This window comes from Roseococcus sp. GW821-FHT12F05, assembly GCF_058806835.1.
On record NZ_JBXAQB010000020.1, the window covers coordinates 1 to 109,192 of the forward strand.

A 109,192-nucleotide genomic window follows, 5' to 3' on the forward strand; every position below is an offset into this window, starting at 1 on the left:
TCCGCGGCCCGGATCGAAACGCCGTCCTCCAACAACTGCGACAGCGTGTGCGCCCGGCGCGTGATGCGGTCGAGGCGCGCCGCCACCAGCACTGCGCCTAGCTGCCGGCTCTTCAGCAGCGCCGCCTGGAAGCCGGGCCGCCGGTCGTCCTTGCCGCTGGCGATGTCGATATGCTCCGACACCAGCGTCCAGCCCTGGCTCGCCACGAAGGCGCGCACGCTCGCCTGCTGGGCCTCCAGACCCAGCCCGCTCTGCCCCTGCTCCGCAGTCGAGACCCGATAGAGCCCGACCGCGTAGCGTGTTCCTACCGCCCGCATCAGCCGGCGGCGACCGGGCTAGTGACGCGATAGATGCTATAGCTGCCCTTGGCGCCCTGCTTGCCCGAGCCGACCTGCTTCACGCGCTCCAGCACCTCGACCGTGTGGCCCTTCTTCTTGAGGCCAGCAAAGAAGCCGCGGACCGTGTGCTGCGCCCAGCCCGTGGCCTCCATCACCTGGGCGATGGTCGCGCCCTCCTCACGCCGGAGCAGGTCGAGCACCGCCGCCTGCTTCGTGCCCTCGCGTGGCTTGCGCAGGGCGTCCTGGGCGCGAGCGGGCATCCGCCGGCCCAGCGACGCCTTCAGGGCCGTCAGGGCTGCCTCCAAACCGTCCTGCGCTTCCCAAGCCGCCACCACCGCCGCCGCGGGACCTCGCAGGCCCTGACGGCTCGTAGTGGGCGCCGCAGTAGCCTGCTGGTCGCCCTGTCCTGCCACGGCCAGCTCGGCCTCGTTCTCGGCGTCCAGCGCCTCCTGCTGCAACTTGAGCTCGCCAGCCTCTTCCGCCTCGGTCAGCTCGCGGGGCTCAGTGCCGATCTCGCTCGGCTCCGTGGCCTCGATGCCGATGGCGCGAAGGCCGTCGCTCGTGATGCGCAGCGTGATCGGCGCGCCGTCATCGTCCTGCCGCCACGCGAGGTCGCGGTGCTCTGCCGCCGCCGGCACCTCTTCGAGCAACAGGTTCTTCAGCATGCTTCGGAAGACCGCTTGGCGTGCCGCGGAGGGCGGCTTAGGCGCGCTCGCCAGCAGCGCCGGATGGCGGCTGGCCTCGCTGAGGATAATGGCCTGGGTATCGGAAAGCTTCGTCATGGCTGGGCTCCGGTCGGCACCCGATGAGCCGGGTACTACCAGCCCGAGCCCCGCGAGCCGAAACCTGGCGAGGCCGCGCCAAATCCTGCGCGTGCCTGACCATTCGCTCGGACAACCGCAGAAGCCAAGCAATGCATGCGATCACAATATTGCTATCTGATCGCCATGATTTGCTCCTGGAGCAGCGGCACGCCGAACCGCCGCATGACGGTGCGCTTGGCCGAGGCGTCGCTTATGCTCAGATCAGCATCCTCGGCTTCGACGGCCGGATCGAGCTCGAGGCGCTGCGGCTCTATGGACTGCCAGAAGCGGCGCCCGCGATGCTCTATGGTGCCCTTCGGTACCGATCGAGGCGCGCAGCCTGGCCCTGGAAACCAGTTGGGACCTGCTGAGCCTCGCCGCTGGTGCGACCGCGAACATCGACGTGACCGTGACTTGCGCTCGGCGGGGCGACTTCGCCGATGCCTCGCTCAACACCAGTAGCATCGCCTTCGTGCTCGGCTGCTATATGTGGTCGAACAACAGCATGTTGGTCAAGGCGCGCAAGGTCAGCGCGTTGTCGGTGGATCCCTCGCGGGGCCGCTGGCGTTGCAGGTGACGAAGCGAAGGTGCCGTAGATGTCAGCCACCGAGACGTTGCGAAGGCATATCTGCCAGCACAACGATATCGTGGCCAATGCTATCGCAGCCGGATGTCAACGCGCTGGTTCCGTCGCGCGTGGCGCTTACCACCACCGGACTGTCCGCGCCACGCGAGCCGACGTCGAGGGACGCGTGGGGAATGCCCCGTCGCTCGAACTCGGCCGCAACGACGCGTGCACGGCGCAGCGCTAGTTCCGTCGGCGAGACGCCACCATCGCGACGCGACTGAGGCTGTACCTCGGCAACGTCGAGATGGGCGATGACCTCGATCCGGGCAGGTCGCGTCCGTTGGCTCGCTTCGACGAGGTCGGCTATTACCTGCCGGGCCCGTTCTGTCAGCTCAGAGCGACCGAAATCGAATAAGATGCGGACCGGCTGATCGGCTCCCAGCGCGAGCTCAGGAAACGGCACGCCTTGGGAGAGGCTGGCCTGATGCAGTTCGCGCAGCCGGTCCTCGGGAATGCGCTCGATGATCGGCGCGAGCTGCGCAAGGGCCTGCGGCAGCAACGCGGCAAAATCCCGCCTGATATCCTCGGGTGCGCCGACGATCAGGCCGAGCTCCGCCAAACCCTCCTCTGCTGGGCCGCCGAGCCGCACTGCACAGCCAAGCAGCGCCAAGGCGAAGACGCGTCCCTCGCGGATGCTGTGCAGATCCCTCGCCTCGGTCCCGAGCTGCACCGGATAGTTGATGCACCAGTCCGTCAGGAACGTCGGCACGATTGTGCGTAGGTTCTCGGCAAAGGCCGGGGAGCGCATCCGGCTGAGCGTGTATGAGACGTTCGCACTGAGCTCCATCAACTCCTCGCCCATTGGGGCCGGCCTACGGGCAGTCTGGCGGTAGCGCAGGATCCGTTCGGAGGCGCGCATGATGTCGTCGATCGCCCGGCGATGTTGTCCGCGCGTGTGGGCGAGACGACCGAACAAATGGTAGGCCAAGACCACCGGCGAAACGAGGCTCGCCGCCTCTGGCTCGACGTCGAGCAGTGGTAGGATGCGGCCGAAGGTAGTGAGCCGCCACTGATCGGCGCGGTTCAGAATATTCTCGGGGACCGGGCGCCCGTCCCAGTTCATTGTTGCTTCCGTGTACTCAGCCCAGAGGAGAGCAGATTCCACCAATAGGCTCCTAGGGGCTAGTGTCCTCGCGTTTTGCGCATGCCGCCTGCTAATGCGCGCGAGGTCACGTGCGAGCTGGAGATTCCCGAGCGATCGAAAGGTGAACGCAAGCCGGCTCGCCGATGTCGCGTGCCAAGTCTGCGCCTCGGCATCATCCGGATGCCGCCGCGCCCACTCCTCGGTGGCCAGCGATAGCCGGAAGCGCAGTTCCCGCCGATACTCCGTTGTATGATCGTAAGGCTGCAGTGCCTGCGCCGCGGCGTAATACTGGATAAGAGCCTCGAGCCGGTGGTCACTCAGCGCGGAGATTTCCGCCCCATCTGGGGCTAGCCTTCGTTCGAGCGACGCCAAGATATCGGCGGCCCGCGACCTGTTCGACAGGAGTAGCTCTGCATCCGCGAGAAGGTTGGTAATCCGGCCGAACATCGCGAATATGACGCCATCGGCAGGTGCAGAGCCGATTGAACGCTCGATCGACTGTTCCAACTCGAGGAAGATTGGACGCAGGGTCTCCGCAGCTTCCTCGACATGCCCAGTGCGCAGCAACACTCGCGCCAAATCATGGTGCGCAACCAGTCCAGCGCGAGCGAAGTCCTGGTCAGTCTGGCCGGCCATGCGCGACGGCGCCGTGGCCTGGAACAGCATGTCGATGCGAACCGAGCCGGTGAAATACTCGGCGGGGCCTCTCCTCGAAGGCTGCGCACCGGCCCGTGCAATCCGAAGATCGCCCTGCTCGCTCGGAGTCACCGCGGCCGGCCTCGCCGCCTGGGCAGGCGCGGTGCTGTTTGCATGCGCGCCCTGGGCGAGAAGCAGGGACATGGTCAGGCCAAGCATGCCAATTCGCGTCATCACGATGTTCCTTTGATCTAATGGGTCAGCTCGGGCGGCCATCGAGGACAGTCTTCAAGACCGGCACGGCCGAGAAGGCGTTGGGCCAGCCGGCGTAGAAGGCGAGATGCGCCACGACCTCCGACGCCTGCGCGCGGGTCAGGCCATGATCCATCGCCCGGTTCAGGTGGAACGGAAGTTGGGCCGACTGGCCGGCGGTGATCAGGGCGCTGACCGTCACCAGGCTGCGATCGCGCGGCGCCAAATCGGGGCGCAGCCACAGGTCGCGAAACAGCGTCTCCGTCGTGAACTGGTCGAGGCCCGGCGCGGTGGGCCGCACCGTCTGGGCGACCAGATTCGCGCGCCGCGCCTCGCTCGCCTGATCCAACGGCAACAGGTCAGGCTGCGCCGCGGGCAGTCGGTCTGTCCCAATGCCGCGCGCAGCGAAGATCTGCCGCACCGCCGGGATGGCCCCCATCGCATTGCCCCAACCGGCATAGAAGGCGAGATGGGTGATCAGCTCGGAGACCTCACCCGGCGTCACGCCGCTGTCGAGCGCGAGACCGAGGTAGCGCGGCAATTCCGTCGCCTGGTTGCGGGTGATCAACGCCGCAAGCGTGACGATGCTGCGGTCCCGCGGAGACAGATCAGGGCGGCGCCAGAGATTGCCGAAGACGGTCTGCTGCTCGTAGCGCTCCAGCGCGGGCGATACCGCTTGCAGGGAGCCAGCCTGCGGCGCCCCCTGAGCCTGGGCGAGCGATGCGCCAAGAAGTGCACAGGACATGACGGCAAAGGCAAAGCGCTTCATCTGTTCATCCTTTCTGACAGGCAGGTGGAGGATTGGTCGATCGGCTTCCGGACGCGGCCAAGGCGCGTCGGGCCTGTTCGGGCAGCCGGCGCTCTTGGCGGGCGGATCGACCGCGGTCCGGACGATCCAACCTCATGCGGCGCCTGCGTCATGCTGTTGCCGCGGCGCAGTGTCCGCCGGCGCCAACGGTCATACCGCCAGCACATCCATGAACGGTCCGCACGTCACGGCGTGGCCAGGAAGGCGATGATGTCGCGTCGATCCTGTTCGGACGGCACCCGGTTCACCATGCGTGTGCCGCGCACCATCGCAGCCGGATTGGACAGATAGCTGTCGAGCGTTTCGGCGTTCCAGGTGATCCCCGCCGACCGCATGGCCGGCGAGTAGTTGAAACCCTCGACCGCACCGGCGGCACGCTGCATGACGCCCTGGAGGGTCGGACCGACGCCATTGCGGGGCTGAGCGACCTGGTGGCAGGCGGCACACTGACGCTGAAACACGGCGCGGCCCCGCGCGGCATCCTGCGCTGCCGCGGCATGCGGCAGCGTCAGGGCAACGAGGGCGGCGCCGATGAAGAACATCGTCTTCATTCACACGGCTCCAAACCGGGTTTTGGACAGGGGAAGGCTACGGATGCGCTGCCCGGTGAGGGCCGCGACGGCGTTGACCACGGCCGGCGGTACGCCAGGCAGACCGGGTTCGCCGATGCCGCCCATCGGCGCACCGCTCTCGACGATGCGGACATGCACGCGCGGCATCCGATCCGGTGGCAGGATGCGATAGCCATCGAAGTTGCGTGCCTGCGGCGTACCGTCCTCGTACACCACCTCCTCCAGCAATGCCGAGGACAGGCCAAGTGCGACAGCCGATTGCACCTGCGCCTCGATGATGGCCGGGTTGACGATGCTGCCCGGGTCGATCGCCACCCAGACATCGTGCACCAGCACTTCGCCATCGCGGATCGAGACCTCCGCGATGGTCGCCACCTCGCTGCCGAAGGGCGAGGCCATGGCGACACCGCGGGCACGCCTGGTGCCATCGGCGGTCGTAAACGGGCCGCGCCGCCAGCCATCCGAGAGTTCCCCCACCGCCTCCAGCAGCGCGCGGTGACGTGGGCTCTCGGCCAGCAGGCGCAGCCGCAATGCATAGGGATCCTGGCCCCCCGCATCGGCGATCTCGTCGAAAAACGTCTCGTAGAAGAAGTCGTTCATCGAATGCCCGACCGAGCGCCAGAAGCCGATCAGCGCGGGGTCGATTTGCAGCACATGCGCGACGCTGCGATTCGGGATGGCGTAGCGCTTGCCGGCGATGCCCTCCACCGCCGAAGGATCGGCCTTGTCCGACTGGCGCCCGAACCAGCGCCCGACCGGACCCTCGCTCACGGCCTCGGCCTGCAACGCGACGGGCAGGCCCTGCGCATCGAGCCCGGCGCGGAAGCGCGCGAGCGCCATCGGGCGCAGCGCGTCGCGCAGGAACTCCTCCTCCCGGCTCCAGATCAGCTTGACCGGCCGGCCCACCGCCTTGGCCAGCAGAATGGCCTGCGGAAAGGGGTTGGCGCTGTCGTACAGGAAATGGCGGCCGAAGAACCCGCCGAGTATCGGCGAATGGATCCGCACCTTCTCCGGCTCGATCCCGCCGACTGTCGCGGCGACGCGCTGGAACATCTCCGGCGCCTGGTTCGGCAGCCAAAGATCGAGCATGCCATCCGCATTCCAGCGCGCGATCGCCGAGGGCGGCTCGAGCTGTCCATGCGCGAGATAGGGCGCGTCATAGGTCGCCTCGACCACCCGCGCCGCACCGCTCAGAGCCGTCGCGGCATCGCCATGCGTTTCGGCGGCCGTACCGGGGCCGGGTGCGGCGGCCAGCGCGACGCGCCGCCCGGCCGAGGAGAAATCCGCAGGCATGACATGGCGCGCGTCGGGTGCCGGCTCTGTCCAAGTCACCTGCAGCGTCTCGACCGCGCGGCGGGCGCGCCACCAGCGATCGGCCAGCACGGCGACGGCGCCGGGCAGGCGATGGATGGAGTGCACGCCGGGCATGGCGCGCACCTCCGCCTCATTGGCGAGCGCGCCTGGTTCCATGCCAAGGCGTGGGGCGTGCTGCACGGCCGCCTGCAACATGTCCTCGACCGTCAGGTCGATGGCATAGACGGCCTTGCCGGTGGATTTGGCGCGCATGTCCAGCCGCCCGACGGGCTTGCCGATCCAACGGAATGCGCTTTCCGCCCGCAGCGGGACGCCATCGGGCGCAGGCAGGGCGGCGGCGTCGGCGGCGACTTCGCCATAGGCCAGGCTGCGCCCCGATGCGGCATGGATGACGCGACCGGGTTCGGTCGAGAGGCTATCCAGCGGCACGCCGAGGCGCGCAGCCGCCGCTTGCAGCAGCATGTGCCGTGCGGTGGCGCCCAGGCGCCGCATCGCGGCGTAGCTCGACCGGACCGAGAAGCTGCCGCCGGTGAAGCGCCCGCCGTTCACCATCAGGTAGTCCGCGCCGGGCGGGGCGCATTCGACCGTGAAGGCGGTGGGCTCGACGTCGAGTTCCTCGCCGACGATCTGCGCGAAGGCGGTGGTGACACCCTGCCCGCCTTCGACGAAGGGGCTGCGCAGCAGCACGCCGCCGCCGGGGCGAATTTCCAGGAAGGCCGGCACGCGGGTTCCGGGCGTGATGGCGGGCGCCGTGGCGCCTTGGGCGCGGGGCGCACTGCGCGGCAGCGCCACGCCGAGCACAAGCGCGCCAAGCGAGGCGCCAAGCACGCCGCGGCGGGAGAGATTGGCCGGCCGATCCTGCGGAAGACGGGTGGGCGCGTTCATGATGCCGTCCATGGTCTTTCCCTCAGCCCTGGGCGGCCTGCCGCACGGCGGCAGAGATCGCGTTGTAGGTGCCGCAACGGCAGAGATTGGTCATCGCGGCCGCGATGTCCTCCGTGCTGGGCTGCGGGGTTTGGGTCAGCAACGCGGTCGCCGCCATCACCTGGCCCGACTGGCAGTAGCCGCATTGCGGCACCTGGTTCGCGACCCAGGCGGCCACGACCTTCTGGCCGACCGCATCCGCCTCGATGGCCTCGATGGTCGTGATGTGCTGGCCGGCGACGGCATCGATGGGCGTGACGCAGGACCGCGTCGCCTGGCCGTCGACCAGCACAGTGCAGGCGCCGCACTGGGCCGCGCCACAGCCATACTTCGTGCCGGTCAGGCCCAGCTCGTCGCGAAGCACCCAGAGCAGGGGCGTGTCGGCTTCGCTGTCGACCTGGCGGGCGACGCCGTTGATGAGAAGGTCCATGCTGATTCTCCTTGTTGGCGTCGCGCCCTGCGGCGCGCTCTGGGCTGTCCGATGGGGCTCAGGCGAGGTGCCGGTTGAAGAACGCAGCCAGCTTGTCGAACGGGATCAGGTTCACCCGGTCGTACAGATCGACGTGTCCTGCGCCCGCGACGTAGTGCAGTTCCTTCGGTTCCGCCGCGCGCCGGTAGGCGTCCTCGCTGAACTCGCGCGAATGGGCCTGGTCGCCGGTGATAAACAGCATCGGCCGCGGCGAGATCGTCTCGATGTCGTTGAAGGGGTAGAAGTTCATGAACTTGACATTGCTGGTCAGCGTCGGATGCGTCGTGGTGCGGCGCGTGGCGCCGGGCGGCGTATATTCACCACGCGGCGTGCGGTAGAAATCGTAGAATTCGCGCTGGATCGGGTGCGTCTCCGCCGTCAACTCATGCACGGTGCCGCCTGTCAGTTGCACCTCGGCGCCATTGAACTCCGCGTAGCGCTGCTCGGCCGCCTGAGCGATGATGGCCTTGCGCTGCTCGACCGTCTGGCTGTGGTTGAGCGCATCGCGGTTCGCCGCACCCATGTCGTACATGCTGACCGTGGCGATGGCGCGCATGCGCGGGTCGATCTTGGCGGCGCTGATGACGAAGCTGCCGCTGCCGCAGACACCGATCGCGCCGATGCGTTCGCGGTTGACGAAGGGCTGGCTGCCGAGGAAATCCACGCCGGCGCTGAAGGCCTCGGCGTAGACATCGGGCGAGACGAGGTTGCGCGCCTGGCCTTCGCTCTCGCCCCAGAAGGGCAGGTCGATGGACATGGCGACGAAGCCCTGCTCGGCCATCTTCGTGGCATACAGATTGGCGCTCTGTTCCTTCACGGCGCCCATGGGATGCCCCACGATGATCGCCGGCGTCCGCGCATTGCGATCGAGGCCGCGGGGGGTGAACAGATTGCCCGCGACGTTCATCTGGTACTGGTTCTTGAAGGTGACCTTCTGCGAGGTCACCCGGTCGCTGGTGTAGAAATTGGCGGCACCATTGGACATGTCTTGAGCCTTTGCGGAGGAGATGTGGCGGAAGGCCAGGGCGGCGAAGGTGCTGGCACTGGCGAGCTTCAGCAGGTTGCGGCGCCCGCCATCGGGGCTGTGCTGCTGGGGCTGGGTCGGGACGGGGCGTGGGTCATGCATCGAGGTGTCTCCTTGTTTGTGGTTCGCGACTTTCGCCGCAATCGGGATTGAGGGGTCCATCGGGCTAGGCCCTGACGGATGAGGCCGTGGCCCAGCGCCAGCTCAGCAGCGTGAGAACGGCAGAGGCCGTCAGCATCGCGGCGCCGGCGCCAAACGTGCTTTGGTATCCGACGATGTCGAACAGCAGGCCCCCGACGGATGCGCCGAGCGTGATGCCAAGCTGGATGGTCGCGACCATCAGGCCGCCACCCGCTTCGGCATCCTCGGGCAAGGTCCGGCTCAGCCAGGTTCCCCAGCCGACGGGGGCCGGCGTGCTGATCAGTCCCCAGGCGCCGATCAGCGCCACCGTGGCCGCCTGCCAATGGCCGAGGGTCAACAACGCGATCGCGATGGCCGCCATCACCAGCGGAATGGCGAAGAGCACGCCGGGCAGGCTGCGCCGCAGGAACCAGCCGACCGCATAGGTGCCGATCAGGCCGGTCACGCCCAGGATGAGGAGGGTGAGCGACAGCAGCGTGACATCGACGCGCGTCACGGTTTCCAGGAACGGCCGCAGATAGGTGAACAGCGCGAACTGCCCCATGAACAGGAACAGGATCGCAAGCATCCCCAGCGCGACCTGGGGGCGGCGCAGCAGCCGGAAAGCCGCGCCGCCGCCTGAACGCCGCTCGGCCGGCATCGGCGGCAGGGTGGCGCGCAGCCAGGTAAAGGCGATGGCCGCGAGCGGGACGACGCAGAAGAAGGTGCCGCGCCATCCGATCTGCGCACCGAGGAAGCTGCCGAGCGGCGCGGCGACCGTGGCCGCCAGGGCATTGCCGCCGTTCAGGATCGCCAGCGCCTTCGGCACATCACGGTTGAGCACCAGCCGCATGACGGTCGCGGTGGACATCGACCAGAAGCCGCCGATGGCGATGCCCAGCAGCGCACGGCCAGCCATCAGCACGGCATGGTTCGGGGCGAAGGTCACGATTGCGCCCGATGCGATCATCAGCATCGTGAAACCCAGCAGCACGACACGACGATCGATCCGCCCCACCACCAAGGAGACGAACAGGCTGGTGACGACCGCGAAAATGCCGGAGACGGAGATGGCCTGGCCGGCCTGCCCTTCCGTCATGCGCAGATCCGCGGCCACCGGCGTCAGCAGGCTGACCGGCAGGAATTCCGAGGCGATCAACGCGCCCGCGCAGAGTGTCATGGCCAGCACTGCGCCGGAGACGGCACTACGGGAGGTCACGGTCTCTGCTTCATGCGCCGCCAGAACGCGGTTCACTGAACGCGTTCCAGGCGGATGGTGACCGGGCCCGGCCGATCGAAGATGGAGACGTCGCCGTTGACATGGCCGAGCGTGACGATGCCGGGCGAGGGCACGCGCCCGCTGCGATAATAGATCACGAAATCGCCCGAGCTCCACAGCCCCAGGGTCCCGACCGCAAAGTCCTGTCGCCGTTCGGTGGCCGGCAGGGGCTCAGGCAGGCGCCCCGTCTTCTCCTGGCGCAGGTGGTCGCGCATGGAGATCGACAGCGGCAGCATCTGCACGAGCCTGCGCGTCGCGGCATTGTCGAGCAGCTCACCCGTGACATCGCCCCATTCGGAAGAAATCCGGACGCGCTCATTCGCCAGGACAGGGGCCGCGGTGGTGAGGGTGGTCATCAGCGCAACGCCGATCATGGACTTGAACATGCGGGAATCTCCTCGGAAGGGCGTCGATCGTCAGGCGGCCGGGCCGGCGCCGTACTGCGCGTCGGTGACATGCTGCAGCCAATCCACGGGCGAGCCGTCGAGCTTTTCCTGAATGGCAATGTGGCTCATGGCGGTGGTGGCGGAGGCACCGTGCCAGTGCCGCTCACCAGGCGGAAACCACACCACGTCGCCGGGGCGGATCACCTCGATCGGCCCATCCTCGCGCTGCACCCAACCGCAGCCGGCCGTGACAAGCAGCGTCTGGCCGAGCGGATGGGTGTGCCAGGCCGTGCGCGCGCCCGGCTCGAAGGTGACCAGGGCGCCGGCCGCCCGGGCCGGTTCCGGCGGGCTGAACAGCGGGTCGATGCGGACGATGCCGGTGAACCAGTCGCCCGGACCCCGTCCTGACGGCTGTGTGCCTGCGCGTGTGATCTCCATGGTCAGCCTCCCTCGATGGCCGGGAGCCCGGGCCACAACGAGGCCTGGACTATCTGGAGGGAAGGTAGGGGGTGGGGTGGCGGGGGATTAGCCGGTATAACCCGCACGAGCCTTGAAGCAGGACTTCATAATGCCCAGGACGGATCTCAACGATCTCCAAGCCTTCCGGCTGGTCGCGACCGAGCGCAGCTTCACTCGGGCCGCGGCCCAGCTGGGGGTCTCCCCCTCGGCGTTGAGCCAGTCGCTCCGGGCGCTCGAGGCACGGCTCGGCCTGCGGCTGCTGACCCGCACCACCCGCAGCGTCGCCCCCACCGAAGCCGGGGAGCGCCTTCTCCGCACCCTCGGCCCGGCCTTCGACCAGATCGAGGACGGGCTCGCCGCACTCGGCGACCTGCGCGAGAAGCCGGCCGGCACCATCCGGATCACGGCCGGCGAACACCCGGCCGATACCGTCCTGCTGCCTGCCCTGCAACGGCTTCTGCCGAATTATCCGGACATCAAGGTCGAGGTCGATGTCGACAATACCCTGTTGGACCTCGGGGCCGGTCGCTACGATGCGGGCGTGCGCCTGGGCGAGCAGGTGGCGAAGGACATGGTCGCGGTGCGCATCGGGCCGGACATCCGCCTGGCGGTCGTGGGTGCGCCGTCCTACTTCGCGCGGCATCCCACGCCACGGACACCGCAGGATCTAGCCGCGCATAGCTGCATCAACCTGCGCCTGCCGACCCTTGGCGGGCTCTACGCTTGGGAGTTGGAGAAGGACGGGCGCGAGGTACGGGTGCGGGTCGACGGGCAGCTGGTGTTCAACATCTCGCCCCCGCTCATCAAGGCCGCACTGGCGGGGCTCGGCCTGGTCTGCGTCTTCGAGGACCAGGCGCAGCATCACCTCGAGGCCGGGCAACTCGTTAGGGTGCTGGAGGATTGGTGCCCGCCCTTTCCGGGGTACCAACTGTACTACCCCAGCCGCCGCCAGCCCACGCCAGCCTTCGCCTTGCTGGTCGAGGCACTACGCTACAGGGGCCGATAGCACGGCGGTGGTGCACACGAGCGGTTTGGGGCGAAGGGGAGGTATGCGATCGCCTGTGCCACTCTGCGAGACGTCTCTCATCGCACCCAGCGAAGGTTGGAATCCGGTTCCCACCGCTGTGCTCCAGTCGCACCCGCAAATCCTCTGCGGTTCCCGCGACTTACCGGCGTTTGCAGGCGAATGGGCCGGCGTGTTGAGCGAAAATGTCCAACATTTCGTCCAACACGGTATGCCGCCCATGCCCGACTACCTCACCCAAAGATGCTCCACTTGGCACTTCGTCCGCCGCGGCCGGAGGAGTTCGCGGCGCTGGACCGACGCGGTGTCATCCGCCACTCGACCCAAATCCGGGTTGCGGACGACCGCATGGGCCGGCGCGCCATGCGGGTCGCGAGCCGGCTGAACGAAGAGCTGGAGCAGGAGTGGAAAGCGCTGGCGAGTGTCCACACTGCCTCAGACGCCAACCGCTATAACGACGCACGCTGGCGCGCACGCGAGCTGGGCTATGATTACATCCCGACGGAACAGCTCGTCGTGGCGCCGCTCGAGAAGATTCTCGAGCGGCTTGAAGCTTTGGCTGCGCGCGGCCTGGTTCAGGATCCCGGCGCACGCGCGGCCGTCCGCCCAGACGCTGAACGATTGGGTCAAGAAGGTGGAGCGCGATAGCGGTCGCCGACCTGGCCCGACGACGGAGATGGCCGCCAGGCTCAAGGCCCTCGAACGGGAGAACCGGGAGCTTCGGCAGGCCAATGAGATCCTACGCAAGGCGTCTGCGTATTTTGCCCAGGCGGAGCTCGACCGCCGGTTCAAGCCATGATCGCCTTCATCGATGATCATCGTGGGGTCTACGGGGTCGAGCCGCTCTGCAAGGTCCTGCCGATCGCCCCCTCGACCTATCATGCCCATGCCGCCCGGCGGCTCGATCCATCGAAGCTCCCGGCACGTGCAAAACACGATGCGGCCCTGATGCCGCAGATCCAGCGCGTCTTCGAGGAGAACTTCCGCGTCTACGGCGTGCGCAAGGTCTGGCGGCAGCTGCTGCGCGAAGGTCACGATGTAGCCCGCTGCACGGTGGCGCGCTTGATGCGCCACATGGGCCTGCAAGGCGTGATCCGCGGCAAGCCTGTCCGGACCACGATCGGTGACCAGGCAGCGCCTTGCCCACCGGATCACGTCGGGCGGCAGTTCAAGGCTCCGCACCCGAACACGCTTTGGGTCTCCGACTTCACCGACGTGGCGACCTGGAAAGGCTTCATCTACGTCGCCTTCGTGATCGATGCCTATGCTCGCCGGATCGTTGGCTGGAGGGCGTCGCGGACCGCGCAGGCAAGCTTCGTTCTGGATGCCCTGGAGCAGGCTCTCCATGAGAGACGGCCCCTACATCGCGGTGGGCTCGTGCATCACAGCGACCGGGGCAGCCAATACGTCTCGATCAAATACACCGAGCGCCTGGCCCAGGCCGGGTTGGAGCCTTCGGTTGGAAGCGTCGGTGACAGCTACGACAACGCTTTGGCCGAAACCATCAACGGTCTCTACAAGGCCGAGGTCATCCACCGACGAGGGCCATGGCGCCCCTTCGAGGCCGTCGAGTTCGCTACCCTCGAATGGGTGGACTGGTTCAATACCCGCCGACTTCTCGAACCCATCGGCAACATCCCGCCCGCCGAGGCCGAAGATCGCTACTATACCTCGCTGGAGACGACAGTCAGGGCCGCGTGACTCAAACCAACAGCCTCCGCAATTCCCGGAGCGGTTCACCGCTCGATGTAATCGAACACATCCACCCTCGCTGCGTCGCGCGAGCGATAGACTTTGCGGGCGGTGCGCTCGGTCTTCAGCGAGGAGAAGAAGCTCTCCATCGTGGCGTTGTCCCACACGTTGCCGGATCTGCTCATCGAGCAGGTGATGCCCTGGTCGCGCATCAGGCGCTGGAAGCCGTCACTGGTGTATTGGCTGCCCTGGTCCGAGCCCTGCGTTCCCTCGACACGCAGCCGCAAGGTGCCCCACCCCGCATGATGCCGGCCTCCACCGCATTGAGATCGTGTTGGAGGGCATCGAGGACTGGCGACGTATCGCTGCGCGTTTCGACCGGTGCGCCCACCTTTTTCAATGCCATTGCAATTGCCGCCACGGTCATCTTCTGGATCAAGCAATGAGTCCCGAGCCTAGGGTGAAAACCCAATCAGAAAGGGCCGGATTGAGTTGCTTTACTACAGTCCGCTTTTCGGCTGGCAGGCAGAGTGGAAGGATGCGTGGCTGACGATCCTTGGGGGAGCCTGAATGCCGGAGTTGCGCACCTTCTATCCGCCTATCGAGCCCTACGAGACCGGTTCTCTCGATGTCGGAGGCGGCCACACGATCTACTACGAGCGGGTCGGCAAGCCAGGTGGCAAGCCGGCCGTGTTTCTGCACGGCGGTCCGGGAGGCGGCATTTCTCCGTCCCATCGTCGTCTCTTCGACCCTGAGCGGTACGACGTCCTCCTGTTCGATCAGCGTGGCTGCGGACGATCCGAACCGCATGCCGACCTGGAGGAGAACACGACCTGGCATCTCGTTGCCGACATCGAACGCCTGCGTGAGCGCATCGGGGTCGAGAAATGGCTGGTCCTCGGCGGCTCGTGGGGATCAACCCTGGGCCTCGCCTATGCGGAGACCCATCCCGACCGCGTGAGCGAGTTGATTCTGCGCGGCGTCTACACGGTCACGAAGGCGGAAATCGACTGGTACTACCAGTTCGGCGTCTCCGAGATGTTTCCCGACAAGTGGGAGCTTTTCCAAGCGCCCATCCCCCAGGAAGAGCGCCACGACATGGTGGCCGCCTACCGCAGGCGCCTCGTCGGCGATGACCCGGTCGTCCAGCTTGAGGCCGCCAAGGCATGGACGATCTGGGAGGGAGAAACGATCACGCTCCTGCCCGATCACGGGTTGTCGGCGCCATTCCACAACGGCCACTACGCGCTGGCATTCGCCAGGTTGGAGAACCACTATTTCTCGCATGGGGCATGGCTGGAGGAGGGGCAGCTGCTCGCGAACGCCGGGCGCCTCAAAGGTATTCCGGGCGTCATTGTTCATGGGCGCTACGACATGCCGTGCCCAGTCCGCTATGCACACGGTCTACACAAGGTATGGCCCGACGCGGAGTTTCATCTGATCGAAGGGGCAGGTCACGCCTTCACGGAGCCAGGGATCCTGGATCGGCTGATCCGCGCGACGGACAAGTTCGCAATAGCCGTCCCGGCGGCTAGACCTACGGCCTGCCTTTCGGCTCTCGACCTGACTGCGTTGAATGTCTCGGAAGGGTCGACGGATATCGACCCACAGCGGACCTACGCCGATCGCTTCAGCTGACCCAAAAGGGCATCAGGAGTTGTCTGACAGACGGTGCCATAGGCGTGGCGAGCTGGACAGCAACAGGCCAGCTCAGGGAGCGCAGAATCGATGCTTACGATGAGGGAGCGGAGGACATCGTCCGACTTACAGCGGTGACGACGTTCGTGCTCGTCCCCGGAGCGTGGCTCGGAGGCTGGTGCTGGCGCGGCGTGGCCGCGCAGCTCCGCGGCAGTGGCCACGCCGTGATCGCCGCAACGCTGACGGGCCTCGGCGAGCGTGCCCACCTCCTCGGCCCGGAGGTGGGTCTAGGCACGCACGCCGCCGACGTAGCCAATCTTCTGAAGTATCGCGACCTAGCCGATACGGTGCTCGTCGGCCACAGCTACGGTGGCGTCGTGATCACCGCCGCGGCTGAGCGGGTGCCAGGCCGCCTGCGCGGTCTCGTCTACCTCGACGCGTCCACGCCTGCGGACGGGCAGTCCAACAACGACGTGCTGGGCCCGAACATGGCGGCGCGGCTGCGGCTGTCTGCCGAGCAGGACGGCGAAGGATGGCGGGTGCCGCCTTTCCCGGTAGCGGGATGGAATCTGCCCGATGCCGTGCGCCCCTGGGTCGAGGAACGGCTCACGCCGCACCCGTTGCGCAGCCTGGAGGAGCCGGTCCACCGGCGCTCCGGCGCCGCGGCTGAGCTGCCGCGCGCGTTCCTGCGTTCGTCCGTGCGATCGGCTTTCTACGCAGAACTCGCTGCCCGGGCGGATGCGGAGGGATGGACGTGCCGCGACCTGTCCGGGGGACACTACCCCATGCTAACCGTCCCGCAGGTCGTGGCTTCCGCCCTCGCCGAGCTATGGCCCTAGCTTGTTCGTTCCTCCAGCAGATATGGCGCCCATGCCGGACATCCCTGACAGTCAGAGCCCGATACGCTTCGATGAGCAGGTCGTGGTCGTCACCGGCGCCGGACGTGGGCTGGGCGCGGCCTACGCACGCCTGATCGCTGCGCGCGGCGGCGCCGTCGTGGTCCACGACGCAGGCGTCGCCCAGGACGGGACCGGCTTCGACCCGGCGGTCGCGGACGGTGTCGCGGCCGAGATCGCTGCGTCCGGCGGCATCGCCGCGGCCTGCCACGAGAACATCGCGAACCCAGCCGCCTGCGCTCGGGTGGTCCAGTGCGCGCTCGACCGCTTCGGCCGCCTCGACGCCCTGATCCACAACGCGGGCCTAGTGGTGTTCGCGAGCCTGGAGGAGACTGACGACGCACTCTGGGACCGCATGGCCGCGGTCGGTATCGACGCGCCGCTGCACCTCGCGCGCGCCGCAGCGCCGCACATGCGTCGCGCCGGCTACGGGCGGATCGTGCTGACCACCTCCGGCCGAGCGATGCGCGTCGAGAGCTGCCTGCCCGGACTCGTCGCCTACTCTGCCGCCAAAATGGCCCAGATCGGCCTCATGGTTGGCTTGGCGGCGGAGCTGGGCGAAGCGGGCGTGCGCGTGAACGCCATCTCGCCGGTCGCCGCGACTCGCGTGCTGCGCCGGAGCGCGCCGGAGCTGCTACCCGAGTTGGTGGCACCGGGGGTGGCGTTCTTGGCGTCGGCGGCCTGCACCACCTCCGGCACCATCCTGCATGCGATAGGCGGCCGGTTCTCCGCGTCGAGGTGGGACCACACCGCGGATGTTGATCTCGGCTCGGCTCCAGCCTCAGTGGAAAACTTCGCGGCGCGATGGCAGCGAATTTCAGGCTTACTATGAGGTGCAGGTCAGGCTCAGCAGACCGCAGCCGAGACAGCACCGGATGTCTGGTTTCCACCCATCTCGGTCATTCCTGATGGGGTTTTTACCCTAGGCGGCGAGTTCGCGCATGACCTTGCTCAGGTCCGACTTCCCCTCGAACCCGATGCCCGGCAGGTCGGGCATGACCACGTGCCCGTCCTCGACGCGCACGCCGTCCGGGAAGCCGCCATAGGGCTGGAAGAGGTCGGGGTAGCTCTCGTTGCCACCGAGCCCGAGCCCGGCCGCGATCATCAGCGACATCTGGTGCCCGCCATGCGGGATGCAGCGCGACGGTGACCAGCCGAACTGGCGCAGCACCTCCAGCGTGCGCAGGTACTCGACCAGCCCGTAGGAGAGCGCGCAGTCGAACTGCAGCCAGTCGCGGTCCGCCCGCATGCCACCGTAGCGCAGCAGGTTACGCGCGTCCTGGTGCGAGAAGAGGTTCTCGCCGGTCGCCATCGGGCCAGGGTAGAACTCCGACAAGGCGGCCTGCAAGGCGTAGTCCAGCGGGTCGCCCACCTCCTCGTACCAGAACAGCGGATAGTCGCGCAGCATCTTGGCATAGGCGATGCCGGTCTCGAGGTCGAAGCGGCCGTTCGCGTCGACGGCGAGCTGCGCCTGGCTGCCGATCTCGGCCAGCACCGCCTCGATCCGGGACGCGTCCTCCGCAATCGAGGCGCCACCAATCTTCATCTTGACCACGTTGTAGCCGCGGTCGAGGTAGCCGCGCATCTCGGCCCGCAGCGCCTCATTACCCTTGCCCGGGTAGTAGTAGCCCCCGGCCGCATAGACGAAGACGCGGGGGTTCGCCTCGCGCCCGTGCCGCTCGGCCAGGAGCCGGAACAGCGGCTTGCCCTCGATCTTCGCGACCGCGTCCCAGACCGCCATGTCGACCGTACCGACGGCGACCGAGCGCTCGCCGTGCCCGCCGGGTTTCTCGTTCGTCATCATCGCCGCCCAGACCTTGGCCGGGTCGATGTTGTCGCTGTTATCGTCGAGCAGGATCTGCGGGTCGGCTTCCAGGACGCGGTTGCGGAAGCGCTCGCGAATCAGGCCGCCCTGGCCATAGCGGCCGTTGGAGTTGAAGCCGTAGCCGACGACGGGCTTGCCGTCGCGCACCACGTCGGTGACCACGGCCACCAGGCTCGTCGTCATCTTGCTGAAGTCGATGTAGGCGTTTCGGATCGGGGACGCGATCGGCTGGGTGACCTCGCGGATATCGACGATGCGCATTCGGCATACCTCCTGTGCCCTTGGGAAGCTGAGCTTCGGCCCTGCTTCCCTTCCTGGGGGCCGCTTTCCCGCGGCACAGCTTCTTGGTAGCGTCGTGCCGGAGCGACCTTCCAATGCCAAGAGTTGCGTTCGTCATGCGCGTTCGGCATCAGCCATGGAGTTGAACTGGCTCGAGGATTTCCTCGCGCTGGCGGAGCACCGGAACTTCTCCCGGGCGGCGGAGGCGCGGCACGTCACCCAGCCGGCCTTCAGCCGCCGCATCCGGGCGCTGGAGGATTGGGTCGGGACGCCGCTGGTCGTGCGCGCGTCGCAGGGAGTGATGCTGAACGCCGCCGGCGAGGTTTTGCGCGAGCGGGCAGCGGGTCTGGTGAGCGACCTGCAGCAGATGCGCCGGGCTGCGCTGAAGGCGGCAGGGCGCGAGGGCGCCGCGCTGACGATCGCCGCGACCCACGCGCTGTCCTTCACCTTCTTCCCCGGCTGGATCCGGTCATTTTCCTCGCTGGAGACGCTGGGCACGCTGAACCTGGTCTCCGACACGATGGCGGCCTGCGAGCGCATCCTGCTGGCGGGTGACGCGGACTTCCTGCTCTGCCACACCCGCGCGGACGTCCGGACCGGCTTGGCACCCGACGCCTTCAGCAGCCTCATGGTCGGCACCGACCGGCTGGTGCCGGTCTCGGCCCCCGACGCCGCGGGCGCGGCCCGATGGGCCTTGCCGGGCACGCCGGCGGCGCCGGTGCGCCTGCTGGCCTACAGCGGCGCGTCGGGCCTCGGCCGCATCCTCGAGGCGACGCAGCGGTCGAGCGGCGAGGCGCTGTCGCTCGATCCGGTGTTCACCGCGCCGCTCGCGGCCGCTCTGCAGACCATGGCGCGCCAGGGCCAGGGCATGGCGTGGCTGCCGCAGACCATGGCCGCCGAAGATCTTGCGGCAGGACGCTTGGTCGACGCCGGCGCTGGCGGCTTTTCGATCGGCGTGGAAATCCGGCTGTTCCGACCGCTGCGACGGCAGTCGACCACCGCCGAGGCCTTCTGGAAGGCAATGTCCGGGCAGTATCCAGCGCCGGCGCAGGGCCGAGGCCCATGATCAGCAGCATTCTCAGTTCGTGCCACCAACCGTGCAATCCTGCCCGTAGAAGGGAAAGATCACTCGGCCCATCGCGATCCTAGCCTTTCCGCTTTCGCCAGCATCTCCAGGAAAACGGTCACCTTGGCGGGCCGGAACCGCGCGGCGGGATAGACGGCGTAGATTCCCCCGCAGGGCAGATGCCACTCCGGCAGGACATGGACCAGATGCCCGGAGGCGAGGAGAGCCCGGACCAGGAAGTCCGGCAGCACCGAGAGCCCGCCGCCGCTCTGAACCGCGGCGAGCACCCCGGGCGTCGTGTCGACGGCGAGGGAGGCCTGCATGCGCACCGCCTGCCGGTCCAGATCTCCCCGGGAGAACTTCCACAGCAAGGGCTCCTTCAGGGCCATGTTGGCGACGAAGGGCAGTTTCGCGAGATCCTCCGGAGTGCGGACGTCTGCGATCCGTTCCGCCAGCGCGGCGCTGCCGACCAGAAGCTGGCGGAAGGAGCCGATGCGCCGCGCGAGGAGACTCGAATCATCCAGCCATCCGACATGGATCGCGAGGTCGATCTCGCGCGAGACAAGGTCGAGCGTCTTGTCATGGAGCGTCAACTCTGCCCGGCAGGCCGGATAGCGGGAGGTGAAGGCCGCCGCCACGGGAACGACGGTCGCGGCGCCGTAGTCGTTGGGTGCGGTGATGCGCAAAGTTCCGGACGGCTCCGTCGCGCCCTGCGCCAGTTCGCCGAAAGCGTCCTCCGCCTCCCTGAGGATGAAGATGCAGCGCGCGTGGAAAAGACGGCCCGCCTCGGTCGGATGGACGCGGCGCGTGGTCCTGACCAGCAGAGTCGTTCCGGTCTCGTGCTCCAGCTGGGCCACCTGCTGGCTCACCACGGTCTTGGTGATACCGAGCTGCTCGGCCGCCCGGGTGAAGGAACCGGTGTTCACCACCGCGGCGAAGTAGGACAGGCGATTGAGGTTCATGGCCGCTTGGTTGGACCGCGAAGCATCAGGATTGTCCAGTTCTAACGCACAGTCCGTATGGTTTGTTTGACTTCTGTGCGTGATCGGGTGGTGCCATCTCTCTGTCCACGAGAAGGACGGGGAGACCCCATGCACATCACCTATCTCTTCGATCCGCTCTGCGGCTGGTGCTACGGCGCCTCGCCTGTGCTGGAGAAGATCGCCGCTGATGGAAGCTTCGACCCGGAGCTCGTCACCGTCGGCCTGTTCGCCGGGGAAGGCGTCCGGCCGATGGACGCGAATTTCGCCGCCTATGCCTGGTCCAACGATCAGCGGATCTCGCGCCTCACCGGCCAGGTCTTCAGCGAGGACTACCGCAGCCAGGTTCTGGCGGACCATACGCGCCTGTTCGATTCCGGACCGGCCAGCCTGGCGCTGGCTGCCGTCGCCATCACGTCGCCGCCGCGTGAGCTGGAGGCTTTGAAGGCGATCCAACTCGCCCGCTATGTCGACGGCCGTGACACGACCGATCTGGGTGTCCTGGCCGAGGTGCTGGGCGGCCTGGGCTTGGGCGAGGCCGCCCAGCGCTTTCGTGCGCCTGACGCAGCCCTGCTCGAGGTCTATCGCTGCCGCATCGAGGACGGGCGCGAGACGATGCGCCGCTTCGGCGTCAACGGCGTCCCGGCGCTCCTCGTCGGCGATGGCGGGAAGCAGCGGCTCTTGCCTGCGAACGCGCTCTTCGCCGACGCCGATGACCTGATCGCCGGCCTGCGCGCCGCCTGACCCGTTTCCGGCCCATGACCTGAATGGCCGTGGGCCGGCCTTCCTGACCCGCTTCCACCCTCCACCCAGGAGACGCCCGGTGCTCACAAAGAGAGACATCATGAAGACGACGCTCGCGGCCGCCGCCGCAGCCATGGCTCCCGCCGGGATGGGCACGGCCGCTGCCGCCGACCTGAGCTGGCGCCATTTCCCGGCCGGACCGACGGGATTCTTCCGGGCTCCCGTGCTGGTCTCCGGCGCGACCGAGGCCCTGCTGATCGACGGCGGCTTCACGCTGTCGGACGGCCGCGCGATCGTCGAGGCGATCCGGTCCACCGGCAGGCGGCTCACGACCGTTTACGTGAGCCAGAGCGACCCGGACTATTACTTCAGCCTGCGCCCCATCAAGGAGGCCTTCCCGGAGGCTCGGATCATCGCGGCGCCTGAGACCGTCGCTGCCATCCGCGACAGCGTGGAGAAGAAGCTCACCACCTGGGGGCCGCAACTCCGTGACAACGGCCCGCAGACGCTCGCGGATGTGGTCATCCCCGAGGCCTTCCAGGGCAAGACGCTCACAGTCGACGGCCAGACGATCGAGATCGTGAATGCCGAAGGCCTCGCTAACCGCCGCTATCTCTGGGTGCCATCGCTCCAAGCGGTGTTCGGCGGCGTGCTGATCTTCTCGGGCGTCCATGTCTGGACAGCCGACACGCAAACCCGCGAGCAGCGCGCAGCCTGGGTCGCGACCCTCGACCGGATCGCCGCCCGCCGTCCCGCCGTCGTCGTGCCCGGCCACATGGTTCCGAATGCCGCGACCGACCTCTCGGGCGTGGCGCACACCAAGGCCTATCTGCTCGCCTTCGAGGAGGAGCTCGCCCGGTCGCCGACCGCTTCGGCCCCCCTGATCACCGCCATGAAGGCCCGCTTCCCCGGCCTCGGCATGGAGGTGGCGCTGGACATCGGCGCCAAGGTGGCCACCGGCGAGATGCGGTGGGGGTGATGGGCGTGAATCTCGACCTCGTCCGCGCCACCTACAAGGGATCGTCGGAGGAGAACAGCCGCAACCTGCTGGCCACTCTCGCCCCGGATGCCGAGTGGACCGAGGCGGAGGGCTTTCCCTACGCCGGCACCTATGTGGGTGCGGAGGCGATCATCGCCGGCGTCTTCAACCGGCTCGGCAGCGAGTGGATCGGCTATCGCGCCGAGGTCCACACCTTCCTGGAGGATGGCGACCGTGTCGCCGCCTTTGGCGTCTATTCCGGCACCTACAAGGCGACGGGAAGATTCATCCGCGCCGATCTCGCCGCCTAACCTTCTCCGCGTTCGGCGAGCTTTTTTTGGTATTGCGACCGCATATGGGCCACACCGCCGGTTGTCAGCCCGCCATCCGCGGCGACCTCGCTTCCCGTCATGAACGACGCAGCCTCTGACGCCAGAAATAGCACGATGGCGGCGATCTCCTCGGCCGTCGCCTCGCGACCCAGCGGGATCGCGTATCGGTTGGCCTCGAGGTGCCCGGCCGGGGCGGCATCAGTCAGCGGCGTGGCGATCGTGGCCGGATGGAGGGAATTGACCCGGATCCCCTCCGAAGCGAACTCCAGCGCCGCCGATTTCGTCAGGCCGCGCAACGCCCATTTGCTCGTCGTGTAGGATGGATCCCCATGAGCGATGAGACCGGCGGTCGAGGAGATGTTCACGATCGCCGAGGGCGCCGCGCGAGCAAGAAGCCCGCGGCAGTACTTCATTCCGAGGAAGGCGCCGGTCACGTTCACCGCAAGGGCGAGATCCCACTCCGCCCGCGTCGTGCCGGCAAGCGACTTCCGGACGATGAGCCCGGCATTGTTCACCAGCACGTCGAGGCTACCCGCCTGGTTCGCAAGACTGTCGGCCAGCGCCTTCCAGTCGTTCTCCTGCGTCACGTCCAGCCGATGGAAGGTGGCGCGCAGGCCATCCGCCCGCAGCGTCCCGACGAGATCCTCGCCCTCCCGCTGCAGAATGTCGCAGACATGCACGTGGGCGCCCTGGCGGGCGAAGCCGAGGACGATCGCCGCACCCAGCCCACGGGCTCCGCCTGTGACGCAGACGCTATGCCCACGCGTTTCCGTGTCGGACATCACACCCTCACGCATTCCAGTTCAGCCATCGGCAGAGCGATGCGCCCATCACCGCCGCCCTATCAGCGCCGCCGAGCCAGAGCAGGTGCTCGGTGAACATCGTGACCGCATCGCGATAGTCGCAGGGCAGGCGCGTCAGGTCGGACCCCCAGAACAGTCGCTCTGGCCCGAAGGCATCGAACGCAGCCCTCAGGAACGGCTCGACGCTTCGATACGGATACTCATCCTCCGCCGCACAGGGCAGCGCGGAAGCCTTGACCGCCACATTGCCTAACCGGGCGAGGCGCAGCAGATCGCCCAGATGCTCGAAGGCCGCTGCGCCGCGGTGCTCGACATGCGCGCCCATGTGGTCCAGCACGAGCCGAAGGCCGGGATGGCGCTCGGCAACCAGGCCGACCGCCTCGAAATCCTCGTTGACGAACAGCATCAGGGGCAGGCCGTCGGCCTCGGCCTGCCGGAAGATCCAGTCGACGGTGCCGTCGCGAAGCTGACGGACAGCAGCACGACGGAAGTTGAGCCGCGCTCCCAGCATCCCGGGAATGAACCTCCACTCGCTGAAGCGGTCCCGGCTGTCCGGCGCGTCCAGGGGCAGTCGGCCCATGACGGCGAAGCGGTCGGGATGCCGCTGGGCCGCAGCGAGGCACAGCGCATTGCGGTACCCTTCCCAAGACGGTGGCACCAACACGGCGCGATGCACGCCGGCACTGTCCATCTCGGCCAGCAGGGCCTCCGGCGAGAGTGGCTGGGTGCGCTGGACCACGGCTGGCGGCGGTTGCGGCCAGGGATGGTCGACCGGCTCTCCCGCCCAAACATGCACCTGAGAATCCGCGATCATCATCCGCCCTGTCCCTATTCGGGTTGGTAGTTGACGCTGCGCAGCAACTCCCCGGCCCGCTGGATTTCGGCGGCGATGAAGCGGCGGCTGTCGTCGATACTCTCGACGACCGGTTCGATCACCTGCGTGGCGAGCCGTTGGGTGATCTCCGAATCCTTCATCGTCTCCTGCACAAGGGCGTTCACGCGTTGGGAAATGTCGGGCGGCGTGCCCTTCGGCCCCCACACGCCGTACCACGCCTGGAACTCGAAGCCTGGGAGACCCGCTTCCGCCATGGTGGGCACATCGGCGGCCAGCGGGGAGCGCTGCGCAGCCGCGATGCCCAATGCCCGGATACGCCCATCGGCTCGGCTGGCGAGCAGGGCGAAACTCGGATCGATCAGAAGCTGCACGCTGCCGCCCATCAGGTCGGTCAGCGCCGGCTGGGTGCCGCGATAAGTCACGACGTTGAGATCGACGCCGGTCCGCCGCATAAAGTCGATCGTCGCCAGATGGCCGGCCGATCCCAGCGCCGAGATGGCTATGCTCCAATCCCGCGGCCGCGCCCTGGCCGCCGCGACCACCTCCTGGACCGTCCGCTCGGGCCGCGAGCCGCTGATCACCATGACAAGCGGCGCCTGCGCCGTTCGCCCCATCACCGTGAGGTCCGTCTGGGGATCGAAATTCGCGCCCTTGAGCACCAGCGGCATGACGGCGGTATTGAAGGTCGAGGCCAGCAGCGTGAAGCCGTCCGGCGGCGCCTGGAGCACAATGTTGGTGCCCAGCAGGGCCGACCCGCCCGGCCGATTTTCGACAACGGCGACGGCCCCCAGCCGGTCCTGCAGCCGTTGCGCCAGTACGCGCGCCAGCATGTCGTTCGCCGCGCCCGGCGGGGTGGGGCAGATCAAGCGGATCGGCCGGCCGAGTGGCCAGGCCACTTGCGCGCGCCCGACGTGCGGGGCGCCGAGCGCGATCGTGCAGGCGCCGATCCCCAGCGCCCGTCTTTTCAGCATGCCTTCCTCACTCTGGCTGATAGTTGACGCTGCGCAGCAGCTCGGTGGCGCGGGCGATCTCCGCCGCGATGAAGCGCCGCGTCTCCTCGATGCTTTCCGTCACCGGTTCGAGGATCTGGCTTTTCAGCCGATCGACGATGGCCGCCTCGCGCATCGTCTCCTGCATCAGGGCGTTCACGCGCTGGTTGATCTCGGCAGGCGTACCCTTCGGTGCCCAGACGCCGTACCAGGATTGGAATTGGAAGCCGGGCAGGCCTGCCTCAGCCATCGTCGGCACATTCGGCGCCAGGCTTGAACGCTCCGCCGTCGCGATGCCGAGCGCACGGACCCGGTCATCGCTGGTGGCCGGCAGCAATGCGAAACTTGGGTCGATGAGCAGCTGCGCATTGCCGCCCATCAGGTCGGTCAGCGCCGGCTGCGTGCCGCGATAGGTCACCATGTTAATCTCGACGCCGGTGCGGCGTATGAATTCGATGGTCGCCAGATGACCCGCCGAGCCGAGCGAGGAGAGCGCGAAGTTCCATTCGCGGGGCTTCTCCTTCGCCGCGGCGATCACCTCGGCGAGCGTGCGCTGTGGGCGATGGCCGCTCATCACCAAAACCAGCGGCGCCTGCGCCGTACGCGCCATCACCTCGAGATCGCGCTGCGGATCGAACGCCGCACCGCGGAGCACCAGCGGCATCACCGCAGTGTTGAAGGCTGAGGCGAGAAGCGTGAAGCCGTCTGGCGGCGCCTGTAGCACGGCCGTGGTCCCGACCAGGCCGGCGCCGCCGGTGCGGTTCTCGACCACCGCGGTCGCGCCCAGTTTCTCCAGCAGACGCTGCGCCAGCAGGCGCGCCAGCGCGTCGTTCGCCGCCCCCGGCGGCCAGGGGCAAATCACGCGGATCGGCCGGCCCCGCGGCCAGGCTTCCTGCGCATATACGGCGGGCGCCGCCAGCAGTGCGAGGCCGCCTGTCGTGGCAGTGGCAAGAACATGCCGTCGATTCATGGTGTGCTCCCTCCGAATGGGCACGCGGCGTTGCGCGGCCCGTTGATGGTCTCAGTCGTCCAGCAGTGCGCTCCGCTCCGTAGCGGAGAGCGGCAGCAGCGGCGGGCGCAACCGCTGCCAGCCGTCCTCCCCAGTGCGCTGCGCCAGCAGCGCCTTCAGCGACGCCATCTGCGCGAAGCGTGAGGCACGGTTGCGCATGGCCACGATGCGCGCCTGCGCTGCCTCGACCTCCGCCAAGCGAGCGGGATCCGCGACGTGGCGGAACACGAAGGCCAGGTCGGCGGCGACCAAATTCGACGTGGCGGTGATGCAGCCCGCGCCGCCCTTACGCAGCAGCGGCAGCATCAGCGGATCGGCGCCCGCCAACACCGCCAGACCGGGAAAGGCCTCGACCAGCGCTTCCATGTGCGCGAGGTCGCCGGCGGAATCCTTGATGCCGGAGAAGGTGCCTGAATATGAGTCACGCAATCGCGCGATGACGGGAAAGGGGATCGGCACCGCCGACATCTGCGGGATGTGGTACAGCACGATGCGCAGGCGCGGATCCGCGACGCGCTCCACCACCTCGGCATAGGCGGCGAACAGGCCATCCTCCGTGACGCCCTTGTAGTAGAAGGGCGGCAGCATCACGACCGTGGTCACGCCGAGTGAAAGCGCATGGCGCGTCAGCGCCACCGTCTCGGTCAGCGCGGCAACACCTGTGCCGGGCAAAAGGCGATCGGGCTCGATGCCTGCGGCCACCACCGCTTCCAGCAGTTCGCGGCGTTCGTCGGAAGAGAAGGAATTGGCCTCCCCCGTCGTGCCGAGCAGCGCGATACCGTCGCAGCCCTCCTCCAACAGCCGCCGGCAATGCGCGGCGAACAGCGAATGGTCGGGGGCGAGCGCCTCGGTCACGGGCGTGAGGGCGGCGCTGAACACGCCGCGCGGATGCAGCGCGGTCATGCGGCGTCTCCCGAGGCCCAGTCGGGCGCCACGCGGACATATTTTATGGCCTGCCGCCAGTAGGTGTAGGCGATGTGCAGCGCCCCGTCTGACGTCTGGCACAGCGACGGATAGGAGAATTCCCGGTTGAGCTGGTCCTTCGAATTGTTGGTCATGCAATAACCGTCGCCGGTCTCGAGGTTGCGCCGGCTGGGCCAGCTGCGCCCCTGGTCGGCGGAGATCGCCAGCGTCATCGGCGCGCGGGGCGCGCCCCAAAAGGCACTGCGGCCGGTCGCGGGCGGCGCCGCAACTGCCAGATCCTCGCCGCCGATATCGTCGTAAAGCGACACGCGCCGCCCGGTCGCGTCCGCCGCGCTGGAATGGTTGTAGACCATGGCGAGCCGGCCATCCGAAAGCCGCGTCGCCATCACCGAGGAATTGTTGTTGGGAAGTTCCGTCGGCACCGGTGCGGACCAGGTCCGGCCACCATCCGAGGACCGGCTGACGTGGATCGAATCCGCCCAGCGGCTGCGGTAGAACGCCACAAGCGTGCCGTCGCGCAGGTCGACGATGCTCATATGCACGCAGCCCGTGCTGCCCGGCACGGCATGCTCCGTCCAGCTCGCGCCGGAATCGGAGGAGATCATCACGGAACTGGTGTCGAGGTCGCCCGTCCAGGCGCCGGTCGGCGGCTTCGTGCAGCGCCAGATCGGCAAGAGCCAGTCGCCGTTGTCCAGCACCACGATCGGGCTGCGGATGAAGGTGCCGAAGCCAGGCTGCTCGCCGAACAGCGTCTCGATAGGCCCCCAGCTGTGGCCAGCATCGACGGATTTGCGGCGGCGGATAATGGCGGTGTCCTGGTTGCCCGAGACCTGCGCGGTCCAAAGCAGCCAGAGCGCCCCATCGGGTGCGTGGAACAGCAGAGGGTTCTGCTCCGAGCGCGTCGGGTCGTCGGACAGCCGCACTGCCGGTGACCAGCGATCGGCTCCCGCGGCGAGGCGCGAGAAATGCACCGAGATATCGGGCACACCTTCCTGCGTGCCGCCGAACCACACGCAGCCCATGTCGCCCCCACCAAGCGGCAGCAGGAAGGCAGCGTGGTTCTGCACGCAGGGGGTCGGGATGAAGGCCTCGAGGCGCGCGGGATCGCCCGACGCGGGGGCCAAGGTCTCGGGACGCTCGATCACGCCTTTGGCATCTTGCATGGGCATATCCTCAAAGTGCCGCGCGATAGATCGCGAGGATCTGCTCGCGGCTCATTTCGCGCGGGTTGTTGTCGAGTAGGCGGCGGATGGCATGCGCTTCCGGCGCCATGGTGGGCAGGTCGTCCTGTGGCACGCCCAGGCTCGAAAGGCGCATCTCGATGCCGAGTGCCGCGCAGTGGCCATGGCTCGCCGCCACCTCTCCGCCGTCTGTCCAACGCAGCGGAACGGGGCCGCACGGGCCAGTCATGCCGTCGGCGACCAGGCGCAGGACCCGCCGGGTCATCGCGACGCTCCGCCGGGTCCGATGGCGCCTAACGACAGCCGCAGCCCGGTGCCGAGTTCCTCGGCCAGCGCGCGGACGTGCGGTGCGGTCATGGTGATGAAGTCCGGCAGCGCCAACCGGCCTCCGCCGACGGTCAGGCTGACACCGGCCACCGGGGCACCCCGCGCATCGAGCACCGGCGCGGCGACGGTGCTCAGGCCATAGGCGTTCTCGCCATCCGACACGGCGTAGCCGCGCGCCCGTACCTCATCGAGCCGCGCCAGCAGTGCATCGAGGTCGGTCAGCGTGCGATCGGACAGCTTCACGCGGGGTACACTCTCGAGCTGTGTGACCTGCTCATCCCGCGGCAGCCAAGCCAGGATCGCCTGGCCAAGCGCGGTCGCATAAGCGCCGATGCGCGTGCCGGGGCGGCGCACAACGCCGTGCCGCTCCAGCCCCGCCTCGACGCGTGCGAGGTAAATGACTTCTCCCCTCTCCAGCACTCCGAGGGAGCCGGCGTCGGCCACGTCGGGCACCAGCTCGCGCAGCAGCGGCCGGGCATGCGTCGGCAGGTCGCCCGCCGACAGCGCGGCATAGCCGAGTTCGAGGCATTTCAGCGTTAGCCGGAAGCGCCGCCCGTCCGGGACGGGCCGCAGGTAGCCGAGGTCGACAAGCGTGTGGACGAGGCGGAAGGCGGTGCCGCGGTCATGACCGGTCTGCGCCGCGACCTCGGCCAGGGTGAGTTCGGGCCGGTCGGGCCCGAAGGCCTTTAGCACGGCGAAGGCCTTGGCGACGGACTGGACAAGGTTCTTCGGGTTTTCGACGCGACCCTGTGCTCCGTCCATCTCCACGCTCCCTTGGTTTCGATCGGAATGCGAACACTTGTTCGCTTTCTGATGTCTTGCTATCCGTCTGGCGACCGCGCTGTCAAGCGCATCGCGACCGCCACATGGGAGACGCTGCATGACGCCAGAGACCGCCGCAGGCCACGCGATTGTCACAGGGTCCAGCTCCGGCATCGGCGCAGCCATCACCGCTCGATTGCTGCGCGAGGGCTGGCGCGTCACCGGCCTCAGCCGCAGCGATCCTGGCCTTGCCGACACCCGCTTTGCGCACCGTGCCGTGGACCTGCTCGACGCGACCGCCCTGCCAGCCGCGGTCGCCGACCTCAGCCCCACCGCCTTCGTACATGCTGCCGGCCTGATGCGCGGCGGCGTGGTAGGCTCGCTGGACGCGGAGGCGGGACGCACGCTTTGGCGCCTGCATGTCGAGGCAGCATCGCTGTTGGCGGACCTATTGGTGCCGCGGATGCCGGATGGCGGGCGCATCGTCCTGGTCGGCAGCCGCACGGCCGCGGGCTCGGCGGGGCGCAGCCAATACGCCGCTAGCAAGGCGGCGCTGGTCGCCATGGTGCGGTCCTGGGCGATCGAACTCGCGCCGCGAGGTATCACCGCCAATGTCGTGGCGCCGGCGGCGACAGACACGCCAATGCTGCGCGACCCCGCACGGAGCGCGGTGGTGCCCAAGCTGCCGCCGATCGGGCGTTACGTCCGCCCCGCGGAGGTCGCGGCGCTCACCGCCTTCCTGCTCGGGCCAGAGGCCGGCGCCATCACGGGCCAGCAGATGCTGATCTGCGGCGGCAGTTCGCTGTAACGAGGCCGAGCGCGCGCCGGTTGATCCCTCCGTTCCACACGTCGCCCGCTTGCGGCGCGGTCGCATCCGTTCGCTTCTTCAACTCGCGGCGCGCGTGCCCTCCGGCCCGGCCGCCAGAGAACGTTGTCGTCTCGGTTCCTATCGCTGCTCCAGTCTTTCCCCGAACAAACCGTCTCTCATCAATTGGCACCGCGCTGAGACCCAGATTTGGCTGGGCTTTTCGCGCTGACCTTGATGGTGTGGCCTCGCAACAAGGTGCAGTTTCGGTCTCCAGAGAGCGGAGACTTTCTGAACCTTGAGGGTAGGCCGATTTTACCCTCAAGCTTTATCCGTTGATCCGATTGTGTTTTTCCCCGGCCTCCTCAAGTTAGTTCGGGGTCGCGATCCCTGGGGCAATCAGGAACGCAACCGCTCTATTCAGCACCGGGCTCCTGACGCGGGCGGCGCTCACTGGTTTTGGAAATCCATGAACGACATCAATCGAGTCTTCGCTCGCTTCCGCGACGAGTTGCCCGAACCATCCCCGCAACGGGAGGTCCTGAACATCCGACGCCGGGGCAGCACGCACGCTACCCGAGCCGTCGAAGTCGTTCACCTGAAGACCGATCGATCTTCTTCAAAGGATCAGCCTCGCCGGCCCAGCAGCATCAGGGCCGCGGCGTGGTCCAATGGCTTCCCGGTGAAGCAGGCTCCCGCGCCCACCCCGATCGAGGCACCGGAGCGGCAGGAGACAGCGCAGCCAACCGTCCATGTCATGCCCGCCTGGCAGCCGTCGGACGGTCCAACCGAGGCCCATGGTGGTGACGAGCCGGTGGTCGCGCCACGGCGGCGCGGCCGCCCTCGCAAGGACGCCGCTCCCGTGCCAGCCGTCTCCGCCGATCCATTCAACGATGAGGATGACGGGACCAACTGCCTCCGCTGCGGCTATCGGATTGACGACGCACGCGCGAACCCCGGGCTGATGACCTGCGCTCGCTGCAGCTGATCGATGGCCCGCAAAACCGCCCGCCAACCCTCTCTCCGCCTATGCTTGGCGGCCGGCAAGCAGCGCAGCGCTGCGGCGTCGCGTCGAGGCGAATGCGGCGAAGCTGCGGGACAGCGAGCCCGGCATTCTCAAGTGTCGCGTACGGCGTGAGATGGCCGGAAGCGGCCCTTCTGCTCTCGAGCGATTGAGCCCGGAAGCGGACGTAGGTCGGCCCCACGACAAAGTGACGCAACGGAACCGACGAGGGGTACGGGCGGCCGCAGCGCTCCTCGTATTCGCCCCGATGCCGGGCAAAACCTGAGGCGCCGCGTAGGAGACGTCTTGCCGACAGCTGTCCAGTCCAGAGTGACAGCCCCCAGACGAATGGCTCAACAAATGACGATAGCGGAAATCGGCCAGTCTCGGTGCCTTCCTGCTCTACGACATCCGGCCGCGCGACCCTTCCATCGATTTCTGGATCCGCGACGCCGCCATGCAGCTTTCCGTCTTTGCCGCTCTGCTGGCGAGCTGGTGGGGCGCGCGGCGCGGGGGGTGTCGCGGACCCCGCCCCGCAACGTAACTTTGCGCCCCGCCTCGCCGAATGGCGATTGAAGCGTCTGGAGTGTCCCATGAAGACGACGGCCGTCGAGAGCAGCGACGCGATCCCGCAGGGCCGCGCCCGCCAACCGGCGGCCGGCATCCGGCTGGTTTGAGCGGGCTTTCCCTCGCTCCGACGCGCCGCGCGGACCTACATCTCGCGCTGGTGGGGTTGGCGCTGCTCGCGCTGGTGCTCGTCGGCCCGACGCTGCACCGCCAGGTCGGTGATCTCGCCTTCGGCGCATTGGGCCTGCTTCACGGGGCGCTGGTGATATGGTCCATCCGCCTGGCGGCGCGAATCGGGGATCGGCGCGCGCTCTGGATCATCCTGGGCATCGCCGTCGCGCTGCGGGTGGCCCTGCTTTTCGTACATCCGCATCTGTCGAGTGACGCCTTCCGCTACGTCTGGGACGGCCGCGTCCAGGGCGACGGCATCAACCCCTACCGCTACATCCCGGCCGCGCCCGAGCTCGCTCATCTGCGCGACGCCGCGATCTACCCTTTCATCAACCGCGCCGGCTACGCGGTCACCATCTACCCGCCGGCCGCGGAGATCCTGTTCTTCCTGGTGGGCCGCATCGCCGATGGGCTGGTGGCGCTGAAGCTCGCCTATTTCGCCTTCGAGGCGGTGACGGCGCTGGTCCTGCTCGACCTGCTGCGCCGCATCGGCCAGCCGGCCACGCGGATTGTCGCCTATGCCTGGCACCCGCTGGCGGTCTGGGAGATCGCCGGGAGCGCGCATATCGACGCGGCGATGCTGTCGTTGATGGCGCTCGGCATCTGGCTGGCCGTGGCGTCGCGCCGGCTGGTCCTGGCTGCCGCCGTGATCGCGGTGGCGGCGATGATGAAGCCGCTGGCCGCGCTCGCCTTGCCGATCGCCTGGAGGCCCTGGGACTGGCGCGCACCCGTCGCCGCCATCGCCACCGTCGTGCTGCTTTACATCCCATATCTCTCGGTCGGCACCGGGATGTTCGCCTTCGTCGGCGGCTATGTGCAGGAGGAGGCGTTGGCCTCGGGCGAGGCCTTCTGGCCGGTCTGGCTGGTCACCACCCTGCTCGGGCCGTTGCCGGGGCTGCGGACGGCCTATCTCCTGGCCGCCGCCGCGCTGGTGCTGACCCTGGCCTTCCGCCTGGCCTTCGCCGTCGAGGAAGATGCCGAAACACGGCTGCGGCGCCTGTCGTGGCTGGTCTTCGCAGGGGTCTATGCCCTCTCGCCGGGCTATCCCTGGTACTACCTCTGCCTGTTGCCCTTCCTGGTGCTCTTCGGCTCGCCGCATCTCTGGGCAGCGACGCTCGCCGGCTACCTCCTCTACGACGAGGTCCAGGGCGACCCGCAGATTGCCTTCTGGATTCGCGACGGCGCGATGAACCTCGCGGTCATCGGAGCGTTGCTGTGGACAGCGTGGCGCTCGAAGACCAGGCGCCCGGTGATGGGAGTCGGCTGAATGGACATGACGATCCGAAACAGCGCGACGCAGCCGGCACCCGGGAAGGACTCGCGCCAGGGAACCGTCGCCGTCGCGATCATCTGCAAGACGCCGGCCCCGGGAAAATCCAAGACCCGGCTGTCGCCACCGCTGCGGCCGGAGGAATGCGCAGCGATCTCCGCCTGCTTCATCCAGGACCTCGCGAGCACGATCGGCGGGCTCGATCCCGCCACCACCGCTGGCTACGCGGTCTATACGCCCGCCGGCTCCGAGACCGAGCTGCGTCGCCTGCTGCCAGGTGAGTTCGGCCTGGTGCTGCAGGGCGAGGGCGATCTCGGCGACCGGCTCCACAGGGGTATCGCCGACCTGCTGGCCGAGGGCCATGCAGGCGCGATCATGGTGAATTCCGACAGCCCCACCTTGCCGCCGGCCATCCTCCAGACGGCGGTCGAGGCCACGGCGGCCGGGGACCGGGTGGTGCTCTGTCCCGCCATCGACGGTGGCTACACGCTGATCGGCCTCTCCGAGGCGCACCGGCACCTCTTCGACGACATCCCCTGGAGCACGGAGGTCGTGTTCCAGAAGACACTGGACCGCGCCCGGGAGATGGACCTGCCGGTGGTGATCCTCGACCCCTGGTACGACATCGACGACGCCAGCTCCTATGCCACGCTCGAGGCCGAAATGGCGGGCGAGCGCCCGGCCTTTGCCGATCCCGCGATGCCGCTGCAGGACGCCCCGGCGACGCGCCGCTTCCTCGCCCAACGCCGGGCGGGCAACGCCGCGTGACGCTGGCCGCCGTCTCCCTGGTCATTCCCTGCCTGAACGAGGAGGAGCCGATCGCCGAGGTGGTACGCGAGGCGCTGGCCCAGGGCGTCGGCGAGGTGATCGTCGTGGACAACGGCTCCACCGACCGCACCGCGGAGCTGGCCGCCGCCGCCGGCGCGCGCGTGGTGAGCCAGCCCGTGCGCGGCTATGGCCGCGCCTGCGCCGCCGGGGTCGCCGCCGCGCAGGGCAAGATCATCTGCTTCATGGACGGCGACGGCAGCGATGTGCCGGAATTCATTGCGGCCGTCGTCGGCCCCATCGCCGAAGGCCGCGCGGATTTCACCATGGGCTCGCGCCTGCGCGGCCGTCGCGAGCCGGGCAGCATGACGCCGCAGCAGCTCCTGGCCGGGCGTCTCGCGGGGCTTCTGCTGCGCGCCACCTATGGCGTGCGCTTCACCGACATGTCGCCGCTGCGGGCCATGCGCGCCGACCGCCTCGCCGCGCTGGGCATGCGCGAGGAGACCTATGGCTGGAACCTCGAGATGCAGATGCGCGCCGCCGCGGGCGGGCTGCGCTGCTTGGAGATTCCGGTCGACCACCGCTGCCGCCGCGGCGGCGAGTCCAAGGTCTCGGGCAACCTTGCCGCCGGGATGAAGGCCGCGTGGAAGATCAGCACGACCTTCCTGCGCCTCGCCCTCGCTCTTCGCAAACAGTGACCCGGAGAACCGCATGCGCGTCCTGCTGACCGGAGGGGCCGGCTTCATCGGCCAGCACGTCCTGGCCCGGCTCCTCGACCGCGGCCACGAGGTCCGCGTGCTGGATTCCCTGCGCCCCGACGTGCACCGGGACGGCAAGGGCTGGACCCCACCCGACGGCGTCGAGCTGCAGGTTGGCGACGTGCGCGACGCATCCGCCTGCGACAAGGCCCTGGCCGGCGTGGAAGCGGCGGTGCATCTCGCCGCCAAGGTCGGGCTCGGCGTGGATATCGCCGACATGCCGGACTACGCCTCTTCCAACGATGCCGGCACGGGCGAGCTGCTGGCCGGAATGGCGCGGCACGGCGTGGCGCGGCTCACCATCGCGAGCTCCATGGTGGTCTATGGCGAGGGCGTGGGCCTCTGCGCCGAGCATGGCGCGGTGCGGCCCGGCCCGCGGTTGGAGGCCTCGCTGGCCGCCGGCGATTTCGAGCCCCCCTGTCCCGTCTGCGGCAAGGGCCTCGGCACCGCGCTGGTCGGCGAGTCCGTGGCGCTCGATCCCCGCAACGCCTATGCGACGAGCAAGATGGCGCAGGAATTCTACGCCTCGAACTGGGCACGGGTGGTCGGCGGATCCGTGGCCGCGATGCGCTACCACAATGTCTACGGGCCCGGCATGCCGCGCGACACGCCCTATGCCGGCGTGGCGGCGATCTTCACTTCGGCGCTGCGGGCCGGAAAGGCGCCGCGCGTCTTCGAGGATGGCGGCCAGCGGCGCGACTTCGTGCATGTGCGCGACATCGCCTCCGCCACCGTCGCGGCCTGCGAGCAGATCACGGCGGGCGTGCACGCCTTCAACGTGGGCTCCGGCACGCCGCGCACGGTGGGCGAGATGGCCGTGGCGCTGGCGAAGGCGCTGGACGGGCCAGAGCCGGTCGTCACCGGTCAATACCGGCTTGGCGATGTCCGGCACATCACGGCCGATTCCGCAAAGCTGCGTCGGGAACTGGGCTGGGCGCCTTCCATCGAGTTCGTCGATGGCATGGCCGAGCTGGCGCACCAGCCCGCGTCGTAGATCTCAGGCGGCGGCCTCCAACGCCCGCGACAGCGCCGGCAGCGCCGCCTCCAGCTCGGCCGGCGGCAGGTGGCCGAAGCCGAGGCGGAACACCCGCTGCGCCTCGCCGAACCACGGGCCGGGCGCGAGCCGCAACTCCTCCTGCGGCAGGGCCGCCCAGAAGCGGCTGACGCCCGCGCGGTTCACCCGCCGCGGATGCAGCCGCAGGCAGCAGAGCGCCCCGGCATCCGGCCGGATGATCTGCACGAGGCCCGGCGCCGCGCCGTGCCAGCGCAGCACCGCCTGCAGCGCCTCGCCCAGCGCCCGGCGCCGGACGGCGAGCACATGGTCCGGCCGGCGCAGCAGCAGGGCCGCCAGCGCCTCGTCGAGCACGGAGCCAGAGATGACCAGGGATTCCTTGGCCCCCACCAGCCGCTCGCGCAGCGCGGCGTCGCGCAGGGTGAGCCAGCCGATGCGCAGCCCCGGCGCGCCATGCGCCTTGGAGAGCGAGCCGGCGGTCACCACGCGGAGATCCAGCCCGGCTGCGCTCGGGGGCGGCGGGTCGCCATGGGTGGCCTCGCGATAGGTCTCGTCCAGGAAGAGCAGAGCCTGCGGGGCGCGTTGCCCCATCTCGGCCAGCAGGGCCTCAATCGCCGCGCGCGGCACGCGCACGCCGCTGGGATTCTGCGGATCGGCCAGGCAGACCAGCCGGGTATCCGGGCCGAGCAGGGCGGCGATGCGGTCCACATCCGCCTGGTAGCCGTCCTCGAAGCGCAGGCGCGCGACACGGACCGGCACCCGTGCGCGTTCCAGCGCGTCGCGCATCGGGCCGAAGCAGGGGGTAACGAGCACGGCCTCGCCGCCCGTCAGCGAGGCGAGGAGGAAGAGGCCGAGCATGGTGCCCGGCACCGTCACGACCTCGCCGGCCGCGACGCCGCAATTCGCGCCCACGGCCGCCCGCAGCGCCGGCGCGCCGGATGGGTCGCCATAGTCCAGCGCGAGCTCGCCGAGACCTTCGCCCAGCTCCATCAGCTCGCCGAAGCGCAGGCTCCGCACGGTGCTTTCCGCGAGGTTGTACCGCTTCTCCCCACCAGGGGTGGTGAGCCGCCAGATGGCCGTGCTGGATCGAGTCATGGGCGCTCCGCGATGACGCACGGGAATGCAACGCCCGAGGACCGCGTCCGGACGCGCGATCTTACGCTTCCACGCATGAGGATCGGGTGCGGAATCCGCGTCAGAGTCCGCTGAACCAGTTGAAGCCGCGATCCTCCCAATAGCCGCCGGGATAGTCGTTGGTGACCTCGATGGAGGTGATCCATTTCGGATTTTTGAAGCCGAGCTTCACTGCCGTGCGCAGCCGCAGCGGATAGCCGAAGGGATCGGCGATCGCCTCGCGCGCGTATTTCGTGGCGAGCAGCGTCTGCGGATGCAGCGCCGACGCCATGTCGATGCTGCCCCAATAGCCGTCGGCGCAGCGGAAGGCGACGTAGCGGCAGGAGAGATCCGCACCGACGCGTTCGAGAAAGAGCCGCAGCGGCACGCCGGACCATTGGCCGATATAGTCCCAGCCTTCGACGCAGATGTGGCGGATGATGATCTCCTGCTCAGGCAGGGCCATGATCTGCGGCACCGTCCAGGGCTGGCGCTCGGCGATGCGGCCGGCGAGCTCCAGCTTCCAGGTCGCGCCGTCGACGGGCTGGACGTCGCCCACCTCGTAGAAGGCGTTAAAGCGCGGCGGCTTGAGGACCATGGATTCCGGATAGGTGGGCGCCAGCTTCGTGGGATCGAAGAGCCAGGCCTGAACGCGGTCGTTGAAGCGTGAGATGGCGCGCAGCGTGGCCTGAATCGTCTCGGAATCCTTCGGGCTGCAGCCGCCCAGCATCGCCAGCGCACCGAGCGAGAGGCTGCCGCGCAGCAGGCCACGGCGCTCGATCTCCCGCAGCAGGGGCGCGTGCTGCTGGAGGATGGCGGCGTCGGGCGCCGCACCGGGACGGAATCGCGACTTTGAGGCGGGCTTCGTCATGCGCGCTTCTCCGGCGGAACCACCGGCCCCCCGTTCACCATGGCCAGCAACGTGCGTGGCACGAGCAGCGCGAGCGCGACATGCACGAAAAGGAAACCGACGATCCCGGCCATGCCGAGGAAATGCGCGAGGCGCGCGCCCTGGAAGCCGCCGAAGAGCGCGGTCAGACCGGAGAACTGCACCGGCTTCCAGATCGCGACGCCCGAGAGCACTTGCACGATCGCCGCCAGGATCACGCCGATATAGAGCAACTTCTGCACCGAATTGTAGACGGTAAGGTCGTCATGGGCGAGCTTGAAGCGCAGCGCGTCCCTGATGTCATGCACCGCCTCGCGCGCGCTGATCGGCAGGAGCTTGCGCCGGAAGCGGCCGGTGATCAGGCCGTAGAGCAGATAGGCCAGCCCGTTGAAGACCAGCACCCACATGGCCGCGAAGTGCCAGAGCAGATGCTCCGCCGCCCAGCTGCCGAGCAGCAGCCAGTACGGAAAGAAGACCCAGCCCAGGATCGCTTCGTCGTTGTAGATGCCGATGCCGGAGAGGATCATGACAATCATCGCGGCTGCGTTGATCCAGTGCATGATGCGCACCGGCCAGGGGTGGAGCCGGCGCCCAGCGCGCGGCACGGTCACGCCTTCCATCATCGCCCTCCTTGTCCCTGGATTATTCTTCGGCCGGCGCGTGGGGTTGGTTACACACGGGCCCGATCCGTCGAAGAGGAAAACATGGCGGAGAATCATCCATGCGCTCGGCGGTCGCGTTTCTGATACTGATCATCCCCGGCCTCGCCTTGGCCCAGGGAGCGCATTCCGCGGGCGGCGCGCCGCCCGACCGGCCGCGCAGCGAGGCGGCTCTGGCGCGGTACCCGCAGCCGGTGCGCGCCGGCGACCTCGCCGGGCGGCGGGTGATCGAGGACACCCAGCAGCAGGCTGTGCTGGGCCGCGCGATCGCGGCGGCGCGCGGCGCGGACGGACGGACGGCCCTCCTCATGGAGCAGGGCGGCATCCTGGGCTTCGGCACGCGGCGGATCCTGGTGCCCCTGGACGCGCTGGCGCTGCTCGGCCAGCTGATCGTCCTGAAGGATCTGGCCCCCGCACAACTCGCGGCGCTGCCAGAGGTGGCGACCCCTGAACTGCTGCCACCCGAGACTGTGCTGCGCATGGGGCTCGCGAGGAACTAAGGGCCTGTTTTGAAATGTTGCTGCGACGCGGCGAGTGATGATTCAACGACGGTGCATTCGGGTCGCGGCAAGGGGCGCGCGCTCCCGATGCATCGTGGATCGGCGGCTCTGTGATTGCCGCACCCTTCGATCATTCTTGCGTTCAGCCGTCGCGATATCATCGCTTCCTCCTGGTCAGGGATGGCCGAGCAGAGCCATCCGGAAGCGCTGGCGGCAGAAGGATGCATCGAGGTTGCCACGGGCCTCCGGCGCATCTTCGCCCCCCACGCGCAGCAGGACGAAGTTCAGGCCGGGCTCGCGCAGCAGGCCCGCGCCCACGGGGATATCGGCCTCGTCGCGCACCGTGCAGGCGGAGCGGAAGCCGGCGCCACGCGCGATGGCCTCCAGATCGACCCCCGGCCCCGTATGGCTCACCTGGTTGCCGGTCTCGGCGAACATCCCATTGTCCACGCAGAGGATGGACAGGTTCTTCGGCCGGGCCGCAGCGATCGTCGCGAGCGAGCCGAGATTCATCAGCAGGTCCGCATCGCCGACGAGCGCGAGCACACGCCGCGACTTCTGCTGCATCGCCAGCCCGAAGGCGACCATGCAGCCGGCGCCCATCGCGCCCGACATCGCGAAGGCGTGCGAGGCGTCACCGGTCATCTTCCAGCAGTCGCGCACGGTCCCGGCCAGCGCCGCGACGATGAGGAAGTCCTCGTGCTTTCCGACGAGGGCCGGCACCGCCAGCCGGCGCCGCAGCATGTTCTGGCCATGCATGGTGTCGTCGCCCTCCATCACCAGAACGCCTTCGCGCCGATGAGCCGCTGGCTCATGAGCAGGGCCACGCCGGCGCCGGCCACATAGGCCATGTTCGCTGCGGCGCGCGCGGCGGGGATGATGTCCGCCTCGGTCTCCGCGCGGATGCAGTGCAGGCCGATCGCCTCCAGCACCTTCTGCGTCGCCTGCCCCATCGGGAACTGCCAGGGATTCCCCTCGCCGAACTCGCCCCGCATGGTGACGAGGGTGAGAAAGGGGAAGCGCCCGCCGGCGATCAGCGAGAGCATGTTGATGCAGTTGCCGCTCCCGCTGCTCTGCATCAGCAGCACGCCGCGCCCGCCGCCGAGATGCGTGCCGGCCAGCATCGCCACGCCCTCCTCCTCTGTCGTCAGGGGGATGGCATCCACATCTGGATCCGCCAGCGCCTTGTCGATCAGCAGGCGGTGTCCGCCATCGGGGACATAGGCCATCATGTCCACCCGGAACTCGCGCAGCAGGGCGTAGAGTTGCTCCTGCCAGGACATCGTCTTCACCGGGGCGTCCACGGCTCAGGCCTCGCCGTAGTGGATCCGGCGGTAGGGGCGCGACACCACCTTGTCGTCCGTGTGGACGTCCCAGAGAGTCGCCGCATTCGCGGACAGGTGTTCCTTGAACATCCCTCCCATCCGGCCAAGATGGTTCACCGAGGCGCTGCGCAGGCCGAAGCCGCCCGCCACGCCGGCGAGGTCGCCGCGGCCATGGATCACCGTCTTGGGATCGAGGCCGCCGGCGCGGAACTTGTGGATCTCCGCGCCGTAGCCGCCGTCGTTGATGATGGCGATCAGCAGCCGGTGCCCCTCGCGGCGGATGGTCTCCAGCTCCTGGATGTGCATCAGCACGCTGCCGTCGCCCTCGATGAGCAGCACCTTGCCGTCCTTGCGCGCCGCGGCGACGCCGATGGCCGCCGGCAGCCCGGAACCGATCGCGCCGAAGTCGCTGACGATGTGGTAGCGCTCGGGTGGGCGGCCGCGCAGATGCGTCACCGCGATGCCGAAATAGTGGCCTGCGCCGATCACCACGTCCCAGTCCTTCGGCACGATGGCGTCGAGCTCGAGCAGCGCCTTGCGCGGATCGACCGTGCCCGGCGCGATCTCGTATTCCTTGCGGTCGGGGCTGTCGCCGGCGATGGCCTTTTCCGTCTCGGGGCCACGGAAGCCCTGGCGCTTGACGCCGCGCTTGCGCAGGGCGGCGGTGATCGCCTCGACGCCCGCGCGGCCATCGGCACGGATGTGCAGGTCGGCCGTGCGCAGCCCCTGCCAGAGGCCGCGCGGATTCAAATCGACCTGCACCGTCTGCGCGCCGGGATAGAGATAGCCGCTCTCGGTCGTATAGGCGCCGAGGCCGACGCCCACGCCGATGACGAGGTCGGACTCGGCGAAGCGCTCGCGCCCGTAATCGCTGGAATAGGCACCGGCGATGTCGAGCGCGTAGGGATTGCCCTCGAAGAGCCCCTTGCCCAGCAGCGAGGTCGCGAGCAGCGCGCCGGACTGCTCCGCCAGCTCCTCCATCGCGACCCGCGCCTTGGAGAACTTAGCGCCGCGGCCGCCGATGAGGATCGGCCGCTCCGCCGCCGCGATCATGTCGGCCACCCGCTCGACCAGCTCAGGATCAGGTGCCGGGCGCTGCGGCGTGGGCAGCGTGTTCGAGGAGGGCGAGTAGTCCGCCATGAAGGGGAAGGCCTGCTTCTGCAGGTCCATCGGCACGCCGAGGACGACGGGCCGCTGCTCCAGCGCCGCGACGTGGAAGGCCTCGCGGACATTGTCGAGCACGCGGTCGATCGAGCGCACGGGGATGTAGTGCGCGCCTGTGCCCAGCGTCAGCGGCCCCATGTCGATCTGCTGGATGTACCAGGGCGAGGCGAGCGGCGAATCCCCTGCAAAGACCACGACCGGGACCTGGCCGCGCGCGGCGATGGTGAGCGCGGTCATGATCTGGGTGAAGCCGGGCCCGCAGGTCGTGGACGCGACGCCGACCTTGCCGGTGGCGCGGGCATAGCCGTCGGCCATCGCGACGGCGCAATGCTCGTGCCGGGCGTGGACGACCTGCATGCCGGGGAGGCGCGACATCGCCTCCGACCAGTACATGTTCGCGTCGCCCATCAGGGTGAAGAGCACCTCGCAGCCTTCCGCCTGGAAGGCCTGGGCGATCACGTCGCTCACTTTCAGTTTCGACATCTCAGCGTTCCCTCTTGGTGAACAGGCCTTTGGCCCATGATTTGACGATGCTCCAAAGGAGACCGAAGGCACTCAGCTCGCGCGCAGCTGCGGGCGCTCGTGGCGGCACCGAGGCGACCGGCGGCGCTTCGGTTCCGGGCTGCGGATCCGGCATCGCGGCGGGCGAGCGCTCCGCCACCAGCCCCGCAAGGTTGGTCGAGAACTCCGCGAGCAGCGCGCGCGCGACGTGGACGCCGCCGGCATTGGCGAAAGTCTCCAACGGGCCGGTGACGGTGAAGGAACCGTCCACCGTCAGCACGGTCTCGTCGCCGTCCGCGACGGCGGTCAGTGTCCCATTCGACATGGCGCGCGAGGCACCGCGCTGGTCGATGCCGCGCCCCTCGATGACGCAGCGATGCGCGGCATGGTCGAATTCCAGCGTCGCCTCGCCGCGGAAGGTCGCGACGGTGGGGCCGAAGCGCACCTTGATGGAGCCGCGCCACACGCCGTCGCCCTGATCGGGCGCCATCTCCGCGCCGGGGATGCAGGCGGCCACCAGGGCAGGATCACCGAGCAGCGGCCAGACCTCGGCCAAGCGCGACGGTATTCGGGTCTTCTCGCTGATATCCATCGGGTTCCGCGCTCAATCCAGTGGGCTCCCGACGGCGCCGGCCGGGGAGCCGAGGGGATACATTCGACGCGTGCACCGCCCGCGTCTTCTCCGTTCCGGCACCTAACAGCTATAGCGAGATTCTTGGCGACACGCCGTGGATCGACATAGCGGCTATAGCAAAACGCTTGAGGGCCGCGCCGCGGATCGGCTCCTAGTCTCCCGCCCCTCAGCACGCGACCGGAAATGTGGGGCTCATCAAGAACCTCCGATCGGCGCGTAGTCCGGAGGGGGAACGCATGTCTCTTCATCGACGCGCCGTACTGGCAGCACCGGCGGCGCTCGGCGCCTTTCGTGCATCCGCACAGACGGCGGCCTTCCCGTCGCGCCCCGTGCGCATCATCGTCCCCTATACGCCGGGCGGCGTCTCCGACATCACGGCGCGGCTGATCGCCGAGCCGCTCGCCGCCGCCTGGGGCCAGCCCGTCGCCGTCGAGAACCGGCCTGGCGCCTCAGGCATCATCGGCGCCGAGGCCGTCGCGCGGGCGGCGCCCGACGGGCATGTCCTCGGCGTCACCTCCTCGGCGCATGCGGTGAATCCCGGCTTCTTCCACCTGCCCTTCGACACGGTGCGGGACTTCACCTACCTCACCATGGCGACGGCGACGCCCATCGTCCTCTGCGCCTCCGCGGCCTTCCCGCCCTCCACCTTGGACGAGCTGGTCGCCTATGCGCGGGAGACTCCGGGCAAGGTCAGCTATGCCGGCTCCGGCGGGCTGTCGCGCCTGGCGGCGGTGATGTTCGGCCAGCGCGCCGGGATCACCATGGAGCACATCCCCTATCGCGGCAGCAGCCACGCCCATCCGGACCTGCTGGCGAACCGCGTGAACATCATGTTCGAGACCTTGCCCGCGGCGCTGGAGCACATCCGCTCCGGCCGGCTGAAGGCCTTCGGCGTCTGCAGCGCCACCCGGGCCGCCCAGCTGCCCGACCTCGCGGGCATCGGCGAGAGCTTCATGCCCGGCTTCGAGGCTGCCACCTGGGGCGTGGTCTATGGGCCCGCCAACCTGCCGCCAGCCGTTGCGACGCGGATCACCGCCGATGTCGGGAATGCGCTGCGGCTGCCAGACGTGATGCGCCGGCACCAGGGACTTGGCGCGGACGTCGTACCGGGCACCAGCGAGGCAGCGACGCGCTACGTCGCCGCCGAGGCGGCGAAATGGGTGGAAGTGGCCCGGCAGGCCGGCATCGAGCTGGAGGGCGCCCCGCGCTGAGTCGGGGCGACGCGGCTCAGTCGACGGTGATGTTGGCGGAGGCGACGAGCGCCCGCCAGCGCGCCAGCTCCTCCCGGCCATGGGCGGCCAGCGCCGCCGTATCGCCCGGCACCACGTCGAAGCCGAGCTCCGCCAGCCGGCCGATGGCCGTCTCGTTGGCGAGAGTCGCGAGGACCGCGGCGCCGAAGCGGTCCACCACCTCCTGCGGCAGGCCGGCCGGCCCGTAGACCGCCATCCAGGCCGTGATGTCGTAGCCGGCCAGCCCGCTCTCCTGCAGCGTCGGGAGATCCGGCATCAGCGCCGTGCGGCGCGCGGTCGTCACCGCGAGTGGCCGGATGCTGCCGGCGCGGATCAGCGGAATGCCGACCGTGACGTCGACGAAAGCCATTGAGATGCGGCCGGCGACCAGGTCGGTCATCGTGGCGGGAGAACCGCGATAGGGCACCTCCAGGATGTCGACACCGGTCATCGAGGCGAAGGTCCGACCGGCGGCGATATAGAGCGCCGACCACTGCCCATAAGTCAGTGCCCCAGGGCGGCTGCGCGCCAAGGTGACCAGCTCCTGGACCGAGCGAGCGGGAAGATCGTTGTTCGTGGCGAGCATAAGCGGGAAGACGCCGATCCGTGCAATGGGCGTGAAGTCCCGGATCGGGTCGTAGGGCAGGTTGCGAACCAGAGCCGGCGTGATGGCCTGCGTGGTGCCCGTGGTCATGAAGAGCGTGTAGCCGTCGGGCCGGGCCCTTGCCGCGGCGCTGGCGCCGATCGCTCCGTTCGCACCGCCACGGTTGTCGATCACCACCGGCTGGCCGAGGATCCGGCCGACCTGATCGGCGAGGATGCGGGCCACGCCGTCGGCGCCGCCGCCGGCGGCGAGCGGCACGATGGCGGTGATGGCGCGTTCGGGATATTCGGCCCTGGCCTGCGACAGGGGGGTAAACAGGGGGGCCAGGCACATGATGCCGCCCAATGCGGCCATCGCTATCTTCATCCGACGTCATCCTCGCTTCGCTTGCCCGCCTTTTCGGCGTGGTCTTACCGCGAGGATGTTCAGCCAGTTGCGGCCGGCGGCCCAATGCCATGCCGCGCTACCAGCTATAGCGGGTGTCGGAGCGGGCCGGCGCCTCACGCCAGTTGTGGCGCCCGCAGCCCGATGCCGATGGGGCTATCCGAGCCGGATGCCGTCCTCCTGGATGAGCCGGCCGACGAGGCTGCGCTGGGTGTCCAGGAAGGCCAGAAACGCCTGCCGGCTGCTGCCGATCAGATCGACGCCGATCGGCTGCACGCGCGCCAGGACCGCGGGATCCCGCGCGGCATCGCGCACCAGCGCCTGCATGCGGTCGATCAGGGGCTCCGGGGTGCCTCTCGCGGCGAACAGGCCTTGCCAGTCATCCATGTCGAAGCCTGGCAGGCCGCTCTCGGCCAGCGTCGGCACATCGGGATAGAGGGGGATGCGCTGCGCGCTCGTCATCACCAGGATCCGCAGCATGCCGGCCTCGTAGGCCGGCCTGATCGTCGACGTCGTGAGCAGCACCGCATCTAGATTGCCCGCGGCGACATCCCGCGCCGCGTCGGTCGCGGCGCGGTAGGGCACGTGCACGAGCCGGATCCCCGCCCGCCGCTGGAACAGCGCGCCCGCCAGATGGGCCATGCCGGCGGCGGGCGGGGTGCCATAGGTCACCGTCTCGGGATGGCGCCTGGCGTGATCGACGAACGCCTCGATGGTCTGGGCCGGAAAGTCGCGGCGCACCGCGATCACCTGCGGGAAACGGGTGATCTGGGTGACGGGCGTGAAGGCCGTCGCATAGTCGAATGGCAGGTCGGCGATCAGCAGCGGGTTGGTCAGCTGGTTCGCGGCGTCGACGAGGAAGGTGTAGCCGTCGCGGAGCCGGCGATCACCGAATTGCCGCCCGTGCGGTTCTCCACGACGACGCCCTGACCCAGCCGCTGGGCCATGCTGCCCGCCAACGCGCGAGTCGCCGTGTCGGCGGCGCCGCCGGCCCCGAAGGCCACGATGAGGCGCACCGGCCTCGTCGGCCAGTCGCCACCCTGCGCATGAGCCGTGCCGATCAGCGCCGCCGACAGCAGCACCGCGCGGCGGCCGATGGGGCGCCCCGCTGCCGCGCCTCGGCCGACCTCGGAGTGGCGGTCGCTCTCTTCACCTGGCGTCATCTCCATGTCGGTCGACCGCCTTTCCAGCGTGTTCTTCGATGGGGATGTTCAGGCAGTCGGGCTCAGCGGCCCAATGCCATGCGGCGCTACCAGCTATAGCGGACGTGAGACGTCAGTGGGCTTCCTGGAACAGCTTCAGGAAGTCGTCGCGCGTCGTCTCGCGCGGGTTCCAGCGGTTGTAGCCGGCGGCGATGGCGAGATCGGCCATCTCCTCGTACTTCGCGGGATCGGCATCGATGTCACGCAGCCGCGCGGGAATGCCGAGGTCGCGGCAGAGCCGCTCGATGGCCACGACGCAGGACTGCCCCTCGGGCTCGGCCGGCGCATCCGCGTCCACGCCCATCGCGCGCGCTGCGCGGGCATATTTGGCGCTGCTCGACGCGCGGTTGAAGGCCGCGACATGCGGCAGGCAGATCGCGTTCGAGAGGCCGTGGGAGACATGGAAATAGGCGCCGACGAAGCGCGCCATGCAATGGACGTTGCCGAGGCCGGTCAGTCCGAAGGCCATGCCTGCCAGGGCCGAGCCGCACAGCATCTGCAGCCCCGCCGCATGGTCCCGGCGGTCGGCGACGAAGCGGCGGATATTCCCCGCGATCATCTCGATGGCCTGAAGGTTGAGGGCGTCGGTGATCGGGTTGGCGTTGCGCGAGATGTAGGATTCGAAGGCATGGACGAAGGCATCCATGCCCGAATGCGCCGCCACATGGGCCGGAACCGTCTCGAGCGCCAGCGGATCGAGGATCGCGACAGCCGCCGGGTTCAGCGCGGCGCTGCGGATGGACATCTTGAGCCCCTTCTCCGTGTCCGTGATGACGCAGGAGCCCGAGACCTCCGAGCCGGTGCCGGCCGTGCTGGGGACGGCGACCATGCGCAGCGGCGGCTTCGCGAATTTGTCGATGCCCTCGTAGTCGTGGATCCGCCCGCCATTCGTCGCGAGGATGCCGACCGCCTTGCCCACATCCATCGTGCTGCCGCCACCGATCGCCAGCAGCGCCTGGGCATCGATCCGCGCGGCCGCGGCTGCCGCCTTCAGGACGGTGTCGGCGCTCGGATCGGGCTCGATCCCGGTGAAGACCCGGAAGGCGATGCCGTCCGCATCAAGAATGCCGCGGATGGCCGCCCAGAAGGGTGTCTTCTCCAGCGCGCCGTCGAGCAGCACCAGCACCCGCTCCGCCCCCAGCCCGCCAAGATGGGAAGCGACCTCCGCATGCGCGCCGAGGCCCATGCTGACGCGCGTGGGGCAGAAGAAGCGATCGATCTGGGTCATCCGGCCTCCGATGGAAAACGCCGAATAGACGCCAGTCCTGCATCGTTGGGGAAGCCGTTGAGGACCCTTATCAGCTATCGCAAACCGATCTGCCTGAGCTTCCGGACTGCCCGGACGACACCTGAACCGCATGCTCCCGAACCGCCTCGCGCAACGCCACGGCGGGTGCGGGAAGCGGGCGCTGCGTCGATGTGAGGATGCCGATCTCCCGATGGATGACGGGTTCCACCAGGGGGCAGCTCGTCAGGCTGGGATGCGCCGCGGTGGGAAGCGCGAAGGAGGTCAGCGTCGCGACGCCCACGCCGGCCTCCACCATGCCCAGGATGGTGGTTGAAAGGCCGAGTTCCATGACCGGCCGCAAGTCGATGCCCGCCTGCGCCAATTCACTCAGCAAGGCGACGCGGGTTCCCGTGCCGGCAGCGAAGCCGATGACGGGAAGTTCGCATAGCGCGCGCCACTCCACCTGCGTCGCGGAGGCCAGCGGATGGTCGCGCCGCACGACGAGGTGGAAGCGGTCCTGCAGGAGGGGCGAGAAGGTCAGGCCGGGCCGGTCGGGGAGCCGGCTGGTCAGCGCGATGTCGAATTGCCCCGCCTCCACGCCACGGTAGAGCTGCTCGGCCGGCGCATCATGCGGTGTCACCTGGATCGTGGGATGCCGAAGGCCGAAGCTGCGCATCACGGGCGGGAGGAAGCCGACCGCCAGGGACGGCACGGCACCGATGGTGATGCGGCTCCGCCGGGTCTGAGCACCCTCTTTCAGGGAGACGAGCGCGCCGTCCAACTCGCTCTGAACACGCTCCGCGGTCGGCAGCAGGAATTCGCCGTCGACCGTCAGATGGGCCGACCGGGTCGTCCGATGGATCAGAGTGGTGCCGAGCCCCAATTCGAGCTGAGCGATCGCCTGGCTCAGGGCGGGCGGCGAAAGCCCCAGCTCGGCGGCCGCCCGCGCGAAACTCCCCAGGCGGGCGACGCGGGCGAAGGCCTCGAGCTGGCGAAGGGTCGGCTTCCAAGCGGGCATTGATCCATAGAATGGAACAACTCTTCATTTATTTCAAATTGCTAATCAAACCCCACTCCGCTCTGCTGTCCGCCCGCCGAGGGTTCCTCTCCGCCACCGTGCCAAGCGGCGCCGAAGATGCGGGCCTTCCGTCGGCACTGGGAGGAATGAACCGTGCAGATCAATCAGCTCCGCTACTTCGTCCATGTGGCGGAGCTCGGAAGCTTCAGCCGTGCCGCGACCCATCTGAATGTCGCCCAACCCGCTCTCAGCCGTCAGATCGGCCTGCTGGAGCACGAGCTCCGGGTGAAGCTGCTTTATCGACACGGGCGCGGCGTCAAGCTGACCGGTCCTGGCACGGAACTGCTGAACCGTGCGGTCAGCCTTCTGCAACAGGTGCAGGAGGCGCGCGATGCCGTGATGGGCGACGGACCGCGGATCGAGGGCCTGGTCCGCATCGGCCTGCCGACCTGGGCGGCCCAGATGCTGCTGCCCGCGGCCCTCCTGCGATGCCGGCGTGAGCATCCCCTGCTGTCGATCAGCGTCTTTGAAAGCAGCAGCGTCAGCATTCTGGAGGAATGGCTTCTGTCGGGGCGCGTCGATCTCGCCGTCGTCGGCACCTCCCCACTTCTCAGTCGGAACCTGACGACCGTTCCTCTGCTTCGGCAGGCCATCATGCTGATCGGGCGCGGCGCTCAGGATGTGCCCGGCATGGGCGATCACCCATTCAGCACGCTGGCGTCGCTGCCGCTGATCCTGTCGCCTCCCGGGCATGGTGTGCGCGAGGCATTGGACATTGCCGCGCGCGAATGCGGAATGCTGCTCCGGCCCGAGATGGAGGTGGATTCCTTCGCCGTCGCGAAGGAGCTCGTCATGCAGGGCTTCGGCTACGCTTTGCTGCCCGGCGAGGTCGTCCGCAACGAGGTGGCGGCGGGCAGCCTCTGGTGCCGGAACTTGTGCTCCCCTCGGGTCGAACGTGAGTTGCTCCTGGCAAGCAGCGTTGAGCGGCCTCTGACCAGCAGCGGGCGCGTCCTGCAAAAGATGCTGCTGGAAGTGGCGGCGAGTTCCCTTGTCCCGAGACAGAGCGAGCCGAGGCGGAGGATATCCCAAGGACGTATGCCGCCTGTTCCCCATAGCCGGCATCATCCAGGCACGTCACCGCAGCAGAGTTCCTAGGCTTCCGATCGATGTTTCAACCGAACTTCGCCGACTAGCGGCCCGTCTGGGCAAGCACGGCTTCCGGCAGCCGGGCGCCTTGGATTGGGATTGCGGAGGCGGCGGCATCGATGTTCTCGAGTTCCATCGGCGAGAGCTCAACCTCCGCAGCGCCCAGATTTTCTTCGAGGCGATGCAGCTTGGTCGTGCCTGGGATCGGCACGATCCAGGGGCGCTGAGCCATGAGCCAGGCCAGTGCAATCTGCGCGGGCGTCGCCTGTTTCCGGGCCGCGAGGCGCTTCAATAGATCAACCAGCGCCATGTTGGCCGCTCGCGCGCCAGCGGCGAAGCGCGGCGACATCGAGCGGAAATCCGTCGGAGCAAGCTTGGTCGAGGCATCGATCTTGCCGGTCAGAAAGCCCGCGCCAAGAGGGCTGAATGGCACGAAGCCGATCTCCAGTTCCTCGCAGAGGGCCAACACGCCGTTGGTCTCGACATCCCGCGTCCATAGCGAGTACTCGTTCTGCAGCACGCTGACGGGCTGAACCCTGTGGGCCCGCCGGAGGGAATCGAGGCTCGGCTCGGAAAGCCCGAAATGCTTCACCTTGCCGGCCGCGATCAAGGCTTTGACCGCCCCGGCGACATCCTCCATCGGCACGGACGGGTCGACCCTGTGCTGATAAAGCAGGTCTATCCGGTCGGTGCGGAGCCGCCGCAGCATGGCATCGACCACCGCGCGAATGTGGTCGGGGCGGCTGTTCAGGCCGCCGGTACGGGCACCTGTCTCGAGGTCGATGTCGAAGCCGAACTTCGTGGCAATCACGACTTCGTCCCGGAAGGGCTCCACGGCCTCGCCAAGCAACGTCTCGTTCCCGAAAGGGCCGTAGGCCTCCGCCGTGTCGAAGAGTGTGACGCCGCGCTCGAAGGCGGCCCGGATCAGCTCGATGGCGTCGGTGTGCGGGGTCGGCTCGCCATAGGCTGACGACAGGCCCATGCAGCCATAGCCGAGCGCAGAGACGTCGAGACCGGCCTTACCCAATGTGCGATGCTTCATCGTCATCATCTCCTCCTGATCAGCGCGATCTCCGATCGCCGCGGAACGCCCTCGCTGGCGATCCGCACGGTGCCCGTGAAATAAGCCTCCGGCCCCTTGGCCCATGGCGGGGAACCGCTTCGCCTGATGTGCATGGTCATCTCTCCTTGCAGGCAGAGCACATGGCACGACACCGGCGGATGAATTAGGTGAGCCAATCTGCATGGAGTTATATTCTCCATTCATGACCGTTCGCTTGCTGCGACCCGCCAGGACCTGCTGATGCGCCGCGAGGACCTACTGGATCTCAATGCCTTCCTGACCGTCGCGGAAGAGCAAAGCTTCACCCGCGCCGCGGCAAAGCTCGGCACCTCGCAATCCTCGCTGAGCCACACCGTCCGGCGGCTGGAGGCACGGCTCGGCGTTCGCCTGCTGAACCGCACCACCCGCAGCGTGGCGCCCACGGAGGCAGGCGAACGGCTGCTCGGCACCCTCGCCCCCGCGCTGGGCGACATCGGTGCGCAGCTGGCCGCGCTGAGTGAGCTCCGCGAGAAGCCCGCCGGTCTCGTCCGCATCACCGCGGGGGAGCATTCGGCCATCACCATCCTCTGGCCTTCCCTGCGGAAACTCCTGCCCGACTATCCGGACATCCAGGTGGAGGTGGTCGTGGATTACGGCCTCACCGATATCGTCGCCGAACGCTACGACGCCGGCGTCCGGCTCGGCGAGCAGGTGGCGAAGGACATGATCGCCGTGCGCATCGGGCCCGAGATGCGCATGGCGGTGGTCGGATCGCCCGACTATTTCGCCCGCAGGCCCGCGCCGGCAACGCCGCAGGATCTCACCGACCACGCCTGCATCAACCTGCGCCTACCCACTCGCGGCGGGGTCTATGTCTGGGAGTTCGAGAAGGACGGCCGCGAGTTGAACGTGCGTGTCGAGGGGCAGCTGGTCTTCAACAACCTCGCCCTGCGCGTGGATGCCGCCCTGTCGGGGCTAGGGCTGGCTTATTTGCCGGAGGACAGCGTCGCCGCCCATCTCGCGGCCGGGACGCTCCTGAGAGTGCTCGCGAACTGGTGCCCGCCCTTTCCCGGCTACCACCTCTACTATCCCAGCCGACGCCAGCCGACGCCGGCCTTCACGACAGTGGTCGAGGCCCTGCGCTATCGCCGCTGAACGGCGGCGCGTCCGGTTTCATGAATCCTGGACATAAGCCCAATCCTTTTCTTACGCCTAATCGATGAGCGTGCAGCCGCGTTAAAACTCCATCGCCGCATCGCACAACGGATGAGGCGCGCAGCCGTTCTTCCTCCACGCAGGATCCGCGCGGGCGCACGGCGTCGCGCAGAGGATCCTCGTCAGCAGCAACAGAGGGGCGAAAACCGTCATGCATCCTCGCGACGATCTCGAATTTTCCCGGCGAGGCGTTCTCGTCGGCGCCGCCGCGTCCGGAACTGCACTGGCGGTCCCGGCTGGCGCCGAAGCCGCCCTCGAAATCCCACCGGGCGGAGCGCCGAACGTGTCCAAGGTTTCCCTTAACGTGAACGGCGAGGCCCACGAACTCGATCTCGACACCCGCACCACCCTCCTCGATGCGCTGCGCGAGAGCCTGCATCTCACCGGCACCAAGAAGGGCTGCGACCATGGCCAATGTGGCGCCTGCACCGTGATGTTGGAGGGCCGGCGCATCTACTCCTGCCTCACGCTCGCCGTCATGCACGACGGCGAGCGGATCACCACCATCGAAGGCCTCGGCACGCCCGAGCAGATGCATCCGATGCAGGCCGCCTTCGTGAAGCACGACGGCTATCAGTGCGGCTACTGTACGCCCGGCCAGATCTGTTCCTCCGTCGCGGTCCTGCGCGAGATCGAGGCCGGCATCCCGAGCCATGTCAGCGCCGATCTCAACGCGCAGCCTCGCGTCACCGCCGAGGAGATTCGAGAGCGCATGAGCGGCAACATCTGCCGCTGCGGCGCCTACGCCAACATCCTCGACGCCATCACCGAAGTCGCGGGGGGTCAGTCATGAAGCCCTTCACCTATGAGCGCGCCCGTTCCCCTGCCGAAGCGGCGTCCGCCGCGGCGCGGAGCAGCGGCGCGAAGTTCATCGCCGGCGGCACCAACCTGCTGGATCTGATGAAGCTGCAGATCGAGACGCCGACCCACCTGATCGACGTGAACGGCCTGTCGCTGGACCGCATCGAGCCGACGCCTGAGGGCGGGCTGCGCATCGGCGCACTGGTCCGCAACACCGACCTCGCAGCGCACGGGCGCGTGCGGCGCGACTATGGCGTGCTCTCACGCGCGCTGCTGGCCGGAGCATCCGGCCAGCTCCGCAACAAGGCGACGACAGCCGGCAACCTGCTGCAGCGGACGCGCTGTCCCTATTTCTACGACACGAACCAGCCCTGCAACAAACGCCAGCCCGGCAGCGGCTGCTCGGCGCTGGAAGGCTTCAGCCGGCACAACGCGGTCGTCGGCGTGAGCGACGCCTGCATCGCCAACCACCCGAGCGACATGGCCGTCGCCATGCGGGCGCTGGATGCGACGGTGGAGACCGTGAAACCTGACGGCGCGGCGCGGCAGATTCCCATCGCCGATTTTCATCGACTTCCCGGAGACACGCCGCAGGTGGAGAACAGCCTTGAGCCGGGCGAGCTGATCACCGCGGTCACGCTGCCTGCGCCGGCCGGCGGCGCGCAGATCTATCGCAAGGTGCGCGACCGCGCCTCCTATGCCTTCGCGCTGGTCTCGGTGGCAGCCATCGTCCAGCGCGACGGCACGGGCCGCGTCGCGCTCGGCGGCGTGGCGCACAAGCCCTGGCGCGTGGAGGCAGCCGAGGCCGAGTTGCCGCGCGGTGCGCGGGCTGTCACGGCCCTGCTGTTCGAAGGGGCCCGCACCACCCACCACAACGCCTTCAAGCTGCCGCTGGCCGAGCGCACGCTCGCCGCGGTGCTGACGGAAGCGAGGGCCTGAGACATGCGCTTCGACACCCCCGCCACCACCAATCCGATCGACCAGCTGAAGGTCGTCGGCCAGCCGCTGGACCGTATCGACGGTCCTCGCAAGACAACCGGCACCGCGCCCTATGCCTATGAGCGGCACGACGTCGCCCCGAACCAGGCCTATGGGTTCGTCGTCGGCTCGGCCATCGCCAAGGGCCGCGTGAATGCCATCGACACCGCCGCGGCCAAGGCGGCACCGGGCGTGGTCGCAGTCGTGACCACCCTCGACCTGGCGCCCCTGGCGAACGGGCCCATGAACACGGCTGTCCTCTTCGGCGGGGCGGATATCCATCACTACCACCAGGCTGTCACCCTCGTGGTGGCCGAGACCTTCGAGCAGGCACGCGCAGCCGCCGCACTGGTGCGGGTGGACTACGCCGAGCGGCCCGGCCGCTTCGACCTGGCGGCGCTCGCCAAGGACGCCCCGCTGGCCGGCGACGGCAGCGGCCCGCCGCAGGAGGATCGCGCGGGCGATTTCGAGGGCGACTTCGCGCGCGCGCCGGTGAAGCTCGACGAAACCTACACCACGCCTGACGAGAGCCACGCCATGATGGAGCCGCATGCTTCCATCGCGGCCTGGGAGGGCGAGAAGCTGACGGTCTGGACGTCGAACCAGATGATCGCCTGGGGCAAGCGCGATCTGGCCAAGGCCTTCGACACACGACCCGAGAACATTCGCCTCGACAGCCCGTATATCGGTGGCGGCTTCGGCGGCAAGCTGTTCCTGCGGTCCGACGTCGTCCTCGCGGCCATTGGCGCAAGGGCCGCGCGGCGGCCGGTGAAGGTCGCGCTGACGCGCCCGCTGATGATCAACAACACCACCCACCGGCCAGCCACGATCCAGCGCATCCGCATCGGCGCGACCCGGGACGGGCGGATCACCGCCATCGCGCATGAGAGCACGTCCGGCAATCTCAAGGGCGGCAAGCCCGAGACCGCCGTGCAGCAGACGAAGCTTCTCTATGCCGGGGCGAACCGCCTGACCTCGCTGCGCCTGGCGGAGATGGACCTGCCGGAAGGCAATGCCATGCGCGCGCCCGGCGAGGCTCCGGGGCTGATGGCCCTGGAGATCGCGATGGATGAGATGGCCGAGAGGCTGAATCTCGATCCCGTCGAGTTCCGGATCCTGAACGACACCCAGGTCGATCCCGAGAAACCGGAGCGCCCCTTCTCGCAGCGCCAGCTGGTGCAATGCCTGCGCATCGGCGCCGAGCGCTTCGGCTGGAACCGGCGCAGCGTCACGCCCGGCCAGAGGCGGGAGGGACGCTGGCTGGTCGGCCTGGGCATGGCCGTGGGCTTCCGCAACAACCTCCTGACGAAGTCCGGCGCACGCGTACGGCTGGATGGCCGGGGAATGGTCACGGTCGAAAGCGACATGACCGATATCGGCACGGGCAGCTACACCATCATGGCGCAGACCGCGGCCGAGATGATGGGCGTGCCTATCGACCGGATCGTGATGCGCCTGGGCGATTCCGACCTGCCGGCCTCGGCCGGTTCGGGCGGCCAGTGGGGCGCCAACAACGCGACGGCCGGCGTCTACGCCGCCTGCATGAAGCTGCGCGAGGACATCGCCCGGCGGGTCGGCTTCAACTCCGCGGAGGCCGTCTTCGCCGAGGGGCAGGTGCGGTCGGGCGACCGGTCCGTCGCGCTGGCTGAGGCGGCAGGCGCAGGAGAACTGATGGCCGAGGATGCGATCGAGTACGGCGATCTGGCGCGCCGCTACCAGCAATCCACCTTCGCCGGGCACTTCGTCGAGGTCGGCGTGGACGCCGCGACCGGCGAGACCCGGGTGCGGCGGATGCTGGCCGTCTGTGCCGCGGGACGCATCCTCAACCCCAAGACCGCGCGCAGCCAGGTGATCGGCGCCATGACCATGGGCGTCGGCGCCGCGCTGATGGAGGAGCTGGCGGTGGACACGCGCCGCGGCTTCTTCGTGAACCACGACCTCGCCGGCTACGAGGTGCCGGTGCATGCCGATATTCCGCACCAGGAGGTCGTCTTCCTCGACGAGACGGATCCGGTGTCCTCGCCGATGAAGGCCAAGGGCGTGGGTGAGCTCGGCCTGTGCGGAGTGGGGGCGGCGTTGGCCAATGCCATCCACAACGCCACAGGCCTGCGCGTACGCGACTACCCGATCACGCTCGACAAATTGATCGAGCGGCTGCCGCAGCCGGCGTGATCTCCAGATGAGGACATTGGCTATGACCGCAGCGGTTTCGGCTCTCGCCGCCTCCTCGGCGCAGGCGCAGGGCAATCCCAGGGTAGCGCCGCAGGACGTCTATGCCGTCGCGCCGGCGCTCGGTGCCTATACCGACAACGTGCTGTTCGGCGACCTGTGGCGGCGCCCGCAGCTCTCGCCGCGCGACCGCAGCCTCGTCACCATGGCGACGCTCATCGCCAATGGACGCGCGGCGCAGCTGCGCGGTCATCTTCGCCGCGCGCTGGACAATGGCCTGAAGCCCTCGGAGATCTCGGAGGTCATCACCCATCTCGCCTTCTACTCGGGCTGGCCCACGGCGATCTCGGCCGTCACCGAGACCAGGGCAGTCTTCGACGAGCGCGGCATCGCCTCGGCGGATGTGGAAGCCCTCGGCGAGCCGCTGCCGCTCGACGAGGCCGCCGAGGCGCGGCGGGCCGCCAATGTGCGGGACAATGTCGGCACCTTGTTCCCGCCCCTGGCCGATTTCACCAACGACGTGCTGTTCGGCGATCTCTGGCGCCGGCCGGGCCTCGCATCGCGCGACCGGAGCCTCGTCACCGTCGCGGCCCTGATCGCCAACGGCCAGGCGGAGCAGCTCGACTTCCATGTAAACCGCTCCCTGGATGCGGGTCTGACGCGCGTGGAGCTGTCCGAGGTTGTTACACATCTCGCCTTTTACGCTGGCTGGCCTCGCGCCATGTCAGCCACCTCGGCGATCCGGAATATCCTCGCGGCCCGTTCGGAGTAGCTTTCGGCTTTCGTCAGTGCCGCCGGACAGGTGCTTTGGCCCAGAGAACGTTGTCGTCTCGGTTCCTTCGCCCGCTCCAGTCTTTCCCGGCACCTGAAGCACCAACGGTTCAGTTGCGTCCGGGACCAGAGCCAAGCGTGGGGAATCCCCGGCGACCTGAAACCTAGATCGCCGGCTTCATGTCCCCCAGCAGGGTGGGGATGAGTTCGGAGACGGTCGGGTGGATCGGCACGGCGCGCTGCAGCGTCGTGTACGGCGCGCCGGCATTCATCATGTCCAGGATGCCGTGGATCGCCTCGTCGCCACCGGTGCCGAGGATGGCGGCGCCCAGGATGCGCCTGGTCCCAGCATCGACGACGACCTTCATGAAGCCCTGCGTCTCGCCCTTCTCCACGGCGCGGCCGACCCGCGTCATCGCCCGCTTGCCGACGAGCAGGGGACGACCCGTGGCGCGCGCCGCCGCCTCGGTCATGCCCACGCGCCCGAGCGGCGGATCGGTGTAGAGCGCGTAGCCGGGCACGCGTTCGCTCAGCTTCCAGTCCTGCCCGTCGAGCAGATTGGCGGCCACGATCTCGAAGTCGTTGTAGGCGGTGTGGGTGAAGGCGCCGCGGCCGTTGCAGTCGCCCATCGCCCAGATGCCGGGCACGTTCGTGGCGAGGTGGTCGTCGACCTTGATATAGCCGCGCGCATCGGTCTCGACGCCCGCGGCCTCGAGCCCGAGATCGTCGGTGTTGGGCCGTCGGCCAACCGCCAGCAGGAGATGCGATCCCACGATCTCCGGCCCGCCGCTCGCGCAGTCGACCGCGACCGCCACGCCTTCCTCATGCGGCGCGAGCCGGATGCATCTGGCGCCGACGCGGATGCCGACGCCCTCCGCCGCCAGGATGTCGGCGATCGCCGCCGAGACGTCCTCGTCCTCGCGCGAGACCAGGCGATCGCCCATCTCCACGACGGTGACCTCGGCGCCGAAGCGGCGATACATCTGGGCGAATTCGAGCCCGATATAGCTGCCGCCGATCACGACGAGATGCTTCGGCAGATGGTCCAGCTCCACCATGTCGCTGTTGGTCAGGAAGGGCACGGTGTGGATGCCGGGCATGTCCGGCACCGCGGCGCGCCCGCCGACATTGATGAAGATGCGGGGCGCGCTCAGCACCTCGTCCCCGACCCGGAGCCGATCCGGCCCCTCGAAGCGGGCATGGCCGTGGAGCACGGTGCAGCCCGGCATGCCGCCCAGCCAGGTTTCGATCCCCTGCCGGGAGTCGGCGATCACCTTGCCGGCCCGCGCCTTCACGCGCGCCATGTCCATGGCCGGCGGCCCGTCGAGGACCACGCCATACTCCGCCGCGCGGGCGGCCATGCGGGCCGCATAGGCGCTTGCCACCAGGGTCTTGGTCGGCCTGCAGCCGGTGTTCACGCAGGTGCCGCCGAAGAACTTGCGCTCGATGACGGCGACACGCATGCCGGCCTCGGTGAGGCGCCCGGCCAGCGGCGGCCCGGCCTGCCCGGCACCGATGATGATGGCGTCGAAGGTGCGGCTCATGGCGATACCGCGACAATCCCGGGAGCGCCCGGGGCAAGGTCCCTGGCGCGGGCTTGCCGCGCAGCCTTGGCGATGACGACCGTCTTCTTGTCCATCCTGAGCCCTTCCGAATGATGGCGTTCCACTCCCGTTCGCGAGAGACTGCGCCAGCCGCCGTCAGATGATCGATAGTATCTTGGTGTCGGTCCGAAGGCTTCCACCCCGGCAGGCCGTCGCTGCGTCGATGCGGGGGCGCCACCGGCTGATACTAAGGTATTGTCGATACCATCGTGCAATCGCCGAGCGAGGTTCGTTGTCGTCCGCTCCCTGACCCGGATCGAGTGAAGCAGGAGAGAGCGATGCCAATCGTCACCTCGGTCAATGTCGGAATGCCGCGCGACATCCAATGGCAGCGCCGGACGGTGCGGACCGCGATCTGGAAGTCCCCTGTCGCCGGCCGCGTGTTCGTGCGTCGGCTCAATATCGATGGCGACGGACAGGGCGATCTCGATGGCCACGGCGGCGAGCAGCGTGCCGTCATGGTCTACCAGCTGGACTCGTATCGATACTGGGAGGCCTATCTGGGCCGGCCGGAGATGGAGCCCGGCAGCTTCGGCGAGAATTTCACCGTGACCGGCCTGGCCGATGCCGAGGTTTGCATCGGGGACCGCTACCGCATCGGCGAGGCGCTCTTCGAGGTCAGCCAGCCTCGCGTGACATGCTACAGGGTCGGCATTCGCCTCGGGCATGCAGAATTGCCGTCGCTTCTGGTCGCGCACCGGCGGCCAGGCTTCTATCTCCGCGTCATCGAGGAAGGCTTCGTCGAGGCGGGGAACCCGATCGTGAAGGTCTCCAGCGGACCGGAGCAAATGACGGTGGCCGATATCGACGGCCTTCTCTATTCGTCCGACCACCCGGTTGAAAACCTCGGGCGGGCCCTGCGCATTCCGGCTCTCAGCCTCGGATGGCAGAGCTCCTTCAAATCGCTGCTGGAAACGACGGGCAGGACGAATGTCAGCGGGAATGCGGGCCTTGCCTCCCCCGTGCCCCTGCCCGCCTGGCCCGGGTTCCGACCGCTGCGCGTGGCCGCGATGTCCCAGGAAAGCGACGACATTCGCTCCTTCACGCTGGAAGCCATCGACCGGACACCGCTTCCGACCTATCTGCCGGGGCAGCATCTCATACTCCGTCTGCCGGCAATCGGCGGCGCCCCGATCGTCTCTCGCATCTACTCGCTTTGCGGCGTGCCCGATGCCGGGGTTTACCGCATCGCGGTCAAGGATGAGGGTGGACCGGGCAGCAGCTATTTTCACCATCGCGTCCAGGTTGGGCATCTCCTGGACAGCAGCGCGCCTCGAGGGACCTTCACGCTGAACGAGGGCGGCTCGCCCCTCGTGCTGCTGAGCGGGGGCGTTGGTATCACGCCGGTCCTCGCCATGTTGCACGCGGTCGCCGCGTCTCGATCGCGTTCCGGGCGAGGCCTCTGGTGGATCCATTCAACGCGGAACGGCAAGAGCCAGGCCTTTGCCGGCGAGGTGAAGGCGCTCCTCGCCGGGCTGGGAAATATCCACTCCCGCACCGTCTTCAGCCGGCCCCGTCCGAGCGACCGATCGGGCGTCGACTACGACGAGCAAGGCCACGTCACGGCATCCTGGCTTCGCGACATCGCTGTCCCTCTCGATGCGGATTTCTATCTGTGCGGCCCGCCCGCCTTCATCACGGAGCTTCGTGCCGGCATTGAGGGCTGGGGCGTGAGCAGATCCCGGGTTCATGCCGAGCTCTTCGGAACGGCTCTGCCGCTCGCGCCGGGCGTCGTATCCCGCGCCGGCGAGACACCCCATCAGCCGGAAGGACCGAGGGGCTCCGGGCCGTCGGTCACATTCGTGCGCAGCGGGCTCACGACGCCGTGGGGGGAGCGATTCGGCAATCTCCTTGAACTCGCCGAGGCTTGCTCGATTCCGGTTCGCTGGTCGTGCCGAAGCGGCGTGTGCCACACCTGCGAAACTGGCCTGATCGATGGCCAGGTCCGTTACGACCCCCAGCCGCTGGACGGAGCGGCCGAAGGATCGACCCTGATCTGCTGCGCGCGTCCTGCTTCGGATGTGCAGCTCGATCTTTGAAGTGGGCACCCGGTCCTCGGGACCTCCAAAGCGGGACATTTGCGACTGGCACACCACATACCCGCTCGCGCCGACCTCTTCCTGCGCAGCGCAAGCATGACCGGGAGTTCCTGCGATGACAAAGCTCGTCCTTCAGCCTTCCCCCGAACACCCCATCACGATCGAGCCGCTCGGGCGCCGGGTGACCGTCACAGTGGCGGGCCAGACGATCGCCGATAGCGACAAGGCGCTCGTTCTGCGAGAAGCCGCCTACCCCCCGGCGATCTACATTCCGCGCCGGGACGCCCGGATGGACCTGCTCGAGCGAAGCGACCACAGCTCCTACTGCCCCTATAAAGGCGACGCGTCGTACTTCAGCATCCCGGCCGGCGGCTCGCGATCGGTCGACGCAATCTGGACCTATGAGGCGCCCTACGATGCCGTCATCGGGATCAAGGATCACCTCGCCTTCTATCCCGACAGGGTGGATGCGATAACCTGAGGCTGGCCTGTTCCAGACGCGTCGGCCGGCACCCCTTTCAGGAGAGTGGAGGGCGGCCTGTCATGCGCTGAGCGATTTCGGGCCGCTGACGAACGGACTCATCCGGAGGTAAAATCGCAGGAGGCGGCTCGCCTCCTGCGAAAGGCCGATCCTGGTGCTCTGTCCGATCTCGCTGGGCTCGTGGTCACTGCGTCCGCGCCACCGCATCCTCCCGGTCCTGCATTCCATATCTCCCTGACCGTCGCCTGCCGGATGGGTGCTTCCGCCATGCGCGGCCTGGCGGGCCGAAGGTTCATCCCGATCGTTTCCCGGCAAGCAAATCCGAAAGTCTCGCCGATACCAAAGTCCAACTGCTTTTCCCTGACTTTCGTGGCGGGATGAAGGGCATCAGACCCGCCGCTCACCAAAGGTGAAGAACAATACAGATTCCGAAGGTACTGACGTCGCGCGCAGGCTGATGCTGCCACCCGCTGACAGCAGCAAGCGCCGCGAACCCGAATATCCCTTGGCAACATATCCTGAAGAGCCACGTGTACCGAGAGGCAGACCAGCATCGGCAGCGAGCACGGGCAACGGGTCGTCGCGCGACCAGAGCGGAATAATGAACCATGATCGACGAATCGGATCCGCAGAACATCGCCGGCATCGCGGTGAATGGCCTGCCATCGACACCAATCTTGGCCCTCCAGGGGAAACCCGAGGGCTCTCCAACAATTCTATCACGGCTGGCCGGCTTCAACGCGAGCGGCCCCGCGTGCGGCGCGCTGCAGAAATCTGGGGGGAACCGCTCATGAACGCCATCGATCGCCGCGCCGCGGCAACCGCCCGCCCTGTCGCCGATCACTATGCGCAGGTGCGGTCAAGGACGGAGACCCTGGCCGCCCCTCTCTCGCCGGAGGATCAGGTCGTCCAGTCGATGCCGGACGCCAGCCCGACGAAGTGGCACCGCGCGCACACGACCTGGTTCTTCGAGACTTTCCTGCTCCTGCCCTTCCTGCCCGGCTACCGGCGCTTCGACGAGGATTTCGCCGTCCTCTTCAACTCCTACTACGTGGCCGCCGGCCCCCGGCATGCGCGCCCGCAGCGCGGCATTCTGACCCGTCCCGGCAATGCCGAGGTCGCGGCCTATCGCGCGGCGGTGGACGCTGCCATGGCGGAGCTGCTGCGCGATCCGCCGCCGGAGGCGCTGCCGCTGATCGAGCTCGGCCTCCATCACGAGGAGCAGCACCAGGAATTGCTGCTGACCGACATTCTGCACGCGCTCTCCGGCAATCCGCTGCGCCCGGCCTATGACTCGGATTGGCGCGAGCCGCCGGTTGCCACCGGCGCTGCCGGGATGCTCGAAGGTCCGGAGGGCGTGGTGGAGATCGGCCATGCCGGCGCGGATTTCGCCTTCGACAACGAGACGCCCCGCCACCGCACCTATCTGGCGCCCTTTCGCATGGCCGACCGGCTGGTCCGCAATGGCGAATGGCTCGCCTTCCTGGAAGATGGCGGCTATCGGCAGCCCCTTCTCTGGATGAGCGATGGCTGGTCCGCCTGCCAGGCCGAGGGCTGGGAGGCGCCGCTCCATTGGGAGCGCCGAGACGGTGCGTGGTGGCAGTTCGGCCTGGGCGGAATGCGGCCGCTCGACCCGCTGCTGCCCGTCCGGCACATCTCCTGGTACGAGGCGGATGCCTTCGCCCGCTGGGCCGGCAAGCGCCTGCCGACCGAGCAGGAATGGGAGGCCGCTGCGGCATTGCCCGGCTTCGCCGAGCGGTCCGGGATCGCCTGGCAATGGACGGGGAGCGCCTATCGCCCCTACCCCGGCTTCACGCCCTGGGCCGGCGCCGTCGGCGAGTACAATGGCAAGTTCATGATCGGCCAGATGGTGCTGCGTGGCGGCTCGCTGGCGACCCCGCCCGGACATGCGCGTCCGAGCTACCGCAATTTCTTCCCCCCCGGCGCGCGCTGGCAGTTCACGGGCCTGCGGCTCGCGGAGGATATGACATGAGCAATGCGTTCACACGCGACGCGGCGACGGCGCAGGCCGAGGCGCTTCGAGCCGACGCCCTCGCGGGGCTGGCCGGCACGCCGAAGACGCTCCCCTGCAAATGGCTCTACAACGCCGAGGGCTGCCGGTTGTTCGAAGCCATCACCCGGCTCCCGGAATACTACCCCACGCGCACCGAGGTGCGGATTCTGCAGGAGAGCGGCCCTGATATCGCCGATGCCATCGGCCCCGGCGCGGCGGTCGTCGAATTCGGCCCCGGCGACGGCGCCAAGGCTGTGCAGCTGCTCGGTACCCTTCCCGCCCCCGCCGCCTATCTTCCCGTCGATATCGCCGCCGAGTGGCTGGAGGCGGCGGCCACGCGCGTGTCCGCCGCTTTCCCCGGCCTCAGGGTCCGGCCCGTCGTGGCGGATTTCACGCTGCCCTTCGACCTCGCGGGACGGGCGGCCGGCAGCACGACCCATCTGGGCTTCTTCCCCGGCTCCACCATCGGCAATTTCGAGCCGCAGGAGGCCATCGCCTTCCTGCGCCGGGCCCGGACCAGCCTGCGACCCGGGGCGCGGATGCTGCTCGGCGCCGATCTCGTCAAGAAGGCCGCCGTCCTGGAAGCCGCCTATGACGACGCGGCCGGCGTCACGGCCGCCTTCAACCTCAACCTGCTGGCGCGATTGAACCGCGAAGCGGGCGCCGATTTCGACCTCTCGGCCTTTCGTCACGAGGCACGTTGGAACCCCGGGCTGGAACGGATCGAAATGCATCTGGTCGCGCGGCATGCCCAGAGCGTGCTGGTCGCCGGGCATCGGTTCCGCTTCGCAGCGGGCGAGAGCATCCACACCGAAAGCAGTCACAAATACCGGCCGGACCGCCTGCGCGAACTCGCGGAAACGGCGGGCTGGCGGCCTGCGAGGATGTGGACCGATCCGGAGCAGCTGTTCTCCGTCTGGCTGCTGGAAAGCTGACGGGCCGGCTTTCTTCGCGATGCGATCGGCTTGGTCGACTCAGGTCGCGGCCCTTTCCAGCAGGGTCTCCAGCGTCACCGAGCCGCCTTCGGCCAGGGGCACCGCGCGTGTGCCGCGGGCCAGCATCTCCGACAGCGCGTCGCGCAGCGTCGCGTCGGGCGGCAGAGCCAGGCCGGGGGCGGCGGCATCGCTTCTTGCCGCGGCAGCCGGAAAGAGCTCGAGCCGCGTGAGTGCCCGATCGGTGCCGAGGAAGTCCGCCACGAAGCTGTCGGCCGGATGCGCAAGCAGCTCCGCCGGTGGCGCGTGCTGCACGAGCCTGCCCCCGTTGAGGATCGCCACGACATCGCCGAGACGCATCGCCTCCGCGACATCATGCGTGACGATCAGCACGGTCTTGCCCAGCTCGCGAAGCAGTTTCAGCACCTCGTCCTGAAGCTGTCGGCGGCGCAGGGGGTCCACCGCGCCGAAGGGCTCATCCATCAGCAGGACCGGCGGATCGCCCGCCAGCGCCCGGGCCACCCCCACCCGCTGGCGCTCGCCGCCCGACAGCTGATACGGCCGTCGGTCCGCAAAACCCGGGAGTCCCACAAGCTCCAGCACTTCCGCCACGCGCCGCCCGATCCTCCCGGCATCCCAGCCCAGCAACACCGGCACGGTCGCGACGTTCTCGGCAATGCTGCGATGGGGAAACAGGCCGACCTCCTGGATCACGTAGCCGATGCGGCGCCGGAGCTGGACCGGATCCTGCCGCAACGCCTCCTCGCCCGCGATCCACACGCGGCCGGCGCTCGGCTCCACCAGGCGGTTCACCATCCGGAGCGTGGTCGTCTTGCCGCAGCCGGAAGGGCCGATCAGGGCACAGCAGGTCCCCTCCGGCACCTCCAGGGTGATGTCCGAGACCGAGGCCTTCGCGGCGCCCGGCCAGCGCTTGGTCAGCCCTTCCAGCCGGATCATGCCTGAACCCTCCGTTGCAGCCGCCGTTCCAGCAGACCGAAGCCGGCCTCCGTCAGCAAGGCGAGCGCCGCGATCGCCGTCGCGCCGAGCAGCATGCGGCCCGTATCCAGCAGGGCGAGCCCCTGCGTGACCAGATCCCCAAGCCCGCCTCCTCCGATGAAGGTGGCGAGCGCGGCGCCGGACACCACCTGCACCGCGGCGATGCGCAACCCCGCGAAGAGCAGCGGCAAAGCGAGGGGCAGCTCCACCCGGAGGAGCACCTGGCCGGGCGACATTCCCAGCCCGGTGGCGGCGGCGACCGCCGCCGGATCGGCCCCGCGAAGGCCGGCGAGGAGGTTCACCAGGACCGGCGGAACGGCCAGCAGCGCCAGCGCGATCACGGACGGGGTGAACCCCACCCCGAGCAGCGGCAGCAAAGCCGCCAGGACGGCCAGGCTCGGCACGGTGCGCAGCGCGCCCGCGAGGGTGATGGCAAGCTCCGCCAGGCGCGGACGGTGCGCGACCGCGAGCCCGAGAGGCACCGCCACGCCGATGCCCAGCGCGAGCCCGACGAGCGACAGCAGCACATGCTCGCCGACCGCGTCGTTGAAGACGGCAGGATTGGCCTGCAGCCACGCGAGCGTTTCGCCCAGCATCTGCATCATGCGATCTTCGGCAGGCGTCGCTGCACGGCGCCCAGGGCCTGGTCCAGCGCCAAAGCCAGGGCGGCGACCAGGAAGGCGCCCACCAGGATCTTCTCCGTATGCCCCTGGTCCAGCCCCGTGAGGATCAGCGTGCCCAGGCCGCCGGCGCTGATATAGGCCGCGACGGTCGCCGCGGAGACGACGGTGACCGACGCGACGCGAAGCCCGGCGATCAGCACGGGCAGGGCCAGCGGCAGCTCGACCCGCCAACGCCGTTGCCAGGGGCTGAGACCCATGCCCATCGCCGCCTCCTTCACCGGATCCGGCACGGCTGCGATGCCGGCGATGATGGCGCGCAGCAGCACCGGCAGGGCATAGGTCACCAGGGCCAGCAGCGCGGGGGCGAAGCCGAGGCCGAGCACCGGCACCAGCAAGGCGAAGACCGCCAGCGTCGGCAGGCTGTAGAGCAGGCTGGCGCTGCCGAGCAGCCAGGCGCTCAGCCGCGGCCTTCCCGCCGCGATCAATCCGAGCGGCAACGCCAGCGCCAGCGCGATCGCAAGCGCCGGAAGCACGAGCTCCAGATGGGCCACCGTCGCTGACAGGATGGTGTCGAGGTTGCGGCCGGTCCAGCGCATCACCGCGGAATCCGCCCGCCGAGAAAGCGGCTGACGACCTCGCGCGGCTCGTCGCCGTCCCGGTCGACCTCGCTGTTCAGCCGCTGCATCACGGCATTGTCCAGCCGGCGGCTGACGGCAGCCAGGGGCGCTTCCATGCCGGGCGTCTCCCGCAGGGCCGCGCCGCGGACCACGGCGCAAAGCTGATACGCCGGCCACAGCCGGCGGTCGTCTCGAAGTGACGCATATCCACCCGCGGCAATCTGCCAGTCCGTGGCATAGGCGTTCACGACATCCGCCTGGCCATGCGCCAGGGCCGCGTAGCGAAGGCCGAGCGCAGCGAACTGCCGCAGGCGGCAGAACCGCATGCCGTAGACACGGCGCAGGCCCGGCAGGCCGTCCGACCGGTCGGCGAACTCATTGCCGGCCGCAAGCGTGAGCTTCGGCGCCTCGCGAGCGAGATCCGACAATGTTGCGAGATGGAGCCGTCGCGCGGTGGCCGCCGTGACCAGGAGCGCGTTGCCGTTGTCGATGCCGGAGGGGGCGATCCAGTGCAGATCGAAGCGTTCGGCGTAGCCGGCCCGGACCTTGGCGAGAATCTCGGCGGGATCGCCTTCGGGAGGTTCCTTCAGCACCACGCCAAGGCCGGTCCCCGTGTATTCCGGATAGAGGTCGATGTCACCGCTCAGGAGCGCGCTCTGCGCGATGGCGGTGCCGCCGAGATTGAAGCGCCGTTCGACCGTGGCGCCCCAGGCTTCCAAGGTCTGGGCGTACAGCTCGCCGACGACGAGCTGTTCGGTGAAGTTCTTGGAGCCGACGCGAAGCCGGGGGCCGGCGCGTGCCGCGGTCGGCAGCAGCCAGGGAAGCGTGAGCGAGGCGCGCCGCGGGAGGATCACCGCCACATCCTATCGGAAGCGACGTGAGTTTCCAGGGGAACGGCTTGGAGCGGGCCGCAGCCCCGTTGCGGGATTTCGCGACCTCGTCCCGGCGGTCACCTTCAGCTCCTGCATCACCTCGGCCCAGAGCCGCGGTGCCAGCGACCTACGACCCGAGTTTCCGCTTTGGAGCAGCGCGTTTGAAGCATGAGCGACCGTACCGGGCGCAGAGCCCACGCAAGGCCCTGAAGTGCCGAGAAGCCGGCAGGCGATCCTGCTGACGCATCCAGTCTCCAGGAAACGGCTCAGCCGTTCGCGTAGATCGAGCCCGCCGTCATCCCGGCCGAACAGGATCAGTGCAGAGCCGGCGGAACGCTCACGCGCGATGCCGCGATGCGCGTCCGGGCGCAGCTTCGAGCGGATCCGAGCCGCCCGGCGTTTGACACGGACGATCGGACCTGCGCCATTGGGCGCGCCTTCCCTGACCGTTCCGATCCCAGAAGCTCTCGCAAAGACCAGCTGGATGCGTCCCATCTGTCCGGCTTGAGTTGGCGGTTTGCGCCGGAAATTTCCGAACGCATGTGATCAGGAGACGAAGCGGATGGCCTCAGGCACCGTGAAGTGGTTCAACTCGAGCAAGGGCTTCGGCTTCATCACGCCGGCCGGCGGCGGCTCCGATGTGTTCGTGCACATCACGGCCGTCCAGGCGGCGGGCCTGCAGGGCCTCAATGACGGCCAGCAGGTGACCTTCGACGTGACCGCGGAGCGCGGCAAGCAGGCCGCGGTCAACCTCAAGCTCAGCTGATTTTCCCCGGCTTCGAGGCTTTATCGGAGAGGGCAGCCCAGCAAGGCTGCCCTTTTTCGTTTCGGGCGATCGCTCTCGCCCCCCCCCGCGACGGCGGCGGATCATGTCCCTGCGGCTCCGGTGCCGGCAGGCGGCTGATCGACCTCGCCGAGGCACCACGGGCATAGGTTCCGCGCAGCACATTTCGCTCGAGCTCCTCAACAAGATGGCCGGCCTGCGCATCAACCACGTGACCTATCGCGGCACGCCCGCCGTGAGGAACGATCCGCTGGCGCGGCGGATCGCCCTGAACTTCTCGAACGTCCCTGGCTCCGTGCCGATGCTGCAGGTGCCGGAAGTGCGGGTGCTCTGCCATGCGGGCCTCGTTCCCGTCGAGGTGCTGCCGGGCGTCGAGGCGATCGCCGACACCTTGCCTGGCTACGAGACCTATGAGTGGAACGGCATCTTCGCGCCGGCCGGAACCTCGCGCGAGATCATCCGGTTCCTCAATGCCGCCTTCAACCGCGCGATCCAGGCGCCCGCCGTGGCGGAGCGGTTGAGAACGCTCGGCGCCGTGACCCGTGCGAACACGCCCGAAGAATGCGCCGGATTCCGGCGCGAGCAGATCGTGCTGCATGGAAGCATCGTGCGGGACGCCAACATCCGGATCGAATAGGATCCGGATGCGTGGTCCGCTCGCTCGTATCGGATCTCTCTTCGGAATCACGCGGCGCGCTGCATTGAGCGGTGGAAGTCGACGATCCGTCATCTCGCGCTTCACGTATATGGAGCATGTCCCCTTTCGGATCCTCCACCGTTGACGGGTCCTGTTTTTGCCCGATCCTCTGCTCGCTGCATCGGTGATCTTCCGGCTCGCGGCCGGTAGGACAGCCCCGGAGTTTCGGATGACATCGCCAACCGGCCGGAGCCCTTCAGCCGCCACCTGAGGCGCGCCCCATCCCGATCTCGTGCCCCGAAGAAAAACGTCCAAGGAGAAAGAGCATGTCACAGGTCCTGCAGAAACCCGTTCCCGTCCGCCAGCGCGTGAGCGAGGAGGAATGGAAGGTGCGCGTCGACCTCGCCGCCGCCTACCGGCTCGTCTCGCTCTACGGCATGACGGACATGATCGCGAACCACATCTCGGCCGCCGTGCCCGGCGAGGAAGGGCATTTCCTCATCAACCCCTACGGCCTGCTCTATGACGAGATCACGGCCTCCAACCTCATGAAGATCGACCTCGACGGCAACGTCGTCGACGAGCCGGAGCTGGACTACGGCATCAACCGCGCCGGCTTCGTGATCCACAGCGCCATCCACGCGGCGCGGCACGATGTGGGCTGCATCATCCACACGCACACGCCGGCGGGCATGGCTATCTCCGCGCTGAAATGCGGGCTGCTGCCGATCACCCAGACCGCCACGCGCTGGGGCCGCGTCGCCACCCACGCCTTCGAGGGCATCGCGATCGACCTCGACGAGCAGGCGAGCCTGGTGCGCGACCTCGGCGATGCGGAGGTGATGATCCTGCACAATCACGGGCTGCTGGCCGTGGGCCCGTCGATCCCGGAGGCGTTCAACAGCATCTATCGCCTGGAACTGGCCTGCAAGGCGCAGCTCCTCGCCATGGCCTGCAACACCGAGCTCCTCATCCCCGCGGACGACGTGGTCGACAAGGCGAAGAGCCAGTGGAGCCCGAAGGTCACGCGCCGCTACGGCATCCTGGAATGGCCGGCGATGCTGCGGCTGCTCGACCGCTCGGACCAGTCCTACAAGAACTGAGGCGCATGCCCCGCATCCTCGTCACGAGCGGCGCGCTCGCCCCGGAGGCGATGGCTCTCCTCCGCGAGGCGGGCGCGACGGTGACGCTGATGCCGGGGCCCGTCACCGGCGAGGCGGTCGTCGCCGCCCTGCGCGCCGCGCCGGTGGGCGCGATCATCATGCGCAACAACCCGCCCATCGGCCGCGCGGCGATGGAGGCGGCGCCGGGGCTGCGCGTGATCTCGCGCCACGGCATCGGCATCAACTCGCTGGACCTGGCGGCCGTCACCGAAGCCGGCGTGCTCGTCACGCTGGCGATCGGCGCCAACACCGACGCGGTGGCGGAGCACACGATCGCGCTGATCCTGTCGCTCGGCCGCGACCTGCCGCGGCTGGATGCCGGCATGAAGGCCGGCCGGTGGGAGCAGGCCGGCTACCTGGGACGCGACGTCTCCGGCCGGGTGCTCGGGCTGGTCGGCTTCGGCGCCATCGCCCAGCGGGTGGCCGTCACGGCGCGGGCGCTCGGCCTGGAGGTCCTCGCCCTGCCGCGCCGACCCGGCACCGTCGATCCCGCGCTGGCCCGGGAGGCCGCGAGCCTGGGCGAGCTCGCCGCGGCCGCGGACATCGTCAGCCTGCACCTCCCGCTGACGGCGGAGACCCGCGGCCTCTTCGGCCGCGACGTGCTGCGCTCCCTCCGGCCGGGCGCGCTGCTGATCAACACCGCGCGCGGCGGAATCGTGGACGAGGCGGCGCTGGCGGAATGCCTGCGGGACGGCCATCTCGCCGGCGCGGCGCTCGACACGCTGGCGGAGGAGCCGCCGCCGGCGGACCATCCGCTGCGGACCGCGCCCAACGTGATCCTGACGCCGCATGTCGCCGCCTTCACCGAGGGCGCGATGCGCCGGATGGGCGTCATGGCCGCGCGGAACGCGCTGGCCGTGCTGCGCGGGGAGAGGCTTGACCCGGCCGTGGTGGCCAATCCGTCGGCGCTCGCCTCAGCGGGGCGCTGACAGCAGCATCTCACGCCTCAGCTCGCCCAGGTCGTGCAGGCCCAGCATGGCGAGGTCGCGGTCGACCTCCTCGCCGAGCAGGTGGATCGCGTGGCGGATGGCGTCCTCGCCGCCGATGCTGGCCGCGTAGAGGAAGGGCCGTCCGACGAAGACGAAGTCGGCGCCCAGGGTCAGCGCCTTCAGCACGTCGGTGCCGCGGCGGATGCCGCTGTCGAACATCACGGCCATGCCCTGCGCCGCCTCCGCCACCGCCGGCAGGACGCGCAGCGGCGAGGTCGTCCCGTCGAGCTGCCTTCCGCCGTGGTTCGAGACGACGATCCCGTCCGCGCCGCAGTCGCGGCAGCGGATGGCGTCGGCGGGCGAGAGGATGCCCTTCACGACCAGCTTGCCCTTCCACATCCGGCGGATCAGCTCGACATGCCGCCAGGCGAGCGAGGACCGCCCGCCGATGGCGCGCACCAGGTCGCGCGAGACGACTGGCGGGCCGCGCAGGGCGTCCATGTTCTCGAAATGCGGCATGCCGTGGTTCCGCCAGGTGCGCAGCGCCGTGCCGAGCAGCCAGGACGGGTGGCTGATCCCCTGCCAGAGCAGCCGCGCGCTCGGCCGCAGCGGGGTGGCGTAGCCGTTGCGGACGTTGTTCTCGCGGTTCGCCGGGACGGGCACGTCCGCGGTGATCACGAAGGTGTCATAGCCGGCGGCGGCGACGCGCTCGACGAGCGGGACGATGCGCGCCTCGTCGCCGGGCAGGTAGGCCTGGTACCAGCCGGTGGGCGCCTCGCGGCGCACCTCCTCCAGCGGGATGAGCGAGGAGGCGCTGAGCACGAAGGGGATGTTCGCGGCCGCGGCGGCGCGGGCGAGCGTCAGGTCGCTGCGGTAGCCGCAGATGGCGCCCGCGCCCATCGGTGCGATGCCGAAGGGCTGATCGTACTCGCGGCCGAGGAGGCTCCTGCGCGTGTGCCGGACGGAGACGTCGGTCAGCACCTGCGGGACGAAGAGATGCTCGTCGAAGGCCTGCCGGTTGTCGCGCAGGGAGAGGTTCGTCTCGGCGCCGCCGGAGACGAAGCCGAAGAGCATGCGCGGCAGGAAGCGTCGGGCCGGCTCCTCGAAGTCCTGGAGCGCGAGGAGATGGGGGAAGCGGCGCTTCAGGGCGGCGGCATCTTGCATGGCGGCTTGGACGTCCGGCAGTTCTCGTTGGGGCCGATCATCCGGGCGGGCCGCGGCGAGGTCAACGCGGCTCCCGCGATTCCATGGATGTGGATCGGCTTTCACAGATCGAGCGCCGCGAGCTTGCGCCGCATGAGCCGCACGACCTTCTCCCGGTTCCGCCGCATCCGCTCCAGCGGCCCGCTCACCGCCATGGCGAGCGGCCGATGCCCGCCGGAGACGGGCAGCGCCATGGCGATCATGGCAGTGTCCGGCACGATGGAGGCCTCGCTCATCGCATAGCCCTGCGACCGGATGGCGGCGAGCTCGGCCAGCATCGCCTTGGCCGGCACGCGGGCCTTCGGGTTCTCGGCATTGACGCGGCGCAGCATGGCGCTGACCTCGGCGTCGGGCTTCTGGGAGAGCAGGGCCTTGCCGGCCGCCGGCAGCCAGATCGGCCGGCGCGAGCCGGGCTTGATGTGGAAGCGCACGGGCAGCGTGGATTGCAGGATGCGGATATAGTCCACATGCAGCCCGTGCTGCATCGCCAGCACGATGGTCTCGCCGGATTCCGCCAGCAGCTCGTCCATCACGCGCGGAATCGGTGCTTCGTCGGAGAAGAGCCGGTCGAAGATCCAGGTGCCGAGGACGGCGAAGCGGATGGTCGGCTGGTACTCGCGCGAGCGCGGCAGGTATTCCAGATAGCCGAGCGTGAGCAGCGACTTCAGCAGGATGGAGGCGGAGCTCAGCGGGTATTCGAGCGAGTTCGCCACCTCGGAGACGGTCGCGGGACCGGCGCGGTGCGCGAAGAACTCGAAGATCTCCAGCACGCGCCCGGCGGATTTCACCACCTTGTCCATCGTCATCTCCTGCCGCTTCACATATATGGAATTCCGCCACCAGCCTGTAAACCGCATTGAACGCGCCGGGGCCGACGGGCAACTTCCGTGGAGAGTTCCACGGGAGGAGCATCTTCATGCGCATCACACCGAACGAGCAGCTTGGCGCCCGCGTCGAGGGCATCGACCTCTCGGAGGAGTTCGGCGACAACACCTTCCGCGTGCTGCTGCGCGCGCTCGGCGAGCACGGCGTGCTATGCTTCCCGGGCCAGGACCTCGAGCCCTCGGAGCTCTCGCGCTTCGGCTCGCGCTTCGGCGAGCTGGAGATCAACGTCGCCAACCTCTTCCATGCCGAGAGCCATCCGGAGGTGATGGTCCTGTCCAACATGGTCGTGGACGGCAAGCCGGTCGGCCTCAACGATGCCGGCCAGGGCTGGCACACCGACATGAGCTACAGCCACGAGATCGCGCTCTCCAACGTGCTGCACGCGAAGAAGGTGCCGGTGCGCGACGGCCGCCCGCTCGGCGACACGCAGTTCCGCAACATGCACGCCGCCTATGAGGAGCTGCCGGCGGAGGTGAAGCAACGGCTGGAGGGCCGCACCGCCATCCATGACTTCCAGAAGTTCTGGGACGTGATGCGCACGCGGCCGGGGTCGATCCGCGGGCCGCTGACGCCGGCGCAGCGCGCGAAGAAGCCGCCGGTCTCGCAGCCCATCTTCCGCGTCCATCCGATCACCGGCCGCCGGGTGCTCTACTGCAACCCGGGCTACGCGATGGTCATCGAGGGCATGGCGCCGGCCGAGAGCGACGCCATGCTGGAATTCCTCTTCAAGCACCAGTCGCAGGAGCGCTTCCTCCACTCGCATCACTGGACGCCGGGCGACGTGCTGATGTGGGACAATATCGGCACCACCCACAACGCCATCGCGGACTACCGGCCGGACGAGCCGCGCTTCATCCACCGCGTGCAGGTCATGGCCACGCTCGACTACGCGAAGCTGGCGGCCTGACGATGAAGCTGGTCAGCTTCCGGGCTTCCCCCGACGCCGCGATCGGGCTCGGCGTGGTGCTGGGCGATGAGGTCGCATCCCTTCGCCCGGCCCTCTCCGCCGCCATGGCAGCGGCGGGCGAGGCCGACGGCGCCACCGCGCTCATCCCCGCCGACATGACGGAGTTCCTCGCGCTCGGCGAGGCGGCGATGACCGCGGCCGCGCGCGCCGCGGCCTTCGCCGCGCGGCCGGAGCAGGCGGCGCTGCGCCGCCCCCTTGCCGAGGTCACGCTGCTGGCGCCGGTGCCGCGTCCCGGAAAGATTCTCGGCGTCGGCCGCAACTACGGCGAGCATGCCAAGGAGGTCGGCGGCCCGAAGCAGGAGATGCCGCGCATCTTCCTCAAGCCGCCCTCCTCCGTGGACGGGCCGGGCTGCGCCGTCCGCGTCCCCGAAGCCGTCACCAAGCCCGACTGGGAGGCGGAGCTCGCCGTGGTGATCGGCCGCACGGCCTCGCAGGTCCCGGAATCGGACGCGCTCTCCTATGTCGCGGGCTACACCGTGCTGGACGACGTCTCCGCGCGCGAGTTCCAGTTCGACGTGGCGCCGCCGCAGACCTCCTTCGCCAAGGGGCTCGACGGCTTCTGCCCCATGGGCCCCTGGCTCACCACGCCCGAGGAGGCGGGCGAGCCCTGGAACCTCGGCCTGCGCTGCTGGCTGAACGACGAGCTCGTGCAGGAGGGCAACACGCGGGACATGATCTTCCCCGTCACGGCGCTCATCGCCCATCTCAGCCGCTACATGGCGCTGCAGCCCGGCGACGTGATCGCGACCGGCACGCCCGCAGGCTCCGGCGCCTTCCGCAACCCGCCGCGCTGGCTTCGCCCGGGCGATCGCCTCAGGATGGAGGTCGAACGGGTGGGCGTGCTGACCCACAGCATCGCCTGAACGACGGGACGGAGGAAACAACACATGAAACGCAGGACCGGACTGGCGCTCGGCCTCTCGGCGCTCGGACTGCCGCTTCCGGCGCGGGCGCAGGCCCCCTTCCCGACGCGCTCCATCCGCCTCGTCGTGGGCTTCGCGGCCGGCGGGCCGACCGACGTGATCGGGCGCCTCATCGCGCAGGACATGTCGGCCACGCTCGGCCAGCCCGTGGTGGTGGAGAACCGCACGGGCGCCAATGCGCTGATCGCCACGCAGTTCGTCGCGCGCGAGGCGCCGGACGGCTACACGATCCTGCTCGCCACGCTCTCGCACAGCGTCAACGCGATCCTGCTGCCGAACAGCTACCGCCCCATCGAGGATTTTTCCCCCGTCGGCCTGGTCTCCGTGCTGCCGCTGATCGCCGTGACCGGGGCCAACACCCCTTACCGCACGCTGCAGCAGCTGGTGGAGGCCGCGCGGGAATCGCCGGGCTCCATCTCCTACGGCTCGGCGGGGAACGGCGGCTCGGCGCATCTGGCCGCGGCGCTGCTGGCCACGCGGTCCGGCACGCAGATGACGCATGTGCCGTTCCGCGGCAACGCGCCGGCGCTGACCGAGGTGATGGCGGGCCGCGTCTCCTTCATGTTCTACCCGATGATCGGCATCGGCGAGTACGTCTCGAAGGGCCAGCTGCGGCCGCTCGCCATCTCCACGACCGCGCGCAACCCGGACTATCCGGAGGTGCCGACCATGCGCGAGATCGGCTATCCCGGCTTCGAGGACTACGCCCAGGGCCTCGGCGTCGTGGCGCCCGCGCATACGCCGCCCGCGGTGGTGGCACGGCTGAACGCGGCGGTGCGGGCGTCGCTGGCGAAGCCGGAGACGGCGGAGCGGCTGAAGGCGCTGGGCGGCATCGCAATGCCGTCCTCGCCGGAAGAGTATGGCGAGTTCCTGCGTGGGGATCTCGATCGCTGGCGGCGCGTGATCGAGGCCGCCAACATCAGCATGTAGGCGACGGCCGCGCTTCACATATGTGCAATCGCAGCAGCCTCCTGCCGCGCTGCTTGACGGTCCGGCAGCGCGGATGACGTAGTTTCCTCCGGGACGTCCGAGGGCACCCGCCGCCAAGGCCGGGCCGTCGACAGGGAGGAACCAGGATGAATCGCATTCCGCTCGCCGGCATGCGCCGGCGGCAGGTGTTCGGCCTCGCGCTCGGCAGCGCCGGCGTCACTTCCGCGGCGGCGCAGGAGCCCGCCTGGCCCAGCCGTTCCATCCGCATGATCGTGCCCTTCGCACCCGGCGGCACCGCCGACCTCGTGGCCCGGCTCCTCGCCGACCGGATGCCCGCGGAGCTCGGTCAGCCGGTCATCGTCGAGAACCGACCGGGCGCCGGCGCGACGCTCGGCGCCTCCGCGGTCGCGCAGGCGCGGCCGGACGGCTACACGCTGCTCTACTGCACGCCCGGGCCGCAGATCATCAACAGCTACCTGATGCGCCGGCTGCCCTACGATCCCTGGACCGCCTTCGCGCCCGTGGTCAGCATCATGCGCGCGCCGAACGTGCTGGTGGTGCATCCCTCCCTGCCGGCGCGCTCCGTGCCGGAGCTGATCGAGCTGGCGAAGCGCGAGCCGGGCCGCATCTCCTTCGCCAGCTCGGGCATCGGCTCGTCCATCCATCTCGCGGGCGAGCTCTTCAAGACCATGGCGGGCGTGGACATCCTGCACGTGCCCTTCCGCGGCACCGGCGAATCGCTGCAGGCCCTGCTCTCCGGCACCGTGCAGATGGCGATCGACACCGTCTCGAGCATGCTGCCGCAGATCCGCGCGGGCGGTCTTCGCGCGCTCGGCGTCTCGACGCTCGCGCCCTCGGAGGTGCTGCCGGACGTGCCGACCATCGCGGCGACGCTGCCCGGCTTCGAGGCCTCGCCCTTCAACTACGTCACCGCACCGGCCGGCACGCCGGAGCCCGTGATCCAGCGGCTGAACATCGCGCTCAACGCGATCCTGCGGCAGCCGGATTTCCGGACCGTGCTGCGCGACCAGGGCATCGAGCCGGTCGGCGGCACGCCCCAGGCGCTGCAGGCCACCATCGTCGCGGATGCCGCGCGCTGGCGCGACGTCATGGAGCGGGCCGGCATCCGTCCGGAATAGCCGTGCCGCGACACGGATGTGGAATGTGGCGGCGCGCCGCCTCTTCGCATTGCGCCCGGTCGGGCGGCTGATCAGGCTTTCCGGCAACGAGGAACGACAAGAAGGAAACCTGCCATGCCGTGGAATTTCGCGAACACCCGACGCGCGGCGCTGGCGCTCGGCGCGGGCGCCCTGCTTCCGCGCCCGTCGCGCGCGCAGGTCGCAGGCTTTCCGTCGCGGCCGCTGCGCGTCTTCGTCCCCTTCTCCGCGGGCGGCAGCACCGACGTGATGGCGCGGCTGATCGGCGGCGCCGTCTCGTCGCGGATCGGCCAGCCCGTCGTGGTCGAGAACCGGACCGGCGGCGGCGGCCAGGTGTCCCTCCAGGCCCTCGTCCAGTCCGCGCCGGACGGCCACACGCTGATGGCGGGGTCTCCGGGCACGCATGTCTACGCGCTGGCCCTGTACCGCCGCCCGCCCGTGAACCCGATCGAGGATCTGCGGCACGTCACCATCAGCGGCGCGGCGCCGCTGATCCTGGTGGTGCACAAGGATCTGCCGGTCACGGACCTCGAGGGCTTCCGCGCCCTGCTGGCGCGCGAGCCGGACCAGCACAATTTCGGCTCCTCCGGCGTGGGATCGAGCGCGCATATCGCCGCCGTCTACCTGCTGCAGCAGCTCGGCGTGCGATCCCAGCACATCCCCTTCCGCGGCTCCTCGGACGCGATGCCGAGCCTCATGGCCGGCCGCGTCTCCTTCATGGTCGACACCATCCCCTTCACGCTGGAGCACATCCGGTCCGGCGCCGTGCGGGCCCTGATGGTCTGGATGCCCGAGCGCTCGCCCTCGCTGCCCGCCGTGCCCTGCGCCGTGGAGCTGGGCCGGCCGGAATTCCAGGCCGCCACCTGGACGCCCTGGTCCGTGCCGAAGGCCACGCCGGAACCGGTCGTGTCCTTCCTCCACCAGCAGATCGACGCGGCCATGCGCGACGAGACCGTGTCCTCCCGGCTGCTGGAGACGGGCAATGTCCTGACGCCCGGCATGACGCCGGACCGCACGCAGGCCTTCATCGAGGCCGAAGCCCGGAAGTGGCTGCCGATCATCCGTGCCTCGGGCGCCAGCGCCGACTAGCCGTGGACACCCTCCAGGACATGCGGCTCTTCGCCAAGGTCGTCCGCGCCGGCAGCCTGTCCGGCGCCGGGCGCGAGGCCGGCCTGTCGGCCGCCTCGGTCTGGCGCCACCTGAACGCGCTGGAGGCCCGGCTGGGCGCGCCGCTGCTGCTGCGCAGCAGCAAGGGCATCAAGCTGACCGATGCCGGAGCCGCCTTCGTCGAGCGGGCGGAGGCCATCCTCGAGCAGTTCGACGAGGCGGCCGAGGTCGTGGGATCCTTCCAGGCGGCGCCGCAGGGCCATCTGCACATCCACTCCTCCGTCGCCGTCGGCATGAACCGCATCGCGCCGGCGCTGCCGCTGTTCCTGCGGCGCTATCCCGATATCCGCGTGAAGCTCTGGATCAGCCAGGACACGCCGAACATCGCCGACCACAAGATCGACCTGTCCGTGCGCTTCGGCCGCCAGCCGGATTCGGCGCTGACCACGCGGAAGCTCGCGACGATCCCGCGCGTGGTGATCGCGAGCCCGGCCTATCTCGCGCAGCACGGCGAGGCGAGGACGCCGGACGAGCTGCGCCGGCATGACGGCCTTCTCTACCGGTTCGGACCGACGCCGGCGCCCTGGTCCTTCATGAACCAGGCCGGCGTGGAGGAGGTCCTGGTGCCGCCGGTGCTGGAATCCAACACGGTCGAGCCGCTGCGCCTGGCGGCGCTGGCGGGGCTCGGCGTCGCCCTGCTCCCGGAATGGTGGGTCAGCGACGACATCGCCGCCGGCCGCCTGAGAGTGCTGCTGAAGGGCTGGACGGCCTCCGCGACCGGCTTCGATTCCAACATCTATGCCGTCTGGCACCGCGGGCGGCAGACGATCCCGAAGATGCGCACCTTCATCGACTTCCTCGTCGAGACTTTCGAGGACCGCGCGCCGGTCAGCGACGACGCAGCGGCCGAGCCGGGGGTCAGGTCACCGTCGCGGCGCGGCGCGCGGGCGAGCGCGCCAGCTCATCGCTGAGGATGGCGGCGCCGACCGCGCAGCTCTGGATCCCGATGAGGCTGGTGAGCTTCAGCACCTCCAGGATCTCCTCCAGGCTGGCGCCGTGGCGCAGCGCGTTCCGGTAGTGCACCCGCAGGCCCGGATCGTAGAGATGCGTGGTCGAGGCATCGATGGCGATGTACATGAACTCCCGCTCCTTCGGCGCGAGGCTGCCGTTCCGCCAGGGATGCGAGGAATAGGTGGCGTAGCCCTCGAAGAAGTCGGGATCGAGCCGCAGCAGGGTTTCCCAGCGCTCGCTCCAATAGCCGCGGTCGCGGGTGAAGGCGGCCTTGATGGCCTCCTGCCGCTCCGACAACGGGGCCTGCATCGCGGGATGCGGCGGAAGCCCGGCCTTCTCCATCTCGTCGGTCAGCGAGGCGATGCCGAGCGAGCAGCTGTGGATGCCCAGCACGGAAATGAGCTGCAGCACCTCCAGGATCTCGGCCTCGCTGGCGCCGGCATCCAGCGCCGCGCGGATATGCCCGCGCATGGCCGGCGCGTGCAGATGCGTCACCGCGCCGTTCACCGCGAGGCCGACGAGCTCGCGGAGCTTCGCGCCGAGGATGCCCCGGCCGACGGCGGCACCGGCGAGCTGGAGATAGGCGTGGAAGAAGCCGGGATCGCGGTCCAGCAGGGCCTGGTGCTGCTCGTCCCAGCCGCCGTGCCGCTCGACGAACGCCTGCTTCAACTCCGCCGCCTGCTGCATCACGCGCCTCCCTCCCGATGGGCTTCTCCCGGGCGATCTTAAGGGCGGCGGCCCATCGCGGCATTTCGGAATGCGTAAAGCGCCTTGTCGAAATGCGGCATTCCCGTTGCCGTCGCCCGCGTGCTGACCTCCACGGCAACACGGGCCAGGAGCCCGGCTGAAGCGAGGAAGCCCATGCAATTCGGTATGTTCTACGAGCACCAGCTTCCGAAGCCCTGGGGCGAGAACGCCGAGCTCCGCCTGTACCAGGAAGCGCTGACCCAGGTGGAAGTGGCCGATCGCGTCGGCCTCGACATGATCTGGGAGGTCGAGCACCACTTCCTGGAGGAGTATTCCCACTCCTCGGCGCCCGAGGTCTTCCTCGGGGCCTGCTCGCAGCGCACCTCGCGGATCCGGTTGGGCCATGGCATCGCGCTGATGCCGCCGCGCTACAACCACCCCGCACGCGTCGCGGAGCGTGTCGCCACGCTCGACCTCGTCTCGAACGGAAGGGCCGAATGGGGCACGGGGGAATCCGCGTCGCTGATGGAGATGGAGGGCTTCGGCATCGACCCCTCCGAGAAATCCGCGATGTGGCGCGAGGCGGTCGAGCAGGCCGCCAACATGCTGGCGATGACGCCCTATCCCGGCTTCAAGGGCCAGTATCTCGACATGCCCTGCCGCAACATCGTGCCGAAGAGCCTGCAGAAGCCGCACCCGCCGGTCTGGGTCGCCTGCTCGAAGCGCGAGACCATCCACCGCGCGGCGCGGAACGGGTTGGGTGCGCTGGCCTTCGCCTTCGTCGAGCCGGAGATGGCGGCGAAGTGGGTGCAGGAATACTACGACATCATCAAATCCTCCGAATGCGTGCCGCTGACGCACACGGTCAACGCGAATGTCGCGCTGGTCTCGGGGATGATGTGCCATCCGGACGCGGACGAGGCTGTCGCGCGCGGCCTCGATGGCTTCAAGTTCTTCGGCTACTCCCTGGGCTTCATCGGCCTCTATGGCGAGCTGAAGCCAGGCCATACCGACATCTGGTCGAGCTTCAACGAGGTCAAGGACACGCTGGAGGACAATGCCGGTCGCGGCGGGATCGGCACGCCCGAGCAGGTGCGGAACCACCTGCTGCGCTACGAGAAGGCGGGCGTCGACCAGATCATCTTCGTGAAGCAGTCCGGCATGAACCAGCACCGGCACATCTGCGAATCGCTGGAGCTGTTCGGCGAGGCGGTGCTGCCCGAGTTCAAGGCGCGGGACGCCGCCCGGCAGGAGGCGAAGCGGCGCGAGCTGGCGCCCTATGTCGAGGCGGCGCTGACGCGGAAGAACTGGATGAAGCCGCTGACGAAGGACGAGGTCCCGGTCTTCCTGGCCCCGGGCAGGCGCTCCGCCCAGGTGGGCAACGCGCGCCGCACCGCCTTCGCGGACCGCGCCCTGCCGATCCCGGCCTTCGACCCCCACGCGGCCAGGCAGGCCGGCGACTGACGAGCAGGGGGATGCCGGACCGCAGCCCCGCTCGTGTCGATGAGCGCCCGTCGCGGATGACCCCCGCGCGGCCTGGACCGGCCCCGGGATATCTGGCCCCGGGGTATCTGGCCGCGGGGTATCTGCAGGTGGTCAGCGCCGTCGCGCCGATCGATCCGGACGCCGCGCGCGTGCTGGAGATGGGCCGTGCGGCAGGGCGCCCGCCCTTCGAGGCGCTGTCGGCGCCGGAAGCGCGCGAAGCCTATGCACGCGGCCGCAAGGCCGTGGCCGCGCCGCCCGAGCCGGTCGCTTCCGTGCGGGACCTGGAGATCCCCGGCCCGCTCGCGCTGCGGATCTATCGCGGCGGCGGCACCGGCGAGGCAGAGGTCCTGCCGGCCCTGCTCTACCTGCACGGCGGCGGCTGGGTCGTGGGCGACCTGGACTCGCATGATTCGGTCTGCCGCGGGCTGGCCAATGCGGCGCGCTGCTGCGTCGTCGCCGTGGACTACCGCCTTTCGCCGGAGCACCGCTTTCCCGCCGCGCTCGAGGACGGCATCGCGGCCACGCGCTGGATTCACGAGGCCGCGGCGTCGCTGTGCATCGATCCCCTCCGCATCGCGGTGGGCGGCGACAGCGCGGGGGCCAATCTGGCGGCCGTGCTCGCGCTGCTGGCACGCGACGGGGCCCTTCCGCCCTGCTCCTTCCAGCTTCTCGTCTATCCCTGCACCGACCTGACATTCGGCCATGACGCGCATCGCCGCGCCATTCCGGACCTGGGACTGACTGCGGCCACGATGCGCTGGTTCCGTGCGCAATACCTCGCCTCCGAGGCGGAGCGGCTGGACTGGCGCGCCTCGCCGCTGCGGGCGCCAGGCCTGCGCGGCGCGCCGGCGGCCTTCGTCGTGACGGCCGGGCATGATCCGCTTTCGGACGAGGGCGAGGCCTATGCGCTGCGGCTTCGCGACGAGGGCGTATCCGTCACCCATCGGCATCTGCCCGGCCAGATTCACGGCTTCCTGGCGATGGGCGGAGTGATCCGTCAGGCGGGGACGATGATCCGGGAGATCGGCGCGACGTTGCATCACCGTTGGAACACGGGGCCGCCCTGAGATGACGGGACAAAGGGAGGAACGATGAAACAGGTCCAGGGGACCAGCCGGCGGCAAGCCCTTCTGATGGGCGCGGGCGCCCTGGCGCTGGCCGGCCGCGCGCAAGCGCAGGGCCTGGCGGGCGGCAGGCCCGTGTCGATCGTCATCCCCTACACGCCGAGCGGCGGGCAGGAGCTGGTCAGCCGCATCATGGTCGAGGGCCTCTCCGAGCGCTTCGGCGGAAGCTTCGTCAACGACCATCGCCCCGGCGCCGGCACGACCCTCGCCGCGCGCTATGTCGCCCGCGCCAGGCCGGATGGATCGACCCTGCTGATGGGCACCAACGTCACCTTCTCGCAGGCGCAATTCGCCTATCGCGCGCCGGGCTACGATCCCGATGCCGATTTCACCCATCTCAGCCTGCTCGCCGAGGCGCTCTACCTCCTGACGGTGAACCCGCGCTGGGAGAGCGTGGCGGCGCTGGTGGCCGAGGCGCGGCGCCGTCCGGGCGAGCTGGCCTTCACCAGTTGGGGCGTCGGCTCCGTCGCGCATCTGCTGGGCGTGGATTTCTGCCGCCGCGAGGGGATCGACATGATCCACGTCCCCTTCAACGGCACCGGCCCCGCGCTGACCGAGGTGATGGCCGGCCGCGCCGACCTCATCTTCTGCATCATGTCGAGCTGCCTGCCGCATGTGGAAGGCGGGCGGCTGCGCGCCCTGGCGACGCCCTCGCCCGAGCGCATTCCCGCCTTCCCGCGGATCCGGACCATGGTGGAGCTCGGCTATCACGACTTCGTGTCCCTGCCGTGGTTCAGCCTGTCCGGCCCGGCCGGGCTTTCGGAGGAGACCGCCGCGGCGCTGGAGGCCGCCGTGATCGCGGCCTTCGCCACCGAAGCCGCGAAGCGTCGGCTGGAGCAGCTCGGCCTCGTGCCCGCCGCGCGCGGCTCGGCGGACATGAAGGCGCGCATCGCCAGCGATCGTGCGGTCAACCAGCGACTGATGCAGCAGGCCGGGATCGAGCCGCAGTAGCGAAGGCCGGAGGACCCGGCCCGGAAACCGACGACCCCGGGACACACCGGGGCACCACAGCAGGGAGAACAAGAATGCCGTCCGGATCCATCCCAACCCGACGCCGCGGCCTGCTCGGGGCGGGCGCGGGCTTGCTGGCCCTGCCTGCCCTCGCGCAAGGCACCCCTTGGCCGGCGCGGCCCATCCGCCTGGTGATTCCCTACGGCGCCGGCGGTTCCGTCGACGTCGTCGGCCGGCTGCTGTCGGACAGGCTGGGCGCGATCTTCGGCCAGCCGGTCGTGATCGATAACCGTCCCGGTGGCGCGACCTCCATCGGGGCCATCCACGTCGCGCGCTCCGCGCCGGATGGCTACACGCTGTTCTACGGCACGCCGGCCACGCAGATCATCAACCCGTCCCTGATGCCGTCGCTGTCCTACGATCCCGACAAGGACCTGATCGCCACGGGAAGCGTCATGCGGGCGCCGAACCTGCTGCTGGTCCATCCGTCCCTCGGCGTGCGGGACATCCCGGGGCTGATCGCCAAGGCGCGGGAGATGCCGGGGCGGCTGACCTATGCCAGCGGCGCGGTCGGCTCCTCCAACCACCTGTCGGGCGAGCTCCTGAATCGTCTGGCCAACATCCAGATGATGCACGTGCCCTATCGCACCTTCGGCATCTATTCGGTGGAGCTGCTGGCCGGGCGGGTGCACATGTGCTTCGGCACCATCTCCGACATGCTGCGGCTCTCGGCGGGGACCGATCTCGTCCAGGTCGCCGTCACCTCCCTGCAGCGGTCGCCGCTGCGGCCCGATCTGCCAACCGTGGCCGAGTCCGTCCCCGGCTTCGAAGCGACGGCCTACAACTACATCGCGGTGCCGGCGGGCACGCCGCCCAACATCATTCTCGCGCTGAATGCGGGGTTCAACCGGGCGCTGTCAGATCCCCATGTCGTCGAGCAGATGGTGTCCACGGGTCTCGTGCCTCTCGCCGGCGACACGCCGGAGGACGCGCAGACGACCATCTTCCGCGAGCGCGCGCGATGGAAGCAGGTGATCGATGCGGCCGGTATCCGGCTCGAAGGTTAGGGAGCCGGCTGGTCAAGGCGTTTCGAGGAGGGAATGCCACGGGTCGAGCGATAAGGCCTGGACGGCGATCGAGCCGCATCGGCCGAAGAACCGACCTGGCGCGCGTCGCATCGGCGACCGGCGGGTGATCCGTGGCATCCTGCACGCGCTGCGCCCAGGGTGCCGCCGGCGCGCCGCCGCCCGCCACGGTCGCCTCGCCAGGATCTTCCTCTCCACCCCCGCCCCCATCGCAACGGTCTGCTTCTGGCTGCCCGGGCCAAGGCGGCAGCCCGGTTCGCGCGCGTGGCGCTGCGTGGTCAGTCGAGCTGGAGGTCCATGGTGCGGACCAGTTCCGCCCAGGCCGCGCGATCCCGCCCTATGAAGTTCCCCATCTCCTCCGGCGTCGTGGCGAGCGGCTCGGCCGCCTGCGCCCGATAGACCTGCTGCACCACCTCCGCACGCATCGCCTCGGCCGTCACCTCCGAGAGGCGCCGCGCCACCTCCGCCGGCATGCGGCCGGGGCCCATCAGGCCGAACCAGTTGCCGCCCTCCACGGCGATGCCCAGCTCCCGCAAGGTCGGGGTCTGCGGCATCAGCGGCACACGCTGCGCGCTGGACACGGCCAGCAGCTTCACGCCGTTGCCGCGCGCCGCCGCTTCGCCGCCGCCCGCCGTCAGGAACATCACATCCACCTGCCCCGCGGTGACCGCCGTGATGGCAGGCGCCTGTCCGGTGAAGGGCACGTGCAGCAGGTTCAGCCCCTGCGACTTGATCAGCAATTCCATGCAGAGCCGGGAGGTGCTGCCGGCGCCCCAGCTGGCATAGCTCACCTGGCCCGGCCGGGCGCGCGCGGCGGCGATGAAGCCGGCCACGTCGTTCACGGGCAGGCTGGGCCCGGCCACCAGCGCGAAGGGCGCTCGCGCGATCATGCTGACGGGCGTGAAGTCGGTCTCCGCGTTGTAGGGCAGGCGGCGATAGATCAAGGGATTGATCGCATGCGTCTCGGCATTGGCCGCGACCAGGGTGTGGCCGTCGGCAGGCGCGCGCGCCACCACCTCGGCCCCCACGGCGCCGGTGGCGCCCGCACGGTTCTCCACCACGACCGGCTGGCCGAGGGGGCCGGATGCCGCCTGGGCCAGCACCCGCACGACGACGTCGAGCAAGGCGCCCGGCGGCCAGGGCACGACGATCCGCACGGGACGGTCGGGAAAGGCCGCCAGCGCCGGCGCCGCGAGCGGGACGAGCGCGGCGCCGAGCACGGCCCGGCGGCCGAGGACGGAATTGCGGGGCCGCGGCATCATCGGCCCACCGCCGCCGAACCCGGCGGCAGGGGGATGCGAGCCAGACCCATGCGCGGGGTCGGGATCCTGGTGGTTCATCGTTTTCCTCCAGTGGTGCCGGTTCTGACCGCGCACCATTGCGTTATCGCTAACCTAACGATGCAAGAGAAGGCGGGCAAGGGCAGAAACGGGCGCTCCAGCCAGAGCGCACCGGCGGGCAGGGACTCCGGCGATTCCCGGTTCAGGCGCTCTCGCGTTCCATGATCTCGAAGCCCAGATCGAGAACGGCCGATCCGTCGGAACGACCCCCCAGGCGGTCCAGCAGCATCGCCGCCGCCCGTCGCCCGATCTCGTATCGCGGGAACCGCAGGGTCGTCAGCGGCGGGGAAACGCTCTCCTGCAGCTCGTTGTCGTCCGAACCCGCGATCGCGACGCGCTCCGGGACCTTCCAGCCCCGGCGGTTGGCCTCGAGCAGGGCGCCGGTCGCCAGCACATCCCCGGAGAGGAAGACCGCGTCGATATCGGGAGACGCCTCCATCAGCCGCACCAGCGCCCGGCCGCCGTTGCGCAGGCCGGGGAGGCTTTCGGTGATGCGCGCGGGGTCGGCCGCGATCCCGGCCTGGGCCAGGGCGCTCAGGTATCCCGCCTTGCGCTCCGCGGCGCGGTCATTGTCCCGGATGGGCAGGCTGACGAAGCCGATGCGGCGATAGCCGCGGCCCAGCAGATAGGCCGTCATCGCGCGGGCCGCCTCGTGATTGGAGAAGCTGACGGACATATCAATGGGTTGGCGGATGAGATTGCCCGTTTCGATGCAGGGGATGCCGGCCTCCTTCAGCATGGCCCGGCTGCGGGGCGTGTGCTTCGTGTTGTGCAGCACCACGCCCGCGATCCGCTGGGCCAGGAAGGCGCGGATCGCGACCTCCTCGCCTTTGAGCGTGTAGCCGCTGTCGGCGATCAGGAGCGGATGCTCCGCCCCGAGGATGTCCGAGACGCCCTGGATCGTCTCGACGAAGAGCGAGTTGCGGAGGCTGGGGACGATCATCCCCACGACGGACGAACGCCGGGACGCGAGGCTGCCGGCGAGCCGATTGGGCACATAACCGGTCTCCTCGATGGCAGCTTGGATGCGCCGAAGGGTCTCGGGCGTCACGCAACGAGGGTCGCGAAGCACCCGGGAGACCGTCATGGCCGACACGCCGGCCATTGCGGCGATATCGGTCATCCGTGCGGCACGACGGCCGCCGGGCTTCCCGGAGTCCGGAATCGCCCTGTTTCCCCTCGCTGCCATCGTCCCCGCGCCCACCGATGACATCAAATTATCCCATCCGCAGCGGGAACAGGAGGCCGGCTGAAGCCTGCACCCCCGCAGTTGCCTGGCCGGCCTCGGCGAGTTACGTTCGCGCTAACCTAGGCAGGCTTGAACCGGAGCCCTGCCGACCGACCGGGCGCCGCCCCGCAGAAGGAGACCGCCTTGAGCCGCTCAGCCCGCTTCCGCGACTTGTTGAAGACCCCGCCCTTCGTCTGCATGGGCGCGCATGACGCCGTGACGGCCAAGCTGGCCGAGCAGGTTGGCGCGCCCGCCATCTATGTCAGCGGCTTCGCGGCCTCGGCCATCGTCGCCGGCGCCCCGGATGTGGGCCTGCTCACCCAGACCGAGATGTTCGACCATATCCGGCGCATCTGCCGGGTGACGAAGGTCCCGGTCTTCGCCGATGCCGATACGGGCTATGGCGGCGTGCTCGACGCGGCCCGCACCGTCGCGCTGTGGGAAGAGGCGGGGGCCTCCGTCCTTCATCTCGAGGACCAGGCGATGCCGAAGAAATGCGGCCATTTCGCCGGCAAGCAGCTCGTCAGCGCCGAGGAGATGCAGCAGAAGCTCCGCGCCATGCTGGAGGCGCGGCGCGACCCCGACTTCTTCATCGTCGCCCGCACCGACTCCCTGGCCGTCACCGGCCTCGACGATGCGATCGAGCGCCTCACCGGCTATGCCGAGGTCGGCGCGGACGGCCTCTATGTCGATGCCATGGAGAGCGCGGAGCAGATGCGGGAGATCAGCCGCCGCCTGCGTCCCCTGGGCAAGCCGCTGCTGTTCAACATGGCCCGCTCGGGCAAGAGCCCCTTCCTGTCCCTGCAGGAGGCCTATGAGCTCGGCTTCGATTATGCGCTGTGTCCGATCGAGCCCATGTTCGCCATGCACAAGGCGGTGAAGACCATGATGGAGCGCTTCATGGCGGAGGGTTGCTCGACCAATGCCGTGGCCGATCTGATGACCCCCTTCGACGAGTTCAACGACTTCGTCGGCCTCTCCGAGATGGTGGAACAGGAGAAGAAATACGCGTCCTAGGGCAAGCGGAGCGGCTGCGGGCCGTCAGCGCGGCGGGCGCTCGTCGCGGGCGCCCAGCGCCGCGCCGAGCGCGAAGCGCGACTTGTCCAGCGCCTCGGCAGGGCTCAGTCCGCGCATCGCGTAATAGAGGTCGCGGCCGAGCGCGAGGACGTCCGGATTGCCGCCGGTGGCCCGCTCCACCGCGCGCACGGCTTCCGCCACGACCTCCCCGCGGGGCACGGCCTTGTTGGCGAGATGGAGGGCGCAGGCCTCCTGCGCGTCCATCAGGCGTGCGTTGTAGATGATCTCGAACAGGACCTTCTTCGGCAGCGCGTCGCGGACGATCGCCAGGGCCAGGAAGGGAAACAGTCCATGCGCCGCCTCGGGCAGGCCCATCGTCGCGTCGTCTGCGACGTAGGCGAGGTCGCAGGCGACGACGAGGCTGAAGCCGCCGGCATGGGCGTCGCCATTGACGGCGGCGACCAGCGGCTTGCCCAGCCGCGCCATCTCATTGACGAGGTCGATATGGGCGCGCCCGAACTCCATCCGGCCCGCCACGCGCGGGCCGGCCCCCTGGTAGTCGCCGCCGAGGCAGAACACGTCCCCATGCCCCGTCAGCACGCAGCCCGCGACGGACGGATCGCGCCGCGCGGCATCGAGCGCCGCCGTCAGCTCCTCGGCCATCTGCTGGGTGATGCGGTTGCCGGCGCCGGGCCGCTTCATGGTCAGCACCGCGACGCGGCCCTGATGGGCAATGTCCAGATCGGGCATTCACTCTTCCTCGTTCGAGAGCCGTTCTCCAGCGCTTCCCGCGTTCGGACACGCTCCTTGGGCCGGGGTGCCGGGGCCATGCCGAGAGCCGCAGGCGCCACCACGCAGCAACCTACTGCGCCCTGGTGATCAGGCCCTCTTGTGCGGCCCGCGCCCAGCGCGCGTCGTCTTCCTGCCGAAAGGCTGCGAACCGGGACGGATCCAGCACCCCGAGGTCAGCGCCGATGGCCGTCAGACGATCGCGCACCGAGGGGATCCGAAGGGCCTGCATGATCGCCGCGTGCATGCGCTCCGCGATGCTGTCGGGCAGCCCTCTCGGACCCATCATCCCGTACCAGCCGGCAAACTCGTATCCCGCCACACCGGCCTCGGCGAGGGTCGGCACGTTCGGCAGGAGCGTGGAGCGCTCCGCCGTCGTCACACCCAGGGCCCGGAGCCGGTCGGCCTGGATGTGCGGCAGGGCCGCGACCGTGCTGTTCCAGCTCGTCGCGAGATGACCGGCGATGATGTCGTTCATCATCGGTCCGGCCCCTCGATAGGAGATTTCCACCATCTCGATCCCCGCCAGGCGCGTGAACAGATTGCCGGCATAGGAGATGGCGGCGTCCGTCGTGCCGAAGGCAATGCTGCGGGGAGCGGCCTTGGCCGCGGCGACCAGCTCGGCGACGTCCCGGTAAGGCGCCGCATTGGACGCCACCAGCATCATGGGAAAGCGCGACAGCAGCGCGACGGGCGCGAAGTCGCGCAGGATCTGATAGGGCAGCGAAGGCATGGTGTAGGTGTTCATCACATGGCTGCCGGTATCGACCAGGAAGAGCTGGCCGTCCGGCTCCGCCCGGGCCACGGCCTCCGATCCGATGGAGCCGTTCGCGCCGGGGCGATTCTCCACCACCACGGTCTGGCCCAGCACCTGGCGCAGCCCCTCGGCGAGAGCCCGCGAGAAGACATCGGTGCCGCCGCCGGCGGCATAGGGCACGAGCAGGCGGATCGTCCGCTGCGTCCAGGCCTGTGCACGGACCTCGCGCCCCGTGCCTGCCAGGGCCGCAGCCGAGAGGAGACCTCTTCGTGACGGGTTCCACATCGTTCCTGATCCTCCCTTTGCGCCCCGGCTTTCTGCCATGGTGCGGCCCTAGCTACGTTAGCGATAACCTGCCAGACGAAGGCAAAAGAGGCAAGGGCGGGCCTCGGCTGGAAGCCGGCCAGGGCTGACGTCACCGACGTTCCCGGCCGACGGAGGCTGAGGCCCGCCCCGAAGGTCACCCCGCCGTTCGAGGCGCCTCTGCCCCACGCAGCAGGTGCTCGATCGCGATGGGGAAGCGCCGGGCACGAAGGCCGGTCGCATGCCACACGGCATTCGCGATCGCGCCGGCCGTGCCGGTGATGCCGATCTCGCCGACGCCCTTGATGCCGAGCGCGTTCACATGCCGGTCCTCCTCCTCGACGAGGATCGCCTCGAGCGAAGGAACGTCCGCATTCACGGGCACGCGGTATTCGGCGAGATCGGCGTTCATCACACGTCCCGTCCGCGCGTCCAGCACGGCACCCTCGTGCAACGCGAAGGAGACGCCCCAGATCATCCCGCCATAGTACTGGCTGCGCACCAGCCGCGGGTTGATGATCCTGCCTGCGGCGAAGGCGCCGACCAGACGCGTGGCGCGGATCTGCCCGAGCTCGGGATCCACCTTCACCTCGGCGAAGACCGCGCCATGCGCCTGCATCGCGTAGCGTTCCGCCACGGCCGCATCCGCGGCCGCGCTGCCGCGCCCTTCGATCTCCCCCAGCCCGGCACGGGCGAGGATGTCCGCGAAGCTGTCGCCGCGGCTCTCGTCGTCCCGGCGCAGCAGCCGGCCGTTCCGCGCGACGACGCCGACATTGCCCGCGCCGAAGAGCGGCGAATGGGGATCGGCCAGCGCCAGCTCCGCCAGCCGCTCGATCGCCTGCGCGCCCGCGGCGTGGATCGCGCTGCCGGCCGTCGCAGTATGCGCGGAGCCGCCGGCGATGCCGGCATCCGGCAGGTCGGAACTGCCGGAGCGGAACTCCAGCTGCCCGACATCGAGGCCGAGGCTGTCGGCGGCGATCTGCGCGAGCGCGGTCCAGGCGCCCTGCCCCATGTCGTGCGCGCCGGTCTCGACCAGGCCGGTGCCGTCGCGCCGAACCACCGCCCGCGCCTGGCCCTGGAACATGTGCGCCGGGAAGGTCGCGGTGCCCACGCCCCAGCCGACCAGCAGCCCGTTCTCGTCGCGCATCTGCCGCGGCGCCAGCGGGCGGCCCGCCCAGCCGAAGCGCGCCGCGCCCTCCGCGTAGCATTCGCGCAGCGCCTTCGAGGAGAAGGGCCTGCCGGAGACCGGCTCGACCTCGGCGTAGTTCCTCAGGCGGAACTCCAGCGGGTCCAGGCCGCAGTCCTGCGCCATCTCGTCGATCGCGCTCTCCAGCGCGATGCTGCCGCTCGCCAGGCCGGGAGCACGCATGAAGCCCGGCGTGCCCGTGTCCAGCCGCACGGCCTCGTTGGTCGTCGCGATCGCCGGCGCGGCGTAGAGCGTGCGGCTGACACCGGCGGACGGCTCGAGGAACTCGTCGAAGCGGCTCGTCGCCGTGCGGACATGGTGGTGGATCGCCGTGAGCGCGCCGTCCTCCGTCGCGCCGAGGCGCAGCCGCTGCCGCGTCGGCGCGCGATGGGTGACCGGGCCGTACATCTGCTCGCGCCGGAGCACGAGCTTCACCGGCCGTCCGACGAGCCGCGCCGCCAGGATACCCAGCACCTGCGGCCCGGTCAGCAGCTTCGATCCGAAGCCGCCGCCCAGGAAGGGGCTGCGGATGTGGATGTCCTCCGGCCGGATGCCGAAGAGCGCGCCGAGGCGCATCTGCGTGAGGGCGAAGCCCTGCGTCGGCATGTCCAGCGACAGCCGCTCGTCCTCCCAGACGGCGACGACGCCATGCGGCTCCATGGCGTTGTGGAACTGCTGCGGCGTCTCGTAGCTCGCCTCGATCTGTCGTGGCGCCGCGGCCAGGCCGGCCTCGACGTCGCCGTGCCGCATCTCCGCGGGATCGCCGATGCCGACGGCCTTCGGCACGAAGGCGTCGGCGGCATCCAGCGTGACCTCGACGGGCTCGACCTCGTAGCGCGGGGCGAGCAGCGCGGCGCCTTCCGTCGCGGCCTCGAGCGTCTCGCCGATCACCACGGCGATCGGCTGTCCGGCATAGCGCACGCGGTCGTTCTGCAGCAGGTCGAGACAGAAGGAGAAGGGCACGGATTTGTCGTCGGGATCCAGCGCCAGGGCCGGACGGTTGGCGGGCGTCATCACCGCCACCACGCCGGGATGCGTCCGGGCCGCCTCGACATCCAGGAAGGCCACGCGCCCGCGGGCGATCCGGCTGGCCGCGAGGGCCGCGTGCAGCATGCCCGGCGGGTGGTTGTCGGCGGCATAGCGGGCCCGGCCCGTGACCTTCAGGAGACCGTCGCGGCGCGTGATCGGCTGGCCGGCGCTGGAGCCGTGCCGCATATGAAGCACCTCAGCCATGGAGACCTCCGGGAACAGGGGCGAAAGGAGAAGCCGGCAGGGCCGGCAGCCGCTCCGGCGTGCCGGCGGCGGCCAAGGTCAGGGCGCGGACGGCGATGCGCCGCGCCAGCTCGATCTTGAATGCGTTGTCGCCGGAGGGCCGGGCCTCCGCCAGGGCGATCTCCGCGGCCCGGAGGAACGCGGCCTCGTCGGGCGCGGCACCGGTCAGGGCCGCCTCCGCGGCCTCGGCACGCCAGGGCCTGGCCGCGACACCGCCAAGCGCGAGCCGCGCCTCGACGATCCGGCCCTCGGCGATCCGCAGGCCCGCGGCGGCGGAGACCACGGCGAAGGCGTAGGAGGTGCGCTCGCGCAGCTTCACGTAGCGGGCATGCGCGGCGAAGCCGGCGGCCTCCGGCGGCAGGCGCAGCGCGACCACGAGCTCGCCCGGCGCCAGCACGCTCTCGTGCTCCGGCGTCGTGCCGGGCAACCGGTGGAACTCCTGCAGCGGGACCTCCCGCGCGCCGGCCGGCCCCTCGATCTCCACGACCGCGCCGAGCGCCACCAGCGGGACGCAGAAATCCGAGGGGTGGGTCGCGATGCAGGCCTCGCTCCAGCCGAGCACGGCATGCAGCCGGTTCTCGCCGCCGCGCGCATCGCAGCCGCTGCCGGGCTCGCGCCGGTTGCAGGCGCTGGCGGTGTCCTGGAAATAGGCGCAGCGCGTGCGCTGCAGCAGGTTGCCGCCGACCGTCGCCGCGTTGCGCAGCTGTGCCGAGGCGCCGGCCAGCAGCGCCTCCGCGACCGCCGGAAAGCGCCGGCGGAAGGCGGGATCATGCGCGAGATCCGCGTTGCGCACCTGCGCGCCGATCCGCACCCCGCCATCCGGCAGATGCCCGATCGCGTCGAGACCCGGGAGGTGGTTCAGGTCCACCAGCCGGGCGGGGCGCGCGACGCCGATCTTCATCAGGTCGAGCAGGTTGGTGCCGGCCGCCAGATAGGCGCTGCCCGGCAGCGCGGCGGCGGTGACGGCCTCGGCGACCGTGCGCGGCCGCACATATGCGAAGCGGTTCATGCTGCCTCCTCCTGCGTGGTGGCGGACATGCTGCGCGTGGCCTCGACCACCGCCTCGGTGATGCCGCGATAGGCGCCGCAGCGGCAGAGATTGCCGCTCATGCCCTCGCGCACGCGCTCGGGATCGTCGCCGGCCTGGCCCTCGCCGATGAGGCCGACGGCGCTCATGATCTGGCCGGGCGTACAGAAGCCGCACTGGAAGGCGTCGTGCTCGATGAAGGCGGCCTGCACCGGATGCAGCCCCTCCCCCTCCGCCAGGCCTTCGACGGTCAGGATCTCCGCCCCGTCATGGCTGATCGCGAGCGCCAGGCAGGCGTTCACGCGGCGGCCGTCCAGCAGGATGGTGCAGGCGCCGCACTGGCCGCGGTCGCAGCCCTTCTTGGTGCCGGTGAGGTCCAGCCGCTCGCGCAGCAGGTCCAGCAGGGTGACGCGGGGATCGTCCAGCTCGACCGTCCGCGGCACGCGGTTGATGGTGAGGTTGACCGACAAGCTCATGCGGAGCCTCCGATGAGGGCGGTTTCGGATAGGCCTCCCGGCCGGGGCGGCTTAGCCTGCCCGGCGCGGAACGCTGGCGGCGGCCGGGGCTACCCGGCTCGCTGTCGCAGGCCCATATGTGGAGGTAACCTCCGCTTGCAAGGTATAAGCGGAGGACTCCTCCGTTTAAATGAGGAGACCAGGGCCGGCCATGACCGACGAGTCCGCCAGCCGACAGCGCAAGCCCCGGGCCGATGCCATCCGGAATCGCGAGCGCGTGCTGGAAGCGGCGAAGGCCGTGTTCAGTGAGGGCGGCGCGGGAGCCGGCCTGGAGGCCGTGGCCCGGAGGGCCGGCGTGGGCATCGGCACGCTCTACCGCCATTTCCCCACGCGCGAGGCCCTCTACGAGGCGATCTACCGGCGCGAGGTGGAGCAGCTGGCGGAGCTGGCGCAGCAGCTCGCCGCGGAACTGCCGCCGCTGGTGGGGCTGCGCCGCTGGGTGCAGGCGCTGCTGGAGTTCGTTGCGACGAAGAAGGGAATGGCCGAGGCGCTTGCCCTGGCCGCCCACAAGCCGCCGGAGCTCATGGCCTATACGACCGGCCGGCTCAACGAGGCGATCGGGATGCTGCTGCGCCCGGCGGCCGAGGCCGGCCAGGTGAGGCGCGACATCGGCCCGGAGGATCTGCTGCGGACGGTGATCGGGCTCTGCTACCTGCAGGATGGGCTTGGCTGGCAGGCGAAGGTCATGCGGCTGCTCGACGTCTTCCTGGACGGTCTGCGCCTGCGGCAGGACGACCCGTCAGAACCGCCGTGACCTTCGGTCAGAGGTGTGAGGCATGCTCCGAGCCTTTCATTTGATGCCCAGCCCTTCAATATGCTCTCATGCCATGGCAATATATAACACCTGAAATGCCCGGAGTAGAGCTGCAATGTCGGTGCAGGATTACCTGAAGAAGAGGGACGAATTTTCCAGTACGGCCATGGGATTGGATTCGCGCTTCCGAGTTCTCCAGCACGCGATGCACAATCTTCGCGCCCATCCTGCCCGGACGGTCGTATTGAACACGGCGATTCCCTTCCCCGACACCAGCGTGCAGTGGGCGACGACCCGGATCGACGGCAACATCTGGCCATCCGCGGAGCATCTGGCGCGGCTGCTGCAGGACTTCCAGACGAAGCGCCTCGCCATGGAGGAGGCGTGGAACGCTCTCGCTCCCGAGGCCCGCGCCGGGTTGCCCAAGCCTCCCGGCGACGCCGGGATGTAGGCGGCAGGTCCAGGATGGCTCCCGCGCCGCCTGCCATCCCCTCGCCGGCTCACGGGTCCGGCAGGGCCTCGACGAGCTCGCGGGTCTCTAGGATGGCATGCGCATAGGTCGGGCCGTTCAGCACGTGCGCGGCATGCATCATCTCCGGCGTGAAGGCGGCCGTCGCATCCCGGACCAGGGTGACGTGATAGCCGAGCTCCATCGCGTAGCGGCCCGTGGATTCGAGGCAGGTGTTGGCCAGCAGGCCGACAAGAATGACATGCGTGATGCCGTGCTGCCGGAGCTGCTGGTCGAGGTCGGTGTTGGCGAAGCCGCTCTGGGCCCAATGCTCCTTGACGACGATGTCGCCTTCCCGGGGGGCGAAGTCCGGGTGCCAGTCGCCGCCCCATTCGCCGCGGGCGAAGGAATGCCGCTTCATGATGGCGACCTGGGTCGGATTGGGATGGCACCAGCACGCGTAGTCGCCCGGCTCCCAGCGGCGGTGCGGGACGATGAAGACCTTCAGGCCCGCGCTCCGCACCGCCTCGTTGATCCTCTTCAGATTGCCGATGAGGCCGACCTCCTCGGCGACGGCTTTCACGCGCGGCCATATCTTGCCGCCCTCCGAAAGAAAATCGTTGTAGGGATCGACGAACAGCAGCGCCGTCGATCGCTTCTCATAGGTCGGCTGCGACATTTGATTCTCCCTCCATCCCCGTGATCAGCCGGCCGTTCCGTTTCCCAGCGCGGCCCGCTCGAGGCTCTCGGCGAAGAACGGCGTCTCGCCCCGGTTGTGGGCGATCGACATGGGCTGCCGCTGCGCGCGGAACACGTCGAAGGGAATGCCCTGGCGATCGAGGAAGGCCGTGAACTCCTCGGTGGCCTTCGAGCGGACGCGGTTGGTGAACTCGCAGCTCCCGCCATCGATGGCCTTGACGCTCATCTCCCACTGGACGTGGATGGTGGTCCGTCCCGTCGGGGTGAAGACGTCGGAGACCGATTCCAGAATCAGGTGATCCTTGCGGCCCAGCGTCTCGACGTAGTGCTGCACCATCAGGCTGCCGCCGATGACCTCGACATTGATCGACATCCGGCGGCCGTCCGGTGCCGTCGTGAATCCCGCCGCGATATGGGCGGGCGAGCACCCCTGATACTCCTTCTCGCCGAGCGAGAAGCACCAGGCGGGAATGTCGATCTTCTCGATCGGCGCGCGGATCGTCGCCGTGAAGCTGGAATCGACGATGTCGTGGTCGTTCATGTCATGCTCCTTCGGTGGGGCTGGTCATCGGAGGAAGCCGCGGACCAGGCCGGCGATCCGGTCGGCGGCCGTGTCCAGGGCGAAGTGCCCGGCGTCCAGGACATGGATCTCCGCCTGCGGCACGTCGCGCCGGTAGGCTTCGGGCTCGGAAATGTCGAAGGACGGGTCGTAGCGCCCCCAGAGCACGAGCAGCCGGGGCTGAACCTCGCGCATCCAGGCCTGCCACTTCGGATAGGCGGCGACGTTGCTGCGGTAGTCGTAGAACAGCTCCGTCTGGATCTCCGCCTGGCCGGGGCGGCTGAGGAAGGCGAACTCGTCCGTCCAGAGATCGGGATCGTAGCGCCCGGCATCCGGATCGTGGCCGACGTGGCGCAGGCGGGCCGCCTCCAGCGAGAGCAGGTTCCGGCGCAGCGCCGCCTCGTGCGTGGCGCGGTCGGCCCAGAAGGCGCGGCGGGCAGCCCAGAGATCGCCGAGGCCCGTGTCGTGAGCCACGGCATTCTGCACGATCAGCGCGTCCACGCGCCCGGGATGGGCCATCGCCATCCGGAACCCGACCGGCCCGCCGTAATCCTGCAGGAAGAGGCTGTAGCGGGAGAGCGCCAGCGTCTCGGTGAAGCGGGTCATCACCTCGGCCAGGTGGTCGAAGGTGTAGGCAAACGCGCCCGGCGCGGGCCAGGCGCTGTGGCCGAAGCCGGGATAGTCGGGCGCGACCAGGCGATAGCGGTCCGAGAGCCGTGCGAACAACGGCTCGTACATGCGCGACGACGACGGCAGCCCGTGCAGCAGCAGGATCGCCGGCGCGTCGCGGTCGCCGGCCTCGCGCCAGAAGATCGGTAGGCCGCCGACATCGACGGTGCGGTAGGTGGTCGGGCGGCCCATCGGGATCACATCCGGCGTGCGTCGGGGGTGGCCGGTCAGATCGTCACGTTGGTCGTGACATCGATGTTGCCGTGCGTCGCCCGCGAGTAGGGGCAGAGCGTATGGGCCTGGTCGGCCAGCGCCTGCGCGACCTCGCGCGGCAGCCCCGGAAGGCTGACGTTCAGCCGCGCGCTGAGCGTGTAGGCGCCCTCCACCAGGCTGAGATCCACCTCGGCGTCGATCACGAAGCCCGGCGGCAGGGTCACCTTCTTCTGGTGCGCGGCGATGTGGATCGCGCTCGTGAAGCAGGTGGACCAGCCGGCGGCGAAGAGCTGCTCGGGATTCGTGCCCGTGCCGTGGCCACCGGGCGGCGAGATGCGGATGTCGAGCAGGCCGTCCGAGCTGCGGGACGCGCCGCCTTCGCGCCCGCCCGTGGTGTGGACCTTCGCCGTGTAGAGCAGCTTGGTGGACATGGGGTCTCTCCGTGGAAGGCGTTACGCGCGCAGCGAGCGGAAGGCCGCGCGCAGCTCGGCGGTGAAGGCGTCCGGCTGCTCCCAGGCCGCGAAGTGCCCGCCCTTGGGGAGCCGGTTGAAGTGGAGGAGGTTCGGGAAGGCCTTCTCCGCCCAGCTCCGCGGCGCCGCGTAGATCTCGTCCGGGAAGACGCTGACGGCCACCGGGATGGTGATGCCCTTCGGCGCGAAGAAGGCGAGGTCGTTCTCCCAGTACAGGCGCGCCGAGGAGACCGCCGTGCCGGTCAGCCAGTAGAGCGCGACGTTGTCGAGGATGTCGTCGCGCGTCAGGCCCTCCGCCGCGCCGTCGAAGACGCGCGCGATGAGGTCGTAGCTGCGCGCGTCGTGGTCGAGCATCCAGGCGGCGAGGCCGATCGGCGAATCCTCCAGCGCGTAAAGCGTCTGCGGGCGGTTCGCCATCTCCTGCGCGTAGCCGAGGCCGTGCTTGTAGAAGAAGGCGAGCTGGTCGTAGGCGTTCCTCTCCTCGGCGGAGAGTCCGGCCGGGGCCTCGGCGCCGGCCGCCAGCGCCCGCGCGATCTCGTCCGGCACGGTCGCCGGCATGTTGGTGTGGATGGCGAGCAGCCCCGGCGGCGCCTGCACCGCCATCTGCTCGGAGACGGCGTCGCCCCAGTCGCCGCCCTGCGCGACGTAGCGCGTGTAGCCCAGCCGCCCCATCAGCGTGGCCCAGGCGCGGGCGATGCGCTGCGGGTTCCAGCCGGTCGCGGTGGGGATGGCCGAGAAGCCGTGGCCCGGCAGCGAGGGGATCACCACGTCGAAGGCCTCCTCCGCCGTGCCGCCATGGGCGGTCGGATCGGTCAGCGGGCCGATGATCTTCAGCTGCTCGATCACCGAGCCGGGCCAGCCATGGGTGATGATCACCGGCAGCGCCCGGGGATGCCGCGAGCGGACATGGATGAAGTGGATGTCGAGCCCGTCGATCTCGGTGACGAACATCGGCAGGGCGTTCAGCCGCGCCTCGACCTTCCGCCAGTCGTGCCGGTCGTGCCAGTGCTGCGCGAGCCTGCGCATCGTCCCGAGCTGCACGCCCTGCGACGCGTCCGGGACCAGCTCCTGTGTCGGCCACTTCGTGGCGGCGACCCGCCGGCGCAGATCGGCGAGCGCCTCGTCGGGCACCTGGACCCGGAACGGGCGGATCTCGCCGGTCACGGACTGGGCCGGCGCCGGCGCGAGGGCGACGGCCGCGGCCGCGGCCGCAGCGACGAGCATGTCGCGCCGCACAGCGGGCAGCTGGGCCCCCGGCATCGCGGCCTGGACCGGCGCCGGCATCATGGTGGCGGCACCGGCGGCGGCCGCGGCGACGAGCATGTCGCGCCGCGTGGAAGACGGCAGGGATTCCGGCATGACGGTTCTCCTCTCGGGCCATCGCTATGGCTGGCTGGGCGTGTCTGGCCTCGTCATGGTCGGTCACCGGTCGCGGCGCGGCGATTGCACCTTGGTATCGGCGATACCTTAGATACCGGCCGGTGGCTCATGGCCCAGGCCCGGCGCCCGGCGGCGAGGCGGAAAAAGCCCTGGACCGATACCAAGGTACTATGGGTCGCCGGAGCGCGGCTGGCGCATCCTCGGGCGGAGCATCGAGGCCGTTCCCCCGGAGGGGCTCATCGTGACGACGTCAGCGCAGCCGATCCCATTCGCGGGCGCCCAGCTGCATCGGGCATGCCACCTCTGCGCCGTCTTCGACAGCGAGGAGGAGGAATACCGCGTCCTCCTGCCCGACGGCTGATCATGCAGCCCGAGCCTCTCCTGGCCGAGAACAGGCGGCTTCAGCGCTGCATCGGCGACCTGGTCGGCGTCATGGCGCTGCCCGCGATGTGGGCGGGCCGCGAGCCCGCGGAGATCGCCGGCAGCCTGCTCGATTCGGTTCTCGGCATGCTGGATCTCGACTTCGCCCATCTGCGCCTGAACGATGCGGACGGAGACCTGCCGCCCGACGTCACGCGGCTGTCGCCCTGGGCCGGCAGCGTGGCGCCGCCGGAGGGATTTGCCGCGCTGCTGATGCCCTGGACGAGCATCGAAGCGCAGGAAGGGCCGCGCCGGCTGACGGTCGGCGGCCAGGGCCTCGCGGTCCTGGCCCTGCGCCTCGGCCTGACGGGCGAGATCGGCGTGCTCGTCGTCGGATCGCGGCGCGCCGGCTTCCCGCTCCGGACCGAGGGCCTCGTCCTCGGCGTCGCCGCCAACCAGGCCACGATCGGCCTGCAGGCGGCCTGGCGGTGGGGCGAGCAGAAGCGCCTGGCCCGGGAGCTGGACCGGCGCGTCGCCGCGCGGACCCGGGAGCTGGGCGAGGCCAACGAGGAGCTGCGGCGCCGGGAGCTCGATTTCCAGCTCGTCGTCGACAGCATCCCCGTCCCGGTCGCCGTCACGACGCCGGCCGGGGAGGTCGAGGGCCTCAACCGGCCCACCCTGGCGTATTTCGGCAAGACCTTCGACGAGCTGAAGGAATGGAAGGCCTCCGATGTCATGCATCCGGACGACCTCGAAGGCACGATCGCGGCGCAGCGCGCGGCCCATGAAGCCGGCGAGACCTACAATGTGCAGAGCCGGCACCGCCGCTTCGATGGCGTCTACCGCTGGTTCAACGTCCTCGGCGTGCCGCTGCGCGACCCGCAGGGGCGGATCCTGCGCTGGTTCCACCTGATCGTCGACATCGACGACCAGAAGCGCGCGGAGGAGCAGCTGCGCGCCAGCGAATGGAACCTGCGCCGCCTCACCGAGACCATCCCCCAGATGCTGTGGAGCGCGAAGCCCGACGGCGAGTGCGACTACTGCAACGCCCGCCTGCTGGATTTCTCGGGCTTCACCGCGGAAGAGATCATGGGCGGTGGCTGGAGGAACCTCTTCCATGCCGACGATCTCGACCAGGCCATGCGGGCCTGGTCCGCGAGCGCCGCGACCGGCGCGCCCTACCAGGTGGAAGCGCGCATCCTCCACGCCGCGGACTCCTCCTATCGCTGGTGCCTGACCACCGCCCTGCCGCTGCGCGACGAGGAAGGACGCATCCTCAAATGGCATGGCGTCTGCGTCGACATGCACGACTGGAAGCAGGCACAGGACGAGCTGCGCGAGACCCAGGCCGAGCTCGCCCGCGTCACGCGCGTCATGACCATGGGTCAGCTCACGGCCTCGATCGCGCATGAGCTGAACCAGCCCCTCGCGGGCATCATGACGAATGCGGGCACGGCCCTGCGCATGCTGACCGCCGAGCCGCCGAATATCGACGGCGCCCGCGAGACCGCGCGGCGAACCATCCGCGACGCCAGGCGCGCCTCGGAGGTGATCGCCCGGCTGCGCGCGCTCTTCGCCCGGAGAACCACGGCCGCGGAGCTCGTGGATCTGAACACCGCGACACAGGAGGTCATCGCATTGTCGTTGAACGAGCTGCAGAGAAACGGCGTCAGCCCCCGCCTCCATCTCGCCGGGAATCTGCCCGACGTCATGGGCGATCGCGTCCAGCTGCAGCAGGTCATCCTCAACTTCATCCTGAACGGCACCGAAGCGATGAACGAGGTGACGGACCGGCCGCGGGAGCTGATCGTCTCGACCGGGATCGAGGAAGGCGGCCATGTCCGGCTGGCGGTCCGGGATGCCGGCACCGGCTTCGATCCGGCCATGGCCGAGAAGCTCTTCAGCCCCTTCTACACGACCAAGAGCAACGGCATGGGCATCGGCCTCTCGGTCAGCCGGACCATCGTCGAGAACCATCACGGCCGCCTCTGGGGCGAGCGCAACGACGGCCCCGGCTCGACCTTCTGCTTCTCCATTCCCTCCAGGCCGACAGGCGCATGATGCAGCAGGGCACCTACGTCGCCGTGGTCGACGACGACGAGTCCGTCCGGGAGTCGCTGCCCGACCTCATCCGCCTCTTCGGCCACGAGGCCGAGGCCTTCTCCTCGGCGGAGGAGTTCCTCGCCTCGCAGCGGCTCGATCAGGCCCGCTGCCTGGTTCTCGACATCGCCATGCCCGGCATGTCCGGCATCGATCTCCAGCGCGCGCTGGCGCAGCAGGGGCGGAGGATTCCCATCGTCTTCATCACGGCGCATGGCGACGAGCAGGTCTGTCAGCGCCTGCGCCGGAGCGGGGCCGTGGAATGCCTCCTGAAGCCCTTCACGGACACGGCGCTGCTGGATGCGCTTCACGCCGTACTTCCACCGAGACCGCTGCCCTGATGCTGCGGCCGCAAAATGACGGAGGCTATCCATGGGATGGGGAAGCGTGTTGGGCGATGGGACGGGCTCCAGGACCATGACCGAGGCCACACCGATCGTCTACGTCGTGGATGACGACATCTCCGTGCGCGAGGCGCTCGAAGCCATGATCCTCGACGCGGGCTGGCAGCCCTGGGTCTTCGCTTCGGCGCAGGACTTCCTGTCCCACCCGCGGGCCTCCGTGCCCAGCTGCCTGGTGCTCGACGTCTCGCTGCCCGACCTCAACGGCCTCGACCTGCAGCAGCAGCTCGCCACCGACCGGAACGACATGCCGATCATCTTCATCACCGGCTATGGCGACGTGCCCATGACCGTGCGCGCGATGAAGGCCGGTGCCATCGAGTTCCTGATCAAGCCCTTCGGCGACGAAGCCCTGCTGGACGCCATCCGCAACGCCATCCAGAGCAGCGCCACGGCACTCGGCCATGGCGCGGAGCTGCTGATCCTCCGGGAACACCATGCCTCGCTCAGCGCGCGGGAGCGCGAGGTGATGGCGCTCGTCGTGTCAGGCCTCATGAACAAGCAGGTGGGCGGCCGGCTCGGCATCAGCGAGATCACGGTGAAGGCGCATCGCGGCAGGATGATGCGCAAGATGGGCGCGACCTCGCTGGCGGACCTCGTGAACATCGCCGCCCGGCTGGGGATCTCCGGCCGCGACTGATACCAAGGTGCCGTCGATACCTTGGTTCCATAGAACGCGCCTCGACACCCCGTCATCCTGGCCACGCCGGACGAAGCCGGCGCATTCGGCCCGGAGGCGGACATGTCCAACAGGAAGCAGATTCATCTCGATCGGCCTTCGCCGGCGCTCTGGCACGTCACCTTCGACAACCCGCCGCTGAACATCTTCGGGCCGGACGCCATGCCGGAGCTGAATGCGGTCGTCGCCGCGCTGGAGACCGATCCCGCGGTGAAGGTCGTCGTCTTCGACAGCGCCGTCGAGGGCTTCTTCATCACCCACTACGACTTCCTCGCCGACCCGCAGGAGACGCTCAGCCTGCCGCCGGGGCCGACCGGCCTGCAGCAATTGCCCGACATGCTCGTCCGCATCAGCCGCGCGCCGGTCGTCTCGATCGCCAAGATCCGCGGACGCGCGACCGGCGTCGGCAGCGAGCTTGCGCTGGCCAGCGACATGCGCTTCGCCAGCCGCGAGAAGGCGATCCTGTCGCAATGGGAGGTCGGCGCCGGCCTGGTGCCGGGCGGCGGGCCCATGGCGCGGCTGCCGCGGCTCATCGGCCGCGGCCGCGCGCTCGAGGTCCTGCTCGGCGCCGACGACATCGACGGCGAGCTCGCCGAACGATACGGCTACGTGAACCGCTCCTTTCCCGATGCGGAGCTGGACGCTTTCGTCGATGCCCTCGCGCAGCGCATCTCGACCTTCGACCGCCAGGCGATCGCGGAGACGAAGCGCCTCGTCGACATCGCCAGCCTGCCCGCGGATTCCGACATCGCGCCCGAATGGGACGCCTTCCTCGGCGCCCTGAACCGCCCCGCGGCACAGGAGCGGATCCGGAGGCTGATGGACCGCGGCTTCCACAGGCCCGGCGAGGTCGAGACCCGGCTGGGCCACTACGTCGGCCAGATCGGCCTCTGAATCAGCCCCGCAGAAGGAGGTCACCATGGACACGGACAGGAAGGTCGCCGTCATCACGGGCGCATCCCAGGGCATGGGCGCCGCCCTCGTCGCCGCCTATCGCGGGCGCGGCTACAGGGTCGTGGCGACGGCGCGCACGGTGAAGCCGGCAGAGGATCCGGACATCCTCTCCGTCCCCGGCGACATCGGCGACCGCGGGACCGCCGGGCGCGTGATCTCCGAGGGCATGGCGCGGTTCGGGCGCATCGACACGCTGGTCAACAATGCCGGCATCTTCATCGCCAGGCCCTTCACGGACTACACCGTGGCCGACTTCGACGCGATCCTCGCCGTCAACACCTCCGGCTTCTTCCACGTCACGCAGTTCGCCATCGCCGAGATGGAGAAGCGCGGCAGCGGCCATGTGGTGCAGATCACGACGACGCTGGCCGAGCAGGCGAATTCGGCGGTTCCGGCGGTCCTGGCGGCCTTGACCAAGGGCGGTCTCAACGCGGCGACCCGGGCGCTGGCCATCGAATACGCCCGCCGCGGCATCCGCGTGAACGCGGTGGCGCCCGGCATCATCCGCACGCCGATGCATCCGGCCGCGACGCATGCCGCCCTCGATGGCATGCACCCGATCGGGCACATGGGCGAGATCTCCGACGTCGTCGACGCCGTGCTCTTCCTGGAATCGGCGCCCTTCGTGACGGGAGAGATCCTCCACGTGGATGGCGGCCAGAGCGCCGGCCACTGACGGTGACGCAGGCCTACGCGATCACCTCTTCGAGAAGGCGCCGAACTGGGAGAGCTTCGCCATCACCGACGGCCGGCTGATCAAGGGCCAGAACCCCGCCTCCTCGACCGCCGGGGCCCGGGCCCTGCTGAAGCTGCTCGCCGAGATGCGGCCCCCGGAACGCGGTTCGGGCGCCGCCTGATCGCCGGGCCGGCCGGCCCCGCGTCGAGGAAAGCCTTTTCGCGCCCTTCTCGATATCGCGATGGATTGCAATTCCGCAATTCCGATATTGCTCACACCGCTATGGCATTGCGCGTTTCGCGCCCGCAAGCTGGTATCCGTGATCAGCGAGCGAGAACCATGATGCTCTTCTCCGCAGCGGGATGGCGCCAGGCGCCCCTCCTGGCGATGGCCCTGCCCCGGCGCCGGGTCGGCCGTCGCGGCGGAAGCCTGTGCGCCGCGACGGCCGCCGCGCTCGTCCTGGCGGCCGGGTTCGGCCGTCCCGCCGCGGCGCAGAACGCCACCGATCGTCCCGCCCTCACGACCTTCCGCTACGACGAGGACTGGTCCGTGATGCGCGACCCCGCCCGCCGCACGGGCGTGCTCGACCGGCTCAAATACATCCCCCTGGACCAGGACGGGTCCTGGTTCCTCACCCTCGGCGGCGAATCCCGCACGCGCTACGAATCCTCGCGCAATCCGGTCTTCGGCCTCTCGGCGCCGGCGCGGAACGACTACCTGCTCCAGCGCTCCCTGCTCTTCGCCGACGTCCATTTCGGTCCCAATCTCCGTGCCTTCCTGGAGCTCGGCAGCAGCTACGCACCCGGATGGAACGGCACCCCGCCGGCGACCCAGCGGAACCCGATCGACATCCAGCAGGCCTTCGGCGACGTGTCGGTGCCGCTGGGCGGCGGCGAGATGGTGCTGCGCGCCGGCCGCCAGGAGATGGCCTTCGGCTCGTCCCGGCTCGTCTCGGTGCGGGAATCGCCCAATGTCCGGCGGGCCTTCGACGGCGTGCGGGTCTCGTGGAGCAGCTCGCCGCGGTTCCGCGCCGACGCCTTCGTCGTGCGGCCGGTCGTGCCGCAGGCCGGGAACTTCAACGACAGCAACGACCCCGCCCAGGCCTTCTGGGGCCTCTACACCACCACCGACATCCAGGCCGTGCCCGGGCTGAAGCTGGACCTATACTACCTGGGTCTCGAGCGGGAGAATGCGCGCTTCACGCAGGGTGTCGGCACGGAGCGCCGCCACACGGTGGGCGCGCGCCTGTTCGGCCGGCGCAGCGGCTTCGACTGGAACCTGGAGGCGGCCTATCAGTTCGGCTCCTTCGGCAGCGCCGAGATCCGCGCCTGGACCGTGTCGTCCAACCTCGGATACGCCGTCCCGTCCTGGCCGCTCTCGCCCCGCTTCGGGCTGAACGCGGATGCGATCAGCGGCGACCGGAACCCGCACGATCGCGTGCTGGGCACGTTCAATCCCCTCTTCCCGCGGCTTCCCTATTTCTCGGAGGCCAATCTCCTCGCGCCGGCCAACCTCCTGGACCTCCAGCCCAACCTGACCCTGACGCCGGCGCGCGGGGTGAGCTTCAACATCGGCTGGAATCCCTTCTGGAAGCAGGAGCGGGCCGATGCCTTCTACGCGCCGCCCCTCGCGGCGGTGCGCGGGACTTCCGCCTCGCGCGGGCGCTTCATCGGCCAGCAGGTGAGCACCCTGGTCGAATGGAAGGTGACGGAGCGGGTGACCCTCGCGGCCACCTATGTGCATTACGAGCCCGGGGAGCTCACGCGGCAGGCCGGCGGACGCGCGGGCGATTTCGCCGCGGCCTGGGTGCAGCTGCGCTTCTGAAACCTCGTCTGGAACGACGGCAGGACGAGCGCGCCCGATAGGGCACGCTCGTCCTTCGTCGTTGCCGACCAACACGCGATCGTCCATCCCCTGAAATTGCATTTATGCAATTTCAACCTTGCCGCTCTCGTCATGGAATTGCAGTCCGACATCGCACAAGGTCGCTTCACCACGAACGGAGCGACTGAGATGTCCATCTTCACCACCGCCGACGGCACCGGGATCTTCTTCAAGGACTGGGGCACCGGCACCCCCGTCGTGTTCAGCCATGGCTGGCCGCTCAGCGCCGACGCCTGGGAGGCGCAGATGGTGCACCTCGCCTCCGCCGGCTTCCGCGTCATCGCCCATGACCGCCGCGGCCATGGCCGCTCCGCCCAGACCTGGCGCGGCAATGACATGGACACCTATGCCGACGACCTCGCCGCGCTGATGGACCACCTCGACCTGCGCGACGCCATGATGGTCGGCCACTCCACCGGCGGCGGCGAGGTCGCCCGCGTCATCGGCCGCCACGGCATGGGCCGCGTCGCCAGGGCCGTGCTGGTCAGCGCGGTGGCGCCGATCATGCTGCGCAGCGTCTCCAACCCCGACGGCCTGCCGATGGAGGTCTTCGACGGCATCCGCGCCGGAATGCTGAAGGACCGCTCGCAGCTCTTCCAGGATTTCACCACGCCCTTCTTCGGCGCCAACCGCGAGGGCTCCGCCGTGACGCAGGGCATGCGCGACGCCTTCTGGCTGCAGGGCATGACGGGCGGCCTGAAGGGCCAGCTCGACTGCATCGCCGCCTTCTCGGAGACCGATTTCACCGAGGACCTGAAGAAGATGGACATGCCGGTCCTCGTCATCCAGGGCGATGACGACCAGGTCGTCCCCTTCGCCGCCACCAGCAGGCGCTCGGCCGAGATCGCTCCCCGCGCCACGCTGAAAGTCTATGCCGGCGGCGCTCACGGCCTGACCGACACGGCGCGCGACCGCCTCAACGCCGACCTGCTCGCCTTCGCCCGCGGCGAATGAGCCGCAACCCCACCACCCCCCACACAGGAGAGACTCCCATGACCATCACCGCCACGCCCGTCCCCGGCAAGAAGCTGCTCACGCCCCAGGATCACACGCTGATCATGATCGACTTCCAGTCGCAGATGTCCTTCGCGACGAAGTCGATCGATGCGGTGACGCTGCGCAACAACGCCGCCCTCGTGGCCAACGCCGCCAAGGGCTTCGGCGTCTCGACCATCCTCACCACCGTCGCCGAGAAGAGCTTCTCCGGCCCGATGTTCGAGGAGATCACCTCGGCCTTCCCGGGCCAGGCCCTGCTCGACCGCACGAGCATGAACACATGGGAAGACGCGGCGGTCATCGCCGAGGTGAACCGCATCGGCAAGGGACGCATCGTGCTGTCCGGCCTCTGGACCTCGGTCTGCATCGTGGGCCCCGCGCTGTCCGCGATCGACCAGGGCTTCGAGGTCTATGTCATCGCCGATGCCTGCGGCGACGTCTCCGACGAGGCGCATGAGCGCGCCATGCAGCGCATGATCCAGGCCGGCGCCCAGCCCATGACCTCCGTGCAGTACCTGCTGGAGCTGCAGCGCGACTGGGCGCGCGGCGAGACCTACGAGATGACGACGGGCATCGCGAAGAAGCTCGGCGGCGCCTACGGCCTCGGCATCACCTATGCCAAGACCATGTTCGGCGCCCACGAGGGCTGAACACTCCCGCCTGTTGGCCTGCTCGCCCTCCATCCCGGCGAGCAGGCCGTGATCTTCCCCCGCCACTCTCGCCCCAAGGACCACGACCATGGCGCATGATCCTGCGAAACCCGCTCCCTCCGGCAGCTTCGCGGCGCTGCGCCAGACCACCTTCGCGGTGCTCTGGGCCGCGACCATCCTCGGCAACACCGGCAGCTTCATGCGCGATGTCGCGAGCTCCTGGCTGATCACGGACCTGGCGGCCGGCCCCGCGGCCGTGTCCATGATCCAGGCGGCCGGCACGCTGCCGATCTTCCTGCTCGCCATCCCGGCCGGCGTGCTGTCCGACATCCTGGACCGCCGAAAGTTCCTGATCGCGATCCAGCTGCTGCTCGCCGCCGTCAGCCTCACGCTGCTGATCCTCTCGCATACGGGGTTGATGACGATCGAGGCGCTCATCGGCCTGACCTTCGTCGGCGGCATCGGCGCCGCGCTCATGGCGCCGACCTGGCAGGCGATCGTGCCCGAGCTGGTGCCGGCGCGCGACGTGAAGGGCGCCGTGGCGCTCAACTCGCTCGGCATCAACGTGGCACGCTCCATCGGCCCGGCGGCGGGCGGCCTGTTGCTCGCCTCCTTCGGCGCGGCGCTGACCTATGGCGCGGATGTCGCGAGCTACGTCGTGGTCATCGCTGCCCTGCTGTGGTGGCCGCGCCCCAAGCGCGTGGCGGATTCCCTGACCGAGCGCTTCCCCGGCGCCTTCCGCGCCGGGCTGCGCTACGCGCGGTCGAGCCGCGAGCTGCACGTCGTCCTCTTCCGCGCGGCGGTCTTCTTCGCCTTCGCCAGCGCGGTCTGGGCGCTGCTGCCGCTGGTGGCGCGCAACCTGCTGGGCGGCGATGCCGGCTTCTACGGCATCCTGCTCGGCGCCGTCGGCGCGGGAGCCATCCTCGGCGCCCTGGTGATGCCGCGGCTGCGCAGCCGGCTCGACGCGGACGGGCTGATGCTGGCCGCGGCCGTCGTCACCGCGGTGGCCATGCTCGTCCTGGCCTCGGCGCCGCCCTCCTGGATCGCGCTGGCCGTGCTGCTGCTGCTCGGCGCGGCCTGGATCGTCGCCCTGACCACGCTGAACGGCACCGCCCAGGCGATCCTGCCGAACTGGGTGCGCGGGCGCGCCCTGGCCGTGTACCTCACGGTCTTCAACGGCGCGATGACGCTGGGCAGCCTCGGCTGGGGCGCGGTGGCGCAGGCGCTCGGCGTGCCCGCCGCGCTCGTCGTCAGCGCCATCGGGCTGGTGCTGGTCGCGATCCTGCTGCACCGGGTCAGGCTGCCGGTCGGCGAGGCCGATCTCGCCGCCTCCGGCCACTGGCCGGAGCCGCTGACCGCCGAGCCGGTCGAGCACGATCGCGGCCCGGTGCTGATCCTCATCGAGTACAAGGTTGCCCAGGCCGATCGCGCGGCCTTCCTCAAGGCGCTGCATCGCCTCTCCGGCGAGCGCCGGCGCGACGGCGCCTATAGCTGGGGCATCACCGAGGATGCGGCCGATCTCGAAAAGCTGGTGGAGTGGTTCATGGTGGAATCCTGGGCCGAGCACCTCCGCCAGCACCATCGGGTCTCCAAGGCCGACGCCGATGTGCAGCAAGAGGTCCGCCGCTTCCATGTCGGGCCCGAAGCCCCCGTGGTGCGGCACTTCCTGACGGTGGAGGCCCGCTAGGTGCGGGGCGCCCGCCCTTCGATCAGCGGGCGCCTCTCCGCGATCGCCTCGACCAGGCTGTCGAGGACGGCCCGGATGCGCGGCGTGTTGCGCAGATCGGGATGCGTCAGCAGCCAGAGGTCGGAGGCATAGGCCTCTTCCGGCGCCGCGAGGCGCTCCAGGCCCGCCCAGGCGTCGCCGAGGAAGCAGGGGAGGTGGCCGATGCCGAGGCCCGCCGCCACCGCATGCGCCAGCCCGAGCACCGTGTCGAAGCGCCCCACCAGCCGCTCCACCGGCACCATCGCCTGCGCCTCGCGCACCACCCTCAGCCCGGAGAGGTTGTCGCCCAGGCACACCCAGTCCGGCGCGTGGCCGCGCTCCTGCCCTGCCGCGCCGTAGAGCGCCCAGGCGATGCGGGCGACGCGGCGCCCGACCAGCGTGTCCGGCGGCGCATCGGTCGCGCGGACCGCGACATCGGCGTCGCGGCGGGACAGGTTCAGCGCGGCGTTGCCGGTGACGACATCGAGTCGGATGGCCGGATTGGCGCGGCGGAAGCGCACCAGCATGGGCATCAGCAGGTCGGAGAGGAGGCTGTCGCTGGTGGCCAGCCGGACATCCCCGGAGGGCGCCGGGAGCTGTCCCGCGAGACGGCGGGTGACGGTGGTGATGTCCTCGTCCACCCGTGCCGCC

General features: G+C 69.3%; 112 protein-coding genes, 3 pseudogenes and 1 other annotated feature (1 of these 116 cut by a window edge). Of the genes and pseudogenes, 58 read left to right on the forward strand and 57 right to left on the reverse strand.

From position 1 onward, the window contains the following. From AC1ROY_RS30700 to AC1ROY_RS30750, 11 genes are all read right to left on the reverse strand, one after another. Positions 1-317 (reverse strand): recombinase family protein (locus AC1ROY_RS30700; protein ID WP_493152752.1); only part of this gene is annotated, 317 nt, incomplete at its 3' end. After that, positions 317-1,120, reverse strand: a complete 804-nt coding sequence (locus AC1ROY_RS30705; RefSeq protein ID WP_493152753.1) for a DUF3489 domain-containing protein — start codon at positions 1,118-1,120, stop codon at positions 317-319. The genes AC1ROY_RS30705 and AC1ROY_RS30700, both read right to left, overlap by 1 nt. Positions 1,121-1,740: 620 nt before the next feature. After that, the gene (locus AC1ROY_RS30710; RefSeq protein ID WP_493152754.1) at positions 1,741-3,723 is read right to left on the reverse strand and encodes an OmpA family protein; all 1,983 of its coding nucleotides are present in this window, start codon (positions 3,721-3,723) and stop codon (positions 1,741-1,743) included. A gap of 25 nt (positions 3,724-3,748) precedes the next feature. Continuing rightward, a complete protein-coding gene (locus AC1ROY_RS30715; RefSeq protein WP_493152755.1) occupies positions 3,749-4,510 on the reverse strand; it encodes a carboxymuconolactone decarboxylase family protein in 762 nt (253 codons plus the stop codon). Positions 4,511-4,734: 224 nt separating this feature from the next. Then, positions 4,735-5,100: a c-type cytochrome gene (locus AC1ROY_RS30720; RefSeq protein ID WP_493152756.1), complete on the reverse strand. Its 366-nt coding sequence runs from the start codon at positions 5,098-5,100 to the stop codon at positions 4,735-4,737. Next, a complete protein-coding gene (locus tag AC1ROY_RS30725) occupies positions 5,101-7,332 on the reverse strand; it encodes a xanthine dehydrogenase family protein molybdopterin-binding subunit (RefSeq protein ID WP_493152757.1) in 2,232 nt (743 codons plus the stop codon). A gap of 10 nt (positions 7,333-7,342) precedes the next feature. Then, a complete protein-coding gene (locus AC1ROY_RS30730; RefSeq protein ID WP_493152758.1) occupies positions 7,343-7,789 on the reverse strand; it encodes a (2Fe-2S)-binding protein in 447 nt (148 codons plus the stop codon). 58 nt (positions 7,790-7,847) lie between these two features. Then, complete coding sequence (locus AC1ROY_RS30735; protein WP_493152759.1) at positions 7,848-9,014, reverse strand: alpha/beta hydrolase; 1,167 nt, start codon at positions 9,012-9,014, stop codon at positions 7,848-7,850. A 4-nt stretch (positions 9,015-9,018) separates the two neighbouring features. Beyond that, complete coding sequence (locus AC1ROY_RS30740) at positions 9,019-10,227, reverse strand: MFS transporter (protein WP_493152760.1); 1,209 nt, start codon at positions 10,225-10,227, stop codon at positions 9,019-9,021. Continuing rightward, a complete protein-coding gene (locus AC1ROY_RS30745) occupies positions 10,224-10,637 on the reverse strand; it encodes a cyclophilin-like fold protein (protein ID WP_493152761.1) in 414 nt (137 codons plus the stop codon). Before AC1ROY_RS30745 ends, AC1ROY_RS30740 begins: the two co-directional genes overlap by 4 nt. Before the next feature lie 30 nt (positions 10,638-10,667). Then, a complete protein-coding gene (locus AC1ROY_RS30750; protein WP_493152762.1) occupies positions 10,668-11,075 on the reverse strand; it encodes a (R)-mandelonitrile lyase in 408 nt (135 codons plus the stop codon). A gap of 130 nt (positions 11,076-11,205) precedes the next feature. On the opposite strand from AC1ROY_RS30750, the gene AC1ROY_RS30755 reads away from it, so the two are divergent. The 3 genes from AC1ROY_RS30755 to AC1ROY_RS30765 all read left to right on the forward strand — a co-directional run bounded on the left by AC1ROY_RS30755 (position 11,206) and on the right by AC1ROY_RS30765 (position 13,821). Beyond that, positions 11,206-12,102: a LysR family transcriptional regulator gene (locus AC1ROY_RS30755; protein ID WP_493152763.1), complete on the forward strand. Its 897-nt coding sequence runs from the start codon at positions 11,206-11,208 to the stop codon at positions 12,100-12,102. 270 nt (positions 12,103-12,372) lie between these two features. After that, the gene (locus AC1ROY_RS30760) at positions 12,373-12,768 is read left to right on the forward strand and encodes a hypothetical protein (protein WP_493152764.1); all 396 of its coding nucleotides are present in this window, start codon (positions 12,373-12,375) and stop codon (positions 12,766-12,768) included. Next, positions 12,668-13,821, forward strand: a protein-coding gene (locus AC1ROY_RS30765; RefSeq protein WP_493152765.1) for an IS3 family transposase whose coding sequence is annotated in 2 segments (ribosomal slippage) — positions 12,668-12,881 and positions 12,881-13,821 — 1,155 coding nt in all. Because the reading frame shifts where the segments join, the coding sequence is not laid out codon by codon here. Before AC1ROY_RS30760 ends, AC1ROY_RS30765 begins: the two co-directional genes overlap by 101 nt. Continuing rightward, positions 12,874-12,990: a sequence feature (AL1L pseudoknot), on the forward strand. It overlaps the preceding gene by 117 nt. 35 nt (positions 13,822-13,856) lie before the next feature. On the opposite strand, the pseudogene AC1ROY_RS30770 reads toward AC1ROY_RS30765, so the two are convergent. Beyond that, a pseudogene (locus AC1ROY_RS30770) lies at positions 13,857-14,069 on the reverse strand (integrase core domain-containing protein); the annotation flags it as partial. A gap of 59 nt (positions 14,070-14,128) precedes the next feature. On the opposite strand from AC1ROY_RS30770, the pseudogene AC1ROY_RS30775 reads away from it, so the two are divergent. From AC1ROY_RS30775 to AC1ROY_RS30790, 4 genes and pseudogenes are all read left to right on the forward strand, one after another. Then, positions 14,129-14,258, forward strand: a pseudogene (locus tag AC1ROY_RS30775) (IS5/IS1182 family transposase); the annotation flags it as partial. 124 nt (positions 14,259-14,382) lie between these two features. Beyond that, positions 14,383-15,450, forward strand: coding sequence for a prolyl aminopeptidase (gene pip, locus AC1ROY_RS30780; protein WP_493152766.1), 1,068 nt, complete (start codon positions 14,383-14,385; stop codon positions 15,448-15,450). Positions 15,451-15,494: 44 nt separating this feature from the next. Next, complete coding sequence (locus AC1ROY_RS30785; RefSeq protein ID WP_493152767.1) at positions 15,495-16,289, forward strand: alpha/beta hydrolase; 795 nt, start codon at positions 15,495-15,497, stop codon at positions 16,287-16,289. Positions 16,290-16,320: 31 nt separating this feature from the next. Further along, positions 16,321-17,178 (forward strand): SDR family NAD(P)-dependent oxidoreductase, encoded by an 858-nt coding sequence (locus tag AC1ROY_RS30790; protein WP_493152768.1) that lies wholly within the window; start codon positions 16,321-16,323, stop codon positions 17,176-17,178. Between the two features lie 90 nt (positions 17,179-17,268). Here AC1ROY_RS30790 and AC1ROY_RS30795 read toward each other — a convergent pair whose 3' ends face one another. Then, positions 17,269-18,432, reverse strand: coding sequence for a mandelate racemase/muconate lactonizing enzyme family protein (locus AC1ROY_RS30795; protein WP_493152769.1), 1,164 nt, complete (start codon positions 18,430-18,432; stop codon positions 17,269-17,271). 154 nt (positions 18,433-18,586) lie between these two features. Between AC1ROY_RS30795 and AC1ROY_RS30800 the strand changes: the two genes are divergently transcribed. Next, positions 18,587-19,516, forward strand: coding sequence for a LysR family transcriptional regulator (locus AC1ROY_RS30800; protein ID WP_493152770.1), 930 nt, complete (start codon positions 18,587-18,589; stop codon positions 19,514-19,516). A 59-nt stretch (positions 19,517-19,575) separates the two neighbouring features. On the opposite strand, the gene AC1ROY_RS30805 is transcribed toward AC1ROY_RS30800, so the two are convergent. Further along, positions 19,576-20,478 (reverse strand): LysR family transcriptional regulator, encoded by a 903-nt coding sequence (locus AC1ROY_RS30805; protein WP_493152771.1) that lies wholly within the window; start codon positions 20,476-20,478, stop codon positions 19,576-19,578. Positions 20,479-20,607: 129 nt separating this feature from the next. Between AC1ROY_RS30805 and AC1ROY_RS30810 the strand changes: the two genes are divergently transcribed. The 3 genes from AC1ROY_RS30810 (at position 20,608) to AC1ROY_RS30820 (ending at position 22,530) form a co-directional block, all read left to right on the forward strand. Beyond that, the gene (locus tag AC1ROY_RS30810; RefSeq protein WP_493152772.1) at positions 20,608-21,240 is read left to right on the forward strand and encodes a DsbA family protein; all 633 of its coding nucleotides are present in this window, start codon (positions 20,608-20,610) and stop codon (positions 21,238-21,240) included. A 100-nt stretch (positions 21,241-21,340) separates the two neighbouring features. Next, entirely contained in the window at positions 21,341-22,219 is an 879-nt protein-coding gene (locus AC1ROY_RS30815; protein ID WP_493152773.1) for an MBL fold metallo-hydrolase, read from the forward strand. Beyond that, entirely contained in the window at positions 22,219-22,530 is a 312-nt protein-coding gene (locus AC1ROY_RS30820) for a nuclear transport factor 2 family protein (RefSeq protein ID WP_493152774.1), read from the forward strand. The genes AC1ROY_RS30815 and AC1ROY_RS30820 overlap by 1 nt, the downstream gene beginning before the upstream one ends. Here the strand turns inward: AC1ROY_RS30820 and AC1ROY_RS30825 are convergent. Genes AC1ROY_RS30825 through AC1ROY_RS30860 form a run of 8 tightly spaced genes read right to left on the reverse strand, consistent with a single transcriptional unit; the run spans position 22,527 to position 29,381 of the window. After that, positions 22,527-23,333: an SDR family NAD(P)-dependent oxidoreductase gene (locus tag AC1ROY_RS30825; RefSeq protein ID WP_493152775.1), complete on the reverse strand. Its 807-nt coding sequence runs from the start codon at positions 23,331-23,333 to the stop codon at positions 22,527-22,529. The genes AC1ROY_RS30820 and AC1ROY_RS30825 overlap by 4 nt on opposite strands. 7 nt (positions 23,334-23,340) lie before the next feature. Beyond that, the gene (locus AC1ROY_RS30830; protein ID WP_493152776.1) at positions 23,341-24,171 is read right to left on the reverse strand and encodes an amidohydrolase family protein; all 831 of its coding nucleotides are present in this window, start codon (positions 24,169-24,171) and stop codon (positions 23,341-23,343) included. A gap of 11 nt (positions 24,172-24,182) precedes the next feature. Then, positions 24,183-25,160, reverse strand: a complete 978-nt coding sequence (locus AC1ROY_RS30835; protein ID WP_493152777.1) for a Bug family tripartite tricarboxylate transporter substrate binding protein — start codon at positions 25,158-25,160, stop codon at positions 24,183-24,185. Positions 25,161-25,167: 7 nt separating this feature from the next. Beyond that, positions 25,168-26,148, reverse strand: coding sequence for a Bug family tripartite tricarboxylate transporter substrate binding protein (locus tag AC1ROY_RS30840; protein ID WP_493152778.1), 981 nt, complete (start codon positions 26,146-26,148; stop codon positions 25,168-25,170). 51 nt (positions 26,149-26,199) lie between these two features. Beyond that, entirely contained in the window at positions 26,200-27,090 is an 891-nt protein-coding gene (locus tag AC1ROY_RS30845; RefSeq protein WP_493152779.1) for a dihydrodipicolinate synthase family protein, read from the reverse strand. Then, complete coding sequence (locus AC1ROY_RS30850) at positions 27,087-28,274, reverse strand: sialidase family protein (protein ID WP_493152780.1); 1,188 nt, start codon at positions 28,272-28,274, stop codon at positions 27,087-27,089. Before AC1ROY_RS30850 ends, AC1ROY_RS30845 begins: the two co-directional genes overlap by 4 nt. A gap of 10 nt (positions 28,275-28,284) precedes the next feature. Then, positions 28,285-28,557, reverse strand: a complete 273-nt coding sequence (locus tag AC1ROY_RS30855; RefSeq protein WP_493152781.1) for a hypothetical protein — start codon at positions 28,555-28,557, stop codon at positions 28,285-28,287. Further along, positions 28,554-29,381: an IclR family transcriptional regulator gene (locus tag AC1ROY_RS30860; protein ID WP_493152782.1), complete on the reverse strand. Its 828-nt coding sequence runs from the start codon at positions 29,379-29,381 to the stop codon at positions 28,554-28,556. Before AC1ROY_RS30860 ends, AC1ROY_RS30855 begins: the two co-directional genes overlap by 4 nt. A gap of 118 nt (positions 29,382-29,499) precedes the next feature. Here AC1ROY_RS30860 and AC1ROY_RS30865 point away from each other — a divergent pair, with 118 nt between their 5' ends. The 6 genes from AC1ROY_RS30865 (at position 29,500) to AC1ROY_RS30890 (ending at position 35,714) form a co-directional block, all read left to right on the forward strand. Then, positions 29,500-30,189: an SDR family NAD(P)-dependent oxidoreductase gene (locus tag AC1ROY_RS30865; protein ID WP_493152783.1), complete on the forward strand. Its 690-nt coding sequence runs from the start codon at positions 29,500-29,502 to the stop codon at positions 30,187-30,189. Between the two features lie 466 nt (positions 30,190-30,655). Beyond that, entirely contained in the window at positions 30,656-31,174 is a 519-nt protein-coding gene (locus tag AC1ROY_RS30870) for a hypothetical protein (RefSeq protein ID WP_493152784.1), read from the forward strand. A 688-nt stretch (positions 31,175-31,862) separates the two neighbouring features. Further along, positions 31,863-33,194 carry an MptA/MptB family glycosyltransferase gene (locus AC1ROY_RS30875; protein ID WP_493152785.1) on the forward strand — a complete coding sequence of 444 codons (1,332 nt, stop codon included), beginning with the start codon at positions 31,863-31,865 and terminating at the stop codon, positions 33,192-33,194. Then, on the forward strand, positions 33,195-33,965 hold the full coding sequence (locus AC1ROY_RS30880) for a TIGR04282 family arsenosugar biosynthesis glycosyltransferase (RefSeq protein ID WP_493152786.1): 771 nt from the start codon (positions 33,195-33,197) through the stop codon (positions 33,963-33,965). Next, the gene (locus tag AC1ROY_RS30885) at positions 33,962-34,660 is read left to right on the forward strand and encodes a glycosyltransferase family 2 protein (protein WP_493152787.1); all 699 of its coding nucleotides are present in this window, start codon (positions 33,962-33,964) and stop codon (positions 34,658-34,660) included. Before AC1ROY_RS30880 ends, AC1ROY_RS30885 begins: the two co-directional genes overlap by 4 nt. Positions 34,661-34,673: 13 nt before the next feature. Further along, the gene (locus AC1ROY_RS30890; RefSeq protein ID WP_493152788.1) at positions 34,674-35,714 is read left to right on the forward strand and encodes an NAD-dependent epimerase/dehydratase family protein; all 1,041 of its coding nucleotides are present in this window, start codon (positions 34,674-34,676) and stop codon (positions 35,712-35,714) included. Positions 35,715-35,717: 3 nt separating this feature from the next. Here AC1ROY_RS30890 and AC1ROY_RS30895 read toward each other — a convergent pair whose 3' ends face one another. The 3 genes from AC1ROY_RS30895 to AC1ROY_RS30905 all read right to left on the reverse strand — a co-directional run bounded on the left by AC1ROY_RS30895 (position 35,718) and on the right by AC1ROY_RS30905 (position 38,354). Beyond that, positions 35,718-36,827: a pyridoxal phosphate-dependent aminotransferase gene (locus tag AC1ROY_RS30895; RefSeq protein WP_493152789.1), complete on the reverse strand. Its 1,110-nt coding sequence runs from the start codon at positions 36,825-36,827 to the stop codon at positions 35,718-35,720. Between the two features lie 100 nt (positions 36,828-36,927). Continuing rightward, entirely contained in the window at positions 36,928-37,716 is a 789-nt protein-coding gene (locus AC1ROY_RS30900; RefSeq protein ID WP_493152790.1) for a molybdopterin-dependent oxidoreductase, read from the reverse strand. Further along, positions 37,713-38,354, reverse strand: a complete 642-nt coding sequence (locus tag AC1ROY_RS30905) for a cytochrome b/b6 domain-containing protein (RefSeq protein ID WP_493152791.1) — start codon at positions 38,352-38,354, stop codon at positions 37,713-37,715. Before AC1ROY_RS30905 ends, AC1ROY_RS30900 begins: the two co-directional genes overlap by 4 nt. Before the next feature lie 101 nt (positions 38,355-38,455). Here AC1ROY_RS30905 and AC1ROY_RS30910 point away from each other — a divergent pair, with 101 nt between their 5' ends. Next, entirely contained in the window at positions 38,456-38,893 is a 438-nt protein-coding gene (locus tag AC1ROY_RS30910) for a hypothetical protein (RefSeq protein WP_493152792.1), read from the forward strand. Positions 38,894-39,067: 174 nt separating this feature from the next. On the opposite strand, the gene AC1ROY_RS30915 is transcribed toward AC1ROY_RS30910, so the two are convergent. The 4 genes from AC1ROY_RS30915 to AC1ROY_RS30930 are packed head-to-tail and all read right to left on the reverse strand — an operon-like array spanning position 39,068 to position 42,475. Continuing rightward, a complete protein-coding gene (locus AC1ROY_RS30915) occupies positions 39,068-39,670 on the reverse strand; it encodes a thiamine pyrophosphate-dependent enzyme (protein WP_493152793.1) in 603 nt (200 codons plus the stop codon). Beyond that, on the reverse strand, positions 39,670-40,176 hold the full coding sequence (locus tag AC1ROY_RS30920; RefSeq protein WP_493152879.1) for a phosphonopyruvate decarboxylase: 507 nt from the start codon (positions 40,174-40,176) through the stop codon (positions 39,670-39,672). Before AC1ROY_RS30920 ends, AC1ROY_RS30915 begins: the two co-directional genes overlap by 1 nt. 24 nt (positions 40,177-40,200) lie before the next feature. Next, positions 40,201-41,865 carry a thiamine pyrophosphate-binding protein gene (locus AC1ROY_RS30925; protein WP_493152794.1) on the reverse strand — a complete coding sequence of 555 codons (1,665 nt, stop codon included), beginning with the start codon at positions 41,863-41,865 and terminating at the stop codon, positions 40,201-40,203. Between the two features lies 1 nt (position 41,866). Further along, entirely contained in the window at positions 41,867-42,475 is a 609-nt protein-coding gene (locus AC1ROY_RS30930; protein WP_493152795.1) for an SRPBCC family protein, read from the reverse strand. Positions 42,476-42,753: 278 nt separating this feature from the next. Between AC1ROY_RS30930 and AC1ROY_RS30935 the strand changes: the two genes are divergently transcribed. Further along, a complete protein-coding gene (locus tag AC1ROY_RS30935) occupies positions 42,754-43,728 on the forward strand; it encodes a Bug family tripartite tricarboxylate transporter substrate binding protein (protein ID WP_493152796.1) in 975 nt (324 codons plus the stop codon). 16 nt (positions 43,729-43,744) lie between these two features. Here the strand turns inward: AC1ROY_RS30935 and AC1ROY_RS30940 are convergent, their stop codons facing one another. From AC1ROY_RS30940 to AC1ROY_RS30960, 5 genes are all read right to left on the reverse strand, one after another. Continuing rightward, positions 43,745-44,716, reverse strand: coding sequence for a Bug family tripartite tricarboxylate transporter substrate binding protein (locus AC1ROY_RS30940; RefSeq protein ID WP_493152797.1), 972 nt, complete (start codon positions 44,714-44,716; stop codon positions 43,745-43,747). A 174-nt stretch (positions 44,717-44,890) separates the two neighbouring features. Next, on the reverse strand, positions 44,891-45,571 hold the full coding sequence (locus AC1ROY_RS30945; protein WP_493152880.1) for a Bug family tripartite tricarboxylate transporter substrate binding protein: 681 nt from the start codon (positions 45,569-45,571) through the stop codon (positions 44,891-44,893). Beyond that, a complete protein-coding gene (locus tag AC1ROY_RS30950; protein WP_493152798.1) occupies positions 45,568-45,897 on the reverse strand; it encodes a hypothetical protein in 330 nt (109 codons plus the stop codon). The genes AC1ROY_RS30945 and AC1ROY_RS30950 overlap by 4 nt, the downstream gene beginning before the upstream one ends. A gap of 112 nt (positions 45,898-46,009) precedes the next feature. After that, positions 46,010-47,164: an iron-containing alcohol dehydrogenase gene (locus tag AC1ROY_RS30955; RefSeq protein ID WP_493152799.1), complete on the reverse strand. Its 1,155-nt coding sequence runs from the start codon at positions 47,162-47,164 to the stop codon at positions 46,010-46,012. A gap of 70 nt (positions 47,165-47,234) precedes the next feature. Next, a complete protein-coding gene (locus tag AC1ROY_RS30960; RefSeq protein WP_493152800.1) occupies positions 47,235-48,182 on the reverse strand; it encodes a LysR family transcriptional regulator in 948 nt (315 codons plus the stop codon). Between the two features lie 153 nt (positions 48,183-48,335). Between AC1ROY_RS30960 and AC1ROY_RS30965 the strand changes: the two genes are divergently transcribed. Next, positions 48,336-49,337 carry a LysR family transcriptional regulator gene (locus AC1ROY_RS30965; protein WP_493152801.1) on the forward strand — a complete coding sequence of 334 codons (1,002 nt, stop codon included), beginning with the start codon at positions 48,336-48,338 and terminating at the stop codon, positions 49,335-49,337. Positions 49,338-49,371: 34 nt separating this feature from the next. Here the strand turns inward: AC1ROY_RS30965 and AC1ROY_RS30970 are convergent, their stop codons facing one another. After that, entirely contained in the window at positions 49,372-50,376 is a 1,005-nt protein-coding gene (locus AC1ROY_RS30970; protein WP_493152802.1) for an aldo/keto reductase, read from the reverse strand. Between the two features lie 255 nt (positions 50,377-50,631). Between AC1ROY_RS30970 and AC1ROY_RS30975 the strand changes: the two genes are divergently transcribed. The 5 genes from AC1ROY_RS30975 to AC1ROY_RS30995 all read left to right on the forward strand — a co-directional run bounded on the left by AC1ROY_RS30975 (position 50,632) and on the right by AC1ROY_RS30995 (position 56,305). Then, entirely contained in the window at positions 50,632-51,525 is an 894-nt protein-coding gene (locus AC1ROY_RS30975) for a LysR family transcriptional regulator (RefSeq protein WP_493152803.1), read from the forward strand. A gap of 211 nt (positions 51,526-51,736) precedes the next feature. After that, the gene (gene paoA / locus AC1ROY_RS30980) at positions 51,737-52,378 is read left to right on the forward strand and encodes an aldehyde dehydrogenase iron-sulfur subunit PaoA (RefSeq protein ID WP_493152804.1); all 642 of its coding nucleotides are present in this window, start codon (positions 51,737-51,739) and stop codon (positions 52,376-52,378) included. Next, positions 52,375-53,325: an FAD binding domain-containing protein gene (locus AC1ROY_RS30985; RefSeq protein ID WP_493152805.1), complete on the forward strand. Its 951-nt coding sequence runs from the start codon at positions 52,375-52,377 to the stop codon at positions 53,323-53,325. Before paoA ends, AC1ROY_RS30985 begins: the two co-directional genes overlap by 4 nt. A 3-nt stretch (positions 53,326-53,328) precedes the next feature. Beyond that, positions 53,329-55,536: an aldehyde oxidoreductase molybdenum-binding subunit PaoC gene (gene paoC / locus AC1ROY_RS30990; protein ID WP_493152806.1), complete on the forward strand. Its 2,208-nt coding sequence runs from the start codon at positions 53,329-53,331 to the stop codon at positions 55,534-55,536. 22 nt (positions 55,537-55,558) lie between these two features. Further along, entirely contained in the window at positions 55,559-56,305 is a 747-nt protein-coding gene (locus AC1ROY_RS30995; protein ID WP_493152807.1) for a carboxymuconolactone decarboxylase family protein, read from the forward strand. A 163-nt stretch (positions 56,306-56,468) separates the two neighbouring features. Here the strand turns inward: AC1ROY_RS30995 and AC1ROY_RS31000 are convergent, their stop codons facing one another. After that, positions 56,469-57,848, reverse strand: a complete 1,380-nt coding sequence (locus AC1ROY_RS31000; protein WP_493152808.1) for an FAD-containing oxidoreductase — start codon at positions 57,846-57,848, stop codon at positions 56,469-56,471. A gap of 338 nt (positions 57,849-58,186) precedes the next feature. On the opposite strand from AC1ROY_RS31000, the gene AC1ROY_RS31005 reads away from it, so the two are divergent. From AC1ROY_RS31005 to egtD, 5 genes are all read left to right on the forward strand, one after another. Beyond that, positions 58,187-59,947, forward strand: a complete 1,761-nt coding sequence (locus tag AC1ROY_RS31005; RefSeq protein WP_493152809.1) for an MOSC domain-containing protein — start codon at positions 58,187-58,189, stop codon at positions 59,945-59,947. 115 nt (positions 59,948-60,062) lie between these two features. After that, the gene (locus AC1ROY_RS31010) at positions 60,063-60,428 is read left to right on the forward strand and encodes a DUF427 domain-containing protein (RefSeq protein WP_493152810.1); all 366 of its coding nucleotides are present in this window, start codon (positions 60,063-60,065) and stop codon (positions 60,426-60,428) included. A gap of 608 nt (positions 60,429-61,036) precedes the next feature. Then, complete coding sequence (locus tag AC1ROY_RS31015; RefSeq protein WP_493152811.1) at positions 61,037-61,222, forward strand: hypothetical protein; 186 nt, start codon at positions 61,037-61,039, stop codon at positions 61,220-61,222. Then, the gene (egtB, locus tag AC1ROY_RS31020) at positions 61,219-62,421 is read left to right on the forward strand and encodes an ergothioneine biosynthesis protein EgtB (RefSeq protein WP_493152812.1); all 1,203 of its coding nucleotides are present in this window, start codon (positions 61,219-61,221) and stop codon (positions 62,419-62,421) included. Before AC1ROY_RS31015 ends, egtB begins: the two co-directional genes overlap by 4 nt. Further along, the gene (gene egtD / locus AC1ROY_RS31025; protein ID WP_493152813.1) at positions 62,418-63,377 is read left to right on the forward strand and encodes an L-histidine N(alpha)-methyltransferase; all 960 of its coding nucleotides are present in this window, start codon (positions 62,418-62,420) and stop codon (positions 63,375-63,377) included. Before egtB ends, egtD begins: the two co-directional genes overlap by 4 nt. Before the next feature lie 39 nt (positions 63,378-63,416). On the opposite strand, the gene AC1ROY_RS31030 is transcribed toward egtD, so the two are convergent. Genes AC1ROY_RS31030 through AC1ROY_RS31045 form a run of 4 tightly spaced genes read right to left on the reverse strand, consistent with a single transcriptional unit; the run spans position 63,417 to position 66,464 of the window. Beyond that, positions 63,417-64,331, reverse strand: a complete 915-nt coding sequence (locus AC1ROY_RS31030) for an ABC transporter ATP-binding protein (protein WP_493152814.1) — start codon at positions 64,329-64,331, stop codon at positions 63,417-63,419. Next, positions 64,328-64,975 carry an ABC transporter permease gene (locus AC1ROY_RS31035; RefSeq protein ID WP_493152815.1) on the reverse strand — a complete coding sequence of 216 codons (648 nt, stop codon included), beginning with the start codon at positions 64,973-64,975 and terminating at the stop codon, positions 64,328-64,330. The genes AC1ROY_RS31030 and AC1ROY_RS31035 overlap by 4 nt, the downstream gene beginning before the upstream one ends. Further along, entirely contained in the window at positions 64,972-65,589 is a 618-nt protein-coding gene (locus tag AC1ROY_RS31040; RefSeq protein ID WP_493152881.1) for an ABC transporter permease, read from the reverse strand. The genes AC1ROY_RS31035 and AC1ROY_RS31040 overlap by 4 nt, the downstream gene beginning before the upstream one ends. Next, positions 65,589-66,464, reverse strand: coding sequence for a glycine betaine ABC transporter substrate-binding protein (locus tag AC1ROY_RS31045; protein ID WP_493152816.1), 876 nt, complete (start codon positions 66,462-66,464; stop codon positions 65,589-65,591). Before AC1ROY_RS31045 ends, AC1ROY_RS31040 begins: the two co-directional genes overlap by 1 nt. Positions 66,465-67,044: 580 nt before the next feature. Between AC1ROY_RS31045 and AC1ROY_RS31050 the strand changes: the two genes are divergently transcribed. The 4 genes from AC1ROY_RS31050 (at position 67,045) to AC1ROY_RS31065 (ending at position 69,995) form a co-directional block, all read left to right on the forward strand. After that, positions 67,045-67,248 carry a cold-shock protein gene (locus tag AC1ROY_RS31050; RefSeq protein ID WP_493152817.1) on the forward strand — a complete coding sequence of 68 codons (204 nt, stop codon included), beginning with the start codon at positions 67,045-67,047 and terminating at the stop codon, positions 67,246-67,248. Between the two features lie 103 nt (positions 67,249-67,351). After that, the gene (locus AC1ROY_RS31055) at positions 67,352-67,903 is read left to right on the forward strand and encodes a Bug family tripartite tricarboxylate transporter substrate binding protein (RefSeq protein ID WP_493152818.1); all 552 of its coding nucleotides are present in this window, start codon (positions 67,352-67,354) and stop codon (positions 67,901-67,903) included. A 326-nt stretch (positions 67,904-68,229) separates the two neighbouring features. Next, complete coding sequence (locus AC1ROY_RS31060) at positions 68,230-69,006, forward strand: class II aldolase/adducin family protein (RefSeq protein WP_493152819.1); 777 nt, start codon at positions 68,230-68,232, stop codon at positions 69,004-69,006. A gap of 5 nt (positions 69,007-69,011) precedes the next feature. Beyond that, the gene (locus AC1ROY_RS31065; protein WP_493152820.1) at positions 69,012-69,995 is read left to right on the forward strand and encodes a hydroxyacid dehydrogenase; all 984 of its coding nucleotides are present in this window, start codon (positions 69,012-69,014) and stop codon (positions 69,993-69,995) included. Here the strand turns inward: AC1ROY_RS31065 and AC1ROY_RS31070 are convergent. Together AC1ROY_RS31070 and AC1ROY_RS31075 are read right to left on the reverse strand one after the other, a co-directional pair. Beyond that, complete coding sequence (locus tag AC1ROY_RS31070; protein WP_493152821.1) at positions 69,981-71,159, reverse strand: alpha-hydroxy acid oxidase; 1,179 nt, start codon at positions 71,157-71,159, stop codon at positions 69,981-69,983. The two genes, AC1ROY_RS31065 and AC1ROY_RS31070, sit on opposite strands and share 15 nt — an antisense overlap. Before the next feature lie 101 nt (positions 71,160-71,260). Next, on the reverse strand, positions 71,261-71,998 hold the full coding sequence (locus tag AC1ROY_RS31075; protein ID WP_493152822.1) for an IclR family transcriptional regulator: 738 nt from the start codon (positions 71,996-71,998) through the stop codon (positions 71,261-71,263). A 116-nt stretch (positions 71,999-72,114) separates the two neighbouring features. Here AC1ROY_RS31075 and AC1ROY_RS31080 point away from each other — a divergent pair, with 116 nt between their 5' ends. From AC1ROY_RS31080 to AC1ROY_RS31105, 6 genes are all read left to right on the forward strand, one after another. Next, complete coding sequence (locus AC1ROY_RS31080) at positions 72,115-72,990, forward strand: TauD/TfdA dioxygenase family protein (RefSeq protein ID WP_493152823.1); 876 nt, start codon at positions 72,115-72,117, stop codon at positions 72,988-72,990. 2 nt (positions 72,991-72,992) lie between these two features. After that, positions 72,993-73,913 (forward strand): fumarylacetoacetate hydrolase family protein, encoded by a 921-nt coding sequence (locus tag AC1ROY_RS31085; RefSeq protein ID WP_493152824.1) that lies wholly within the window; start codon positions 72,993-72,995, stop codon positions 73,911-73,913. A 24-nt stretch (positions 73,914-73,937) separates the two neighbouring features. Then, positions 73,938-74,903 carry a Bug family tripartite tricarboxylate transporter substrate binding protein gene (locus tag AC1ROY_RS31090; RefSeq protein WP_493152825.1) on the forward strand — a complete coding sequence of 322 codons (966 nt, stop codon included), beginning with the start codon at positions 73,938-73,940 and terminating at the stop codon, positions 74,901-74,903. A gap of 146 nt (positions 74,904-75,049) precedes the next feature. Further along, positions 75,050-76,042 carry a Bug family tripartite tricarboxylate transporter substrate binding protein gene (locus AC1ROY_RS31095; protein WP_493152826.1) on the forward strand — a complete coding sequence of 331 codons (993 nt, stop codon included), beginning with the start codon at positions 75,050-75,052 and terminating at the stop codon, positions 76,040-76,042. 114 nt (positions 76,043-76,156) lie between these two features. Next, positions 76,157-77,149 (forward strand): Bug family tripartite tricarboxylate transporter substrate binding protein, encoded by a 993-nt coding sequence (locus AC1ROY_RS31100; protein WP_493152827.1) that lies wholly within the window; start codon positions 76,157-76,159, stop codon positions 77,147-77,149. Between the two features lie 2 nt (positions 77,150-77,151). Beyond that, complete coding sequence (locus AC1ROY_RS31105) at positions 77,152-78,138, forward strand: LysR family transcriptional regulator (RefSeq protein WP_493152828.1); 987 nt, start codon at positions 77,152-77,154, stop codon at positions 78,136-78,138. Here the strand turns inward: AC1ROY_RS31105 and AC1ROY_RS31110 are convergent. Further along, positions 78,086-78,865 (reverse strand): carboxymuconolactone decarboxylase family protein, encoded by a 780-nt coding sequence (locus AC1ROY_RS31110; protein ID WP_493152829.1) that lies wholly within the window; start codon positions 78,863-78,865, stop codon positions 78,086-78,088. The two genes, AC1ROY_RS31105 and AC1ROY_RS31110, sit on opposite strands and share 53 nt — an antisense overlap. Positions 78,866-79,039: 174 nt before the next feature. On the opposite strand from AC1ROY_RS31110, the gene AC1ROY_RS31115 reads away from it, so the two are divergent. The 4 genes from AC1ROY_RS31115 (at position 79,040) to AC1ROY_RS31130 (ending at position 83,492) form a co-directional block, all read left to right on the forward strand. Next, positions 79,040-80,329: an LLM class flavin-dependent oxidoreductase gene (locus AC1ROY_RS31115; protein ID WP_493152830.1), complete on the forward strand. Its 1,290-nt coding sequence runs from the start codon at positions 79,040-79,042 to the stop codon at positions 80,327-80,329. Positions 80,330-80,385: 56 nt separating this feature from the next. Continuing rightward, positions 80,386-81,417: an alpha/beta hydrolase gene (locus tag AC1ROY_RS31120; protein ID WP_493152831.1), complete on the forward strand. Its 1,032-nt coding sequence runs from the start codon at positions 80,386-80,388 to the stop codon at positions 81,415-81,417. Between the two features lie 24 nt (positions 81,418-81,441). Further along, a complete protein-coding gene (locus tag AC1ROY_RS31125) occupies positions 81,442-82,425 on the forward strand; it encodes a Bug family tripartite tricarboxylate transporter substrate binding protein (protein ID WP_493152832.1) in 984 nt (327 codons plus the stop codon). A 74-nt stretch (positions 82,426-82,499) separates the two neighbouring features. Next, a complete protein-coding gene (locus AC1ROY_RS31130; RefSeq protein ID WP_493152833.1) occupies positions 82,500-83,492 on the forward strand; it encodes a Bug family tripartite tricarboxylate transporter substrate binding protein in 993 nt (330 codons plus the stop codon). 296 nt (positions 83,493-83,788) lie between these two features. Here AC1ROY_RS31130 and AC1ROY_RS31135 read toward each other — a convergent pair whose 3' ends face one another. The 3 genes and pseudogenes from AC1ROY_RS31135 to AC1ROY_RS31145 form a co-directional block, all read right to left on the reverse strand. Beyond that, a complete protein-coding gene (locus AC1ROY_RS31135) occupies positions 83,789-84,850 on the reverse strand; it encodes a Bug family tripartite tricarboxylate transporter substrate binding protein (RefSeq protein ID WP_493152834.1) in 1,062 nt (353 codons plus the stop codon). A gap of 142 nt (positions 84,851-84,992) precedes the next feature. Then, positions 84,993-85,847, reverse strand: coding sequence for a LacI family DNA-binding transcriptional regulator (locus tag AC1ROY_RS31140; RefSeq protein ID WP_493152882.1), 855 nt, complete (start codon positions 85,845-85,847; stop codon positions 84,993-84,995). A gap of 51 nt (positions 85,848-85,898) precedes the next feature. After that, positions 85,899-85,955, reverse strand: a pseudogene (locus tag AC1ROY_RS31145) (LacI family DNA-binding transcriptional regulator); the annotation flags it as partial. On the opposite strand from AC1ROY_RS31145, the gene AC1ROY_RS31150 reads away from it, so the two are divergent. Both AC1ROY_RS31150 and AC1ROY_RS31155 read left to right on the forward strand, forming a co-directional pair. After that, positions 85,936-86,103 (forward strand): hypothetical protein, encoded by a 168-nt coding sequence (locus tag AC1ROY_RS31150; protein ID WP_493152835.1) that lies wholly within the window; start codon positions 85,936-85,938, stop codon positions 86,101-86,103. The pseudogene AC1ROY_RS31145 and the gene AC1ROY_RS31150 sit on opposite strands and share 20 nt — an antisense overlap. 119 nt (positions 86,104-86,222) lie before the next feature. Beyond that, positions 86,223-87,095, forward strand: coding sequence for an isocitrate lyase/PEP mutase family protein (locus AC1ROY_RS31155; protein WP_493152836.1), 873 nt, complete (start codon positions 86,223-86,225; stop codon positions 87,093-87,095). 24 nt (positions 87,096-87,119) lie between these two features. Here AC1ROY_RS31155 and AC1ROY_RS31160 read toward each other — a convergent pair whose 3' ends face one another. From AC1ROY_RS31160 to AC1ROY_RS31180, 5 genes are all read right to left on the reverse strand, one after another. Beyond that, on the reverse strand, positions 87,120-87,845 hold the full coding sequence (locus AC1ROY_RS31160; protein ID WP_493152837.1) for an enoyl-CoA hydratase/isomerase family protein: 726 nt from the start codon (positions 87,843-87,845) through the stop codon (positions 87,120-87,122). Positions 87,846-87,957: 112 nt separating this feature from the next. Continuing rightward, complete coding sequence (locus AC1ROY_RS31165) at positions 87,958-88,926, reverse strand: Bug family tripartite tricarboxylate transporter substrate binding protein (protein WP_493152838.1); 969 nt, start codon at positions 88,924-88,926, stop codon at positions 87,958-87,960. A 175-nt stretch (positions 88,927-89,101) separates the two neighbouring features. Beyond that, positions 89,102-91,363 (reverse strand): xanthine dehydrogenase family protein molybdopterin-binding subunit, encoded by a 2,262-nt coding sequence (locus AC1ROY_RS31170; protein ID WP_493152839.1) that lies wholly within the window; start codon positions 91,361-91,363, stop codon positions 89,102-89,104. After that, a complete protein-coding gene (locus AC1ROY_RS31175) occupies positions 91,356-92,411 on the reverse strand; it encodes an FAD binding domain-containing protein (RefSeq protein WP_493152840.1) in 1,056 nt (351 codons plus the stop codon). The genes AC1ROY_RS31170 and AC1ROY_RS31175 overlap by 8 nt, the downstream gene beginning before the upstream one ends. Continuing rightward, complete coding sequence (locus AC1ROY_RS31180) at positions 92,408-92,905, reverse strand: (2Fe-2S)-binding protein (RefSeq protein ID WP_493152841.1); 498 nt, start codon at positions 92,903-92,905, stop codon at positions 92,408-92,410. The genes AC1ROY_RS31175 and AC1ROY_RS31180 overlap by 4 nt, the downstream gene beginning before the upstream one ends. A 190-nt stretch (positions 92,906-93,095) precedes the next feature. Here AC1ROY_RS31180 and AC1ROY_RS31185 point away from each other — a divergent pair, with 190 nt between their 5' ends. Together AC1ROY_RS31185 and AC1ROY_RS31190 are read left to right on the forward strand one after the other, a co-directional pair. Beyond that, positions 93,096-93,698, forward strand: coding sequence for a TetR/AcrR family transcriptional regulator (locus tag AC1ROY_RS31185; protein WP_493152842.1), 603 nt, complete (start codon positions 93,096-93,098; stop codon positions 93,696-93,698). A 115-nt stretch (positions 93,699-93,813) separates the two neighbouring features. Next, positions 93,814-94,149, forward strand: coding sequence for a hypothetical protein (locus AC1ROY_RS31190; protein ID WP_493152843.1), 336 nt, complete (start codon positions 93,814-93,816; stop codon positions 94,147-94,149). Between the two features lie 49 nt (positions 94,150-94,198). On the opposite strand, the gene AC1ROY_RS31195 is transcribed toward AC1ROY_RS31190, so the two are convergent. The 5 genes from AC1ROY_RS31195 to AC1ROY_RS31215 are packed head-to-tail and all read right to left on the reverse strand — an operon-like array spanning position 94,199 to position 98,115. Further along, a complete protein-coding gene (locus tag AC1ROY_RS31195; RefSeq protein WP_493152844.1) occupies positions 94,199-94,825 on the reverse strand; it encodes a cysteine hydrolase family protein in 627 nt (208 codons plus the stop codon). A gap of 24 nt (positions 94,826-94,849) precedes the next feature. Continuing rightward, entirely contained in the window at positions 94,850-95,386 is a 537-nt protein-coding gene (locus AC1ROY_RS31200) for a hypothetical protein (RefSeq protein ID WP_493152845.1), read from the reverse strand. A gap of 24 nt (positions 95,387-95,410) precedes the next feature. Further along, positions 95,411-96,265 (reverse strand): alpha/beta fold hydrolase, encoded by an 855-nt coding sequence (locus AC1ROY_RS31205; protein ID WP_493152846.1) that lies wholly within the window; start codon positions 96,263-96,265, stop codon positions 95,411-95,413. A gap of 35 nt (positions 96,266-96,300) precedes the next feature. Next, entirely contained in the window at positions 96,301-96,717 is a 417-nt protein-coding gene (locus tag AC1ROY_RS31210) for an organic hydroperoxide resistance protein (RefSeq protein ID WP_493152847.1), read from the reverse strand. Positions 96,718-96,738: 21 nt separating this feature from the next. Further along, positions 96,739-98,115 (reverse strand): epoxide hydrolase family protein, encoded by a 1,377-nt coding sequence (locus tag AC1ROY_RS31215; protein WP_493152848.1) that lies wholly within the window; start codon positions 98,113-98,115, stop codon positions 96,739-96,741. Between the two features lie 384 nt (positions 98,116-98,499). On the opposite strand from AC1ROY_RS31215, the gene AC1ROY_RS31220 reads away from it, so the two are divergent. The 10 genes from AC1ROY_RS31220 (at position 98,500) to AC1ROY_RS31265 (ending at position 108,523) form a co-directional block, all read left to right on the forward strand. After that, positions 98,500-100,557, forward strand: coding sequence for a PAS domain-containing sensor histidine kinase (locus AC1ROY_RS31220; protein ID WP_493152849.1), 2,058 nt, complete (start codon positions 98,500-98,502; stop codon positions 100,555-100,557). Next, a complete protein-coding gene (locus tag AC1ROY_RS31225; RefSeq protein ID WP_493152850.1) occupies positions 100,554-100,937 on the forward strand; it encodes a response regulator transcription factor in 384 nt (127 codons plus the stop codon). The genes AC1ROY_RS31220 and AC1ROY_RS31225 overlap by 4 nt, the downstream gene beginning before the upstream one ends. A gap of 76 nt (positions 100,938-101,013) precedes the next feature. Then, on the forward strand, positions 101,014-101,637 hold the full coding sequence (locus tag AC1ROY_RS31230; RefSeq protein ID WP_493152851.1) for a response regulator transcription factor: 624 nt from the start codon (positions 101,014-101,016) through the stop codon (positions 101,635-101,637). 102 nt (positions 101,638-101,739) lie between these two features. Next, a complete protein-coding gene (locus tag AC1ROY_RS31235) occupies positions 101,740-102,570 on the forward strand; it encodes an enoyl-CoA hydratase/isomerase family protein (RefSeq protein WP_493152852.1) in 831 nt (276 codons plus the stop codon). Positions 102,571-102,595: 25 nt separating this feature from the next. Next, positions 102,596-103,306, forward strand: a complete 711-nt coding sequence (locus tag AC1ROY_RS31240) for an SDR family NAD(P)-dependent oxidoreductase (protein ID WP_493152853.1) — start codon at positions 102,596-102,598, stop codon at positions 103,304-103,306. Next, a complete protein-coding gene (locus tag AC1ROY_RS31245; protein ID WP_493152854.1) occupies positions 103,281-103,487 on the forward strand; it encodes a hypothetical protein in 207 nt (68 codons plus the stop codon). The genes AC1ROY_RS31240 and AC1ROY_RS31245 overlap by 26 nt, the downstream gene beginning before the upstream one ends. 158 nt (positions 103,488-103,645) lie before the next feature. Beyond that, positions 103,646-105,130, forward strand: a complete 1,485-nt coding sequence (locus AC1ROY_RS31250) for an alginate export family protein (protein WP_493152855.1) — start codon at positions 103,646-103,648, stop codon at positions 105,128-105,130. Between the two features lie 189 nt (positions 105,131-105,319). Continuing rightward, complete coding sequence (locus tag AC1ROY_RS31255; protein ID WP_493152856.1) at positions 105,320-106,144, forward strand: alpha/beta fold hydrolase; 825 nt, start codon at positions 105,320-105,322, stop codon at positions 106,142-106,144. A gap of 38 nt (positions 106,145-106,182) precedes the next feature. Further along, positions 106,183-106,836 carry a hydrolase gene (locus tag AC1ROY_RS31260; RefSeq protein ID WP_493152857.1) on the forward strand — a complete coding sequence of 218 codons (654 nt, stop codon included), beginning with the start codon at positions 106,183-106,185 and terminating at the stop codon, positions 106,834-106,836. Positions 106,837-106,924: 88 nt separating this feature from the next. Next, positions 106,925-108,523: an MFS transporter gene (locus AC1ROY_RS31265; protein ID WP_493152858.1), complete on the forward strand. Its 1,599-nt coding sequence runs from the start codon at positions 106,925-106,927 to the stop codon at positions 108,521-108,523. Here AC1ROY_RS31265 and AC1ROY_RS31270 read toward each other — a convergent pair. Next, a protein-coding gene (locus AC1ROY_RS31270; RefSeq protein WP_493152859.1) for a LysR family transcriptional regulator crosses the window boundary here: on the reverse strand, positions 108,520-109,192 show its 3' portion. Its footprint extends 221 nt past the window's final position; only the last 673 of its 894 coding nucleotides appear in the window; the start codon falls outside the window, past its right edge — the gene reads right to left on this strand; its stop codon occupies positions 108,520-108,522. The genes AC1ROY_RS31265 and AC1ROY_RS31270 overlap by 4 nt on opposite strands.

Excerpts from the sequence above, each read along its gene's own strand:
- AC1ROY_RS30705 (WP_493152753.1), bottom strand. The coding sequence starts at position 1,120 with ATGACGAAGCTTTCCGATACCCAGGCCATTATCCTCAGCGAGGCCAGC.
- AC1ROY_RS30710 (WP_493152754.1), bottom strand. The coding sequence starts at position 3,723 with ATGACGCGAATTGGCATGCTTGGCCTGACCATGTCCCTGCTTCTCGCC.
- AC1ROY_RS30715 (WP_493152755.1), bottom strand. The coding sequence starts at position 4,510 with ATGAAGCGCTTTGCCTTTGCCGTCATGTCCTGTGCACTTCTTGGCGCA.
- AC1ROY_RS30720 (WP_493152756.1), bottom strand. The coding sequence starts at position 5,100 with ATGAAGACGATGTTCTTCATCGGCGCCGCCCTCGTTGCCCTGACGCTG.
- AC1ROY_RS30725 (WP_493152757.1), bottom strand. The coding sequence starts at position 7,332 with ATGGACGGCATCATGAACGCGCCCACCCGTCTTCCGCAGGATCGGCCG.
- AC1ROY_RS30730 (WP_493152758.1), bottom strand. The coding sequence starts at position 7,789 with ATGGACCTTCTCATCAACGGCGTCGCCCGCCAGGTCGACAGCGAAGCC.
- AC1ROY_RS30735 (WP_493152759.1), bottom strand. The coding sequence starts at position 9,014 with ATGGACCCCTCAATCCCGATTGCGGCGAAAGTCGCGAACCACAAACAA.
- AC1ROY_RS30745 (WP_493152761.1), bottom strand. The coding sequence starts at position 10,637 with ATGTTCAAGTCCATGATCGGCGTTGCGCTGATGACCACCCTCACCACC.
- AC1ROY_RS30750 (WP_493152762.1), bottom strand. The coding sequence starts at position 11,075 with ATGGAGATCACACGCGCAGGCACACAGCCGTCAGGACGGGGTCCGGGC.
- AC1ROY_RS30755 (WP_493152763.1), top strand. The coding sequence starts at position 11,206 with ATGCCCAGGACGGATCTCAACGATCTCCAAGCCTTCCGGCTGGTCGCG.
- pip (WP_493152766.1), top strand. The coding sequence starts at position 14,383 with ATGCCGGAGTTGCGCACCTTCTATCCGCCTATCGAGCCCTACGAGACC.
- AC1ROY_RS30790 (WP_493152768.1), top strand. The coding sequence starts at position 16,321 with ATGCCGGACATCCCTGACAGTCAGAGCCCGATACGCTTCGATGAGCAG.
- AC1ROY_RS30795 (WP_493152769.1), bottom strand. The coding sequence starts at position 18,432 with ATGCGCATCGTCGATATCCGCGAGGTCACCCAGCCGATCGCGTCCCCG.
- AC1ROY_RS30800 (WP_493152770.1), top strand. The coding sequence starts at position 18,587 with ATGGAGTTGAACTGGCTCGAGGATTTCCTCGCGCTGGCGGAGCACCGG.
- AC1ROY_RS30805 (WP_493152771.1), bottom strand. The coding sequence starts at position 20,478 with ATGAACCTCAATCGCCTGTCCTACTTCGCCGCGGTGGTGAACACCGGT.
- AC1ROY_RS30810 (WP_493152772.1), top strand. The coding sequence starts at position 20,608 with ATGCACATCACCTATCTCTTCGATCCGCTCTGCGGCTGGTGCTACGGC.
- AC1ROY_RS30815 (WP_493152773.1), top strand. The coding sequence starts at position 21,341 with ATGAAGACGACGCTCGCGGCCGCCGCCGCAGCCATGGCTCCCGCCGGG.
- AC1ROY_RS30820 (WP_493152774.1), top strand. The coding sequence starts at position 22,219 with ATGGGCGTGAATCTCGACCTCGTCCGCGCCACCTACAAGGGATCGTCG.
- AC1ROY_RS30825 (WP_493152775.1), bottom strand. The coding sequence starts at position 23,333 with ATGTCCGACACGGAAACGCGTGGGCATAGCGTCTGCGTCACAGGCGGA.
- AC1ROY_RS30830 (WP_493152776.1), bottom strand. The coding sequence starts at position 24,171 with ATGATGATCGCGGATTCTCAGGTGCATGTTTGGGCGGGAGAGCCGGTC.
- AC1ROY_RS30835 (WP_493152777.1), bottom strand. The coding sequence starts at position 25,160 with ATGCTGAAAAGACGGGCGCTGGGGATCGGCGCCTGCACGATCGCGCTC.
- AC1ROY_RS30840 (WP_493152778.1), bottom strand. The coding sequence starts at position 26,148 with ATGAATCGACGGCATGTTCTTGCCACTGCCACGACAGGCGGCCTCGCA.
- AC1ROY_RS30845 (WP_493152779.1), bottom strand. The coding sequence starts at position 27,090 with ATGACCGCGCTGCATCCGCGCGGCGTGTTCAGCGCCGCCCTCACGCCC.
- AC1ROY_RS30850 (WP_493152780.1), bottom strand. The coding sequence starts at position 28,274 with ATGCAAGATGCCAAAGGCGTGATCGAGCGTCCCGAGACCTTGGCCCCC.
- AC1ROY_RS30855 (WP_493152781.1), bottom strand. The coding sequence starts at position 28,557 with ATGACCCGGCGGGTCCTGCGCCTGGTCGCCGACGGCATGACTGGCCCG.
- AC1ROY_RS30860 (WP_493152782.1), bottom strand. The coding sequence starts at position 29,381 with ATGGACGGAGCACAGGGTCGCGTCGAAAACCCGAAGAACCTTGTCCAG.
- AC1ROY_RS30865 (WP_493152783.1), top strand. The coding sequence starts at position 29,500 with ATGACGCCAGAGACCGCCGCAGGCCACGCGATTGTCACAGGGTCCAGC.
- AC1ROY_RS30870 (WP_493152784.1), top strand. The coding sequence starts at position 30,656 with ATGAACGACATCAATCGAGTCTTCGCTCGCTTCCGCGACGAGTTGCCC.
- AC1ROY_RS30880 (WP_493152786.1), top strand. The coding sequence starts at position 33,195 with ATGGACATGACGATCCGAAACAGCGCGACGCAGCCGGCACCCGGGAAG.
- AC1ROY_RS30890 (WP_493152788.1), top strand. The coding sequence starts at position 34,674 with ATGCGCGTCCTGCTGACCGGAGGGGCCGGCTTCATCGGCCAGCACGTC.
- AC1ROY_RS30895 (WP_493152789.1), bottom strand. The coding sequence starts at position 36,827 with ATGACTCGATCCAGCACGGCCATCTGGCGGCTCACCACCCCTGGTGGG.
- AC1ROY_RS30900 (WP_493152790.1), bottom strand. The coding sequence starts at position 37,716 with ATGACGAAGCCCGCCTCAAAGTCGCGATTCCGTCCCGGTGCGGCGCCC.
- AC1ROY_RS30905 (WP_493152791.1), bottom strand. The coding sequence starts at position 38,354 with ATGGAAGGCGTGACCGTGCCGCGCGCTGGGCGCCGGCTCCACCCCTGG.
- AC1ROY_RS30910 (WP_493152792.1), top strand. The coding sequence starts at position 38,456 with ATGCGCTCGGCGGTCGCGTTTCTGATACTGATCATCCCCGGCCTCGCC.
- AC1ROY_RS30915 (WP_493152793.1), bottom strand. The coding sequence starts at position 39,670 with ATGGAGGGCGACGACACCATGCATGGCCAGAACATGCTGCGGCGCCGG.
- AC1ROY_RS30920 (WP_493152879.1), bottom strand. The coding sequence starts at position 40,176 with ATGTCCTGGCAGGAGCAACTCTACGCCCTGCTGCGCGAGTTCCGGGTG.
- AC1ROY_RS30925 (WP_493152794.1), bottom strand. The coding sequence starts at position 41,865 with ATGTCGAAACTGAAAGTGAGCGACGTGATCGCCCAGGCCTTCCAGGCG.
- AC1ROY_RS30930 (WP_493152795.1), bottom strand. The coding sequence starts at position 42,475 with ATGGATATCAGCGAGAAGACCCGAATACCGTCGCGCTTGGCCGAGGTC.
- AC1ROY_RS30935 (WP_493152796.1), top strand. The coding sequence starts at position 42,754 with ATGTCTCTTCATCGACGCGCCGTACTGGCAGCACCGGCGGCGCTCGGC.
- AC1ROY_RS30940 (WP_493152797.1), bottom strand. The coding sequence starts at position 44,716 with ATGAAGATAGCGATGGCCGCATTGGGCGGCATCATGTGCCTGGCCCCC.
- AC1ROY_RS30950 (WP_493152798.1), bottom strand. The coding sequence starts at position 45,897 with ATGACGCCAGGTGAAGAGAGCGACCGCCACTCCGAGGTCGGCCGAGGC.
- AC1ROY_RS30955 (WP_493152799.1), bottom strand. The coding sequence starts at position 47,164 with ATGACCCAGATCGATCGCTTCTTCTGCCCCACGCGCGTCAGCATGGGC.
- AC1ROY_RS30960 (WP_493152800.1), bottom strand. The coding sequence starts at position 48,182 with ATGCCCGCTTGGAAGCCGACCCTTCGCCAGCTCGAGGCCTTCGCCCGC.
- AC1ROY_RS30970 (WP_493152802.1), bottom strand. The coding sequence starts at position 50,376 with ATGACGATGAAGCATCGCACATTGGGTAAGGCCGGTCTCGACGTCTCT.
- AC1ROY_RS30975 (WP_493152803.1), top strand. The coding sequence starts at position 50,632 with ATGCGCCGCGAGGACCTACTGGATCTCAATGCCTTCCTGACCGTCGCG.
- paoA (WP_493152804.1), top strand. The coding sequence starts at position 51,737 with ATGCATCCTCGCGACGATCTCGAATTTTCCCGGCGAGGCGTTCTCGTC.
- AC1ROY_RS30985 (WP_493152805.1), top strand. The coding sequence starts at position 52,375 with ATGAAGCCCTTCACCTATGAGCGCGCCCGTTCCCCTGCCGAAGCGGCG.
- paoC (WP_493152806.1), top strand. The coding sequence starts at position 53,329 with ATGCGCTTCGACACCCCCGCCACCACCAATCCGATCGACCAGCTGAAG.
- AC1ROY_RS30995 (WP_493152807.1), top strand. The coding sequence starts at position 55,559 with ATGACCGCAGCGGTTTCGGCTCTCGCCGCCTCCTCGGCGCAGGCGCAG.
- AC1ROY_RS31000 (WP_493152808.1), bottom strand. The coding sequence starts at position 57,848 with ATGAGCCGCACCTTCGACGCCATCATCATCGGTGCCGGGCAGGCCGGG.
- AC1ROY_RS31005 (WP_493152809.1), top strand. The coding sequence starts at position 58,187 with ATGCCAATCGTCACCTCGGTCAATGTCGGAATGCCGCGCGACATCCAA.
- AC1ROY_RS31010 (WP_493152810.1), top strand. The coding sequence starts at position 60,063 with ATGACAAAGCTCGTCCTTCAGCCTTCCCCCGAACACCCCATCACGATC.
- AC1ROY_RS31015 (WP_493152811.1), top strand. The coding sequence starts at position 61,037 with ATGATCGACGAATCGGATCCGCAGAACATCGCCGGCATCGCGGTGAAT.
- egtB (WP_493152812.1), top strand. The coding sequence starts at position 61,219 with ATGAACGCCATCGATCGCCGCGCCGCGGCAACCGCCCGCCCTGTCGCC.
- egtD (WP_493152813.1), top strand. The coding sequence starts at position 62,418 with ATGAGCAATGCGTTCACACGCGACGCGGCGACGGCGCAGGCCGAGGCG.
- AC1ROY_RS31030 (WP_493152814.1), bottom strand. The coding sequence starts at position 64,331 with ATGATCCGGCTGGAAGGGCTGACCAAGCGCTGGCCGGGCGCCGCGAAG.
- AC1ROY_RS31035 (WP_493152815.1), bottom strand. The coding sequence starts at position 64,975 with ATGATGCAGATGCTGGGCGAAACGCTCGCGTGGCTGCAGGCCAATCCT.
- AC1ROY_RS31040 (WP_493152881.1), bottom strand. The coding sequence starts at position 65,589 with ATGCGCTGGACCGGCCGCAACCTCGACACCATCCTGTCAGCGACGGTG.
- AC1ROY_RS31050 (WP_493152817.1), top strand. The coding sequence starts at position 67,045 with ATGGCCTCAGGCACCGTGAAGTGGTTCAACTCGAGCAAGGGCTTCGGC.
- AC1ROY_RS31055 (WP_493152818.1), top strand. The coding sequence starts at position 67,352 with ATGTCCCTGCGGCTCCGGTGCCGGCAGGCGGCTGATCGACCTCGCCGA.
- AC1ROY_RS31060 (WP_493152819.1), top strand. The coding sequence starts at position 68,230 with ATGTCACAGGTCCTGCAGAAACCCGTTCCCGTCCGCCAGCGCGTGAGC.
- AC1ROY_RS31065 (WP_493152820.1), top strand. The coding sequence starts at position 69,012 with ATGCCCCGCATCCTCGTCACGAGCGGCGCGCTCGCCCCGGAGGCGATG.
- AC1ROY_RS31070 (WP_493152821.1), bottom strand. The coding sequence starts at position 71,159 with ATGCAAGATGCCGCCGCCCTGAAGCGCCGCTTCCCCCATCTCCTCGCG.
- AC1ROY_RS31075 (WP_493152822.1), bottom strand. The coding sequence starts at position 71,998 with ATGGACAAGGTGGTGAAATCCGCCGGGCGCGTGCTGGAGATCTTCGAG.
- AC1ROY_RS31080 (WP_493152823.1), top strand. The coding sequence starts at position 72,115 with ATGCGCATCACACCGAACGAGCAGCTTGGCGCCCGCGTCGAGGGCATC.
- AC1ROY_RS31085 (WP_493152824.1), top strand. The coding sequence starts at position 72,993 with ATGAAGCTGGTCAGCTTCCGGGCTTCCCCCGACGCCGCGATCGGGCTC.
- AC1ROY_RS31090 (WP_493152825.1), top strand. The coding sequence starts at position 73,938 with ATGAAACGCAGGACCGGACTGGCGCTCGGCCTCTCGGCGCTCGGACTG.
- AC1ROY_RS31095 (WP_493152826.1), top strand. The coding sequence starts at position 75,050 with ATGAATCGCATTCCGCTCGCCGGCATGCGCCGGCGGCAGGTGTTCGGC.
- AC1ROY_RS31100 (WP_493152827.1), top strand. The coding sequence starts at position 76,157 with ATGCCGTGGAATTTCGCGAACACCCGACGCGCGGCGCTGGCGCTCGGC.
- AC1ROY_RS31110 (WP_493152829.1), bottom strand. The coding sequence starts at position 78,865 with ATGCAGCAGGCGGCGGAGTTGAAGCAGGCGTTCGTCGAGCGGCACGGC.
- AC1ROY_RS31115 (WP_493152830.1), top strand. The coding sequence starts at position 79,040 with ATGCAATTCGGTATGTTCTACGAGCACCAGCTTCCGAAGCCCTGGGGC.
- AC1ROY_RS31120 (WP_493152831.1), top strand. The coding sequence starts at position 80,386 with ATGACCCCCGCGCGGCCTGGACCGGCCCCGGGATATCTGGCCCCGGGG.
- AC1ROY_RS31125 (WP_493152832.1), top strand. The coding sequence starts at position 81,442 with ATGAAACAGGTCCAGGGGACCAGCCGGCGGCAAGCCCTTCTGATGGGC.
- AC1ROY_RS31130 (WP_493152833.1), top strand. The coding sequence starts at position 82,500 with ATGCCGTCCGGATCCATCCCAACCCGACGCCGCGGCCTGCTCGGGGCG.
- AC1ROY_RS31135 (WP_493152834.1), bottom strand. The coding sequence starts at position 84,850 with ATGAACCACCAGGATCCCGACCCCGCGCATGGGTCTGGCTCGCATCCC.
- AC1ROY_RS31150 (WP_493152835.1), top strand. The coding sequence starts at position 85,936 with ATGGCCGACACGCCGGCCATTGCGGCGATATCGGTCATCCGTGCGGCA.
- AC1ROY_RS31160 (WP_493152837.1), bottom strand. The coding sequence starts at position 87,845 with ATGCCCGATCTGGACATTGCCCATCAGGGCCGCGTCGCGGTGCTGACC.
- AC1ROY_RS31165 (WP_493152838.1), bottom strand. The coding sequence starts at position 88,926 with ATGTGGAACCCGTCACGAAGAGGTCTCCTCTCGGCTGCGGCCCTGGCA.
- AC1ROY_RS31170 (WP_493152839.1), bottom strand. The coding sequence starts at position 91,363 with ATGGCTGAGGTGCTTCATATGCGGCACGGCTCCAGCGCCGGCCAGCCG.
- AC1ROY_RS31175 (WP_493152840.1), bottom strand. The coding sequence starts at position 92,411 with ATGAACCGCTTCGCATATGTGCGGCCGCGCACGGTCGCCGAGGCCGTC.
- AC1ROY_RS31180 (WP_493152841.1), bottom strand. The coding sequence starts at position 92,905 with ATGAGCTTGTCGGTCAACCTCACCATCAACCGCGTGCCGCGGACGGTC.
- AC1ROY_RS31185 (WP_493152842.1), top strand. The coding sequence starts at position 93,096 with ATGACCGACGAGTCCGCCAGCCGACAGCGCAAGCCCCGGGCCGATGCC.
- AC1ROY_RS31190 (WP_493152843.1), top strand. The coding sequence starts at position 93,814 with ATGTCGGTGCAGGATTACCTGAAGAAGAGGGACGAATTTTCCAGTACG.
- AC1ROY_RS31195 (WP_493152844.1), bottom strand. The coding sequence starts at position 94,825 with ATGTCGCAGCCGACCTATGAGAAGCGATCGACGGCGCTGCTGTTCGTC.
- AC1ROY_RS31200 (WP_493152845.1), bottom strand. The coding sequence starts at position 95,386 with ATGAACGACCACGACATCGTCGATTCCAGCTTCACGGCGACGATCCGC.
- AC1ROY_RS31205 (WP_493152846.1), bottom strand. The coding sequence starts at position 96,265 with ATGGGCCGCCCGACCACCTACCGCACCGTCGATGTCGGCGGCCTACCG.
- AC1ROY_RS31210 (WP_493152847.1), bottom strand. The coding sequence starts at position 96,717 with ATGTCCACCAAGCTGCTCTACACGGCGAAGGTCCACACCACGGGCGGG.
- AC1ROY_RS31215 (WP_493152848.1), bottom strand. The coding sequence starts at position 98,115 with ATGCCGGAATCCCTGCCGTCTTCCACGCGGCGCGACATGCTCGTCGCC.
- AC1ROY_RS31220 (WP_493152849.1), top strand. The coding sequence starts at position 98,500 with ATGCAGCCCGAGCCTCTCCTGGCCGAGAACAGGCGGCTTCAGCGCTGC.
- AC1ROY_RS31225 (WP_493152850.1), top strand. The coding sequence starts at position 100,554 with ATGATGCAGCAGGGCACCTACGTCGCCGTGGTCGACGACGACGAGTCC.
- AC1ROY_RS31230 (WP_493152851.1), top strand. The coding sequence starts at position 101,014 with ATGACCGAGGCCACACCGATCGTCTACGTCGTGGATGACGACATCTCC.
- AC1ROY_RS31235 (WP_493152852.1), top strand. The coding sequence starts at position 101,740 with ATGTCCAACAGGAAGCAGATTCATCTCGATCGGCCTTCGCCGGCGCTC.
- AC1ROY_RS31240 (WP_493152853.1), top strand. The coding sequence starts at position 102,596 with ATGGACACGGACAGGAAGGTCGCCGTCATCACGGGCGCATCCCAGGGC.
- AC1ROY_RS31245 (WP_493152854.1), top strand. The coding sequence starts at position 103,281 with ATGGCGGCCAGAGCGCCGGCCACTGACGGTGACGCAGGCCTACGCGAT.
- AC1ROY_RS31250 (WP_493152855.1), top strand. The coding sequence starts at position 103,646 with ATGATGCTCTTCTCCGCAGCGGGATGGCGCCAGGCGCCCCTCCTGGCG.
- AC1ROY_RS31255 (WP_493152856.1), top strand. The coding sequence starts at position 105,320 with ATGTCCATCTTCACCACCGCCGACGGCACCGGGATCTTCTTCAAGGAC.
- AC1ROY_RS31260 (WP_493152857.1), top strand. The coding sequence starts at position 106,183 with ATGACCATCACCGCCACGCCCGTCCCCGGCAAGAAGCTGCTCACGCCC.
- AC1ROY_RS31265 (WP_493152858.1), top strand. The coding sequence starts at position 106,925 with ATGGCGCATGATCCTGCGAAACCCGCTCCCTCCGGCAGCTTCGCGGCG.